General features: G+C 48.0%; 92 protein-coding genes, 3 tRNA genes and 1 pseudogene (2 of these 96 cut by a window edge). 45 read left to right on the top strand and 51 right to left on the bottom strand.

The features are described 5' to 3' along the window. The 3 genes from JOY44_RS03215 to JOY44_RS03205 all read right to left on the bottom strand — a co-directional run. Positions 1-672, bottom strand: the 5' portion of a protein-coding gene (locus JOY44_RS03215; RefSeq protein ID WP_171572290.1) for a cell division protein FtsX. The gene continues 231 nt to the left of window position 1, outside the view; the window shows 672 of its 903 coding nt (coding positions 1-672); its start codon is at positions 670-672; its stop codon lies off the left edge, out of view. A gap of 99 nt (positions 673-771) precedes the next feature. Then, a complete protein-coding gene (locus JOY44_RS03210) occupies positions 772-1626 on the bottom strand; it encodes a helix-turn-helix domain-containing protein (RefSeq protein ID WP_203031924.1) in 855 nt (284 codons plus the stop codon). Between the two features lie 383 nt (positions 1627-2009). Beyond that, on the bottom strand, positions 2010-3539 hold the full coding sequence (locus JOY44_RS03205) for a TM0106 family RecB-like putative nuclease (protein WP_171572288.1): 1530 nt from the start codon (positions 3537-3539) through the stop codon (positions 2010-2012). Positions 3540-3788: 249 nt separating this feature from the next. Between JOY44_RS03205 and JOY44_RS03200 the strand changes: the two genes are divergently transcribed. Beyond that, entirely contained in the window at positions 3789-4139 is a 351-nt protein-coding gene (locus tag JOY44_RS03200) for a hypothetical protein (protein WP_203031923.1), read from the top strand. 636 nt (positions 4140-4775) lie between these two features. Here the strand turns inward: JOY44_RS03200 and JOY44_RS03195 are convergent. Continuing rightward, a tRNA-Val gene (locus JOY44_RS03195) sits at positions 4776-4849 on the bottom strand. Positions 4850-5070: 221 nt separating this feature from the next. Between JOY44_RS03195 and JOY44_RS03190 the strand changes: the two genes are divergently transcribed. Next, entirely contained in the window at positions 5071-5271 is a 201-nt protein-coding gene (locus JOY44_RS03190) for a hypothetical protein (RefSeq protein ID WP_171572286.1), read from the top strand. Between the two features lie 197 nt (positions 5272-5468). Here JOY44_RS03190 and JOY44_RS03185 read toward each other — a convergent pair whose 3' ends face one another. Further along, on the bottom strand, positions 5469-6428 hold the full coding sequence (locus JOY44_RS03185) for an NAD-dependent epimerase/dehydratase family protein (protein ID WP_171572285.1): 960 nt from the start codon (positions 6426-6428) through the stop codon (positions 5469-5471). A gap of 8 nt (positions 6429-6436) precedes the next feature. After that, positions 6437-7459, bottom strand: a complete 1023-nt coding sequence (locus tag JOY44_RS03180; protein WP_171573670.1) for a two-component system response regulator — start codon at positions 7457-7459, stop codon at positions 6437-6439. Positions 7460-8103: 644 nt separating this feature from the next. On the opposite strand from JOY44_RS03180, the gene hetR reads away from it, so the two are divergent. Then, positions 8104-9012: a heterocyst differentiation master regulator HetR gene (hetR, locus tag JOY44_RS03175; RefSeq protein WP_171572284.1), complete on the top strand. Its 909-nt coding sequence runs from the start codon at positions 8104-8106 to the stop codon at positions 9010-9012. Positions 9013-9053: 41 nt separating this feature from the next. Here the strand turns inward: hetR and JOY44_RS03170 are convergent, their stop codons facing one another. Continuing rightward, entirely contained in the window at positions 9054-9773 is a 720-nt protein-coding gene (locus tag JOY44_RS03170) for a DNA-binding response regulator (protein WP_171572283.1), read from the bottom strand. A 79-nt stretch (positions 9774-9852) separates the two neighbouring features. Here JOY44_RS03170 and JOY44_RS03165 point away from each other — a divergent pair, with 79 nt between their 5' ends. Continuing rightward, positions 9853-10749, top strand: coding sequence for an alpha/beta fold hydrolase (locus tag JOY44_RS03165; protein WP_171572282.1), 897 nt, complete (start codon positions 9853-9855; stop codon positions 10747-10749). An 18-nt stretch (positions 10750-10767) separates the two neighbouring features. Here the strand turns inward: JOY44_RS03165 and JOY44_RS03160 are convergent, their stop codons facing one another. Together JOY44_RS03160 and JOY44_RS03155 are read right to left on the bottom strand one after the other, a co-directional pair. Next, a complete protein-coding gene (locus JOY44_RS03160) occupies positions 10768-13041 on the bottom strand; it encodes a pentapeptide repeat-containing protein (protein ID WP_197984916.1) in 2274 nt (757 codons plus the stop codon). 523 nt (positions 13042-13564) lie between these two features. Continuing rightward, positions 13565-15706 carry a tetratricopeptide repeat protein gene (locus tag JOY44_RS03155; protein ID WP_171572281.1) on the bottom strand — a complete coding sequence of 714 codons (2142 nt, stop codon included), beginning with the start codon at positions 15704-15706 and terminating at the stop codon, positions 13565-13567. A gap of 770 nt (positions 15707-16476) precedes the next feature. Between JOY44_RS03155 and JOY44_RS03150 the strand changes: the two genes are divergently transcribed. Beyond that, on the top strand, positions 16477-18060 hold the full coding sequence (locus tag JOY44_RS03150) for a hypothetical protein (protein WP_171572280.1): 1584 nt from the start codon (positions 16477-16479) through the stop codon (positions 18058-18060). A 103-nt stretch (positions 18061-18163) separates the two neighbouring features. On the opposite strand, the gene JOY44_RS03145 is transcribed toward JOY44_RS03150, so the two are convergent. The 7 genes and pseudogenes from JOY44_RS03145 to JOY44_RS03115 all read right to left on the bottom strand — a co-directional run bounded on the left by JOY44_RS03145 (position 18164) and on the right by JOY44_RS03115 (position 26632). Then, positions 18164-19681 (bottom strand): site-2 protease family protein, encoded by a 1518-nt coding sequence (locus JOY44_RS03145; RefSeq protein WP_171572279.1) that lies wholly within the window; start codon positions 19679-19681, stop codon positions 18164-18166. A 179-nt stretch (positions 19682-19860) separates the two neighbouring features. Further along, positions 19861-20661: pseudogene (tsf, locus tag JOY44_RS03140) on the bottom strand (translation elongation factor Ts); the annotation flags it as partial. Between the two features lie 71 nt (positions 20662-20732). After that, on the bottom strand, positions 20733-21521 hold the full coding sequence (rpsB, locus tag JOY44_RS03135; RefSeq protein WP_171572277.1) for a 30S ribosomal protein S2: 789 nt from the start codon (positions 21519-21521) through the stop codon (positions 20733-20735). Between the two features lie 125 nt (positions 21522-21646). Continuing rightward, positions 21647-22567, bottom strand: coding sequence for a glycosyltransferase family 2 protein (locus JOY44_RS03130; RefSeq protein ID WP_322091336.1), 921 nt, complete (start codon positions 22565-22567; stop codon positions 21647-21649). Between the two features lie 68 nt (positions 22568-22635). Beyond that, complete coding sequence (locus JOY44_RS03125) at positions 22636-23493, bottom strand: alpha/beta fold hydrolase (protein ID WP_171572275.1); 858 nt, start codon at positions 23491-23493, stop codon at positions 22636-22638. 77 nt (positions 23494-23570) lie between these two features. Next, on the bottom strand, positions 23571-23990 hold the full coding sequence (locus tag JOY44_RS03120; protein WP_171572274.1) for a hypothetical protein: 420 nt from the start codon (positions 23988-23990) through the stop codon (positions 23571-23573). A gap of 98 nt (positions 23991-24088) precedes the next feature. Next, positions 24089-26632, bottom strand: a complete 2544-nt coding sequence (locus JOY44_RS03115; RefSeq protein WP_171572273.1) for an EAL domain-containing protein — start codon at positions 26630-26632, stop codon at positions 24089-24091. 651 nt (positions 26633-27283) lie between these two features. Here JOY44_RS03115 and JOY44_RS03110 point away from each other — a divergent pair. Next, positions 27284-28339, top strand: a complete 1056-nt coding sequence (locus tag JOY44_RS03110; protein ID WP_171572272.1) for a bifunctional heptose 7-phosphate kinase/heptose 1-phosphate adenyltransferase — start codon at positions 27284-27286, stop codon at positions 28337-28339. Positions 28340-28427: 88 nt separating this feature from the next. Here JOY44_RS03110 and JOY44_RS03105 read toward each other — a convergent pair whose 3' ends face one another. After that, a complete protein-coding gene (locus JOY44_RS03105; protein ID WP_171572271.1) occupies positions 28428-30125 on the bottom strand; it encodes a NupC/NupG family nucleoside CNT transporter in 1698 nt (565 codons plus the stop codon). Between the two features lie 364 nt (positions 30126-30489). Here JOY44_RS03105 and JOY44_RS03100 point away from each other — a divergent pair, with 364 nt between their 5' ends. After that, a complete protein-coding gene (locus JOY44_RS03100) occupies positions 30490-30774 on the top strand; it encodes a hypothetical protein (RefSeq protein ID WP_171572270.1) in 285 nt (94 codons plus the stop codon). Between the two features lie 83 nt (positions 30775-30857). Here the strand turns inward: JOY44_RS03100 and JOY44_RS03095 are convergent, their stop codons facing one another. Then, positions 30858-31724 carry an ABC transporter ATP-binding protein gene (locus JOY44_RS03095; protein WP_197985147.1) on the bottom strand — a complete coding sequence of 289 codons (867 nt, stop codon included), beginning with the start codon at positions 31722-31724 and terminating at the stop codon, positions 30858-30860. Beyond that, positions 31714-32892, bottom strand: a complete 1179-nt coding sequence (locus JOY44_RS03090; RefSeq protein ID WP_171572269.1) for a branched-chain amino acid ABC transporter permease — start codon at positions 32890-32892, stop codon at positions 31714-31716. Before JOY44_RS03090 ends, JOY44_RS03095 begins: the two co-directional genes overlap by 11 nt. A gap of 438 nt (positions 32893-33330) precedes the next feature. On the opposite strand from JOY44_RS03090, the gene gpmI reads away from it, so the two are divergent. Further along, on the top strand, positions 33331-34929 hold the full coding sequence (gene gpmI / locus JOY44_RS03085; protein ID WP_171572268.1) for a 2,3-bisphosphoglycerate-independent phosphoglycerate mutase: 1599 nt from the start codon (positions 33331-33333) through the stop codon (positions 34927-34929). Positions 34930-34979: 50 nt separating this feature from the next. Here gpmI and JOY44_RS03080 read toward each other — a convergent pair whose 3' ends face one another. Next, a complete protein-coding gene (locus JOY44_RS03080) occupies positions 34980-35945 on the bottom strand; it encodes a DnaJ C-terminal domain-containing protein (RefSeq protein ID WP_171572267.1) in 966 nt (321 codons plus the stop codon). 67 nt (positions 35946-36012) lie between these two features. Then, the gene (dnaK, locus tag JOY44_RS03075) at positions 36013-38484 is read right to left on the bottom strand and encodes a molecular chaperone DnaK (RefSeq protein WP_171572266.1); all 2472 of its coding nucleotides are present in this window, start codon (positions 38482-38484) and stop codon (positions 36013-36015) included. Between the two features lie 38 nt (positions 38485-38522). Here dnaK and JOY44_RS03070 point away from each other — a divergent pair, with 38 nt between their 5' ends. Then, a complete protein-coding gene (locus JOY44_RS03070) occupies positions 38523-38705 on the top strand; it encodes a DUF4351 domain-containing protein (RefSeq protein WP_171572265.1) in 183 nt (60 codons plus the stop codon). 28 nt (positions 38706-38733) lie between these two features. Here JOY44_RS03070 and JOY44_RS03065 read toward each other — a convergent pair whose 3' ends face one another. Then, a complete protein-coding gene (locus tag JOY44_RS03065) occupies positions 38734-39435 on the bottom strand; it encodes an endonuclease III domain-containing protein (protein WP_171572264.1) in 702 nt (233 codons plus the stop codon). Positions 39436-39581: 146 nt separating this feature from the next. On the opposite strand from JOY44_RS03065, the gene JOY44_RS03060 reads away from it, so the two are divergent. Further along, on the top strand, positions 39582-40004 hold the full coding sequence (locus JOY44_RS03060) for a hypothetical protein (RefSeq protein ID WP_171572263.1): 423 nt from the start codon (positions 39582-39584) through the stop codon (positions 40002-40004). An 83-nt stretch (positions 40005-40087) separates the two neighbouring features. On the opposite strand, the gene JOY44_RS03055 is transcribed toward JOY44_RS03060, so the two are convergent. From JOY44_RS03055 to petB, 3 genes are all read right to left on the bottom strand, one after another. Then, entirely contained in the window at positions 40088-40492 is a 405-nt protein-coding gene (locus tag JOY44_RS03055) for a hypothetical protein (protein ID WP_171572262.1), read from the bottom strand. Between the two features lie 208 nt (positions 40493-40700). Next, positions 40701-41183 (bottom strand): cytochrome b6-f complex subunit IV, encoded by a 483-nt coding sequence (petD, locus tag JOY44_RS03050; protein WP_171572261.1) that lies wholly within the window; start codon positions 41181-41183, stop codon positions 40701-40703. 111 nt (positions 41184-41294) lie between these two features. Beyond that, the gene (gene petB / locus JOY44_RS03045) at positions 41295-41963 is read right to left on the bottom strand and encodes a cytochrome b6 (protein ID WP_171572260.1); all 669 of its coding nucleotides are present in this window, start codon (positions 41961-41963) and stop codon (positions 41295-41297) included. 357 nt (positions 41964-42320) lie between these two features. Between petB and ctpA the strand changes: the two genes are divergently transcribed. The 7 genes from ctpA to JOY44_RS32760 all read left to right on the top strand — a co-directional run bounded on the left by ctpA (position 42321) and on the right by JOY44_RS32760 (position 50593). Beyond that, positions 42321-43577, top strand: a complete 1257-nt coding sequence (gene ctpA, locus JOY44_RS03040) for a carboxyl-terminal processing protease CtpA (RefSeq protein ID WP_171572259.1) — start codon at positions 42321-42323, stop codon at positions 43575-43577. Next, positions 43567-44814: an HD domain-containing protein gene (locus JOY44_RS03035; protein ID WP_171572258.1), complete on the top strand. Its 1248-nt coding sequence runs from the start codon at positions 43567-43569 to the stop codon at positions 44812-44814. Before ctpA ends, JOY44_RS03035 begins: the two co-directional genes overlap by 11 nt. 147 nt (positions 44815-44961) lie before the next feature. Further along, positions 44962-45630 (top strand): hypothetical protein, encoded by a 669-nt coding sequence (locus tag JOY44_RS03030; RefSeq protein WP_171573667.1) that lies wholly within the window; start codon positions 44962-44964, stop codon positions 45628-45630. A 68-nt stretch (positions 45631-45698) separates the two neighbouring features. Then, positions 45699-47606: an AAA family ATPase gene (locus JOY44_RS03025; RefSeq protein ID WP_171572257.1), complete on the top strand. Its 1908-nt coding sequence runs from the start codon at positions 45699-45701 to the stop codon at positions 47604-47606. Then, positions 47599-49107: a DUF1802 family protein gene (locus JOY44_RS03020; protein ID WP_171572256.1), complete on the top strand. Its 1509-nt coding sequence runs from the start codon at positions 47599-47601 to the stop codon at positions 49105-49107. The genes JOY44_RS03025 and JOY44_RS03020 overlap by 8 nt, the downstream gene beginning before the upstream one ends. A gap of 383 nt (positions 49108-49490) precedes the next feature. Further along, positions 49491-50372 (top strand): hypothetical protein, encoded by an 882-nt coding sequence (locus JOY44_RS03015; RefSeq protein WP_171572255.1) that lies wholly within the window; start codon positions 49491-49493, stop codon positions 50370-50372. Between the two features lie 146 nt (positions 50373-50518). Further along, complete coding sequence (locus tag JOY44_RS32760) at positions 50519-50593, top strand: pentapeptide repeat-containing protein (RefSeq protein ID WP_171573666.1); 75 nt, start codon at positions 50519-50521, stop codon at positions 50591-50593. A gap of 166 nt (positions 50594-50759) precedes the next feature. On the opposite strand, the gene JOY44_RS03005 is transcribed toward JOY44_RS32760, so the two are convergent. Then, entirely contained in the window at positions 50760-53237 is a 2478-nt protein-coding gene (locus JOY44_RS03005) for an HAD-IC family P-type ATPase (RefSeq protein WP_171572254.1), read from the bottom strand. A gap of 133 nt (positions 53238-53370) precedes the next feature. Here JOY44_RS03005 and JOY44_RS03000 point away from each other — a divergent pair, with 133 nt between their 5' ends. Further along, entirely contained in the window at positions 53371-53568 is a 198-nt protein-coding gene (locus JOY44_RS03000) for a hypothetical protein (RefSeq protein ID WP_171572253.1), read from the top strand. 123 nt (positions 53569-53691) lie between these two features. Here JOY44_RS03000 and JOY44_RS02995 read toward each other — a convergent pair whose 3' ends face one another. The 3 genes from JOY44_RS02995 to mnmA form a co-directional block, all read right to left on the bottom strand. Beyond that, positions 53692-53895: a hypothetical protein gene (locus tag JOY44_RS02995; RefSeq protein WP_203031922.1), complete on the bottom strand. Its 204-nt coding sequence runs from the start codon at positions 53893-53895 to the stop codon at positions 53692-53694. A 334-nt stretch (positions 53896-54229) separates the two neighbouring features. Next, the gene (locus JOY44_RS32755) at positions 54230-54430 is read right to left on the bottom strand and encodes an addiction module protein (protein ID WP_242541751.1); all 201 of its coding nucleotides are present in this window, start codon (positions 54428-54430) and stop codon (positions 54230-54232) included. 119 nt (positions 54431-54549) lie between these two features. Next, positions 54550-55617, bottom strand: a complete 1068-nt coding sequence (gene mnmA, locus JOY44_RS02985) for a tRNA 2-thiouridine(34) synthase MnmA (RefSeq protein ID WP_171572250.1) — start codon at positions 55615-55617, stop codon at positions 54550-54552. Positions 55618-55789: 172 nt separating this feature from the next. Here mnmA and JOY44_RS02980 point away from each other — a divergent pair, with 172 nt between their 5' ends. The 4 genes from JOY44_RS02980 to JOY44_RS02965 all read left to right on the top strand — a co-directional run bounded on the left by JOY44_RS02980 (position 55790) and on the right by JOY44_RS02965 (position 60758). Next, the gene (locus JOY44_RS02980; RefSeq protein WP_197984914.1) at positions 55790-58234 is read left to right on the top strand and encodes a CHASE2 domain-containing protein; all 2445 of its coding nucleotides are present in this window, start codon (positions 55790-55792) and stop codon (positions 58232-58234) included. Positions 58235-58268: 34 nt separating this feature from the next. Then, positions 58269-59117: a DUF928 domain-containing protein gene (locus tag JOY44_RS02975; RefSeq protein WP_171572249.1), complete on the top strand. Its 849-nt coding sequence runs from the start codon at positions 58269-58271 to the stop codon at positions 59115-59117. Positions 59118-59417: 300 nt separating this feature from the next. Continuing rightward, positions 59418-59627, top strand: a complete 210-nt coding sequence (locus JOY44_RS02970) for a hypothetical protein (protein WP_171572248.1) — start codon at positions 59418-59420, stop codon at positions 59625-59627. Between the two features lie 81 nt (positions 59628-59708). Beyond that, complete coding sequence (locus tag JOY44_RS02965) at positions 59709-60758, top strand: YgfZ/GcvT domain-containing protein (protein ID WP_171572247.1); 1050 nt, start codon at positions 59709-59711, stop codon at positions 60756-60758. 117 nt (positions 60759-60875) lie between these two features. Here JOY44_RS02965 and JOY44_RS02960 read toward each other — a convergent pair whose 3' ends face one another. Next, positions 60876-61475, bottom strand: coding sequence for an alpha/beta hydrolase (locus JOY44_RS02960; RefSeq protein ID WP_171572246.1), 600 nt, complete (start codon positions 61473-61475; stop codon positions 60876-60878). Between the two features lie 269 nt (positions 61476-61744). Between JOY44_RS02960 and JOY44_RS02955 the strand changes: the two genes are divergently transcribed. The 4 genes from JOY44_RS02955 to JOY44_RS02940 all read left to right on the top strand — a co-directional run bounded on the left by JOY44_RS02955 (position 61745) and on the right by JOY44_RS02940 (position 65070). Then, positions 61745-62572: a pentapeptide repeat-containing protein gene (locus JOY44_RS02955; protein WP_171572245.1), complete on the top strand. Its 828-nt coding sequence runs from the start codon at positions 61745-61747 to the stop codon at positions 62570-62572. Next, the gene (locus JOY44_RS02950) at positions 62569-63342 is read left to right on the top strand and encodes a hypothetical protein (RefSeq protein ID WP_171572244.1); all 774 of its coding nucleotides are present in this window, start codon (positions 62569-62571) and stop codon (positions 63340-63342) included. Before JOY44_RS02955 ends, JOY44_RS02950 begins: the two co-directional genes overlap by 4 nt. A 178-nt stretch (positions 63343-63520) precedes the next feature. Continuing rightward, a complete protein-coding gene (locus tag JOY44_RS02945) occupies positions 63521-64087 on the top strand; it encodes a MerR family transcriptional regulator (RefSeq protein WP_171572243.1) in 567 nt (188 codons plus the stop codon). Next, positions 64084-65070, top strand: a complete 987-nt coding sequence (locus JOY44_RS02940) for an aldo/keto reductase (RefSeq protein ID WP_171572242.1) — start codon at positions 64084-64086, stop codon at positions 65068-65070. The genes JOY44_RS02945 and JOY44_RS02940 overlap by 4 nt, the downstream gene beginning before the upstream one ends. A gap of 98 nt (positions 65071-65168) precedes the next feature. Here JOY44_RS02940 and JOY44_RS02935 read toward each other — a convergent pair whose 3' ends face one another. Beyond that, positions 65169-66479, bottom strand: a complete 1311-nt coding sequence (locus JOY44_RS02935; protein ID WP_197984913.1) for a PQQ-dependent sugar dehydrogenase — start codon at positions 66477-66479, stop codon at positions 65169-65171. Positions 66480-66759: 280 nt separating this feature from the next. Here JOY44_RS02935 and JOY44_RS02930 point away from each other — a divergent pair, with 280 nt between their 5' ends. The 6 genes from JOY44_RS02930 to arsH all read left to right on the top strand — a co-directional run bounded on the left by JOY44_RS02930 (position 66760) and on the right by arsH (position 70930). Next, positions 66760-67077, top strand: coding sequence for an ArsR/SmtB family transcription factor (locus JOY44_RS02930; protein WP_171572240.1), 318 nt, complete (start codon positions 66760-66762; stop codon positions 67075-67077). A gap of 173 nt (positions 67078-67250) precedes the next feature. Further along, positions 67251-68315: a PstS family phosphate ABC transporter substrate-binding protein gene (locus JOY44_RS02925; RefSeq protein ID WP_171572239.1), complete on the top strand. Its 1065-nt coding sequence runs from the start codon at positions 67251-67253 to the stop codon at positions 68313-68315. Between the two features lie 21 nt (positions 68316-68336). Further along, positions 68337-69401, top strand: coding sequence for an ACR3 family arsenite efflux transporter (gene arsB / locus JOY44_RS02920; protein ID WP_171572238.1), 1065 nt, complete (start codon positions 68337-68339; stop codon positions 69399-69401). 26 nt (positions 69402-69427) lie between these two features. Beyond that, complete coding sequence (gene arsC, locus JOY44_RS02915) at positions 69428-69823, top strand: arsenate reductase, glutathione/glutaredoxin type (protein ID WP_171572237.1); 396 nt, start codon at positions 69428-69430, stop codon at positions 69821-69823. 2 nt (positions 69824-69825) lie between these two features. Next, positions 69826-70302 carry a dual specificity protein phosphatase family protein gene (locus JOY44_RS02910; RefSeq protein ID WP_171572236.1) on the top strand — a complete coding sequence of 159 codons (477 nt, stop codon included), beginning with the start codon at positions 69826-69828 and terminating at the stop codon, positions 70300-70302. Further along, a complete protein-coding gene (arsH, locus tag JOY44_RS02905) occupies positions 70295-70930 on the top strand; it encodes an arsenical resistance protein ArsH (protein ID WP_242541706.1) in 636 nt (211 codons plus the stop codon). The genes JOY44_RS02910 and arsH overlap by 8 nt, the downstream gene beginning before the upstream one ends. Positions 70931-70945: 15 nt before the next feature. Here arsH and JOY44_RS02900 read toward each other — a convergent pair whose 3' ends face one another. From JOY44_RS02900 to pgeF, 4 genes are all read right to left on the bottom strand, one after another. Beyond that, entirely contained in the window at positions 70946-73609 is a 2664-nt protein-coding gene (locus tag JOY44_RS02900; RefSeq protein WP_171571753.1) for a hypothetical protein, read from the bottom strand. A 760-nt stretch (positions 73610-74369) separates the two neighbouring features. Beyond that, positions 74370-75554: an aminotransferase class V-fold PLP-dependent enzyme gene (locus JOY44_RS02895; RefSeq protein WP_171572234.1), complete on the bottom strand. Its 1185-nt coding sequence runs from the start codon at positions 75552-75554 to the stop codon at positions 74370-74372. A gap of 85 nt (positions 75555-75639) precedes the next feature. Then, positions 75640-75711 (bottom strand) — tRNA-Asn (locus JOY44_RS02890). A 180-nt stretch (positions 75712-75891) separates the two neighbouring features. Beyond that, the gene (gene pgeF / locus JOY44_RS02885) at positions 75892-76686 is read right to left on the bottom strand and encodes a peptidoglycan editing factor PgeF (RefSeq protein ID WP_171572233.1); all 795 of its coding nucleotides are present in this window, start codon (positions 76684-76686) and stop codon (positions 75892-75894) included. Between the two features lie 295 nt (positions 76687-76981). On the opposite strand from pgeF, the gene JOY44_RS02880 reads away from it, so the two are divergent. After that, positions 76982-78136 carry a M23 family metallopeptidase gene (locus JOY44_RS02880; protein WP_171572232.1) on the top strand — a complete coding sequence of 385 codons (1155 nt, stop codon included), beginning with the start codon at positions 76982-76984 and terminating at the stop codon, positions 78134-78136. A gap of 89 nt (positions 78137-78225) precedes the next feature. On the opposite strand, the gene ribE is transcribed toward JOY44_RS02880, so the two are convergent. After that, positions 78226-78915, bottom strand: a complete 690-nt coding sequence (gene ribE / locus JOY44_RS02875; RefSeq protein WP_171572231.1) for a riboflavin synthase — start codon at positions 78913-78915, stop codon at positions 78226-78228. A 381-nt stretch (positions 78916-79296) separates the two neighbouring features. Between ribE and JOY44_RS02870 the strand changes: the two genes are divergently transcribed. Both JOY44_RS02870 and JOY44_RS02865 read left to right on the top strand, forming a co-directional pair. Further along, a complete protein-coding gene (locus tag JOY44_RS02870; protein WP_171572230.1) occupies positions 79297-79803 on the top strand; it encodes a bifunctional nuclease family protein in 507 nt (168 codons plus the stop codon). A 100-nt stretch (positions 79804-79903) separates the two neighbouring features. Continuing rightward, positions 79904-81874, top strand: coding sequence for a glycoside hydrolase family 10 protein (locus JOY44_RS02865; protein ID WP_171572229.1), 1971 nt, complete (start codon positions 79904-79906; stop codon positions 81872-81874). Positions 81875-81975: 101 nt separating this feature from the next. Here JOY44_RS02865 and rpe read toward each other — a convergent pair whose 3' ends face one another. Next, positions 81976-82677 (bottom strand): ribulose-phosphate 3-epimerase, encoded by a 702-nt coding sequence (rpe, locus tag JOY44_RS02860; protein WP_171572228.1) that lies wholly within the window; start codon positions 82675-82677, stop codon positions 81976-81978. A 301-nt stretch (positions 82678-82978) separates the two neighbouring features. Between rpe and JOY44_RS02855 the strand changes: the two genes are divergently transcribed. Then, entirely contained in the window at positions 82979-84643 is a 1665-nt protein-coding gene (locus JOY44_RS02855; RefSeq protein ID WP_197984912.1) for a S8 family serine peptidase, read from the top strand. A gap of 13 nt (positions 84644-84656) precedes the next feature. Here JOY44_RS02855 and JOY44_RS02850 read toward each other — a convergent pair whose 3' ends face one another. Next, positions 84657-84974, bottom strand: a complete 318-nt coding sequence (locus tag JOY44_RS02850) for a hypothetical protein (protein ID WP_171572227.1) — start codon at positions 84972-84974, stop codon at positions 84657-84659. Between the two features lie 59 nt (positions 84975-85033). Next, complete coding sequence (gene thrC / locus JOY44_RS02845; RefSeq protein ID WP_197985146.1) at positions 85034-86065, bottom strand: threonine synthase; 1032 nt, start codon at positions 86063-86065, stop codon at positions 85034-85036. A 739-nt stretch (positions 86066-86804) separates the two neighbouring features. Between thrC and JOY44_RS02835 the strand changes: the two genes are divergently transcribed. The 3 genes from JOY44_RS02835 (at position 86805) to JOY44_RS02825 (ending at position 92031) form a co-directional block, all read left to right on the top strand. Next, a complete protein-coding gene (locus JOY44_RS02835) occupies positions 86805-87962 on the top strand; it encodes a low-complexity tail membrane protein (protein WP_171572226.1) in 1158 nt (385 codons plus the stop codon). Positions 87963-88028: 66 nt separating this feature from the next. Further along, positions 88029-90119 (top strand): serine/threonine-protein kinase, encoded by a 2091-nt coding sequence (locus JOY44_RS02830; RefSeq protein WP_197984911.1) that lies wholly within the window; start codon positions 88029-88031, stop codon positions 90117-90119. A gap of 166 nt (positions 90120-90285) precedes the next feature. Beyond that, complete coding sequence (locus JOY44_RS02825) at positions 90286-92031, top strand: serine/threonine protein kinase (RefSeq protein ID WP_171572225.1); 1746 nt, start codon at positions 90286-90288, stop codon at positions 92029-92031. 89 nt (positions 92032-92120) lie between these two features. On the opposite strand, the gene JOY44_RS02820 is transcribed toward JOY44_RS02825, so the two are convergent. Beyond that, positions 92121-92663 (bottom strand): DUF2721 domain-containing protein, encoded by a 543-nt coding sequence (locus JOY44_RS02820; protein WP_171572224.1) that lies wholly within the window; start codon positions 92661-92663, stop codon positions 92121-92123. Between the two features lie 215 nt (positions 92664-92878). Between JOY44_RS02820 and murJ the strand changes: the two genes are divergently transcribed. Next, a complete protein-coding gene (gene murJ, locus JOY44_RS02815) occupies positions 92879-94555 on the top strand; it encodes a murein biosynthesis integral membrane protein MurJ (protein ID WP_171572223.1) in 1677 nt (558 codons plus the stop codon). A 130-nt stretch (positions 94556-94685) separates the two neighbouring features. Here murJ and JOY44_RS02810 read toward each other — a convergent pair whose 3' ends face one another. Then, positions 94686-94991 (bottom strand): DUF3181 family protein, encoded by a 306-nt coding sequence (locus tag JOY44_RS02810; RefSeq protein WP_171572222.1) that lies wholly within the window; start codon positions 94989-94991, stop codon positions 94686-94688. A 34-nt stretch (positions 94992-95025) separates the two neighbouring features. Beyond that, entirely contained in the window at positions 95026-95334 is a 309-nt protein-coding gene (locus JOY44_RS02805) for a 2TM domain-containing protein (protein WP_171572221.1), read from the bottom strand. Positions 95335-95608: 274 nt separating this feature from the next. On the opposite strand from JOY44_RS02805, the gene JOY44_RS02800 reads away from it, so the two are divergent. Further along, the gene (locus tag JOY44_RS02800; RefSeq protein WP_171572220.1) at positions 95609-96124 is read left to right on the top strand and encodes a hypothetical protein; all 516 of its coding nucleotides are present in this window, start codon (positions 95609-95611) and stop codon (positions 96122-96124) included. A gap of 13 nt (positions 96125-96137) precedes the next feature. Here the strand turns inward: JOY44_RS02800 and JOY44_RS02795 are convergent, their stop codons facing one another. From JOY44_RS02795 to fba, 4 genes are all read right to left on the bottom strand, one after another. Continuing rightward, on the bottom strand, positions 96138-96497 hold the full coding sequence (locus tag JOY44_RS02795) for a Spx/MgsR family RNA polymerase-binding regulatory protein (RefSeq protein ID WP_171572219.1): 360 nt from the start codon (positions 96495-96497) through the stop codon (positions 96138-96140). A 9-nt stretch (positions 96498-96506) separates the two neighbouring features. Then, positions 96507-97283: a 2-phosphosulfolactate phosphatase gene (locus JOY44_RS02790; RefSeq protein WP_197984910.1), complete on the bottom strand. Its 777-nt coding sequence runs from the start codon at positions 97281-97283 to the stop codon at positions 96507-96509. Continuing rightward, complete coding sequence (locus JOY44_RS02785; RefSeq protein WP_171573660.1) at positions 97268-99715, bottom strand: ligase-associated DNA damage response DEXH box helicase; 2448 nt, start codon at positions 99713-99715, stop codon at positions 97268-97270. The genes JOY44_RS02790 and JOY44_RS02785 overlap by 16 nt, the downstream gene beginning before the upstream one ends. 100 nt (positions 99716-99815) lie before the next feature. Next, a complete protein-coding gene (gene fba, locus JOY44_RS02780; RefSeq protein WP_171572218.1) occupies positions 99816-100895 on the bottom strand; it encodes a class II fructose-bisphosphate aldolase in 1080 nt (359 codons plus the stop codon). A gap of 276 nt (positions 100896-101171) precedes the next feature. Here fba and JOY44_RS32130 point away from each other — a divergent pair, with 276 nt between their 5' ends. The 3 genes from JOY44_RS32130 (at position 101172) to JOY44_RS02765 (ending at position 107527) form a co-directional block, all read left to right on the top strand. Next, the gene (locus JOY44_RS32130; RefSeq protein ID WP_171572217.1) at positions 101172-102635 is read left to right on the top strand and encodes a filamentous hemagglutinin N-terminal domain-containing protein; all 1464 of its coding nucleotides are present in this window, start codon (positions 101172-101174) and stop codon (positions 102633-102635) included. Continuing rightward, positions 102574-105357, top strand: a complete 2784-nt coding sequence (locus tag JOY44_RS02770; protein WP_171572216.1) for a beta strand repeat-containing protein — start codon at positions 102574-102576, stop codon at positions 105355-105357. The genes JOY44_RS32130 and JOY44_RS02770 overlap by 62 nt, the downstream gene beginning before the upstream one ends. A 103-nt stretch (positions 105358-105460) precedes the next feature. Further along, complete coding sequence (locus JOY44_RS02765; RefSeq protein WP_171572215.1) at positions 105461-107527, top strand: S9 family peptidase; 2067 nt, start codon at positions 105461-105463, stop codon at positions 107525-107527. Between the two features lies 1 nt (position 107528). Here JOY44_RS02765 and JOY44_RS02760 read toward each other — a convergent pair. Further along, positions 107529-107600, bottom strand: a tRNA-Lys gene (locus tag JOY44_RS02760). Positions 107601-107648: 48 nt separating this feature from the next. Here JOY44_RS02760 and JOY44_RS02755 point away from each other — a divergent pair. After that, on the top strand, positions 107649-109073 hold the full coding sequence (locus JOY44_RS02755) for a pentapeptide repeat-containing protein (RefSeq protein WP_197984908.1): 1425 nt from the start codon (positions 107649-107651) through the stop codon (positions 109071-109073). Between the two features lie 195 nt (positions 109074-109268). Here JOY44_RS02755 and JOY44_RS02750 read toward each other — a convergent pair whose 3' ends face one another. From JOY44_RS02750 to JOY44_RS02735, 4 genes are all read right to left on the bottom strand, one after another. Further along, positions 109269-110867, bottom strand: coding sequence for an Hsp70 family protein (locus tag JOY44_RS02750; RefSeq protein WP_171572214.1), 1599 nt, complete (start codon positions 110865-110867; stop codon positions 109269-109271). An 8-nt stretch (positions 110868-110875) separates the two neighbouring features. After that, entirely contained in the window at positions 110876-111463 is a 588-nt protein-coding gene (locus JOY44_RS02745; protein WP_171572213.1) for a glyoxalase-like domain protein, read from the bottom strand. A gap of 310 nt (positions 111464-111773) precedes the next feature. Then, on the bottom strand, positions 111774-113570 hold the full coding sequence (locus tag JOY44_RS02740) for an iron uptake porin (protein WP_171572212.1): 1797 nt from the start codon (positions 113568-113570) through the stop codon (positions 111774-111776). Between the two features lie 227 nt (positions 113571-113797). Then, a protein-coding gene (locus JOY44_RS02735) for an HD domain-containing phosphohydrolase (protein ID WP_171572211.1) crosses the window boundary here: on the bottom strand, positions 113798-115343 show its 3' portion. It continues 89 nt past the right edge of the window; the window shows 1546 of its 1635 coding nt (coding positions 90-1635); its start codon lies beyond the right edge, outside the window; it ends in the stop codon at positions 113798-113800.

Below are 115343 nucleotides of genomic sequence, written 5' to 3'. Positions count from 1 at the left end.
ACCCTGCAAAATAAATGGCAAATAGATCCAGCTTGTGGTGGCACCCACCAGTTGCATCACTTCAATTTCGCGTCGTCGTGCCATGACGATCAGGCGAATGGTGGTGGTGATCACAGCGATCGCGGTCAGGGTTAGCAGCGTAATCACAACCGAACTAATCCAATTTAGCCCTTGGTTAAGCTGAGCGACTCGTTTGACGGCTTCATCCACAAATATCACTTCGTCAACTCCGGCGACTTGAGAGAGCTTTGCTGCCAGAATAGGCACACCAGCAGGAGATTTCGCTTTTACCTTAAGTTCATCAACCAGCGGGTTTCCTTCTAGTTGTTTCGTTGCGCCATTGATTTCTGAGATGCCTAATTCCTTAATTAAGGCTGTCCAGGCTACTTCTTTGGAAACCGCTTCCACCGCCGCTACTTCTGGCATTGCCGCAATGCTTGGCTTTAAATCAGCCGCCTGAATGCCTGTATCTAAATAGGCAGACACTTCTAGCTGGTTGCCAAATTGATTAAGCAAGCTTTCAAACTGCCAGGACGCTTGCAAACTAATGCCAAACAAAAACAGCAGTACCGCAATGGTGCTGATTGCTGCCCAGTTCATCCAGCCGCCGCGTCGCAGACCCAAAAAGGTTTCGCGCAGAAGGTAGTTAGTTTTTGTGAAAATTTGAAGCATCGTCACACTTTATCCCGAGGTCAGCGATCAACTCAAAAGAGTCGTGGTCTACGCTAGACGAAGATTGAGCGATCGTCAATAGATTAAAACGACGTGCAACTAATTTGAGGGCAATTTTTCTGGAGTGGGAAACGCTACTGTTACTACATCTCCAGCTTTGCCAAGCGCTTTTGCTTCACCCTGGTTAAAAGAAGCAACTACTGCGCCCGCGTTACCCGCCACGATTGAAATGCTTTTCTTTGCTTTCCAGGTGCGCTGTTCACCCTTATCTAAAGAGCCTTCATAGGCGACCTTGCCATCTACTGAAACTTCTAGCCAAGAACGTTCGGTCAAATTTAGATCGACTTGTACGGGCGACCCTGCCGAGGGCGCAACGATGGAACTAGGGGCAGATGATGAGCCGGATGACTTTGTGGTAGGCGCGTCGGTTGTCGTTGGATTAACAACAGCGGTTTTTGGAGGCTGGTTTAATAGGCTGAAGGCGATCGCACCTAAGGTAAGGGCTGCAATGCCTGCCCCTAGCCAAGGCAAAAAGGACAAACCGGGTTTGGACGATCTCTCTGGGCGTGATGGGCGATCGCTTTGCCGTTCGATTTGGGGTTCGGTTTGCGGCTCTATTCGTGACGGTGCAGGACGTGAAGCTGATACGGCAGGCTCAGGTTGCATCTCAGGCGCAGTGTGAGCCAACGAAGCAGGTTCAACATCAAAGGCATCGGAGATCATTACGCCATCTAAACCCAAGGCATCTGCATACCGACGAATAAACCCCTTGATATAAACGGGTTCGGGCAAGATGTCTAGCTGCGCTGATTCTAACGCCTGCAAAATACGTTGAGGAATGTAGGTCTGTTTGGCAATCTTTTCAAGGGAAATCTCTTGATGTTGACGTTGCTGATACAAGTACTCAGCGATTTCCTTCAACTGATCAACCTGAGTGGAATCCAAACCCTTCATAAATCTTTTGCGCTCCTGAGAAATCTGCGACAGCCCTGCTTGTGGCATTAAAACCTAAATGCTAATAAACCGTAAGATAGCGCAATCTATAAAAGGACATTCACAAAGCTTCTCTTATCCCTATTAAAGTAAAGAAATATAAAGCAGAGACGGAATGACGTCATTGTTACGGTTGCAGCAATGGATACATTAGCTTGACATTGCCCCTTTTAGTAGCATTTATAAATATCATCCATAAATATATAGTTCATAAATATATAGTTAGTGCAGGTAATCAGAGGGCGATCGCCTCCTTCAGTGTCCCACCCAACTGCTCGGAACTCAAGCATCCCTACTCTCTACCTTTCCTGCCTCCCGTCCCTGCTTCCTATTTCCTTACGGGTTCACGCTAATTCTGCTGACTGCTCTGCAATAGCTTTCATTAAAAAACCCACCAGCCATTCTTTGATGTGGTGGGTTGCGAGGCAATCGTCTTCGTTATAAGTGAGGATGGCATTGAGGTGAGCGCGATCGCCCGTACTGAGCCATTGAGCATACCAACAGATTGACTGAGCGCCATTGGCGGACGGATCACGCCACTCAAACCCTAGCCATCGGGCAATTTGCTTCAGGGCATAGCTTTCTACCGGCAGCGTCACCAATCGAGTGATCCGTTCATGCACATCTACGAAGCGCGCCAGCAGTGGTTTTATGTGCGAGTGGGGAGTGCCATACAGCTTGGCAAGACGTTCTACAGTTTGCACTTCAAACGGACAAAAATGAAAAATGGGTGCTGTAGGATAGAGCCTGAACAACTCTAATAACTGTTGCCAGACTAAAGCTTCATCTTCAGGACGCTCTGCCAGCAAAGCATGAAAGGTTTGCGTATTGGCATGGCGATCCACCACCACTACTCCATGTAAATAAATCAGATTTAAGGTTGGCTCGGCTTCTATATCGAAATAGAGTTCAATCGGAGCCGTCGGCAGCAATTCTGCTAAGAAATCGTGAGATTCATGAATAGGCAGTTCTAAATAATGATTGGCGTCATTATTACCGTTGGGGTAAAGGCTTTCTTCAATGAGCAGAGCGCGATCGTGCATCACAGAAAATGCTTGACGCACTAGTTTATGAGCCGCTTCTTTACCAAATCCTGGCAATGGCTCTAAATTGCTCGGTTTTGTTTCTGCTAAAGCTTTGACAGTCAGCAGGTTTAAGGCTTGCAACTGCACATAACGAGTCGGCGTCACACCGGGCAGCAAGGAAAGGTGGTAATCATTTTTGGCGATCGCGTGGCAAGAACTCAACCAATGGCACAAGCTACAGCGACTTCGCGCAATGAACACCTCTGGCTCCTGCTGCTGCACCAGCATTTGAGTGCATTCAGCTAAAATTTCTTGCATTCGAGGCAGCACTTCCCACAGATCTACTGAATAAGCTCCGCGATCGCGTAACATCAACCATGCCGTTTCCATCCACGATCCCTGCACCTCCGCCAGCACCATGGCATGAAACGCAACCGCCACTTGATATTCCAACTTGGGACGTTTTCCTAGTTTGATTTCCGTTGGCACATACAGCCAATCTCCAAAATCAGAAATACCTGGATGCTTCACGAGTAGATCAGGATTGCTCTTTAAAGTCATCCCGTTCTCTGTCTCAGTTATTAGCACTCCTTGATGAATGCGCTCAACCCCTTGACGCATCAAATCCAGTGTTGCTGCCGCTGCCGCTTGCCAATCTTTAGCAGGGTGAGCCGGTTGCACAGCCGGTTGATTAGATAATAAAGTTCGCTGATTTGCTTGGCTGTCTTGGACCAGTTTTAAGACATATTCGTTTGTAGAATCTCGTTGGTCAAGATCCCCATATACGTCCAAGTAAGCCCTTCGACGACAGCGTTGATAATTGATTAACTGCTCTGCGTCTATCAGCATGCCTTCACGGTAACAGGAAACAGTCCTAATTGTTTGTGGTGCCGGAGAAACATGATGCAGCGCAAATCAAAAAAGCATTTCACCAAGGAAGCACTTTTCTAGACTAGAAAAACTGGCAAACTAATCCTCTATTGTAAAAGCACCTGAAAAAAGATTGCTGGTTAAGACTTGCTAAAATTTTGAAGAAGTTGAATTCCCTTTTACCATTTGAAATTGAAGCAGAAACGTTCAAAGTTCTTGCTCTTAACCTTGCTCAATTCTCTGGCCGATTTTGATGGAGAGCTGTCTGAGAAAGCTATAGAGCTATTAAATGAGTTGAACACGCGATCGCACAGGCTTCCGCCGCTGTATGCCGATGTTTTTGTACTCCCTTATTCGGCGACTTGTGCTGATTTGGTTGACCGCGTTAAGTCTCTGTCTCAAGAACAGGTGGCAACCGCCAGCTATGCATTTCAAATCTTTCGCTATTACGAGCAAATTTTGAGGGCAAACCCAGGTGACTCATCGCCACAACAGAAGGCTGCCTATGAATCACAGTTGGAGCGAATTCGGCTTTCGGTAGCTCGAACGAAGGTGACTTTGGCTGAGTCTCTTGGGTAACGAGTTTCTACACTGCTAAACCCGCCGTACGGTAACTTCTATTACGGTGTTGCTCTCATCTAGTGCGGCTTTGAGTCTGGCTTTTAGGGCATCGCAAAGAAAAGCGGGTTGAAAGAGAGCACCACGTTGAAATCCCAACGACATTAATTTGTCATTAGTAGTTTGACGACATCAATCTGTCATGACGACTAGAATTTGGCACCGACGACACTAATTTGTCTCGACGACATTTAATCTGGCACTGTACAGAGGCAGGTTGAAAGTTAGTTTAGTTGGTGCGATGGAGGCGAGTGCTTCCATGTCGCAATCACCTGTCCTTTCTGAGGCAGGTTGAAAGATTGAACCTCATTCCAGACGTTAACCCAATCTATCGTCGCAATCACCTGTCCCAATTAGGGCAGGTTGAAAGGCGGTTGCAACGATTAGAAATCCTGCAACTCAAACTAGGTCGGAAAACTTTAAAGCGGGTTGAAAGAGAGCACCACGTTGACATTTTGGCGACATTAATTTGTCACTACTAGTTTGACGACATCAATCTGTCATGACGACACTAATTTGTCACCGACGACACTAATTTGTCACCGACGACACTAATTTGTCACCGACGACATTTAATTAGTCACTGTACAACAAAAATGGACACATCCCGACTCGAACGGGAGACCCCCACGATGTCAACGTGGTGCTCTAACCAACTGAGCTATGCGTCCGTGATGATTTATCAGAATAACATAAGCTGAGCGGAAAGGGTGATCGCGAATGAATAGGTGTTATCGGTTCAGCGATACGAGCGTCGAAAAATTTCACGCGCTTTTAATAAATCGAGGAGCAAGCATTAAACTTCGTTGCGAATGTGCCAGGTGAATTAGTCTCCGTGTTAGGTTTATTTGCATAGAACCGTCTTGCAGAGTTTGGGAAAAGGAGAACACTCTTGGATTCGCGCTCACATCAAGCTTTACATTCTTCTGATCGAGAAGATATTAGTGAATATGTTGCTCATCTTCAGCTTCATATGAGTCTACAGGCTCGCAACCTGGTTCCACAGTTAACCCAAGTGACCGATAGCCGAGAGCAATTGCTACAGCAAACCCAAGCTAATTTTGAAAAGCTAATCTCTCGACAAATAAATTAATCTATATCGACTCATCAGATAAAAGCAGTGCTGATATCAGCACTGCTTTTATCTGATACATATTTACTTTATTGATAGAAGGTGCATCCATTCGCTCGTCTATCTTGTCAGATGGTGGAGTTAAGTCTTGCAGTGGACAAGCACAACAATCCATTCAGAAGATCGATTGGTAAAGTTGCCAAATCTATACGCCAAAGCTAAGAGTTAGCTTTCACTATGTCTTTCAATGTTTGCTCTACAGAACGCGGCTGCCAACCGAGTTCTTGTCGTGCTTTCGTTGCATCCACTTGCACACAGCGATCGTAGATATAATGAACTCGCTCCCGGCTTAAGGGAGGCTGCCAAGAAAATAATCGTCCAATAGGATCAAGCAGATTGCCGAGCAAGCGCACCAGCCAAACTGGTGCATCGACAGGGGCAGCAATTCCTGCTTCTTGCCCTAAAATTTCAAACATCTCGCGGGTAGTTAGGTCGCCAGCCGAAATGATGTAATGCGTCCCTGGCTTGCCTTTTTCAGCGGCTAGCAGCATGGCGGTTGCCAAATCGTCCACATGCACAATTCCTGTCACCCTTTGCCCTCCTGCCCACAGCTTTAAGCGCCCTCTTAAAAAGGCCTGGAGAACAGGACCGAAATGAGGGTCATCATCACCAAAAATGCCAGATGGTAAGACGCTAATGGCGTTTAATCCTTGGGCAGCAGCGAGATCAACCAGCTGTTGCGCATTGTACTTGGTGCGATCGTAAGCAGAAGAAAATCCTTGCTGTTGGCGTACAAAAGTTTCATCAACCGTTTCACCTTTGGTGTCACCAAAAATGCCGATGGTGCTGCAATAGACCAGTTTGGCTCCTACCGTTTGTGCTGCTTCCACGATCGCACGGGTACCTTCCACATTGACCCGCACCATTTCCGCTTCGTTGACAATGCCTAACTCCACATAAGCCGCCACATGAAACACCACATCTATTCCAGACATGGCAGCTTTTAGAGCAGCGCGATCGCTGATCTCTCCATAAACCAGATCTATCTGACAGTTCGCTAGACGTTGTAAGTTGCTAGACTTGCGGACTAATCCAACAACAGTATCCCCACGTTGACTAAGTGCCTTAACCAGGTGTGACCCTGTAAATCCGCTGGCTCCGGTGACCAAGGCTTTCATATTAAAACTTATGCTGCAGAAGACACTGGTTGACTCATTGCGTTAGCAGTGACAGCAGATTCTTGCAGCGTTGACAAAATAAACGTCTTAAACTTCGCCATTAACTCTGGATTACGCCAGCCCTTTGCAGCTTCTTCATCCAAAATAGCCAGTGCTTCGGCATGGGTAAAGGCACGCTTATAGGGACGTTCGCTAGTTAGGGCATCGTAAATATCAATTAATTGAAAGATCTGCGCTAAATGTGGAATTTGCTCTCCAATCAGCCCATCAGGATAACCAGAACCATCCCAGCGCTCATGGTGAGAGCGAATGATCGGAACAACTCCACGCATTGTCCTCAAAGGCTGGCAAATTTTCTCCCCAATAGAAACATGCTGACGCATAATTTCCCATTCCTCTGGGGTGAGTTTTCCTGGCTTTAACAAAACGTCATCTGGAATGCCCACTTTGCCAATGTCATGTAAATAGCCGCCCCACATTAAATCGCGAACTTCTCCACGAGCTAGCCCTAAAAATTCGCCAAAGGCCTTTCCACGAGTGACTAGGCGCTCACAATGATCACCGGTATTAGGATCACGGCTTTCAATGGTGCGTGCGATCGAGAACAAGACTTTCTCTGCATGATCTAAGTCTTCGTTCATGCGCTTTTGCCGAATCAGTGATTTCACTCGAGCTGATAGCTCTAGCTGATCAAACGGCTTGGTCAAAAAATCATCGCCTCCGGCTTCAATGCCACGCAATCGGGAGCGACGATCGTCCAAAGCCGTGATGAATACAATTGGGGTCAGTCGGGTCTGTTCATCTTGTTTGAGACGACGGCAAACTTCAAAACCGTCCATCCCTGGCATCATGACATCTAGTAAAATCAGATCTGGGTTACCAGAGTTGACTATTTCTAGTGCATTAGGACCGCTATCAGCTTCAATCACGTCGTAGCCTTCAACGGATAACAGCGCGGCGGCCGTCATCCGGCTAGAGGGATGGTCATCCACCACAAGAACTTTTGGATGTTCCGAATCGAGATAATTCACGGGATACAAACCTTGCAATAGGAGATGGGGAACCTGCAAAAGCGTTCAGCTTAGATTGCCCCACTAGACCCTGAAAAACACTGTCACCTCAGTATGATAAATCGAGGCATGAGAGAAATCAGGCTTTTTACGGAGATTAATAACTAACCGTAGCCCAACTAAAGAATAATTGGCTGATGAAGGTGAGTGAAAGTTGTTTACAAAGAATTAGAGAGTTTTATAAGAACCTACTTCTGTCTAGAATATGCAATATTGTAATGCTTAAATAATAGTGAAGTGCCGACTGATCCAGGTCACATGAATAGGGCAAGGTCAGCTAACTAACAACACCTCTACAGCAGCAGTGGTCTAGGAAAAAACTGGATTTAATTAAAACTAAAAAAATCTGATATTTTTGAAGCGAGATCCGCCGCATACAAGTAGATTCAGGGAATACTATGTTAGTGGCTAGTAGGCTAAAAGCAAAAGCTTCAAAGCATGTTTATTTAAGATGACTAAGCTGTAGCGCCTTGCAGATAAGTTACGACCTTATTATCTGTCTGCAAGAAATTGCTTGTCGTTAATAAAGTGGAACTATGATGGGGCAGAAGCAGTGTGTCAAGCTACTTATAGCGTTACGGTTTTAGAGAAATAGCGGTTTAAACATGACTAACGATATCGATTTGATCAAGCGCCTTAGTCCAAGTGCGATGGATCAAATCATGCTTTATTTAGCGTTTAGCGCTATGCGAACGGGTGGGCATCGGCACGGAGCGTTTTTAGACGCGGCAGCAACGGCGGCAAAATGTGCCATTTATATGACTTATTTAGAGCAAGAACACAATCTCCGAATGACGGGGCACTTGCATCACATTGAGCCGAAGCGAGTGAAGGCGATTGTAGAAGAAGTTCGAGAAGCTCTGACGGAAGGTAAGCTGCTAAAAATGCTAGGTTCCCAGGAGCCTCGCTACCTAATTCAGTTTCCATATGTGTGGATGGAGCAGTTTCCGTGGCAGCCGGGGCGATCGCGGATTGCAGGTTCTAGCCTAACCTCTGAAGAAAAGCGGCAACTCGAACAAAAGCTCGGTGATAGCAGTTTGCCAGATGCTCAGATCATTAACTCTTTTCAATTTTTGGATCTGATTGAGTTTTTACATGGACGATCGCAAGAAGATTTGCCGAGCGATCGCCGGATGCCCCTCAGCGAAGCCTTAGCAGAGCATATTAAACGCCGTCTGCTGTATTCTGGCACGGTCACTCGGATAGATTCCCCTTGGGGGATGCCCTTTTATGCTTTAACTCGCGTCTCCTATTCTCCTGCGGCGGAAGAAGAGCGCACATTCATCATGGTCGAAGACACCGCCCAATATTTTCGCTTAATGAACGATTGGGCAAATCGCCACCCTCAAGTGATGCGGATTTTAGAAGAACTAGATATCCCCCTTGATCGCATTGATCAGGCAATTGAAGAACTCGATGAAGTCATCCGAGCCTGGGCAGATCGCTACCATCAAGTGGGAGGCGTGTCGTTTGTAGTTCAAATGGCAATGGGATCACGACAACCAGAACCATAATCCAAGGTGTTGATTTGGAACCCATAGATTGGGTGTTTTTTTTAGTCTTCGTCAGCCAAGATAAAATCAAAATTCCCTTCGCCTACGGTTTCGCGAAGGATTCTAAGCGTTTTGATTGGGTCGTCGTAGGGACCATTGACATAACAGGGTTTTCCATTTCGTCCAAAGGTTAAAGCAGACGTTCCATCCCAGTTTCCTAGTTGCGATCGCACGAGTTCAAATTCTGAATGGGGTTGAAAGCCTAGAGTTTTCGCATATTCAATGCCGCCAAATACAATTGCTTGAGCCAGTTCTAAAGGAATTGCTTCTACTCCCGCAGGAAAGGGCTTATAGGCAAATTCTACAAACTCTTTGTAGGTGCTAGGAGGCATCAAGCGAGGACCCGATACATCTTTTACGCCTAAGCACCATAAATCGACCAGGTAAGTGCAAACTTCGAGCCGATTAAACCCTGCCTTACGCGATAGGATAATCACTGCCAATCCAGCATCCGTATCTTCTTCAGATTCAGGTGATGGGTCTGTCGCACTCTCCATCTGACGCTCCGGGAAAAGACCGGCCAAGCAATTTTGATTGACTAAACATTGAAAAAGTAGGTTCAACTCTCCAGTTGCCAGCCGAGCCGTAGCAGCTTGTTCGGCTTGTGCTTTAATCAGAGCGCTCACTTCCGCCGGACGTAATCCAAGCTGACGGGCAATTTGCTTTGGGGCGACGTTACGAGTGCGGAGGTCTAAAACGGCTTGCTCTTGTTCAGGAGTCATCAGAAAATCAGCAAAGGAATGAATTCTAGACTGCCATGCTCAAGGCTAACTGTAAACGGTTGCCCTGTAGACTAAGAAAATGTACCCAAATTTTCTACCTGCCACAATTGCCCAACTAACTGAACCCACCTCGATTGAGTTGGCAAGGCAGATTCAGCGGCGAGAGATTTTAACACCGCTTAGATCTGATGCGATCGCCACAGCATTTGTACAACAAGGCGTAGGCAATCCTCCAATCTTGCTGCTACACGGTTTTGATAGTTCCGTATTCGAATTTCGCCGATTGCAGCCCTTGCTTGCCACCAATCATGCAACCTGGAACATAGACTTACTGGGTTTTGGCTTTACCGATCGCCCAACCAATGTGTCCTTTACGCCCGCTGCTATCAAGACCCATCTTTACTGCACCTGGAAAACTTTGATTGGGCAACCCATGGTGCTGGTGGGTGCTTCCATGGGCGGAGCCGCCGCGATCGACTTTGCCCTTAGCCATCCTGAAGCCGTAAAACAACTGATATTGATAGACAGCGCTGGTTTTGCCGCAGGTCCAGAAATCGGCAAATTTTTGATTCCGCCCTTGGGTTATCTCGCAACTGAATTTCTGCGTCGCCCTGGGGTTCGTCGTCGGGTTAGCCTGCAAGCCTATGCCGATCCCAGTTTTGTCACCGCCGATGCCGACCTTTGTGCCGCGCTTCATCTACAACTGGCTGGTTGGCAACAGGCGCTGATTGCCTTTACCAAAAGCAACGGTTACAACTTCCTTGCCAACAAAATCGCCCAAGTCACTCAGCCAACACAGATTATTTGGGGCGATCGCGATCGCATTTTGGGTATCGCTGATGCCGAAAAGTTCACTGCTGCTTTGCCCCACAGTCAGCTTGTTTGGATACCCAACTGCGGACATGTGCCCCATTTAGAAAAACCCGAAATTACTGCTGAAGCAATCTTGGCGTTCATCAGTTCCTCTACAGTTTGAGCGGGCGCTGAGTGCCTATCACTTGAAATAAATGAGCAGGTTGAGTCCAGGGATGGTGCGAGAGAGCGTCCAGAGCAGGAGGGCAATGTAGAGGATTCCTAACGCCCACTGATACCAAACCAGAGTAGTCAACAGTCCTGGCAGGTGTTCATCGCGCAAACGAATGTCGTTAAAGCCAAATTTCAGCAAGTTGTTAAAGCTGAAATCGAAGTAGTTGAGCCAACTCCAGCGGCGATTCCACAGAATAGGGACATAGCGCTCACGAAACATCTCAAAGCGAGGCAGGATGGGAAGTCGCCCAATTAAAATACGTAACTGGCGCAGAGAGCCTTCTTCGCTGAAGTAGCTGACATTCATTAAGGGATGGTAGCGTCCTTTTTTATAAAGGCTGATCAGTAGCAAAGCCGGGAAGGGAACCGCGATCGCACCCAAGCTCAACAGCGTCCAAAACGGATATTCAGCATTGCGGAAAATGGCGCTAAACCCTGCCAAAGTTAGAAGGCTATAGGCACTCATCACCCAAACCGCTTCACTGGGTGAGGGCAAAATCGGGTTGGGTGCGATTCGTCGCCAGCGATCGACCAGCCAAAACAACACGCCGAAATAGGCGATCGCCACCAGACCTACCCCAAAAATGAGCCAAGTATTGGTGCCATAACGACTGAGTAATAAAAGTAATCCCAAACTGATGCATGCCAGCCCCGTGCCGATGCGACTCAGCACTTCTTGGCTAGGAGACATCACATCTCTGGCAATGACGCGATCGCGCACATTGATATAGGTTGCCAGATCAATTGCTCCTAGTGACAGCAATTCAGTGGGGTTGCGGAAGGGTAACTGCGTCCGACGTTGGGCGATCGCGGTCGCCTGTTCCCCTGAAAACCCCAGCCGCGTCAACTGCGCGACAGGTGCCATATTGATATTAATTCCATACACTTGCTGCCGCAGTTCTCCCCAACGCAACCGCTCTCGCGTATATTCCAACTGATTTGCATCTGGAATTTGCTCTAATCGACGAAAGTTACGCACCAGTTCCCGCAGCAAATTCTCATTGCCTTGCAGCGTGGGTACAGAAATATATTTGCCAATCTGCCCTGGATTTCCGACAAGTTTTGCCTGATCAGAGTCAAACCTCAATCCAGGCACATTTAAATGCGCACCTTTAGCAAATCCCGCATAGCCAAAGTCCATGCGCCCTAGCAGAGTCGCGCCCCGCAGGTTCACAGGCTGGTTAAATCGCACTTCTCGAAACAACACCATTTTGTCAAACACGGCATCGGCAAGAAATAAAGCTTGGCTGAAGGTGCTGCGGCTAAATAGAACCTGATCGCGCCAAAGGGTTTGAGCAAAATCGGCGTTTCCTTGCCACTGAATCCGGGAAAAATTCGCAGTTTGTTGAAAAACCGCCCGGTTGAAATTGGCGGTTGCCTGAAACTCACTGTTCTGGAAATTGACAGTGCCTTGAAACTGAACCTGATCAAAATCCACCTTGGTGAAAAAGATGCTACTGCGAAAGCGGGCATCACGGCTAAAGGAAGCTCCAGCAAAATTAGTGGACTGGCTAAATCGCGCTTGTGACCAGTCAGCGGTTTGCAAAAACTGCGCGCCTTGAGCTTCAACCCGGTTGAGAAAAAATGTGTTGGTAAAATCTGCATTGCCTATAAATCGAGATTGCATCAGCTTGAGGGCACCGCGAAAGACAGTAATTTGCAGAGAAGTGGCTTGCGGATCAAGATTGGGTGTCGTCAACAAGGATTTGGAAAGCTTGCCCAATTGGGATAAGCGGCGGCGATCGCGCTGAAGTTGCGCTTGCTCTGTGGGAGAAAAAATAGGAGCGAGTGCCTGCCCATACAGTGGGGCTCGTAGCCCAAGCTGACTAACTTGAAAATCACCTTGGATTACAGAATTGCTTAAATCCAGACCCACCGGCGTTCCCGGACGCTGAACTTGGGCTTGCACCAGTCGATAAAACTGGTCGCGAAAGTCGGTATTTTCTGGACTGAGATTGATGATTAATCCATGCAGATCGACCGTGGGTAAACCATCGCTTTGCACCAAATTTTTGAGACGATCTTGCAAAATTTCCAAAGTCAGTGGCACGCGATCGGGCTGAGCGATCGCCGCCTGTGCCACAGGACAAAGGACATCGAGAATAGGGAATGGGAGTGGGACTATCAAACCCATCAACAGCAGTAGGGCAATTAGCCGACTGACAATGGGTAGATAAACTGAACGGGGCAATCGCGTATCCAAGCGAGACGTACAAGCATAGTGGGCGCTGCGATCGTACACTGAACCGCTAACAAAACACCGCTGCTATTTAATACCTTTGACAACCAACATTAAATCAACACCTTCACGAGTTTCACTTCATACTCGACAACCCGCGCCCTGCTCCAGTTGTTTCAGGCGATTTTGAATACGCTTGCAGTCTAGCGATCGCAGGTTGAAAGTCGGGCTTTAAGGCGATTGCAGTTTCAAACGATCGTATTGCTTCTGAATATTACTTCAGTTCCACCAGCGATCGCCCTCATATGACGTTTAGGATATAGCCTAACTGCCTGCTCGAACGCTGCCACAGCTTCTTTGTAGCGCTGCAAATGAACCGAGCTAGATATCCTAAACAACGCCAAAGTTCCCCAAGCTCAAGCACCTTATTATAAGAAGCCACTGTTTCATCGGGGCGATTTATAAAGGTCAACACCTTGGCCTGACACTGCCATAGTTCTGGGTCACTCGAACATTGTTGCAGAGCTTGATCAAAAGCGATCAGAGCGTCTCCATATCGCTGTAACTTTTCTAAGTGCGTCCTTTGTTAAATAAGGTTTGAGCTAAATAAGGGTTGATAGGTCTCTAGTGCTAGTTCACTTAGAGGTTTGGAACTCAGAGGCTCAGGTGAGACATCTCCGCTTATGAGACTGGCAACCAAAAGATTAATGCTGTTTTCCTCCTCTTCAATCAGATGGATTGAATCGGTTTTTGTTGAATCCGTAACACGATGCATGATGGAAGTTTCTTCAGAAAAAGCACTAAGTTCATCAGGATTCAAAGCCGCAGCAATATGCTGCGGTTGCTGAGCCTTGTTGAGAGCCCCTTGTTGTAATGCAAAGTTCGGGGAATTTATCAAATGGCTTTTTTCAGTTGTCCCTGAAAAAATGGTTACATCGTCTTCTACTAGCGGCATCATCACACTTTTGTGAAGCTGTTTAAGAATACGAGTGCGGGCATCTACTGACGCTTTAAAGTCAGGTTTGAGCTGCAAAACCCGGTCATAGCTAGCGATCGCAGCTTCAGATTGTCCCAATTTTTCTAGCAGTTTACCGCGATCGTGCCATGCCCAATAATTAGTTGGCTGCAATTGTACGACCTGTTGAAACGCAATCAGCGCTTCATTCGATTTGTTCACCGTGGCTAGCAGCGTTGCCTGCTTAAACCAAGCAAGGTGATCATCCGGCTGGATTTCAAGCACACGCTGATAAGCCGCGATCGCGTGATCCCATTCCTGCAAATTTTCCAGTGCCATGCCGCGCATAAACCAGGCAAGGCCATCATTGGGGTTGTTTTGAATGGAGCGATCGCAGGAGGCAATAGCTTCATCATAATGCTGCAAATGGTAGAGCGTATCCACTTGCTTTAATCGGCTCAAAAGCTGCTTGCGGCTAGTAATTGCAACCTGAAAATCTGGCTTAAGGTTAACTGCGCGATCGTAGGATGCAATCGCCTCTTCAAACCGATTCAGGGTTTCCAACATTTTGCCGCGATCGTGCCATGCCCAGTAGTTATTAGGCTTTAGCTGCACCACTTGTTCGTAAGCCTGAAGCGCTTCCGGCGATCGTTGAAGCCGTTCAAAAGCATTGCCGCGCTTGTACCATGCCAGATAATCCTCAGGTTGAAGCTGGAGCACGCGCTCATAAGACTCAGCCGCTTCTTCGTAACACTCCAAATTTTCTAAAGCAATTCCCCGCTTAAACCATGCCACATAGTCACTAGAGCTTGCCTGAATGACCCGGTCATAGGCAAAAACGGCTTCACGGTAGCGCTGCTGATGGAAGAGTTCGTCTCCTCGTTCTAGCCACACTAAATGTCCCTCTAAAGTGACGATTGTTTGCTCCGTTAATAATTCAGCAACCGAAGTAACTCCCATCAAACTATTCAAGTCTGCTAGTGCTTCTGCCGCAGAAGGGTAGCGATCGCGAAAATCGTAGCGCACCATCGTATCTAGAATGGCAGCAAGCTCTGAGCTAACCTGAGCGCGATCGCGCCATAGAATTTCGCTCGTTTTCAGATCTGTAGGCAATTTCTGTAAATAGGTGCCTGTCAGACACTGAATTGCTAGAATGCCAACCGCGTAAATATCACTACTGAAGCAGGGCAGTCCCGCCAATTGCTCATTCGGCATGTAACCAGAAGAACCGATCGCCATACTATCTGCTGAGTGCTGATCCTCACCATCAGCCCAGCCGATTTGTTTAACTGCACCGAAATCGATCAGGACCAAACAGTGATCGTGCGATCGACGAATTAAATTGGATGGTTTGATATCACGGTGAACCACCTGTTGCTGGTGAACAAACTCTAATACTGTCAGTATGTCCTGCAAAAGATGCAAAACTTCTGCCTCGGCAATTTGAGTACGTCGCCGCAATTCTTGATTAAACACGACTCCTTCAATAAATTCTTGCACCAAGAAGAATTTTTGTTCTTCTTCAAAGTGAGCAAATAATCTGGGAATCTGATTATGGTTGCCTAGGGCGTACAGCACCTGAGCTTCTGTGTCGAACAGGCGCTTTGCAGCTTGAAACGTTTCTGGATCGACCTTTTTAGGTTTCAGCTGTTTTACAACACAGGTAGGCTGTCCAGGCAAATGTAAATCATCAGCCAAATAGGTTTGCCCAAAACCACCTCCCCCCAAGTGTTGTCTGATTTGGTAACGGCTTCCAAGAATTTTGCCCAGCATAACTTACCAATCTTCCAGAGTTTACGAGCCTATGAGCGGCAGCCAGGAAATTTCTGAAACTGCTCTAGCCTATCTACAAGGATCGCAACAAAGCGGTTTCAAAGGTTCCGAGGAATTACTCAGAAAAGCTCAAAATCTACGAAGATTTGCATAAAGAAACCGTGAAGATTCCGGTTTGAGAAGAAGTTTGTCTGAATAAGATAGCGAAGGTACTATCCAGTAGAGATTAGGAGCGATCGCCACATCATACTTAATCGCATTCTGTTTGAAGTACGTCTTTATGGGCAAAATTTTTGGACAAAATTTTTATGTTAATGAAGAATTGATTAAGTTGGAATTTTTGCTAGTAATGCTCACTATGCTAGGTAAGGGTAAATACACAAGGCTTCCAGTGCAATGCTAGAAAATATACTGAGTTTTTCTAGTTTTCAATGGGATGTATTGCTAGCGTTGAAATTTGATCTTTTGATTAATGCTGGGTGTATCGGTTTTAGCATTCTTGCTCGAATAAACGAAATATAGAGACGTTTCATAAAGTGTCCATATCATCACGAGCAATATCTGCAAATCATCCTAAAAATTAGCAATACATAGTATTTCTCAACTGACTGAATATTAAATATTACTAACTTTAGTTTATGTGTATAAATTGTACATATTCCACCCTCGAGTCTCCATTGAGATTTGACTCATCTTTCTCGTTGGAAGATTTAGTTACTGAATCTACATCATCATTCAATATTGGTTCTCACCTAGTATCAACAGATTCTTTGTCGGTTAAACTCTTCAGAGCTGCTAGCTCTCTAGTTGATCTGGATATAACCGAGCTAAACCCTACAGAGAACTCTGTTTTAGATCTGTTTGATCAGGCCTTGACCAGTTTGACAAGGTTGGGGAAGAGAGCGATCGCACTTGCGCCTCAAATAGATCTGACCGTCGGACTTGCGCCTCAAATAGATCTCGCCGCTGAATTGACTACTCAGCGAAGTAGTGATCCTCGACGTTCGAGCCGACCGACCTTAAGCACAGAATTGGTCGATAGCCCAGCAATTGCTGCGTTAGTTGCTCCGCCTAGTGTGCCCAGCATGGTTACTATTAGCAATCTACTCTTTAGTGGAAAAGAAGGTGATACAGGCACCTTTCAACTGAAGCTTAATTTGGAGAAAGCCCCAACCTCAGACATTACGCTGGCATTTACACCGGGTAGCTTTTTGGTCGTGGATGCAGATGGCAATCTGCAAAACGGTACTCAGAATTTTGTTACTTTCACGCCCCAAACGTGGAATCAAATTCAGACGGTTTGGTTTATTGCTGAAGTGGATGGAATTGGGACAGACCGCACGATTGGCAATACTATCGACTACCAGCTAAGCGGCGGGGCCCTAGCAAGCGGCATCTATAATTTAGGCTCAGTTGCAAACACCTACGCTCCTGACACCTCGCGGTTTGATATTGACCTTGACTTTCGCAACGATACTTCTGGGTTTTGGACGCTTGAACGACGAGCGATCGCACAAAAAGCATCAACTGATTGGTCAAGCCGAATTGCCAATGAATGGACTGGCTTGCAATTAAATGGGGCAATCAACACGCTGAAGACTGGATCTTCTGTCAATACAGCGTTTCAAACTCGGCGCTATGTAGATGATTTGGTTGTGTTTGTTAACACGATAAACTCTAATGGAACCGCAGGAGGCTATGGCGGAATTGAATATGATTATGGTGGATGGATCACATCCGCCGATCTGATGCCCCGCGTTGGGCAAATTGCGATCGATGAAGCAGTCAGCAATACCTACTTATACAATGCGGTATCGCACGAATTGGGGCATACTTTAGGACTGCTAGGATTGAACTGGGAAGGCTACCTCAAGCAAGACTTCACAACACCTCAAACTGCTGTTTTTAAAGGGGAATATTCCAAAGCACTTAACGGTGGACAAGACATTCCTTTACAGTCTCAAGATGGGGCTAATCCAGTAACGGGAGGGTATGACTACTGGCATCCAGCTGCCAAAATTTCGTCCATCTTATCTTACGAGTGGATTTACTATTTAGCAGGTCCAACTGAAATGGATTTTGCCCTCCTGGCAGATAGCGGTTATCAGATTTACGGCGTTAATGTGCCTTTCCCGCCTGTAGCGCCTGTAGTGCCTGTAGCCAACGTGCCCCCAGTGACAGATCAGCCGACCAACACGACTAGCACAAATCTCCAACCAGATCTACAAGTTGTTGTCGCAAAGACTGATCCTCTTCCCGTGCAGGAGGAGCAACTGATCATCCCAATCAGCGAAGTTCTTCAGGTCGCGATAGAATCCATTCAGGAATCAGATTCAGTACTGCAACCAATTTAGGTGTTTTAGGTCAATAACATATTGACCACGTTAGTTGGCCAATATGTGTGATTTATTTCCAAGTCCTTTATGTAATCAGACAAGAGGAAGCGTTCCTATCTGATTACATCCCGATGCCTAAACGTCCTGCCAAACTGGGGGTCAGTGGCAGCAACGTAACGATCATCAAAAATAGTGCCAGTAGGCATAATGCCGCGCGAGCATCGTCTGGCTCGGTTATTTCATTCAAACAGGGGCGCTCCAAATCACGCTGGACAAATAGCAGAACCAGTGCCCAGTAAAACGCTAGTGGATTCACAAAAGAAGCCAATCCCAACACAATCAAGACACCAACGGTAGTTCGGGCGGCAATTTTGCGACCATAGACTGCTTGCACAATCCGTCCCCCATCCAATTGTCCGGCAGGCAGCAGATTGAGTGCAGTAATCACTAACCCTAACCACCCCAAAACAACGAATGGGTGAACATCGACAATGGGTTGTTTTAAGAGTTCTTGCAAAACTACTCGTGCCAAAGTGCCAACTAAAACCGAACCCTGAAAAAATTCCGAAGGCAGTTGAAATAGGCTGCCTTTGTGGGAGAGCAGTAAGCCAAGGAGCAGCGTCAGTAATGAGAGGCCACCCCCAACGGCAGGTCCCGCAAATGCCACGTCAAATAAAACATTGCGATTGGGCAAGATGGAGAGAAACTTGGTTAAAGCGCCAAATGAGCCAATTTGAAGAGTAGGAATAAAGAAGGGTAAGCTAAGGCGGACATTGTGGCGATCGGCAACGACCCAATGTGCAATTTCGTGAGCCGCGAGGATACCAATAATGCCAGCTGCAAAAGGGATAGTTTCAACGACTCTGTTTGGGTTTTCAAATAAGTCAAAACCCAACATCAACCCTGAGCTTTCTAAACAAGCTATAACGCTAACGATGAGTAAAAAGCCTGCTAGCAGATTTTGTGACAGGTTAAGCGGTTGTGGATCGCGGCTACTTGGCAAGACGATAATGACGGGCTTATCGTCCTGATTCTCGACCAAAAAAAGACGATAGGTGTCTCCCAACCGCGTTTTTAAGCTTTCAGAGAGTTTGGTGTACGCTGCCTCTGGGTCACCACGAAGATTGCCGCGAAAAATCGCACCTTCTTGATAAGGAATTGTTTCGGTTGCAAAAAAGGTATCAATTCCAAAAATGCCTTGGATCGCCTTGAGATCTTCTGGAGGAAGCGGGACGACATCAGTATCCACTTCTGGCATTGAATCTGCTTGAGGTGATGGGCTAGGTTCGATTTGGGTCGAGTCGTTTAATACTGATTGAGCAAGATTACCAGCTTCCGCGATCGCGTTTACTCGTTGAGCCGCTGCTGCTTGCTTGAGCGATCGCACTTGACCGCCCAAACCAATGTAGGCTCCGGCGGATACAACTAACAACAACAGCATAATTGCCAGATTTAGCATTACCCCAGCGGCAGCCAACCCGAAAAATATCAGCCAGGGAGCCATCAGCACCACAGACTGCAACCATGCAAAAATGCCAAGCTTGCCAAGGGGTCTAGCGCGAAAAAATCCCCACGCTAACAACCCAACTCCAAAAGCAACCGTCAGTATTGTTAAATCTTCAGTAATTGCCGTGAACATCCCAAACCCTTTTTCTAAATAAAACGACTCTGTTCAAAGAGACTTTATTTGTCTTAATAAAACGCCTAAACATCTACTCTACCTGAATTAGATGCCTCCATTTCTCAACAAAAAATAGAGGGAACCCGTGGGACTCCCTCTAAAGTTTGGTTTAAGCCAATTAGCCTTGTAAAAGCCAACTATTTTTTACCCTTTTTACCGTCTTTCTTGCCATCTTTCTTTTTGTCATCCTTCGGCTGATCATTCGCGTCTGCCGTTTCGGAGGCTTCGATGTCTACATCCTTTTCTGATGCTTTGCTCTCTACATCGGTAGAAACGCCCATTTGAGCAGCAACCTCTGCCGCAAAATCAGTTTCTTCCTTCTCAATTCCTTCGCCTAGTTCAAACCGGACAAAGCGGCGAACTTGAATATTTTCACCGAGCTGAGCCACATGCTGCGCAAGCAACTCTGCGATCGTAATATTTTGATCTTTGACGTATGCCTGATCAAGCAAGCACATTTCCTTCAATCGCTTTTCAATGCGCCCCTGCACAATTTTTTCTTTCATTGCATCAGGTTTACCCGACAGGTCATCCCGACCCATCTCAATTTCTTTTTCCTTGTCAGAAATCGCGGCAGGAATGTCACTAATTTTGACGTACTCCACTTTGGATGCAGCAATTTGCATGGCGATGTTTTGAACGAGTGCTTTAAATGCCTCATTTCGAGCCACAAAGTCGGTTTGGCAATTCACTTCTACCAAAACGCCAATTCGACCACCAATGTGGATGTATTGACCCACTAATCCTTCGGCAGCAACTTTTCCAGCTTTTTTCTCAGCCGATGAGATTCCTTTTTTTCGCAGCCATTCGCTTGCCTTCTCAACATTGCCCTCCATTTCCTGAAGCGCTTTTTTACAATCCATCATGCCTGCGCCAGTTTTTTCGCGCAGTTCTTTAACTAACTTTGCCGAGATGTCTGCCATTGCCCTTACTCCTAACTGTCTAAAGCATGAGCGATGAGTGACAAGTTAGGGTCTGTAACTTATCACTCATCACTCATCATTATTATTTACTGTGCGGTTTCCTCGGTTTCCTCAGGGAAAGCATCGCTATCTTCATAGTCGTACTCCCCATCAGTACCGTCATAATCATCGTATTCCTCATCGGCTTCAAGTTGACCATGCCGACCTTCATAAATCGCATCTGCCAGTTTGCCTACAATCAGTTTGATGGACCGGATGGCATCATCGTTCGCTGGAATAGGAATATCTACCACATCGGGGTCACAGTTAGTATCTAACATGGACACGATAGGCAGGTTGAGCTTTTGGCACTCTTGAACTGCGTTGTACTCTCGTTTTTGATCCACAATCACCACGATGTCTGGTACCTTACGCATGGCTTTGATGCCACCTAGATATTTCTGTAGTTTCTCTAGTTCGCGGCGCAAGACGGACGCTTCTTTTTTGGGCAATAAATCTAGCCCACCGGTTGCTTCGCGGCGTTCGAGATCTTTCAAGCGATCAACGCGAGTTTTGATGGTCGTCCAGTTGGTGAGCATTCCGCCCAACCAGCGCTGGTTGACATAGTAAGCACCGCATCGGCTGGCTTCTTGTGCCACAATTCCCGCAGCTTGGCGTTTGGTGCCAATAAACAAGAACTTTTTACCCTGCTCGGAGGCAGTTCGCACATAGTTGTAGGCTTCATCCATTAGTCGGGCGGTTTGCACCAGATCAATAATGTGAACGCCATTGCGGGAGGTGTAGATGTAAGTATCCATCTTGGGATTCCAGCGGCGGGTTTGATGCCCAAAGTGAACCCCAGACTCTAATAATTGAGCCAATGAAACGACTGGCATATTGACTTTTCTCCTGTTCGGGTTATTCCTCCATCCGGTTGCATCTCTGAATTGAGACACCCGAAATTCCGGATGTGCGAATTTAAACAACCTCTCTAGTGTAGCGTAGCTAGGCTGGCATTTATTTAACTGTGCTTCATTTCCCGATAGGCTTGGTAAACTCCCTGGACGTTGTACCAGTTGAGGAAAATCCGGGCAAGTTCTAAGGCGAGTTGGGGTTTTCCTTGGTCAATTAGCCATTGCAATAACGGAGCCAGGGTGCGTTCGTTGAGTAAGCCGCCTAGGGAAAGAATGCCCCAGAGGACGCGATGCAGCCAAGTCATTTGGATCATTAGTCGCACATTCCAGGTGGGGTGTTTTTGGTAGAACAATACGCCCATTTTGCCGCGCTGAATTTCTTGATCGATCAGTTTGGGGATTTGGGTGAGGGAGAAAGGGGGATGCCAGTGATAGCCAACCGCATCAGGGCATTTGAGCAATTGTAAGCCCAAATTTTTAAGCCGTACGCCGAGTTCAAGGTCTTCCCAGCCGTAGAGTTGAAATTGTGTGTCGAAGAGTCCAGCTTGGATTAGCCAGGTGCGAGCGATCGCAACGTTTCCGGTGGCAAAAAATGCCTGAGAGTAATCGGTGACTTTGAAGGGTTCCGAGGTGGGATCGGCAAAATTGCAGGTGTTAATCACGCGCCCGTAGGTGAAGAGGCGATCGTGACCGAGCGATCGCGCGCCTTCCAGCAGCTTTTCTGCGTGGGACTGCAAAAAAATCTCTGTGACTACCAAATCACTATCAATAAAAATGATCGTGTCGCCCGCTGCTTTTTCAACTCCCAAATTTCGAGCCGCTGCTGCACCTTGATGATCCTGCTGAAACACGCGCACATGAGGAAATTCAGCCGCACTATGCAACCATTCCACAGTTTTATCGGTAGAGCCATCATCCACCACCACCACTTCATATCCGGCAATTTGACTCGGATCAAATACCTGATGCTCTAACACCTTCAGGCATTTCTCCAGAATCGGCTTCCGGTTATACGTAGGAATGACCACACTAAAAAACACACTGACTCCTCTAAGTTGATTGGTCTACATAAATGGCAACGTCTACCCGCCTAAGTTTAGCGTGTTAGGAATTTGTGCATATATTGATTGACGAGTTGGGGCTGCTCTTGTTGCACCCAATGGCTGCAATTGAAAAGGTATTTAATCTGGAAGTCGCGCACATATTGTTCGGTGCCATAGCTGAGTTCTTTGCCCAAGGGCATGTCATCTTCGCCCCAAATCATCAAGACAGGCACTTCTAAAACGTTCCAAGAGCTTTGCAGGAAAGAACCTAATTGAAGGACGTTACGGTAGTAGTTAACAGCAGCCGTGAGAACACCGGGTTTAGCAATGGCGTTTTTGTAAGCTTCAATGTCGGCAAGAGTAAAAGCATTTTTATTTTTTGCCATGCCTTGAAATGCTTGTTCTAGTGCCTGGTAGTCATTCAACTGAATCAGGAGTTCTGGCAGGAAGGGAAGTTGAAAAAAGAAGATATACCAACTGCGGAGAAGTTGTTGGGGCGTGCGTAAGCCTTCGGCAAATTTGGCAGGGTGAGGCATGTTAAGGACGATGAGGCGTTCTACCATTTCAGGATGGGTGTAGGCAAAAGACCAGGCGATCGCGCCGCCCCAGTCATGACCTACCAACACACATTTTTCATAACCCAACCCTGCAATCACACCCTGCACATCTTTGACAAATTCGGGCATGGAGTAGGCAGTGGAATCCGTTGGTTTATCGCTATCGTTGTAGCCACGCAGGTCAATTGCCACAACTTTATAATCTTTTGCAAACTCTGGAATTTGGTGCCGCCAAGAATACCAGAATTCTGGAAACCCGTGAAGGAACAACATTAAAGGTCCACTACCTTGAGTCACATAGTGAAGTCGAATGCCATTAGTAGTGATGAAATCGTGAGTCCAGGGTTCGTGCATAGGAAATGACCAATAGCGAGGGCGAATGACGAATAGGGAAGGGTGAATTAAGGAAATTTAGACGCTAATTTGTAGGATTAGAATGCATCGGTTGAAATGCGTTGGGTTGCCCAGATGGGTTCGCCGTTTTCGTTAGTTTTGATGAAAGCTAAACGCCAGGTTTTCCCTTCTTTTTGACGTTGCAAATACACTTCAAAGGGAGTCTGACGCTGAGTAATGTCCCGTTTGAGCAGTTTGATGGTGTAGTCGCAGGTGCCCTTCACTTGATAGGCCTGAAGCGCTTGAATTTGCAAAGGGATTTTCTCAGCGATTTTGATGCGCCGAATCTGGATTTCAGGCTGAAGATCTAATCTGAGCTGTTGGTTAAGCTGCTGTTGAGTTTGGCTTAGCTGGAGCGCGATCGCCTGCTCAACTAAATCGTTTGGCAACTTCACACCCATAGTCCCGCAAGCGGTGAGTAACAGTGCCAGCGCGATCGCCCAGATAACTCGTCCCATTTAGATTTTCACTCTAGTTTCCATCCATTAATTATGAATGATAAAGAGATGAGAAAAATGGCAGAACAGTGAAGGTAGGAGCTAAGAGCGCCAGCATATTACCACTGTGGATCGCTTTTCAGTAAAGCTTCTACTGCCTCGGGAGGGAGGGGTTTAGCAAAGAAATAGCCCTGACCATATTCACACTTAAGCGATCGCAGTTGCGCTAGCTGTTCTGCGGTTTCTACGCCTTCTGCCACAATATACATGCCCAGATTGTGCCCTAGCATGATGATAGTTTTAACAATGTGAACATCCTCACTTTCTAGCCCCATGCGGCTGACAAACGAACGATCAACCTTGATTGTGTCGGTAGGAAAGCGATGGAGGTAGCTGAGAGAGGAATAGCCCGTACCAAAATCATCGATACTGAGTTGCAGGTTGAGCGCTTTCAAGCGTAGGAGTAACGCGATCGTGGGTTCCACATTGGTCATGGCGATACTTTCTGTAATCTCAAGCTTGAGACAATGCCCATCTACATTAGTGTCTTTTAGAGTTTGCTCGATTTGGCTAACGAGATCGGCGGGTTGAGCAAATTGTTTGCTGGATAGGTTGACGCTGACCACCAAAGGATCGCTGCTAGGAAACTGGTTCTGCCAAATTTTTAATTGACGACAGGCTTCCTCAATCACCCAGGCACCAATGGGAATGATCAGATCAGTTTCCTCTGCTAATGGAATAAACTCAACCGGATGAACAAACCCTCGCTGAGGATGTTGCCAGCGCAATAATGCTTCAAATCCAGCAATTTTGCCCGTTTCTAAGTCGATAAAAGGCTGATAGTGCAATTGAAATTCTTGGCGGTTAATTGCCCCACGCAAATCAATTTCAAGCTGCATCCGGGTCATTACTTGCACTCGCATCCCAGACATAAACATCTGATAGCGGTCTTTTCCAGATCCTTTTACCTGGTTCATTGCCGTGTGGGCATCTCTGAGAATGTCTTCGGGTTGGTAGGGTTGGTTTGCCTGACACCACACAATACCCACACTGGCAGTTGTAAAAATATCCTGCCCATGAAGATTAAACGGCTGTTTCAGTTGTTTTTGTAGGTGATCAGCTAAGTGCCCCACTTCATCTTTATCTCGGACCTGGTGCAGTAGAATTGCAAACTCATCTCCACCCACCCGCGCCAGTTCGTCATGAGACCGTAGGCAGGTTTTCAACCGTCGAGCGATCGCAACTAGCAATTCATCCGCCCGTTGATGCCCCAAGCTATCGTTAAGGCCTTTAAAGCTATCAAGTCCTAACAGTAAAACGGCTGTTCCAGGATGTTCTTCAGTAGAATGGCTCAGCTTTTTTTTGGAACGATTCAGTGACCACTGAAGTCTCTGAACCAATAAAGCCCGATTTGGCAACCCGGTCAGTTCATCGTGGCGTGCGTCGTGGAGAAGACGATAAGAAATTGCTGCGACGCTAGAGCTAATAAAAGCGATCGCCGGGGGCACAAAAGGTATCCAACCGTGGTGCAAAAATAAGATAAAACAGCCACCAAACAATCCGCCAATCGCAATCAGTCCCACCACTCCTAGAGTTAAAGGATGACGGAATCTCCACCCCAATAGCCCTCCAGCACATGACCAAGCAACAATCCACAGAACTTCACCTTCCTGCCACCAAAACCAGGTCAATGGATAGCCATCTATGATGGTGCTAAGAATTTGGCTAACCTTTTGAGCATGAACAATCACCCCCGGCATGGCGGGGCCTTTCTCATTAGAAAGGTTGTAAGGTGTTAAAAACAAATCCTTAATGCTGGGAGCTGTAGTCCCAATCAGGACGAGCTTATCTTTCACCCACGCCGGATCGACCTGTCCATTAAGCACCTCCGTTAGGCTAACTTTGCGCGCTACGTTGTAAGCGGAGCGATAATTTAGCATCACCTGATAGCCGCGATCGTCTAAGGTTTGGTAACCCCCTGCATCGGGATTTAGTGCCGGAAAAATCGTATCGCCAACGGTGATTGCCTCGCGGGGTGTCACCTCAAACTTTAAACGCTCCTTTGCCAAGTAATGCAATGCCAATTGCAGGGAGAATGAATACAAGGCTTTGCCATCGACGGTGGCGTACAGTAAATTACGCCGGACAACCGCATCTAGGTCAACCACAATATCGCTGATGCCTACCCGACCAGGCGGAACTCCCTCGGGAGAAGGTACTGCATCTTTATCTACACTGCCGAGCAGCGTAATTGCAATTAAATTAGGGGCTTGAAGTTGCTTTGCTAAGGCACTTTCTCCTGGAGGATGAGGTACATCCCGGTAGATATCTAACCCAATCGTGCGGGGTTGATAGGTTTGTAGTTTTGCAATGACTTGAGCAATGACGGCATCTGAAACGGGCCAACGCCTTTGCGATCGAATATCTGCTTCGGTGATGGTGACGACTAAAAGTCTTGAATCTTCTTCACGATCAGGGCGTAGCCGAATCATCTGGTCGTAGGCTAGAAGCTCTGATGACTGCAATCCGCCTAAGCTTCGGATGCCAACCATACACCCTGCAACCAGCAAACTCGTTAGCAGTGCAGGATGCTTCACAATCGATCCTGCAACCCAACGGCTGGTTCGGATAAAGCTAGTAACTCTTCTTTGAAGATGTGCCATGCAAGCGGGATAGACGGGGATAAGCGATCTCAAGAAACACTACTTCACATTCTCAGCAAACGTATGTCAAAAAATACTCTACATAGAGTCCATAAGCCTAGCCGGACAAATCCACGATTGCATACTGCAAAAAAAGAAACTTTTGAAGAAGTAAATGTTCTAAGCCACTAGTTTTTCAGCGGCTTTTTTTCCAAGCTAAAGCTCGAATTCCCACGAAAGTTCAATTGCTAAAACTTGCAAACTAAGTAAATCGGTTTAAATCTAAAGATGGCTTTATCCCCTGTATCGCTCATTCTACTCAACTGAAACTCGTCTCAGCCAATAGAGCAGCAAAATGTCAAATTTAAGTAGCTGGGTTAGCAAGTCTCTTTCAAGGGAGCGTTCTAGCCACCTCAATATTTAAACGTTGCTAAGAAGTTTTATAGAAATAAGTTAAGTAAACAAGGGGCTTAAGCCCCTTGTTTGCAAAATTTGCGGAGTTCTGACGGGTCAACTACCCTTACAAGCTGTCTGATCCAAGGATGGTTTCAAACCATGAGGAAGTATGCGATCGCCAATGCCAAGCATTCAATTTTCACAAGTTTATTCAAAAGGATGTCTAAACTTAAGAATTTGCGAGACAATGGGGCACTGGAATAGCACCAGTTATTTATGACCCTTGATCCAACCTTTGCTGCGCAACTTGCCGAGTCCGCCGATCGCCTGTTTAATCTACTTGAATGCTTCCATCAGCCCCAAGTATTGGTTGTGGGTGATCTCTGTCTAGATGAATTTTTGACTGGGCAAGTAGAGCGGCTTTCCCGAGAAGCGCCCGTTCTGATTCTTCGGCATGAACACACTCAACAGGTTGCAGGAGGCGGTGCGAACGCAATCTATAACTTTGCAAAATTGGGTGCTCAAGTAAAAGCAGTGGGGCTAGTCGGCAACGATGGACAAGGCAAAGCATTGCGCCATATTTTTGAAGCAGCTGGAGTGAACACTGAAGGAATTTTATTGGATCGCGATCGCCCCACAGTCACCAAAACCCGTATCTCAGGCCACGCTCGCCAATCTGTGACTCAGCAAATTGTTCGCGTCGATCGCAAATCCGATGAATTGCCCTCTGCTGAATTGCAAACCCAACTAGTACACTATATTCGCCAACAAATTAGCAGCGTTGATGCAGTCGTATGCTCTGACTACGGCGATGGGACTCTCTCTGAAGCAGTGATTGCCGCCGCCCTATCCCATTCCTTTAGCGTCGTGGATGCCCAAAAAGATCTCAACCGCTATCAAGGAGCCAGCATTTTTACACCCAACCTTCCTGAAGCCGAGCAAGCGGTTGGCTACTCTCTCGTAAAGGTAGATGGCAGCAAAAGCGAAGCTCTGTTGCGTCAGGGCGGCAAGGACCTACTGCAGCTAACTCAGGCTCAAAAAATGTTGATTACTCGCGGCGAAGATGGCATGAGCCTTTTTCAAAATGACGGCACCGAATATCACATTCCCGCCTTTAACCGCACCGACGTCTTTGATGTCACTGGAGCAGGAGATACCGTAGTTGCTGCTTTAACTTTAGGATTAGTGCTCGGAGCCTCTTCCTGGGAAGCAGCCGTATTAGGCAATTTAGCTGCCAGCATCGTAGTACGGCAGTTTGGCACGACTCCAACGACTCCAGGCGAGATGAAGATAGCCTTAGAACTGTTGCTAGAAGAATCAACAAACAAGTAGGTTTCAGCTATTAGGTGTCGGGTGTTAGACGTTAGCGGGGCACATGTTTGATGATGGCTGTCTTAACTAATGAGGGATCGAGTAGGCTTCATCTGGGAGATGGTTTTGGAGTGATTTGAGGAACTTGCTGCGGGTTGGAGGTTGCAGCAGGAGCAGCAGGTGGTTGAGCTGCGGCGGGAGCCTGAGTTGCTGGGATTGTGGGTGCTGCCAGAGGCGTGGCAGATGGTGCGGCAGTGGTTGGATTGACGACAGGCGCAGGGGCTTGCTTATCACCCAAAATGCTGGCATTTCCAGGAACGTAGTAAACCCCAGAAACAGCAGCAATCATTAAAGTTGCCAGGGTGCCGACAAATAGGGCTTTCCAACCCAGTTCGGAAATATCTTTACGACGGGAAGGAATCAGGGCGATCGTGCCGCCGACAAAAATCCCGACCGATGCCAGGTGGGCAAAGCCAGACAGAGCATAGCTGACAATCAACACAGCGCGATCGCTCAACGTCCCTTGGGCTGCCGCTACTGACAACGCTTGATAGGGTGGAATCGCCGTTTCTAATAAGCGCCGTCCGATAATTACTGAAGACAGCCAAAGTTCATTCCAGTCGAGGGAAACCCCAGTTAAAAACGTGAATGGTAAGAATAAAAAACCGAGGATATTTGCCAGAGTCACAACCTGAAACACATCCCCAATCGGACTGGGCAAGGTCGCCAGCCAAATGAAGATCTGGTTGATCAAATAGACCAAGCCCAAGATCAAGATCAGCACAGCGGCGATCGATACTGCCATTTTTACCCCATCCAGTGCCCCAATAATTGCTGCATCCAGGGGACTCACGCGCTCAATTGGTTCTCCTCCAACAGTCTCCTGTGGAACATTTTCTTCAAAATTACCGGAGTCATCGCCTCCGGTTCGTCTTAAAGACTGTTCTCCCCGAAGGAGCCGAGCAATTTCTTCATCTTCAGCGGTGACTGGCATCTCTGCAATGGGCGTGCGATTGGCATCCTCCACTAGTTGACGCTTGCTTGTGGGCGATCGCAGCTTGGATGCTTTCGGTTCTTTGGGTAACCCGCCCAGCGTCAGCGGCACCTCCGTTTCTGGCACTAAAATTTTGGACAGGACAAAACAGGCAGGAATCGCCATAATCGACGCAGAAACCAAATGCCCCAAAATGTTAGGAAAAACGGGTTTGAGAAAACTAACGTAAATTGCCAGGGTTGAAGAAGCGGCAGTGCCAAAACAGCAAGACAAAATCGCACAGAGTTCGCTGCGAGTCATCTTGGCAAGAAACGGCTTGACGACGATCGCCGCCTCAATTCCCACAAAAATATTTGCGGCACCGCTCAACGCTTCTGCCCCGCTCAACCGCATGGTGGCATAAAAAATTCGGGCAAACACATTGGTAATTACCTGAATCACGCCAATGTTGTAAAGCAGCGCCATCAAGCCAGAAAAGAAAATCACCGTCGGCAGTGCCCGAAACGCAAATATATAACCCAAGTTCACATCAGGTGGTTTATCTGCTAAGGGCACAATGTTCCGCCCAAATACAAACCGTGCTCCCGCATCCGCTGCATCAAACACCACGTTGAGTAAGTCGCTAAACGCCTTCAGCGCATCTCGTGTTGGCGGAAACAAAAAAACCGCTGCTCCTAGCGCGAGCTGCAACAGAATTCCCGTCACCATTACCCGCCAAGGAAAATAACGCAGACGGCGATTCTCGGAAAACAACCAGGCGATGAAACACAACCCAAAAATGCCAAGAAACGAGATCAGATTCAGAATAGACATAGGCTCGGCACTCGATGAAGAAAACGGTGAACGATCAACAGCAGTTTTGCACTATTCAAAGACGCGATCGCAGATAAAACGAATCTCTGTAGGCGCGCCCTACGAAACGATCAATTGAGATAAAAATCATCCTGGCGACAGAAGACAAATATCTTTCAAGACAATACTCAAAAACTTCTACCTCCGCACAGACGAAATCACTACACTCAGTTAAATGTTACAAAACGAGTCAAAGCTATAGGTTTAATCATCTGATGAAATGAGGTCGCAATTGGAACATTGACCCACCGTTTTCCTGACATCTCTTTCTTCTAAAAGGTTGATAATGGGCACATGAACCTTGTAGACCTCTAGCTAACTTTTCATGGAAGCGTTTGAGCCAATCTCGCCTAAGTGGACCCAATCAGCGGTTCATGCAGCAACATTTCAGTGTCCTAAATGTTATGCCAGCAGCAAAGCCGCAAAACAGGTTTGGATCAACCGTCGATCGCCCGTTTTTACCGCAGATCACCGCCGCAAGTGGCAAGAATTTTATCAATGCAACTGCGAGACGGTGTGGTGGGGTTGGAGCAGCGATCGCCCCCCATCTGATCTCGCCAATCAAGAACGAGAACTGCCTCCTCCCCGATTCAATCCGTTTGAAGAGTAAGGCATAAACCAATCGTTTGAAAGATCACTCCCAGCCCTAAAGTCAGATAGCGGGATTAGCCAATCTCTAGGTTCAAATGGAGACTACTGACCCAAATAAGCTTCTAACACTTCTGGGTTGGATTGAATTTCTGCCGGAGTGCCATCTGCTAAATTGCGTCCTTCTGCCAGGACCCACACGCGATCGCATAGAGACATAATCACATCCATGTTGTGTTCGATGATCAAAAAGGTCATGCCGTCACGGTTCCAGCCTTGGATGCGATCGCAAATTTGATTGATCAACGTTGGGTTCACACCAGCGGCCGGTTCATCCAGCAAAATCAGCTTCGGCTCAGCCATCAACGCCCGTCCGATTTCCAGCAGTTTTCGCTGTCCGCCTGACAGTGCCCCAGCATATTCATTTGCCATGTGCGCCAGTCCAATCGACTCTAAAATTTCAAATGCTTTTTGGCGTTGGGCTTTCTCTTCTTGAGCAATCTGTTTCTGTTGAAACCAGGTATTCCAAAAATTTTCCCCGGTTTGCTTTTGGGCAGCCAGCAGCAAGTTATCTAAAACCGACAGTCGAGACAGGACACGAGCGACTTGAAAGGTGCGAACCATCCCCATTCGAGCGATGATGTGAGGCTGGAGGTGATGAATCGGTTCGCCATCAAATAGCACTCGCCCTTGATCCGAACGAATGACGTTGGCTAACAGATTAAATAGGGTCGTTTTTCCAGCGCCATTTGGTCCCACTAACCCGGTAATGCTACCTTGAGGCACTTCAATCCGAGCACAATCAACGGCACAACAGGTGCCACCAAAATTTTTAACGAGTCCACTGGCTGCTAATAAAGGCAGTTCCACCTGCGGGGCAACCGTACCTTGCACTGCTAAGCCCTGTGGCAGGTTTTGTTCAGCGAGATAGTCTGTGGAAGATTGGGAAAGGTTGGTTGGTTCATCGACCAAGGGTGAGTTCCTCCTTTTTACCTAAAATGCCTTGAGGTCGCGCCATCATCAAAATAATCAGCAACAGGCCAATTACCATGATTCTAAAAGCACCTAGACGGGCATCATCAATACTAGCGGGGAGGAGGGGAATTGCTGAGTGTAAGGCTTGTAAGAATTCTGGCAAAAAGCGGGTTGCTGAAAAATATGCCCAGTAAATGATGGCTCCCAAAATCGTTCCAGCGTTGTTGCCAGCTCCGCCTAACACGACAATAATCCAGGCTTGAAAAGTGATTAGAGGAATAAAGCCGTCCGGATTAATGAAGGTTAAGTTCCAGGCGTAGAAAGCTCCAGCAATGCCCGCGATCGCCCCGCCCAACATCAATGATTGCAGCTTATACCAAAACACATTTTTTCCCAGAGCTCTCGCCACTTCTTCATCTTCTCGAATCGATTTAAGCACCCGTCCCCACGGCGCTTTGACGGAAACTTCTAACCGCCAATAGGTCAGCGCGACTACCGTCACCACTACCAGCATCAACCCTGCTTTATAGGAATAGTCATACAAGGCACTGATACCAATTCCATAGATGAGCAGTCCTAAACCGGTAGCGGCTAGACTCACAAGGAACCTCGGAGCTTGTGCAGGTGGCTCAGGAGAAATGGGCGTTGGCATAGACTCTCTTGTGGAGGATTGCGCCAACTCTGACTTGCTAGTGCGTCGCGCCCATTTCCACAGGTTCCACCCACTAATACCAAAAATGCCTGTCCATAGGGCAATCATGGCAATCTTACTGCCAATCGTGGGTTGAGTAATCGTGCCCAATGGCAGCGGAAAATTGGCAACGCCGAGGGAACCGCGAGTCAACCATTCTTCATTTAGGGCAATCAGCCGAATGACTTCCGATGCGCCAATGGTGACAATGGATAAATAGTCTTCCCGCAAACGTAATGTAGTAGTTCCTAAGATCAGCCCCAATAGTGCTGCAACTGCGCCACCCATCAATGTTGCGATCGCTAACGGCACTTCATTCAAGCTGAGCAATACGGTTGTGTAGGCTCCAACTGTCATGAAAGCAACATGCCCAAAATTGAGCAAGCCTGTGTAGCCCCATTGCAGATTTAAGCCCAAACTAAACAGCGCATAGATGGCTGTAGAAATAATCAGTGAGACGAGGTAACCAACCATACAGGGTTTGGGAAATGATTAGTTGAATCGTATCCTATCAGGTCAGGAGAAACGCAAAGTAGAAAAATGGCAGCAGCATGACAAGCTTAATCTACTGATTTGGGCAAAGACGACGCAATTTGATTCTGGTGTCATCTAATGTCTCTAGGCGATCGCGCTCTGTTCACTCAGATTGACGATGTACTTAGTGAAGTTCATTCAGAAGTCCTCCTCCGCTCTATTTATCCAGAATTTAAGCTTGCCACGCTAATGGGCATAGAGACAAATAAAGTTGCAGAGAAAACAGTTAAGCACTGTGACATTGATATGATCCCCAGGTGATTTTTTGTCATGATTTTCTGACAATTCAATCTCGAAGTGAGCTTGTCAATTTGTGACTGCCGACAGCAATGCTATGATTTCGAGAAATTCACTTAATTGAAAAGGGCTTGGTATTCTATGGCTCAAGCGTCCGTTTCTCCAGTAGTGCTGGTCATTCTAGATGGCTGGGGATATCGTGAAGATGCGGATGGTAATGCTGTAGCCGCCGCTAAAACTCCTGTTATCGATAGCCTTTGGGCAGCCTATCCCCACACAACCATTCGTACTGCTGGCAAAGATGTTGGCTTACCCGATGGTCAAATGGGCAATTCTGAAGTGGGGCATCTTAACATTGGTGCCGGTCGAGTGGTGCCTCAAGAACTCGTGCGAATTTCTGATGCCGTCGAGGATGGTACCCTACTCAGCAATTCAGCGCTGGTCAAGCTGTATCAAGCTGTGAAGCAAAATCAGGGCAAGCTGCACTTAATTGGTCTTTGCTCCGATGGTGGGGTGCATTCTCATCTGTCTCACCTATTCGGTCTGATAGATATGGCAAAGGATCAACTGATCACCGATGTTTGCATCCATGTAGTCACTGATGGGCGCGATACGTTGCCTGATTCGGGTAAGCACTATGTGCAGCAAATCGTAAATTATATTGACACAGCCGGGGTTGGGCAAATTGTTACACTAAGCGGTCGATACTATGCAATGGATCGAGATCATCGCTGGGATCGTGTGGAAAAAGCCTACAGCGTGATGACTCAAGATGGCGACGGAGACGGGCGATCGGTGGTAGAGGTGATGCAGGCTTCCTACGATGCTGACATCAAGGATGAGTTTATTTTGCCGACTCGGATTGCACCGGGAGCGATTCAGCCAGGGGATGGAGTGGTGTTTTATAACTTCCGCCCCGATCGCGCTCGTCAATTAACCCAAGCTCTGGTCGATCCGAAGTTTCAGGGCTTTGAACGAGAACTGATTCAGCCGCTTTCCTTTGCGACCTTTACCCAGTATGATTCTCACTTTCCGGTGCTGGTTGCGTTTGAGCCGCAAAATCTGAACAATATTTTGGGTCAGGTTATTTCTCAGCATGGGCTACGCCAGTTCCGCGCCGCTGAAACTGAAAAGTATGCTCACGTGACCTATTTTTTTAATGGGGGCATTGAAGACCCATTTGCTGGAGAAGATCGAGAAATGGTGCCAAGTCCTCCAGTGGCAACCTACGATCGCGCCCCTGCCATGTCTGCGGCAGCATTGACGGATGTCACGAGCGCGGCAGTAGAAAAGCAAGTTTACTCGATGATCGTGGTGAATTACGCCAACCCAGATATGGTGGGGCATACCGGCAAAATGGATGCGACTGTTGACGCGTTGGAAGTAGTCGATCACTGTCTGGGTCGCCTACTAGAAAGCATTATTCGCGCAGGTGGAACCACCATCATCATTGCCGATCACGGAAACGCAGAAGTGATGTGGGATGAAAACGGTAATCCCTGGACTGCCCACACGACCAATCCGGTGCCATTCATCTTAGTGGAGGGAGAAGGGCGCAAGATTCCTGGACACGGCACCGATGTTAGATTACGTGATGATGGTCGCCTCTCAGATATGGCTCCGACCATTCTTGAGATTTTGAAGCTGCCTCAGCCACCAGAAATGACTGGGCGCTCCATGTTTCTGCCGCTTGAGTTTGGGCTAACCCCCAGTCGATCGCCCGTTAAATTGGTGCGTTAATTAAGGTGATTGCATGTTGGTGCGTCCCATGGAAAGCACGTAGCGCTCGATTAGGTCAGCAAATTCTCGCGAGGATTCGCGGTTTCAAGCTGGCGTAGCTTTTCATAGAGTTCTCGTTCGGGTTCGCTGATCTCTTTGGGGATGACAATTTGAATTTCTACAATTTGGTCGCCCCTCGTGCCGCTGGCTTTGGGATAGCCCTTGTTTGCCAGACGCAATCGCTGCCCAGAGCGCACACCTGGCGGAATTGACATTTTGACTAATCCATCTAGGGTTGGTACTTCCACTGGGTTGCCTAGCACCGCTTCACTGGGAGTTAAGGGCAATTCACAGACAATATCAGAGCCATCTAGCTGAAAGAAGGTGTGAGGTGACACATCGATTTTGAGGTATAGATCGCCGCCGCCTACGCCCTGTCCTTTCAGACGAACGCGTTGCCCAGTTACCATTCCAGCTGGCATGTTCACTTCTAGCGATCGCCCATCTTCGAGCCGAATGCGCTCTCGACCGCCAGAGTAAGCTTTTTCAAGGGGAACCGTGAGCCGTGCTTCGGCATCGCGCCGGGTGGTGCGAGGGACGGTGTAGCTGGTTTTGGAGGTGCCAGGGCGATAAGATTCTCTGGGCGTGCCCGGGGGGGCAGGCGCATCGCGTCGATTGAGGAGTTGATCAACAAAGCTGTTGAAGTCACTGAACTCGTCAAAGTTTATGCCTTCGGGTGCAGCGCGATCGCTACCACGACCATTCCAACCACGACTACCAGGCGATCGAGCTGCTTCCTGAAAACCGCGCTGCTTCCAATAGCGCCCATATTGGTCGTATTTGCTGCGGTTCGTTGGGTCAGACAGAACCTCGTAAGCTTCATTAATGTCTTTAAACCGTTCTTCCGCAGTTTTGTCATTGGGGTTCAGGTCAGGATGAAACTGCCGAGCCAGCCGCCGAAAGGCTTTTTTAAGATCCTCGGCAGGCGTTTCTTTAGGAACCCCTAATATGTCGTAATAGTTGCGGAAGTTTTGCATAGAAAAACAGGTTAGTTGTTAGCTGTTGGCTGTTATCTAATAGCCAACAGCGAATAGCTGTAAATTGTTAGAGCCAGTCATCGTCGTCATCCCAATTATCCTGATTCAGGTTTGGACGGGGATTACGGGGGGGCAGCTTGTTGCGATCCTTGGGCGTTTCATAGGGATCGCGATTATCTCGGTTTGGCGATCGCGGCGGAGAACTAGGGCGAACGGCTCCGTCGCGCGGTGCGCTATCACGGTCATAAGGGGAACGGCTGGATGGCTTGCGGGTTTCCTTCCAATCTTCATTGTCCCAGCTATTGGAACGGTTACCGTCCCGATTTTTATCGCGATTATCGATGCGATTAGAAGGATTGCCGTAGTCCCGATTAGTATCGCGATTGGCACCGCGACTGACATCGCGAGGAGGTGCAGTATCCCAACGATCATCCCCCCGATTAGTATCTCGATTTGAGTCACGCGAGGGGATATTGCGGGGAGCATCATCCCAGCGATCGCTGTCCCGACGATCATAACTACCACCAGAGCGAGAGGGCTCACTGCCGCGCGACAAGCTGCCATAGCCGTAGTTTGAGCCATAGCTGGTACCGTAGCGGTCATTTCCATAGCTGCCATTTCCATAGCTGCTACGGCGATCGTCGTAATCGTAGTAATCATCATCGTCATCGGTAAAGAAGCTTTTGATGGCACCCAACAAGCTATCTTCTTCTTCCTCTTGCTTATTGCGCTGATATATTTCGCGGGTTAGCTCAGACAAGGCATCTTGCAAATCGGCTTGAAAGCGATCAATGCCGCGTTCGTCGTTTTGAGCCAACGCTTCCCGCAATTGGCGAGAAGTCGCTTCAATCCGGCTGCGATAGCTGGTGACAAATTGCATCCCAAAATCCAGCGTTGCTTCTCGCAGTTGTCGTTCCGATTTGAAGATGAGGGATTCGGCATCGTTGCGCTTTTGGATTTTTTCTTTCTTCATGCGATCGGTTGCCGCAGATTCTTGAGCATCCCGTATCATCCGGTTTACTTCTGCTTCACTCAGCGTGGAAGCGCCCTGAATAGTGATGCTTTGTTCGCGCCCAGTGGTGCGATCCATTGCTGTCACCTGTAAAATGCCATTTGCATCAATATCAAAAGACACTTGTATCTGTGGAATACCTCTGGGGGCGGGGGGAATGCCCGTCAGCTTAAACCGTCCCAAGGATTTATTCCCTGTGTTCATCTCGCGTTCACCTTGAAGCGCATGAATCTCCACCAGGGTTTGGTTATCTTCTCCAGTGGAGAAAATGTCAGACCGACGTACCGGAATGGTGGTGTTGCGGGGAATCAGCTTTTTCATCAAGCCGCCAATGGTTTCCAGCCCAAAGGAGAGCGGTGTCACATCCAGCAGTAAAATATCTTTGACTTCTCCTGCCAGAATACCGGCTTGAATCGCAGCGCCTACCGCCACCACTTCATCAGGATTCACATTTTGGTTTGGCTCTTTGTCAATAAAACTGCGAACCAATTGCTGCACGATGGGAATGCGGCTAGAACCACCCACCAGAACGACTTCATCAATCTGAACCGGACTCATGCCTGCATCTTTGAGGGCTTGCCGCACCGGTCCTCGAACACGGGTCAGCAAATCTCCGCAAAAGCCTTCAAATTCGGCACGGGTAAGGCGGGTTTCGAGATGCTTGGGTCCTTCTTCTGTGGCAGTAATGAAAGGCAAATTGATTTCAGTGATGGTGACACCCGAAAGCTCAATTTTGGCTTTTTCGGCGGCTTCGGTCAAACGTTGCAGAGCTTGGCGATCGCGCCGCAGATCAATGCCCTCTTGCTCAATAAACTTTTCTGCTAGCCAATCCACAATTTTTTTATCAAAATCGTTACCGCCTAGCTGGGTGTCGCCGGAGGTGGATTTTACTTCAAATACGCCATCGCCCACATCCAAAATAGAAACATCAAAGGTGCCGCCACCCAAATCGAAGACCAGAATTGTTTGGCTAACTTGGCGATCGAGTCCATAGGCAAGGGAGGCAGCCGTTGGCTCATTCAAAATTCGCTTCACTTCTAGCCCTGCAATGCGCCCAGCATCACGAGTAGCTTGCCGCTGGGAATCATTAAAGTAAGCGGGTACGGTAATGACCGCTCCAGTGACTGGCTCACCCAAATAGCGACTGGCTTCGTCCGCCAGCTTTTTCAAGATCATTGATTGCACTTCTTCCGGGGCAAAATCTCGCTGCAATCGGGGGCACTTGATTTTGACATTGCCCAAATCATCTTTGCGAATGGTGTAAGGAACCCGCTTAGATTCTGGTGTCAGTTCAGAATATTTTCGCCCAATGTATCGCTTTACGCCAAAGAAAGTATTTTGCGGGTCGAGTACGGCTTGTCGTCGCGCCATTTGTCCCACCAGGCGCTCTCCATCTTTGCTAAAACCAACGACAGAAGGGGTTGTCCGCATTCCTTCCGCATTAGCAATTACCACCGGCTTACCGCCTTCCATCACCGAAACCACGGAGTTGGTAGTTCCTAAATCTATGCCGACAACTCTTCCCATGCGTGATTGATCTCCCCTAAGCTGTATAGACAATACAGATGCTTCAGCCTATTGTATCGTGCGAATGGATTGTGCTTTGGCGATCGCTACTTCTCCGCCAACTCACTCGTCGGTTCGGAACGTTACTGAGTGAAATGCGATCGCAAACTAACGGATCACCCTTGCCTCAATTAGAAGCATCAGTGAAGCACTCCCCAATTTTATTACGCTGTCCGATTTGAAAGTATGGCTAGAACTACCCAATTAGTGCTACACCCGTCTGGAGGGACATAGATCAAGCAAGGGGCAGCGATTGCAAGCAGGATTGCGGTAATAGCAGCACTTTTGCCCATGCAACATCAACACTTCATGATGGTCGTAAACTTGTTGAGCTGTCCAATCAGCGGGCAGTAAAGCTTCTAGAATGGCATGGGATTTACCAACATCCACTTTTGCAGGCAAAATTCCTAAGCGCACGGCAACGCGATGATGGTGACTATCCACAGGCAAAGCACGACCGCGTAATTTGCTGAACGCCAGCACTGCCGCACTTGTTTTGGGTCCGACTCCTGGCAAAGATTCCAACCAGGCACGGGCTTCTACAACTGACAGTTCACCCAAGAAATCGAGCGACCATTCCCCGTCTAACCGTTCTTTAATGAGACGCAGCACCTGCTGAAGTCGAGGCGCTTTTGACTCCGCCCAAGTGCAAGAGGCGATCGCAGTTTCCACATCTTCAGTCGGCGCATCCATAACTAAGTCCCAGGTTGGAAACCGCTCAACCAACTGCTGAAATGCTTTGTGAGAGTCCTTATTTTTTGTGCGGTGGGATAGCAGCGATGCAACTAACTCACTCAGCGGATCAAGATTATGAAAGTAGGCGATTGGACAGCCATACTCAACGCAAAGGCGATCGTGAATTGAAAAAAGCGTCTGCTGTTTATCTGACGAAAAGGATAAATTCGTTTGCATAACAGCTTAAAAAAAGAATTTGTGCTGTCTTGAGGACTTCTACTAAACAAAGTGCCACTTTGGGAACAGGCTCTTTCTATAGAGCATTCTCCTAGAGACTTGTAATACTTTAAAGGATTAATGTGTTTCCGGTGAGAGGAATGAAAATGAAAGGATTGAAACGATACTTGATGATGCCTATGGGTATCGCGCTCGCGTTGCTAGGAAGCGCTGAAACTGCTTTTAGCGAATCGATCACTGTTACACCCAATTCCCCATCGATCCAAATGAATGGAACCTCTGGTGGCAATCAGAAAGATGGAGGCTGTGCCGGATTTATTGCAGCCGTTCCTAATCATGTAGTTCAAGTAACAGAAGACACAGATCTACGATTTATTTTGCAGGGTAATGGAGAACCCGCATTATTGATCCGCAGTTCGAGTGGACAAAATTTTTGCGTTCCAGCAGATAGTTACTCAAACGGTAAGGTGGAAATCCCAGGACGCTGGCGGAGAGGAACCTACTCAGTTTATGTGGGCGATCGTGCAAATGGACAGCACTCTTACACTTTGCAGGTTGCTCGAAACTAAGTCCACACCCATTCAAATTGCTCAAGCATTGGAGCGTTGGTATATATCACGCATGATAGAGCATCTGCAAAGCGACATACTGCTCATTGCTCCTCAATGCGTCTCATTGGAATATCCGTAGCATTGGTTTCAATTTCTACAGCACTCACGTCAATCGTGCCTGAAGGAACCAGCCGTACAAAGCGCGTGCCCTCCACTTTCAGTGGATCATTGCAATTGGGGCAGCGAAACTCTGCACTCTTTAAGTTCACGGATTCAAAGCCACATACTGGGCATTCCGCTTGAATCACATTGCGCTTTAGCCACCATCGAAAGCCCACAAAAGCCACGATTGGAGCAATTAATAGTAGCCCAAACAGAAATAACAGTGATTTGACTAGCCAACCCAGCCCAATTGCACCCAACAGCCAAATAACCAAAAAGGGAAGCAGTAAGCGGCTAACATCTGACAATCCGAGTTGAAGATCTTTCAAGCTGTTCTGATTCACAGCCGTCTCCTAATCTGCTTTTGATTTAACTTTTCTATCGTAATCGCGATCGCAAAGGGAAGGTGGTGCGGTTTCCCCTATTGTTTGTTGGGAACATCTTTATAAGCACATTTACTGAAAAGCTCTAAAAATAGATAACACCCATTAAATTCACCGGAGCCAAGGCACCACAAGAATTCAACAGGTGTTAACTAAATAACAACAAGTCCTAAAACAGACCCAAAGTTAGAGCCTTGTCAATAGGCATTGTTGCGCCAATGCCCAAGTACAACGTTAATAAGGTTCCAAATAGAAACACAGTGGTTGCAACCGGGCGACGGAAGGGGTTTTGAAACTTGTTCACATTTTCGATAAAAGGAACAATAATCAAACCCAATGGAACAGATGCCATGAGTACTACACCCAACAGCTTGCTTGGCACAACGCGCAAAATGTTGAACACAGGGTACAAATACCACTCAGGCAGAATTTCCAGAGGAGTGGCAAAGGGATTTGCAGGTTCACCCACCACAGCGGGGTCCAGTACTGCCAACCCTACACATAGAGTAATTGTCCCCAAGATTACAATGGGGAACACATACAGCAAATCATTTGGCCAGGCAGGTTCACCATAATAATTGTGACCCATACCTTGGGCTAGTTTGGCGCGCAAATCTGGATCAGAGAGATCCGGCTTCTTAAGTGTTGCCATCTTTAAAGGCACTCCCTAGTTTAAAAGGTCGGCGAAAAATAAGTAGAAGTTCAAGCGATAGCCAATGTCATACAACAGAAATGAGTAAATCAAATCTGTTGTAGATAAACCTTAGAGGGGTCCAGAAATACCTTGCTTGCGAATCATGAGGAAGTGCAGCAACATGAAGACTGCAATTAGCCAAGGTAGAACAAAGGTATGGGCACTGTAATAGCGGGTCAAAGTAGCTTGACCAACGCTAGAACCACCCCGCAGCAAATCAGCGATCAACACGCCAACTACGGGAATTGCCTCTGGAACTCCAGACACAATTTTGACTGCCCAATAACCCACCTGATCCCAAGGGAGAGAGTAGCCAGTTACACCGAAAGAAACGGTAATTACTGCCAACACAACTCCGGTTACCCAAGTCAATTCGCGTGGCTTTTTAAAGCCACCTGTTAGATAAACTCGGAAAACATGAAGAATCATCATCAGCACCATCATGCTGGCTGACCAGCGATGAATAGAGCGAATTAGCCAACCAAAGTTGACATCGTTCATGATGTATTCAACGGATTGGAAGGCCTCTGCGACCGTAGGCCTATAGTAAAATGTCATTGCAAAGCCAGTGGCGAACTGAATCACAAAGCAAACGAGTGTGATTCCGCCTAGACAATAAAAGATATTGACGTGAGGGGGAACGTATTTGCTGCTGATATCTTCTGAGAGTGCCTCAATTTCGAGACGCTCATTGAACCACTGGTAAGCCTTTGAATTGGTTACCTGCTTAGTGAACATGAAGCAAGAATTCCTAACAATGTATTGCTGTCCATACAAGAATGTAACACAGACACCAAGCGGTTTCTATCTAAAGCGGGATTTGGCTTAGTGGAAAAAGATTGACGAATCAATTTCAACCTGAACAGCGGTTTTATGGTCAGAGCTAAAAAACAAAGCAACTATTGTTTCCGTATATTTACTGACTTGGCGATCGCAACACTCGATTTTGGTTGCTGCCCCGCAAGAAAATTCTTAAGCTAAGGTCAAATTTCATTTATGAATCGTTAGACTAGTCAATCTTGACTAGAACTTTAAGCGTTAAAAAAGGAAGAGCAAAAAAGGTTTTTGATTAAATCAAACTTGAATTTAGCTTTTATGAAACAAAGGACATTTTTGGTCAGGCAGTTATTTTTGCTGCTGTTAATCGTAGTCGTTACGGTTGGGTTTGCCTCTCCCGCGATCGCGCTGACCGAGGAGCAGCGGTTAGTGGCAGAAGCATGGCGACTTGTGGATCGGGCTTACGTAGACGACACCTTTAACCATCAGAATTGGTGGCTCGTGCGGCAAAAAGCACTGAAGCAGGCACTGCCCGATCATGACTCTGCTTATTCAGCAATTCAGAAAATGCTGGCAGGGCTAGATGATCCATTTACCAGATTGCTGAAACCCGATCAATATCGCAGTTTGCAAACGAATACATCCGGTGAACTGACTGGTGTAGGCCTGCAAATCTCGCTGGATTCAGAAACAAAAGTATTAAAAGTAATTGCACCCATCGCGGGTTCTCCGGCAGATCGGGCGGGCGTGCAACCTGCCGATGCCATTTTAAATATTGATGGTGTTCCCACCGCAGGTTTAAGCCTGGATGAAGCGGCAGAACGGATGCGAGGACCGACGAGCAGCCGCGTAGTGCTGACTGTTCAACGAATGGGCAGTGACCTGTTGAATATAGAAATTGTGCGCGATCGCATTGCGTTAAATCCAGTTTCCTTTGAGTTGCGAACTGCTGATAACCAGTCGGCGGAAAGCCCTAAAATAAAAATCGGCTATGTCCGGCTTGCTCAATTTAACGCCAACGCAACAACGGAAGTGAGTCGAGCGATCACTCTTCTAGAAAAACAGGGAGCCGAAGCTTACGTACTAGATCTCCGCAGCAATCCCGGTGGATTGTTGCTGTCAGGAATTGAGATTGCTCGATTGTGGATGGATGAAGGCACGATCGTTTACACCGTCAACCGTCAAGGAATTGAAGGCAGTTTTGAAGCAACCGGACAAGCGTTAACCAAAGATCCACTGGTGGTGTTGGTGAATCAGGGAACGGCAAGCGCCAGCGAAATCTTAGCGGGTGCCCTGAAAGATAATGAGCGTGCCACAATTATAGGAGAGCGCACGTTTGGCAAGGGGTTGATTCAATCACTGTTTGATTTGTCAGACGGGGCGGGTTTGGCAGTGACGGTTGCCAAATACCAAACGCCTGACCATATTGATATCAACAAACAGGGAATTAAACCGGATTTGATAGTGCCACTCGATCCACTTGCCATCACCCAAACGGGAACGCAGAGTGATCGCCAATATGAGGCGGCTGTGGAATTTTTGACTACCCCATCAATGGTTGCTGGTGCTGCCTAATTCTGGACGAACTTATCAAGACCCGCTGCATGGGGCGATCGCGTTAGATGGCAACGATCCAATTGAGGCGCTGATCGTGCAGCTGATTGATACTCCTGCTTTTCAGCGGTTGCGCCGAATTCGCCAGTTAGGTCCAGCTAGCCTGACCTTCCATGGGGCAGAATCGTCTCGTTTCACTCATTCGATTGGCGTGATGGCGATCGCCCGTCGTGCCTTCGACCGAATTGCAAAATCCTATCCCCAATTGCAACCCTATCGTCCAGTGGTGCTGTGTGGGGCGCTACTACATGATATTGGGCATGGTCCGTTTAGCCATACCGCAGAAGAAATTTTTGGCTGTCATCACGAACAGTGGACAGAGCGTATTTTGCAGGAATCCTCCATTCGGCAAGCGTTGACAGCCTTCAGTCCCAAGCTTTTAGAACAATTGCTTCAAGTATATCGCCATACTCATCCAGTACCGTTGGTGTGGCAGTTGGTATCTAGCCAGTTGGATTGCGATCGCTTGGATTATCTGATGCGGGATAGCTATTTTACAGGTGCATCCTACGGCAAAATTGACCTTGATCGCATCCTCATGGCATTGGGCTATGATCCCGTTTCACAGCAGTTAGTGGTTGCTCGTAAAGGCATGGCAGCGGTTGAGCATTACTTAATCGTTCGTTATTTTATGTATGCCCAAGTTTATAACCATCCCAAAAACATCGCTGCCACCTGGATTTTGGAGCAAGCTTTTAACCGGGCGCGATCGCTCCTATCGACAGGTGATCTAACTGCCGACGATACTGTAACTGCATGGTTAACTGGCGACTGCGATCGCATCTCGCTCACTGCCTATCTTGCCGCAGATGATGGAGTATTCACCTACCATCTTCAGCGTTGGCAACAGCACACTGATGCAGTGTTGTCCGATCTGTGCCGTCGATTTTGCGATCGCGACTTGTTCAAAGGATTGGACATTACCCACCTAGATCAGGTGCAGCGAGAAACGCTATTCAGCAAAACGCAGTATTGGTTAACTCAAGCGGGGTTCGATGCGCCCTATTATAGCGGCATTCGGATTTCCTTCAGCCGAGGCTATACGCTGTATCAGAAGGGCATCAAGATTCAAACGCCAACCGAGCTACAGGAAATTAGCAACCTCTCACCCCTCGTGCAAACCCTGACCCAGCCTTACGAGCGTGCTTGGCTAATTTATCCCAAGGAAATTGAGTCAATGCTGAGTTTTGAGTTTTGAGCGCGAAGTGCTTCTCGGCAAATTTTGATGTCAACTAGTGTAATAAGTTCATGAAGCTTATGGCGTGCGATCGGGATCTTACTGATTGAGCAGGGAACTATGGGAAGGCGTAAGCCATTTAACCTAGCAGATGCAGGATCAACCTTTATGCCATCTCAACCTTCTATTGAAGAAAAGAAGTCTCCACCGAAGGCTCAGGAAACAACTCGTCTGCTGCTAGCGCTGTGGGAGTTGGGAGCAGACACAAAAGCGCTCAAAAAGGGAGAATTACCCGATCGCGCTAAGAGATCTGCAAAAGTCTTCAACCAGTTAGTGGACGACGGTGCGATTAAGGTCGAAAAGCAAAAGTCATACTCGCTAGTATCTCTGGAAGCAAAAGGTGTAGAGAGACTGGCTGAGGAACTTAAAACGGTTGATTTTGCCCTCAGTGGTGCGACAACCGGAGCTTGGCTTGCGAGAGGTTTGTTGAAATGGCTTCAGCAAATGGAGACTGTAACAGCGATCGCGCCCACCAATGGTAAAGCTTCAAAAGCTGCGATCGCATCCTACGAAGAGTTTAAGTCAATTGCACTTGAAGTTTACGATCGCCTCAACCATGACTACAACCTAGATAATCTAGTCCCGATTTATCGTATCCGCCGCGAAATTGGCGATCGGGTTTCTCGCCCCCACTTTGATGAATGGGTACTTGAGATGCAAACTAAAGACCTTTGGCAACTCATTGGTGGAGAAATGCCAGAACTCACACCTGATAAGGCTGAAGATTCTATCAAAACTACGTTAGGTGGCATACGCTACTACGCCAAAAAGCTTTAGCACAATATCAACCAACATCATTGGCCCGGTTTACTCAGAAATTTTGCTTCGTCCCTCACCCAAGAAATATGATTAATACAATCACTTCGCCAATTGAAGAAGTTAACGCTGCCTTACTCAGCCACAACCCTTTTTCTCAGCCTCCTTTCGTCAACGCAAACAACATTTGGGGTAAAAGTTTTCCTGATGTTGAAAGCCTGAATACTCATGCATCTGATGCAGTCTTCCAAGCCCTAAGTGAAATTCGTGAAGGTCGCTATCAAACAGCCTCAATCTTGATTACAGCCCAGAATGGTACTGGCAAGACTCACATTGTTAGTCGCATTCGCCACCGTCTTCAAGCTCAAGGTGGTGCGCTCTTTATTCTTGCCAACAAGTTTGATAATCTCAATCAACCAAAACAAGGGTTTCAACAACTCATAGCAGAGAGTTTCAGCAACATTGGTAGCCAAGGAGTAAAACAGTGGCAAGAACTTGCTACTGCAATGGCTAACGATGTCTTGAAAGCAACAAATCCTAACACGCAGGCTTGGGAACCTAAGAACCTAGTCAAGAAAATTGAGGGTAGCAATGAGCAGCAGGTTACAAATTGGGTTAGCAAACTGACCAAAGTATTTTGCAAAAACAAATCTGCTCAAGATCCTGATGTTATTCGAGCTATCTTCTGGACACTCTCAGAAAATGAAGCTTCTTTTGCATCCAATTGGTTGGCGGGGAAAGAACTTGCTCAGTACAAAGCAAACGAACTGAGATTACCGAGTCAAAGTCAATCTTTTGATACAGTACTCAAAATTCTTGCTCAAATCAGTGAGTATTATGAGCTAGTTATTTGTTTTGATGACCTTGATCTTTCGGATGTAAACGATGCAGGTCTGTACAAGTCACAGGTTGTAGCTAATTTAGTCAAAGAACTTTTTGAGAATCTTCAGCGCGGTGTCATTTTAAGTGTAATGATGCCAGGAATTTGGACTGAAAAGATTAAGGGAGAACTCCCTGCAAGCATTGCTCAAAAAATGACTACCTACTGTTCTCCTTTAGATCTAAAGTATCTAGATAGCGACACGACTATTGAAGTTGTTGCTTTCTTTCTTAAAGAATATTACGCAATCAGAGAGCTAATTCCTCCTCATCCTATTTATCCATTTGAAGCAGGACAACTTAGAGAAATTGGACGAGAAAAGCCAACTGTTCGAGAGGTTCTCCAATGGTGCCGAGAACATTGTAAGCCCGATATTCCGCTAGTTGGTCTATCTCAGGATGAAACTAGTCCAGTTGAGCTAGCATTCACTAGCGAACTAAGTGAAGACATCAAAAGCCGCTTAGATGATAACTATTTCTTGGCTGATGCTTTGTTCTACAGTTTTCAACAATTGATTAATCACACAGTGGAGCAGGTAACAATTAAAGATGTAACTGTCGGTGTAGGGAAAAAAGGGAACAGAGACGACTATCTCAATTTTAAGATTATTGGTAAAGAGAACGGAAAAGCAGTGAAGATTGGTGTTGCTGTTTTGCAATATGACGGTGGAAAAGGGCTTGGAGCAGGATTCAAGAGGCTTCTAGATAGAGAACGCTTTGGGCTGTCTCGTGGTTGCCTCGTTCGATCCGGCGAGAAACTAATCAACAATTATTTTCAAAAAACATACATTGCACCTCTAATTAATGGAGGAGGTGAATTCATTAAGCTAAAAGGGACAGAGATTAAGCCTTTAATAGCTATTCGATCTGTCTATCAAAAACGTGAGTCAGAGTATAAAGTTACGGAAGAGGAAATCTTGAATTTTATTACTGACAAAGGAGAGAAGTACTGGTTAGGCAATCATAATCCTTTGATCAAAGAGATTTTGAGTGATCCGTCATATCAGATTCCTAATGATATTAAGGGCGAACCAGAAACCTTACTAGATGATGATAATGATAGTGACTCAGATATTGCTGAATCAGAAGATTTAGAAGAGTTACAGATCCATGACTGATGCAGTTTATCTAGATAGGGCTTTGTGTCTTCCGGCTCCTGACATTGCAGCTTTGTTGCACGGGCAGCTTATCGCAGTAATTCCTAACGTCCCTGTACAAAAAGGATGGACATTCTTGCTCTATCCTTGTGCTCAAAATGGCGATGCTTTGCCAATCGAGCAGCAGTATCGTTCGCACATTTTGCCATTGGCTAGAACCGCGACTTTCCAACAGCAATCTGAAACTGTAGAAATTGAGGCTTGGGCAAAATGTGAAGGCTTCAAGGTTTTGCACGAAGCGGAGCAGTTAGAAGCTCTATCGAGTTTATCTATCTGGACAAAAGATGCACTGAAGCAAGCTCTAAAGCAAAGACAGCGAGTTTTTCTAGCTTTTTTAAGAGTTCATCGAGTACCGGATTGCATTAAATTAACTGACAACGTTATCACTCCAGATAAGTTTGGTAAGTTTGTGGGTTTGACTGCTTTAGATAAACAGTTTGATAGCCCGCTCAAAATCATTCAAATTTTGCCTGTTCTCAATGGCTCTGTTTTTAATCAGCGGATGAAGCAGCTAGAGGAACTACGTCCATCGCTCAATCCAGAATTAGAAGAGTTGCAAGGTATAGTTTCTCAATTTGCCAGCATTAACCCAGCAGCCAAATGTTTAGAAAAAGAAGTTCGAGTATTCTTAGGTTGGGCTAATGACTCGAAGAAGATTCAGCCTGATTCTGATATGACATGGATTACATCGATCGCAAAGGTAGGCAACTCAAGCGATGGAGATCTGTTTGAGAAGCTAGTACGTAAAAGCCTCGTAAAATTAGGCTTCAAGAACTCTAATGCTAATCCTCAAGCAAGCCTTGATCCTAGCGGTTGTGGAGGAGCAGGAGGATTAGATTTCTACTGTGAAGAGCCTTACCCGATAGTAGGTGAATGTAAGGCAACAAAAACAGAATCCGTACCTGATAGCACACCAGCACAATTAGTTAAATTGGGCTTGAAGCATCTTGAGAACTATGACAAATGTATCAAAATAATCATGGCTGCTGGGGCGCTGAACACTCATGCGAAACAAACTTCTGTGGGAAATAAAATGAATGTCCTTCGTCCTGAAACCTTGCAAAGGTTAGTTGAACTAAAGGCAAAACATCAAGGCTCTATCAACTTAATGGAGCTAAAGCCTTGTTTAGAATCAGCGCCATTTGGTGAAGATGCTGATGTGAAAGTGAATGGCTATATTGATCAAGCTTGGAACGGAATTAAAGTACGCGCTCATATTGTTAAGGCTGTTAAGCAACTTATTGAGATTGAACCACATAGAACGCAGTTTGAGGTCGTAGAGATCCGCGCTCAATATAATGCTGCTTTTTCAAGGCTTGATGGAAGTAGTTTAGATAATCAAACTGTTCATGAGTTTTTGATAGAACTTTCTTCACCTTTAGCAGGGTATTTGGGCAGGGTTCAAGGAACCAGTTTACAGACCGATCGCTTCTACTTTTTGCGTGATTTGGTAGTGGATTGAAGGAGGAAGGGGCGATCTCCTGAATGAGTTGAGTGAGAGGACTTTGGAGTTATCCCCACTTCAGGAAAGACTATTTAGCTGATGACAATGCGATCGCGCCTGAGTGTGTTGCTCAACCCAAGCAATTCTTTCAGTTGCTTTTGATGCTCCACTACCAACCCAAAGTTTTTTACTGCAACCTCGAACCATAATCTGTCTTAATGCATAGATCCAACTAGTTGATGTTTGAGTTATCATCCATCTAGCTTTAGCGTCCAGAAACGAAAATTTTGCAATTCATGGAGGTCGTTATGGCGGGTTGCCCACTAGGGCAAGGGGATAAAAGGCATAGATGTAGCGCTCTGTATCTTCCCTTCCATCCTGGATGGAACCGCTAATCACGTATGAATAACTCAACTGACTCGCGCCGCTTAAATCATCGTCAATATCCTTTATCTCAACTGCCTTTATCGGAACTGAGGAGACAGCGAGGGCTATCTGTTCACTCACCCCAGTCTCTTCGGCAGCAGCAACGAGGTCGCCCTCTCAGCCAAAAATCCCGCGATCTTTGTCCACGCTCCTATCAAGTTGTCAGCCACAGTTGGATTGAAAAGGCATTAACAGGATTTTCCCTGGCTTCGTTGATGATTTCTAGTGGCTTTGCCATTGCCCCGTCTCAGGTGAGTTTTCGACCCGACGCAACCCGTCAATCTTCTGTCTCATCCGCACCTGCCCCGTCAATGACGGTAGCTGAGCAAACGACGGTGGCTGAGCAGTTGTTTGCTACGCCTGACAGTATAGGAGCGATCGCGATTGGAGTGGCTGAGGGCACTCGGACACGCGATGGGGGGAAAACATCACTTTGGCAGCAGCACATCGATCCAGGTAACCATGCCAAAAATCAAGGCACATTTAGCTGGCAACTTGGAGCTACTTCCGTCGCTGATGCCGAACAACAGGGGCTTAATCGTATGCGCCAAGATGCAATTCCCCATTTACTTCAAGATGCTGAGAATATGGGTGTTCCGCTAAACATGGATGTTTTGGTGCAAGGTGCAGACCTATGGAATCAATCTCCTCAAGCTGGTGCAGACTTTGTTGAAAATTTGAAGCAATGCCAGCAAGTGGAAGATCAAGAATTTGCGGCAGTATTGTGTGCCCGTATCAGCAGCTATGTCAATCCCAACACAGGCGAAGTGGAAGCTGCCGGATTTGCCAATGACCCAATAGCATTACGAGACGACCAGCAGCGACGGATGCAAGCGATTCAATCGACTCTCCACTAGATCTGCTTATGGTTCAAGTTCGTCACGCTTTAAATGGATTAGCCACTATTAATAGAAATTGACAGTGGCTAATCCAAGTGATTTAAGCAACGTCAAACTATATGCAGAACTGAATGATGCCGAAAGAAGCGATACCAAACTGAACCATTGTCAACCTGAGTGGTGTCAACCTACGCGAGGCTAACCTAATCAATGCCTATGTTAATGGTGAAACGGAATAGCCTGTCGTACCCCAAATAAGGATTGTTGATTAATTTGCTTGATCGCCGTAATTAACGAAGCAACCCACCCTTCAAAAGGGCGACATTGCCTTGATCAGATTGTTCCAGGGCTGATGGCATTGGTATCACTCTGATGCAGCATATTTTTAAGGTTGTCGATCGCCGATTAACCCAAGTCAATGCCAAGGAAGCGATCGAGGAAGCGACTCCGCCATATTGCCCGTAAAATTAGGCACCACTCAAACGCCACAAATGCCAGAAACAGGTAGCTCCAAAGGCTGAGTGGCTGTAGCTCAAAGAAATTGCGAAAGGGCGGCACTGCCAAAATCAGGAAGTAGATACCGAGAAGCGCGATCGCAACGATCGTATACCGCCAATCGCCGCTCAAGGGTTCACCGCCTACCCAAAACTGCGTCGGCGGTTTGAGGAATGGCAATAACAGCAGTTCACCCATGATCAAAATGGTGACTAAGGCACTGCGTGGCGTAGCGTAATCGACCTGCAATAAGTCAAGATTGGGTTGCAAATCGAGAATGGCAACGACGAGATAGAACAGGTAGACGAAGAGCGCGACTAGCGTGAGAGTCAGCGTCGCGGGGATGACGAAATGTAGAATTCCTCGCACCATGCTGCGACGGGGAATGGCACCTGCCTTTGCCCATACGGGAATAAACATGGTTGGGAAGCCAACTCCAACCAGCGCAACGATCGCGCTTTGTTTGTTTTGCAATGGAAAGCTATCGGTCACGATCGCCGTGGCAAACACCAACAGTGTGACGCAAAAGGTTCTGACCAAAAACAGCTTCATCACATCTTGAATGCCGTTGCGAATCCGCTGCCCTTCCAAAAAGGTGTGGGGCAACGCGGCAAAAGAATCCTTCAGCAAGACGATATCCGCGACGCTGCGGGTGGCTTTGCTGCCGCTTTCCATGGCGATCGCCAAATTTGCCTGCTTCAGCGCCAACACATCATTTACCCCATCGCCAATCATGGCAACGTATTTTCCACGGCGGCGCAACCCCCGCACTAAATCTGCTTTTTGATCTGGCGTAATCCGCCCAAACACGGTACTCGTCAATGCCGTTTGGATGAACTGCACTTGATCCATCAGTGCTAACTCTTGCCCTGAAACCACCTCAATATCCTCTCCCAGCCCTGCTTGTTTCGCTAAAGCCGCGACCGTTTTAGGGTTATCTCCAGAAATAATTTTGACCTCAATCCCAGCCTCCGCAAATCCATCCAACGTCTGCTTGGCTTCGGGTCGCAGTTGATCGCTAAATCGCAAAAGCCCCAACGGCTTGAGATCCAAAGGTAATTCCGGGGTGGAGTTTTCTTTTGGTGCTATTTTTTCGGGACTGTGGGCAAACATCACTACCCGTAAGCCTTGTTGAATGCCATCTTCGATGTAGTCAGCAACATCAGGGCTAACGCCAGCCAGTGACATCAAGAACTCTGGAGCACCTAAAACGTAGGTTCCGGGTGCAAGATATGAGACATCTGTCGCAGTAGCATCGAAGGCTAAAGCGCTCCATTTGCGAACCGACGAGAAGGGCACTTCCGCGATCGCGTCCATCACAACGCCGGGATAGGTGTTGGCGATCGCATCATTGGTTTTGTTGCCTGCAATAGTGCTGGCGGCGTAAATTCCCAGGAGCGATCGCAATTCCTCCTCATCAACGCCAATCGGATAAATTTCTTGCAGTTCAATTTGATTAGTGGTCAGAGTGCCCGTTTTATCCAGGCACAAAATATCTACATTGCTCAGCGATTCCACGGCATTAGCCTGCTGGATCAACACATCTTCCCCAATCATTCGCACTGCGCCCAGACCATACGCCAGAGTAATTGCCAGCAACAGCCCCGCCGGAACCAGCCCTGCAATCACTGCCGCTCGCTGAATCACATCGTTGAGCGAATAGGAGCGACTTAAAAAACTAATGCCTACCAAAATCCACAAAAAGCAGGCAATCAGCAAAAACACCCGAATGACGACATTAATCTCGTGTTGCACCGGGGTAAGCACCTGACGAAACGCTCGTGCGCCTGTCATTAGCTTGTGCGCCACCGTATCCGTGCCGACTTTTTCGGCTTGATAGCAAGCGGTGCCGCTGACGCAAAAACTGCCAGAATAAACCGGAACGCCAACCATTTTAGGAATAGAATCCGACTCCCCAGTGAGCAACGATTCATCAACCTCAATTCGCCCATTGCCGATGATGGCACCATCCACTAAAATTTGGTCGCCCGGAAGCAACACCAGCACATCACCCAGCACAATTTCACTGGGATCAACACTTCGTTCTTTGCCCTCGCGGATCACGATCGCTTTTGGACGGTGCAATAGCGCAATTTCATCTAGTTTGCGTTTCGCCCAAATTTCTTGACCGATGTTGACCAGCACGCCACCAAAAATCACCACCGCGACCAAGATGCCATCGCCAACTCGTCCCAGCAAAAACATCACCAAACTAATGGTGAAAAACGCCGCATTGATAAAGGTGAACAAGTTCTCATTAAAAATTTGGCGGTAAGGGCGGCTGCTACTGCGGGGAATATTGTTGCCCTTGCCATCCGCACGACGAGCAATGACTTCGCGATCGCTCAACCCTTGCAATTCACCCGTCTGCTCTTCCGTATCACTCATGAGTCAATTTACTAAGCCACATTCCGACAGTAGTGCGATCTTAACCGGGATAATCCCCTTCCGCTTTCCATTCGCACAACTTCAAAAAAGTGAAGTAGGATCAGGCAAAAAGAGCGGTCGCTAAGGTTTCGCCATGGATGACTCGGCATTTACTTTATTTATTGGGTTTGGCGCTTTGTGGACGGTCATGGGCATCGTCGCCGTCATCGCCTTGCTCAAAGCCGACGGACAAAAAATTCGCTTTGGCAAATGGGGCTTGGTGGTCGCCGTTCCCATCATTTTGCCGCTGCTAGCCGCCTTCATTTTTGCGATCGCTCAACGAACTCCTTAGCTAATCTCAACCCAGATATTCAACTGTAAGCAGGTCTAACCCCATCAGAATTAGGTCTAATTGTTGAATCTATAGATATTCAAAGCAACATCTCTCTGGAGGATTTGCTGATGGATAGGATTGCTAAACATCATGAATGGGGACTGAATGAAACTGATTCGCCAGTTCTCGAATGAAGTTCGGTTCTTCTGAAGTCGGCGGTTCCAAGGTATAGCGATAACGCCAAACCCGCTCATAGACATTGAGCATTTCCTCTGGAGTTAGAGCCGCGATCGCGCCGCTAATTTGCCACAGTAGCGATCTCAGGAATGGCAGAGATGTTAACACTGGAACCCTCATACTTTTTTGTGTTGAAGACTTTAATGGTTTAACAGCTACCGACGACTTTTCCAGTATCCAGGCTCACGGCTGCAATGCATAACTGCCAGAATGAGAATGTAGTCTTGCTCAATAGTGTAGAGAATTGCGTAAGGAAACTTCCGTGCCATGCATCGTCAAACTTCATTATCCATAGCAACAGAACGACTAGGAGATTCTCTAATCCGATACACAGTATCCTCAATTGCATTGATAAATGCTTGTGCAACCTCAACCTGCTGCTCCACGTAGTATTGAACAGCCTCAGCGTATTCAGTCAGAGCCTCGGGGTGAAATGCAATCCTCATGGCTCAATTAGTCGTCTAACTTGAGTCAAAGCGTCTTCCCCTAAAATTGGTTGCACAGAACCATCCCGAACCTCGTCTCTGCGCCTCTTTGCTTCAGTTACCCAAACTTCCTGGATGGTGGAATCGGCATCGAATTCTAGGCTTTCCACCAGTTTGTCTGCAAGGAGCGCCCTTGATGCGCTAGGTAAAGATAACATTTCTTCTGTCAATTGCTCGATTGATCGCATAGTCCCTCGCAGAACACTGACTCTGAGCGTATTGTAACAAAAGTCGATGTGAGCAAAATTTCATACACAAATTTAAGCTGAGCACTCAATTAGATGGGATTGATAGAGTCGCGCTCAATGATGCCGCCGCCCAGCAAGATTTCGTTGTCGTACCAAACGGCGGCTTGTCCGGGAGTGATGCTGGCTTGAGGTTCGTCAAACACAACGCGCACCCGATCGTCCTCTAAAGGAATTACCGTTGCGGGAACGGCAGGCGATCGATAGCGGATTTGCACCTCTGCCCGAATGGGGGAAACGGGTTTAGCGATCGAAACCCAGTTGAGCCGCTGCACTGTGCATTCAGAGGCTAAAACCGTGGTGCGATCGCCCACAATCACCCGATTTTGCACGGCATCCAGCGCCACCACATACAACGGTTCACTGTGGGCAATTCCCAACCCTTTCCGTTGTCCAATCGTGTAGTGATGCACGCCTTCGTGATGCCCCAGCACCTTGCCCCCTTGGTCAACAATTTCCCCTTGATGAGGCGTGATGTATTTATCCAAAAACGCCTGCATCGACCCATTCGCTTCCACTAGGCACAAATCCTGACTTTCCGGCTTTTCAGCAGTGTGCAGACCAAATTCGGCAGCAATTCGGCGGGTTTCGGTTTTAGGATATTCACCCAAAGGAAAAATAACGTGCCCTAAAACGTCTTGCTCTAAGTCATACAAAAAATAGGATTGGTCTTTAGATCGATCAATCGCCCGAAGCAATTGATAGCGATCAGTTTCGTGATCGTGGCGAATGCGAGCATAGTGACCTGTGGCAATGCGATCGCAGCCCAACTCAGCGCGCGAGTACTTTAGCATTGGGTCAAACTTCACCGCTTTATTGCACTGGGAACAAGGCAGGGGCGTAATACCATCGCTATACCCTGCCACCAAGTAGTTCACAATATATTTTTCAAACGCTTCTCGGCTGTCCACAATGTGATGAGGAATTTCCAACTGCTCACACAATTGGGCAGCGTCCACCATTCCTTCGGAGCAACATTGCCCTTTGCCTTTCATCAGCCATAGAGTCAACCCAATCACTTCATACCCTTGCTGATGAAGGATCGCTGCCGCTGTTGAGCTATCAACCCCACCCGAAAGCCCGACTACAACCTTGTTCATGAACTACTAAAAAAACTGAAGAATCGCTGTGTTCCTAGGCTAACATCCCTACGGAAGATAGGTGTGAAAGAGGTTAAGGGACGAGGGAAAATAGAACTGGCATACTTGAAATAACTGGATGCGCCTGCATAAACAGAACCGTTTCGTCGTAGAGAACCAGCAGTAGGGAGCATTGAAACAGAGTTTAGTGGTATTGATTGCAGGAGCGTTTGCGGTGGGAAAGCTGGTCGTTTTGAAGCTAGGAAAGGGACACTTTGAGCAGGGATTTCCTGTGACGCTTCAGATTGGAGACGAAGGTGCCCCGCCAGCGATCGAAACAACAGGTGAACTTCCCCCAGCACCAGAGATTCCAGTTTGTTATACCCAATGGCAACAAATTTATCGTCGTTTAGATTTATCGGGTCGTCCGATTGGCTTGCCCAAGGTCGTAACCCCCAAAGCAACGATCGCCGACTGTGAAGCGGCGGCCCATCAGTTGCGCGATCGCTTGAATGACTGGCTAGATGCGCGATCGTTCCGCCCTGTTCGAGAAAAGTGGCTGGAGCAGCTTGATCCCAACGAAATCATTCGGCTGGTGGTGCAAACCGATGATGCTCAACTCCGCCGTTTGCCTTGGCATCTGTGGGATTTGATGGAGCGCTATCCCTACACCGAAATTGCCCTTAGCCTATTGGAGTTTCATAAACGCCCAACTCGCCCAATTTCACTCACTCCGCAAGTTCGCATTCTAGCGATTTTGGGAAATAGCCAAAACATTGATATTCAAAAAGATCGCGCCATTTTAGAGCAGCTAACCGATGCCAAAGTGACGTTTTTAGTAGAGCCAGCCCGACAAGATTTGAGCGATCGCCTGTGGGAGCAATCGTGGGAGATTTTGTTTTTTGCCGGACACAGCACCAGTCAAAGTGAAGATAACTCAGGGCTGATCCACCTGAATCAAACGGAAACCTTGACCATTAGCCAACTAAAACATGGGTTGGAAAAAGCGATGGAGCGGGGCTTAAAGCTAGCAATTTTTAACTCTTGTGATGGGCTGGGTCTGGCACGAGAACTTGCCTACCTGCAAATTCCACAACTGATTGTGATGCGCGAACCGGTGCCCGATCGCGTTGCCCAGGAGTTTTTGAAATACTTTCTGGCTGCCTACGCCGAAGGAGAACCGCTGTATCTGGCAGTCCGATCCGCGCGATCGCGGCTGCAAGGGCTAGAGGGAGAATTTCCCTGTGCCACCTGGCTTCCAGTCATCTGCCAGCATCCCGCCGAAATTCCGCCAACCTGGCAGCAGTTGAAAGGCGCAGTCGAGCAGAGTGGAGCAGCAAAAAAGCCTTCAGCGACCCAGCGATCTATCGACTCACCGCCCCTTTCCTTCCGGCGATCGCTCCCCTGGCTCTTTGCGATCAGCCTGTTGACAACTGGCTTAGTCACGGGAGTTCGGTATGCGGGTTTGTTGCAGTCAGCAGAGCTGAAGGCGTTGGATCTGGGGTTGCAGATGCGCCCTAAGGAGCCACGAGATCCGCGACTTTTGGTGGTGGAGGTAACGGAAAAAGACATCCAAGCGCAAGCAAAGCAAGATCCTAGTAAGCCTGCGGATGTGTCGCTGTCTTCGCGATCGCTGGCGCAATTGTTAGATAAACTAGAGCCACTTCAGCCCAGCGTGATTGGGCTAGACCTATATCGCGATCCCGTTGGCAAGGAGTTTCCGCAACTGGCGGAACGCATGAAAAACAGCGATCGCTTGATTGCCGTGTGCTTTAGAGCCGATCCCAACTCCAATAGACCCGATGTTGCTCCACCGCCCGAAATCCCGACAGAGCAAGCGATCGCTCGATTAGGCTTTAGCAATGTGCTGACCGACCCAGATGGAATTGTCCGTCGTCACCTGCTATCCATGGATGGCACTCAGGCGTGCCCTGCCCAGTATGCTTTCAGCACACAACTGGCACTACATTACCTGGCACAACAGAATATCAACCTGGAGTTTAAGTCGGATGGCACCTGGAAATTGGGGAAAGCCTTGATTCGCCCGATTGAATTTCCAACGGGTGGCTATTTTAATCTCGATGGGCGAGGTCACCAGATTTTGCTGAATTATCGCTCTCGCAAAAATCGCAGTTCGTTTAGTTCGCTGGCAGAGGTAGTAGACCGCATTAGTTTAGGAACCGTGCTATCCGGAAACCTGACACCAGAGAGCGTCAAAGATCGGATTGTGCTGATTGGCACGACTGCCCATACAGCCAGCTTCCAGGACTATTTCACCACGCCCTACACCCGTGAACCAGGTGGACAAGACATTCCAGGAGTCATGCTGCATGCTCAGATGGTGAGCCAACTGCTGAGTGCCGCGCTAGAGAGCCGTCCGTTGCTGTGGACGGGCGCACTCTGGACAGAAACCCTGTGGATTGGAGCCTGGTCGCTTTTAGGTGCATTGCTGGCATTATATCTGCGGCACTTTGCAGTTCTGAGCGTGGCAAGTGGGACGGCGATCGCTACCCTGTTTGGTATCTGCCTGGTTTTGTTGGTTCAGTTTGGTTGGTGGGTGCCGCTATTGCCCACAGCGATCGCCACCCTTAGCAGCACAGGTGTTGTATTCATCAGCCGGAGTTGGATTGCCCGATAATTCCCAATCATTAGCGACTTTAGGAGTAGCCCCCGTGAAATTTCTTCCCTGTTTATTAATATCTGTCTCAGGCGCGATCGCCCTTGGCGTTTCCCTCAGCGATGCCAGCCAGCCTCCTGCTTGGAATCAGCCCCTTCTAATGGCACGCTATAGCCCACCCCGTCCCCCTAGTAATGGCGCACCCGGCACCAACAGAGGCGCTGCTTCTCGTGGCTGTCTGATGCTGGCAAAAATTACTAAAGATGCAGTGTTAGATAACTTAGGTGCGCTTGCTCCGGCTTATCAGGAAAAAGCCACTACCCACGTTTGGGCCCGCACCACTGCCGAACGCCCAAAAATCTGGTTTTATAATCCTTACAAACCAGATTCCATCGAGTCTATTGAGTTTGTTCTTCAAGATGACCAAGACAATGATATCTATCGGGTGCCCGTCTCCTTACCCCCAACAGCTGGGATGATTGGGGTGCAGGTGTCAAAAACTGCTTCTCTGCAACCAGGCAAACTCTATCACTGGTCTTTAAGTGTTAAGGGGAAAGACTCTGCCTGCACCTCAACCAGTGCTTCTCCAGCCAAACCATCACCCCGATCAAACGCTCAGTTCGCCGACTCTATGACTGCCATGGTTTATGTTGATGGTTGGATAGAACGCGCCCCATTATCCTCAACCCTGAGCGATCGCCTGAAGCAGTCAACTCCCCAACAGCAAGCCATTCTTTATGGAGAAAACGGGTTTTGGTATGACGCCATAACCGCCTTAGCAGAAGCCCAACTCGCAGCGCCCAACGATACTGCCATCAAAACTGATTGGAATGCTTTACTACAAGATGGCAGTTTGGAAAAACTCTCAGCTCAGCCCCTCATCAACTGCTGCAACATTCAATAGCCAGTGAACTTCGGCATGAGGATACTTCCTTACTCAAGAAATCTTGCTCAGGAAATGTGGAGTGCAAAGAACTGATAACTAGCGCAATATGCAACTGATTCGTGATGCTTCATTATGAATCCTGCCGATTTTTGCAGTGCTTCAATCATTTGAACTGGCTAAGATGTGGAAGACTACATCGCAGAATTCTTTTGCTTACATTCTATGTTCTTGAAATGCAGGATTTTAGCAGCTTTCTTTCTTGGTTGATGGCTATGCTGCAACGTCACAGAGTCTCTCAAAGCTTTCTATAGAGGATTTATGGCTATTAATGTTCGTAAAGTCTATGCCAACCTTAAGCATATCGATGAGGTTGATCCTGTGACGGGTGCCCAATACCGTCAGTTGGCTCAAGAAGTGCTGGCGGAGTCGGGAATTAGCCTAGCTCGGCGAATGGTGATCGCCGAGCGATTGATGCAAGCAAATCATTTTTTGGGTATGAAAACGACCACAGATGGCGATAGCTACTGACCTTCCCTCTTTAGGCTATGCAATGCGGGCAGTGGGCAAATCGCGATAAGCTGACTCTATTAAGCGGATTGCGTAATTGTCATGATTCAGAGTTTGCGAGAGGTTCAACAACGGCAGGGTGCCCAATTTGAGGAAAGTTCCATTGCCCCGATTAGTTTTGGCAATGACGTAGACGCGATCGCAGCCGCCCACAGTAGCGTAGTACTGTGCGATCGCACCCATTGGGGCAGGCTGCAACTCAGCGGCGCAGATCGACAAACATTTCTGCATAACCAAAGCACCAATGACATAAAAATTTTGCAGCCAGGGCAAGGCTGCGACACGGTATTTGTTACCCCTACCGCTCGAACTATCGATTTGGCAACTGCTTATATGTTAGAAGATGCTGTGCTGGTCGTCGTCTCACCCAATCGCCGAGATCATTTGATGAAATGGCTTGATCGCTATATTTTCTTTGGCGATAAGGTGCAGCTAAAAGACATTACCGATGAAATGGCGATGTTTAGCCTGATCGGTGCTCAAAGTTCTACGCTGTTAGAAAAACTTGGCGTGGATGCAAGGACAACCCAGCCCTACGGCAGTCATTGCGTAGCAGAAATTTCCAGTCATCCCGTGCGGATAGCAATGGGCAGCGGGTTGGGATCAGCAGGCTACACCATCATCGTTGCAGCGGATTATGCAGCGGCAGTGTGGGACGCGATCGCCCAAGCAGGAGCGGTACTGATGGGCGATCGCGCTTGGAATCAACTCCGAATTCAACAAGGTCGCCCAGTGCCCGATGCGGAGCTAACCGAGGACTACAACGCTGTGGAAGCCTGTCTATGGCAGGCAATTTCTATCAACAAAGGCTGCTACATTGGGCAAGAAACCATTGCCCGGTTGGATACCTACAAGGGTGTAAAGCAGCAGATTTGGGGAATCCGATTGGATGTTGCGGCTGAACCCGGAACCGTAATCACCATAAACGAAGAGAAAGTCGGCATCCTCACCAGCCTGACGGAGACAGCTCAAGGCGTGTTTGGGTTAGGCTACATTCGCACCAAAGCAGGCGACGCAGGCTTAAAAGTCCAGATTGGCACCAGCCAGGGTGAACTGCTGGAAGTGCCATTTCTAAAGCGAACGCGCGAGTAGAAGCGATATCATCACTCGATTATCGAGCAGCCATCTGTACAGTTGACTGTTTGCAGAGCGAAATGAGTAAGCAAAAAGAGTTTGATTGTAACCACTCAATTTGAAGCTATTCAAGTATCACTTGAGAAAATTAGGTAAATTAATGCCTTGCTTTTTCAGAAGTTCGCGAATTGGCTCGACATTGTTCAACACGCCTTCAATTGGCTTTTGATACTTTGCTAGCGTGTTGTAAGTTTTGATGATGCGTTTTGCATCTAAATGGATTTCATCGCTGGGATAGTTTTGAATGATTTCTAGAATCGAAACTTTGTTGTCTTTGGCAGCGGATTGACTCACGGCAGTTCGCAACGCATCCCGATTGCCCTCATTATCTGGGGTTTGAATCATTCGACCCAGTTCATCTAACATGCGATTGCCCAAGGGATTATTCAGCGCCGTGTTCACAGTGCCATAGTTGATATCAATCGGCTTCGTCAACACTTGCCGAATCTCCGCCGGGTCACTCTTAGCCATATCTAAGTAGCGCTCTACCTTTCTAGACATTTCGCCCTTTTCAGCAAAAGTCGTGAGTTCTTCGACCGAAAGCGACTGGCGAAAAATTCCGTAGCGCACCACAACTTTGTCAGCCGCTTCAGCAGCGGGAGTGTGCATCAAAAGAATGGCGCCAGCGATCGCGACTCCCATAGTGCGATAAAGCGAAGATGTTAAAAATGGCATACTTAAATCCTAAAAACCTGCTAAATAGTTTGGACGACAACCCAATCCACTAAGTTGCCTATCCACCCTAACAAATCTCATCTTGGCTTTGGAGTAAAAAATTCTGAGGATAAATCACAGAGCCACAGAAGGCATTGCCATACGACCTTGCGGAGCATATCACGACTTCAAAAGAAGACGGCTGGAACCCATTAAGGATCATTGATCGCGCTCTGTGCGATGACTTTGTGGCGTGATTAACTAAATATTTATGATTAACCAAACTATTTATGACTAACCAAAACTATGCGAACCAAAGCTTACAAAATTCCTCTTTCAAAGGGCAAAATCTGGATGGTGCAGATTTCAGTAGATCAAATTTGCGAGGATGCGACTTTACCAGAGCCAGCTTAGTTGGGGCAACCTTTGAAGGCTGCGAAATGGGACAAAGCCTCCGTCAGCGTAATAGTCTGGTGATTGCCGCTGTCATGGGTCCCATTGTGTTAGTTGGCTTTAGTGCGATCGCCGTTCACGTGTCAGATGTCTTGTTTCGCGATCACTCCAACCCAATCGTCAACTTTTTTTTGGGTGCGCTCCCAATCTTGGCTTTCATTGCTCATTTCTTTCTACAAGATAAGATTGTCTTTCACTTTCCAACAGTCGTAAATTTCTTAAGCATCATCGCTACTGCCGGGTTCTTTGCAGTAATGGTTACATTTACCATAGGGCTTTTGATTGTGAGCCTTTTTAGCCTCAGCGATGGCAGCAGCGCCCAAGGATTACTCCTGTTACTGATCATGGTTATTTTTGCAATCATCACCTTCCACATCTTCCAATGGCTGCTGCAATCAATTCAAAGCAGTCCTGGCACATCGTTTAGGAAAGCCAACTTAACGAATGCCAACTTTAGTCATGCCAAGGTGCAAAATACCGATTTCTCCCTCGCGCTGCTGACGGGAGTTTGTATTTTTGATTGGTCAATGAATGAGCATACTCAATTGACAACAACTCAGTGTGAGTATCTGTATTTAGAGCCAGAACAGCACAATCGACGACCCAGCGATCGCGGGTTTCGAGCCGGTGAATTGAATTGTTTACTCACTCAATTTATCAAATGAACATTATCCAGCACACATCCACTCAACTAACAGTTGAAAACTCAAATCGACAGTGGCTTTGGGGCGTGTTGTTTAGCATCCCTTTTGTTGCCCTTGGGTTGGGTCTGACTGCGTTTACAAGCAACGTTACGACATTGAGATGCCAGCGAACTAAATCTGCCCAACTAAGTTGTCAGCGCATAGTTACAGGTTTATTGGGCACAGAGATAACCTTAATTCCTGGACAGGTAATGAAAGCGGGTGTGGTCACTGCTAATGGAGTTGGGGTCGTGCTGAGCACCTCTAAGGGGCAGATGGAGCTAGCCAAACATAGACTGATGGTGCGAGAAGAACAAAGGGATATTGCAAACAGAATCAATGCTTTTATTCGTAATTCTCAACAGCAAAACTTCAAGATTCAACAGGACGATCGCTGGGCGGGTTTGATCACTGGGGCAAATTTTTTCATACCGGGAATGGCGATTATTGGTGTGGCTTTGGCAATTCCAATGTATGTCTTGTGTAATTTCGATCAATCCTCAGGGCAGTTAACAGTAGAGAAACGATATCGATTGTTCAACACAAAGGTAATGAATCAATACAAGCTAATTGATGCCCAACATGCTGAAGTGAAGCGGCTACCTATATCCAATCGATCTCCAATTTATTTAGTGCGCCTCATGTTGATATCAACGAAGTCGATTGCTTTATCGCCACCGACCCGCGATCGCCAAGAGTGTGAGACCCTGGCAAATACGATCAATACCTTTCTCAAGCTTAAAGAAGTCTAGTGTGCGGCAATTAGTTTATTTGTTCATTCAGCAAGCGATCGCGCGAATCGCTCAGGTGATGCAATAGCGGGTAGCCTTCCAGCGATCGCTGAACCTCATCATTCAGTCAGCAGTTAAACAGACTGTTCAAAAAATAGTGCTTGACTTAGAGTGTGCTCTAACCTTTAGAGTTAGTGACATGGAAAGCACATTCACGATTCAAGAAGCCGCACAGCAAACCGGAGTAAGCACATATACATTGCGCTACTACGAACGCATGAATCTGCTTGATTCGATTCATCGAGATGAGAGCGGATATCGTCGATTTACAGCCGATGATATTGCCTGTGTCCAGTTTCTGATGAAGCTTCGTGCGACCCAAATGCCCATTCGTCAAATGCGCCAGTTTGCGGAGCTACGCCGACAGGGACTCTCTACAGCTCATCAAAGACGATTGCTGTTGGAAGAGCATTACGATGCAGTGATTGTCAGCCAGCGAGCGCTGAATCAAAGCCTTGAAATTATTAGAAAGAAAATTGCTTACTACAAAGAACTGGAGGCAAAAGAGAGTGCCAATAGAGCCGAATTGCATCCGATCCCTTCCGAAACATCTAGAGTTCAAGCAGGAATAAATCATCATTCAATTCACTTTCCTTTAGAGGTCGAAACTGCTGCCCAAGCGTTAATCCACCATCTCGATCCAGAAAGCATATCCAGGCTGATCGAACAATTGCAAAGCAAAACCACAACAGGAGTCACTCAATGAAACTAAGAAAACTCGGGATTCAAGGACTAGAGGTTGCAGAACTAGGACTTGGCTGTATGGGCATGTCTGAGTTCTATGGCAGTAGGGATGAACAAGAGGCGATCGCCACGATTCATCACGCCCTCGACTTGGGCGTTAACTTTCTTGATACCGCTGATATGTATGGTCCTTTCACTAACGAACAGCTAGTTGGGAGGGCGATTCACGATCGCCGCGATCGCGTCGTATTAGCCACCAAGTTTGGCAACGTCCGTAGCGCTGAGGGTGGCTGGTTGGGCATCAACGGCAAGCCTGAATATGTCCGCCAGTCGTGTGATGCGTCATTGCAACGCTTGGGAGTTGATGTGATCGATCTCTATTATCAACATCGGGTCGATGCAACCGTGCCAATTGAAGAGACAGTTGGAGCAATGGCAGAATTAGTCAAACAAGGGAAAGTCAGGTATCTTGGCTTATCTGAAGCGGCACCTGCTACCATCCGTCGTGCCCAAGCGATTCACCCAATTTCTGCCTTGCAAACCGAATATTCCCTTTGGAGTCGTGATCCAGAAGATGAGATATTGCCGACTTTGCGAGAATTAAACATTGGCTTTGTTCCCTACAGCCCTTTAGGCAGAGGCTTTTTGACTGGAGCGATCGCTAGCCCAGATGACCTTGCCCCAGATGATTTTCGGCATCAATCTCCACGCTTTCAAGGCAACAACTTTGCTAAGAATATGGAATTGGTAGACCAGGTAAAGGCGATCGCGGCTGAAAAAGGCATCACACCTGGACAGTTGGCACTCGCATGGCTGCTGGTACAAGGGGATGACATTGTGCCTATCCCTGGAACAAAACGCCGTACCTATCTAGAAGAAAATGTCGCAGCGACTACCGTGACCCTGACCGCCGAGGAGCTTGCTCGCATCAATGCTGTAGCTCCTCAAGGGATTGCGGCTGGCGATCGCTATCCTGCCCAAAGTATGAGTAGTGTCAATCTTTGAAGGCTGTCATCCTAGCGCTTGAATGCCCTTGCTGCCCACAGGTGGGCAGCAAGGGCTATAGAGACATGGCATCGCCATTCGTTATGCTCCATTTCCTATCACTTGCCATACTGAATTCGATAAATCCGCCCATTTGCCTCTTCGGTTAGCAATAAACTGCCATCTGGGAGGGTCAACAAGCCAACGGGTCTACCCCACACATCAGGACCGGAAGGGTTGGTCAGAAAACCCGTGAGAAAGTCTTCGTAGTAGCCTTGGGGTCTGCCAGCACTATTAAAGGGAATAAACACGATCTTGTAGCCGGTGCCCTGATCTCGGTTCCAGGAACCCCGGAAAGCCACAAAAGCACCGTTGCGATATTTTGTGGGAAAGGTGGGACCGCTATAAAACTGAAGCCCCAACGCAGCCGAGTGTGCCTGAAATAGTACGTCTGGCGTTTGCGTTTTGGCGACCAGATCCGGACGAATGCTCTTCCCATTTTGAACATGGTTGGGATCGAGGCGATCGGGGGTCAAATAAGCATAGGGCCAGCCATAAAACTGTCCGGCTTGAATTTGGGTAAAGTAGTCGGGCACCAAATCATCGCCCAAGGTATCTCGCTCGTTGACCGTGGTATACAGCGCACCCGTAGTGGGATGAAACGCCAGCCCTATGGGGTTCCGTAAACCGGATGCAAAAGTCTGGCGATCGGAGCCATCCAGCCGCATGACTTGCACTGAGGCACGAGGCAACGGTTCTTCGCTCAAGTTCGACTGTGACCCGATCGAAACATACAGCTTCGTTTGGTCGGGCGAAACGACCACATTGCGCGTCCAATGCTGGTTATAGCCGCCCCCCGGCAAGTCGGTAATCTTTGTGCCGCGTCCGGTCAACTGCCCTTGACCTTGGGCGTAGGGAAATCTCAAAACAGCCGCACTATTTCCCAAAAAGAAATCATTCTTGCTAAATGCCATACCAAAGGGAAGATCCACCCCATTTTGGGAGGTGGCAAAGGTTTTTTTAACCTCTGCAATCCCGTCCTTATTCACATCCCGCAGTAATCGGATTCGATTTTGACGGGTTTCAGTCACCAGCACATCACCTGATGGCGTTAGCGCTAACCAACGAGGGCGATCTAAGCCTTCTGCAAACACGTTGACCACAAAACCTGCGGGCACCTGCAACGTCGGATTCGCTGGAATCGGTAGCACGTTGGGAGATTTGGAGGCACTGTTGCTGGCGTTGGGCTGAGGCAAACTCTCAGGAGTAATCTTGATTGGCTGCGGCGAGAGCGTTTGGGTTCTAATCAGACTTGCAGCAGGGGTTTGAGCCACCTTTGTGGGATTGGCTGATTCGGTCTGAGCCAATACAGACGCTTCTGGAGAAGGCAGCGTGGCGTTGGAGGTATCAGCAGTACGACATGCAGCCAACGTGCATCCTAGAAGCAGTAAAAATGACAAGCGGTACATAGGCAGTGGGATAGCAACTTTCTTTCACGCTAACGGATGTTCTTTGAACTTGACATGCCACAGAGAAAAGATTGTCAAGACTATGCCTTTTGATAGACTTCAACCACCGGATAGACACGATCGCCTCCCTACTCAAGGTGATTTTGAATAACAAGTTGATGCTGCTTCAACCATTCTCCATTCAACTGCTTGACGAACAGACAGATATCCGTAAGACTAAAGTACATTTCAAAAAAAGTTGATGGTACAACCAGCCATTTCTCCCGCGATCGCGCACGGCTTTCATGCACTTTCCGACCCGCTGAGGATCAAGGTTTTAGATTTGCTGCGGCAACAAGAACTCTGCGTTTGTGATTTGTGCGATCGCTTAGAAGTGAGCCAATCGAAGCTGTCGTTCCATCTCAAAACATTGAAAGAAGCAGAGTTAGTACGTGCCCGCCAGGAAGGTCGCTGGATTTATTACAGCTTGAATCTGTCTCAGTTTGTTGTGCTTGAGCAGTACCTTGCAGACTATCGCCGCTTTAGCCTGATTGCGCCCGCCCGTGCTTGTCAGGACTAAGTTCAACACATCATTTTTAAAGGTGAATTTTTTTAACGATGTGTTGTGCCAGACGCTATCAATCAACTTTATTTGAAATGATAAGAATATGGACTTTAAGTAAATTGCTTTCAGATGCTCAGTCGCATCGCTTGAATACTTTATAAAAAATTGCAAAGGATGAGGTCACTCTAATGACTAACAGTCTCTCCACAAAGCATGGATTTTCTCTTGTTGTATTGGCTGCGATCGCGCTCCTGCCTGCCTGCACCCAACCTCAAGCAGACACCAACACAACCGCAGCAAAAACAATCAAAATTGATGGTTCCAGTACGGTCTATCCCATTTCAGACGCGATCGCCAAAGAGTATAGCCGAAGCAACAGTAAAGTCGATGTTGATGTAAAGTTCTCTGGTACAAGCGGCGGATTCAACAAATTTTGTACAGGCGAAACGGATATCAGCAATGCTTCCCGCCCTATCTTGCTGCAAGAAGCGAAAGTCTGTGCCAACTCAGGAGTGGGTTTTATTGAAATTCCTATCGCCTTCGATGCCTTAACCATTGCAGTCAATCCGAAAAATGATTGGGCAAAAGATATAACAATTGCAGAATTGACAAAAATCTGGGAACCCTTGGCGGAAGACAAAATCAAAAACTGGAATCAAATTCGAGCGTCCTATCCTAATAAGCCCCTCACCTTATTCGGTGCTGGAAAAGATTCCGGCACGTTCGACTACTTTAACGAAGTCACCACAGGCAACCCAGAAGCAAGCCGCAATGACTACACGGATAGCGAAAATGACAATGTGCTAGTGCAAGGAATTGAAAAAGACTCCAATGCGCTGGGCTACATTCCCTTTGCTTACTTTGAAGCTAGCCAAAATCGCTTAAAAGCTTTGGCGGTAGACAGCGGCAAGGGAGCGGTTTTGCCATCTCGTGAAGCGGTTGCCAGTGCCACATATCAGCCGTTTTCTCGCCCACTGTTTATCTACGTCAACTCTAAAACGGCTCAAGATAACCCGGAGCTAAAAGCATTTGTTGAGTATTACCTAACTCACGCTGGACGGGTCTCACAAACCGTGGGCTATGTTGCTCTACCTGCAGAAGCTTACCGCCTGGCGACGATCCAGTTCACACGGGGCGAAATTGGAACTGTATTTGAGGGAGTGCCTCAGCCCAATGTGACCATTTCGGAACTGCTTCGCCGGCAGGCAGTGTTTCAGCTTTCAGAAAACGAAAAAGCAGATGCGAAAAAATAAATACTACTGGGTTACATCAGCATGACTCAATCTACTGCAAAGCAATTATCTTTTCTTGATCGCTACCTGACGCTATGGATCTTCCTGGCAATGGCGATCGGGGTGGGGGTTGGCTACTTTATCCCTGGAATTGAGCAATTTGTGAATCAGTTTCAGGTGGGCACGACCAATATTCCCATTGCCATCGGCTTGATCTTAATGATGTATCCACCGCTTGCCAAAGTGCGATACGAGGAACTAGGCGATGTCTTTCGCAATGGCAAAATTCTGGGATTGTCGCTGCTGCTGAATTGGATAATTGGTCCAATCTTGATGTTTGGATTGGCGATCGCTTTTCTCAGAGGATACCCAGACTATATGGTCGGGCTAATCCTGATTGGGTTAGCCCGCTGCATTGCCATGGTGGTGGTCTGGAGCGACTTAGCGCGAGGCAATACCGAGTACACGGCTGGGCTAGTTGCCTTCAACAGCATTTTTCAGGTGATTTTCTACAGCCCATTTGCCTGGTTTTTTCTGAGTGTGCTACCGCCGATATTTGGTTTAGAGGGCAGTGTAGTAAATGTCAGCATTGCCGAGATTGCCAAGAGTGTGTTCATCTATCTCGGCATTCCGTTCCTAGCCGGATTCTTCACCCGCTTCTTCCTCGTAAAAGCTAAGGGTAGACGTTGGTATCACGAGGAGTTTATTCCTAAAATCAGCCCAATAACCTTAATTGCGTTGCTGTTCACCATCGTGGTGATGTTCAGTTTGCAAGGGGAGAAAATTGTTCAAATTCCGCTGGATGTGGTGCGAATCGCGATCCCGCTGATCATTTATTTTGCACTGATGTTCGTGATTAGCTTCTTTATGGCATGGCGACTGAAAGCAGACTATTCCAGAGCCACCAGCGTAGCGTTCACTGCCACCGGCAACAATTTTGAGTTGGCGATCGCGGTGGCGGTGGCGGTGTTTGGCATCAACTCTGGAGCGGCGTTTGCGGCGGTCGTTGGACCGTTGGTTGAGGTGCCTGCGTTGATTGCGCTCGTCAATCTCGCGTTTTGGTTTGAACGGCGCTACTTCAAAACTGCGGAATCGCCAAGGCTGTAATTTTAGAACTGAGGAGACGTTCAACGATGAAACGGGTGATGTTTGTTTGCAAAAAGAACTCAGCGCGATCTCAAATGGCAGAAGGCTTTGCCAAAACCCTTGGTAACGGCAAAATTGCAGTCACCAGTTCTGGATTGGAGGCGAGTCAAGTTCGACCAGAAGCGATCGCCACCATGGAAGCGATTGGTATTGATATCACTGATCAATACTCCAAGCCATTGAGCGACTTTAAGCCAGAAGATTTTGATGCGGTGATTTCTCTTTGTGGCTGTGGCGCAAGCTTACCCAGTGAATGGGTGATACGAGAGATATTTGAAGATTGGCAATTGGATGATCCAGCGGAACAACCCGAAATTTTTCCAAGGGTGCGCGATCAAGTGAAAGAACGTGTTGTGCAGCTAATTCAGAGTTTGGAGCAATAGATATGGAAGCGCAATCTATTCAACTGATCGCAGAAAATCTGTGGTGGGTGATTCCAGGCAAACTGGCGGGTGTGCGAAAGCCAACTGCCGCAGAACTCACTGAGTTGAAAGCAGCAGGTGTGGGCGCGATCGTTTCCGTCATGGATGATCCATCGAACTTAGATTTATACGAGCAGGCGGGCATTTCGCACCTATGGCTCCCCACGAAAGGCGGCACGGCACCCACTTCAGAACAGATTTACGAGTTGCAGAGTTTCGTTGATCAACACAACCAAAGTGGTAACGCGATCGCTGTTCACTGCACCAGCGGCAATCGCCGAACAGGAACCATGCTGGCGGCTTACTTGATTCAGTCTGGCTCATCTTTTGATGAAGCGATGCAGATGATTCAAACTGCCAATCCCAATGCCGAATTGCGAGACGCTCAGACTACGTTTTTACAGAAGTTGGCAGGAGCATCGCCAAGTAACCATGTTTGAGCATTCCCCTAGAATTTTGTTTTTATATGGCTCTCTGCGCGATCTCTCCTACAGTCGGTTAGCAGCCGAGGAAGCGGCCCGAATCATTCAAGAATTTGGGGCTGAAGTCAAGTTTTTTGACCCGCGAGAACTACCGATTTATGGCAGCGTGCCCGATACTCATCCGAAGGTACAGGAGCTACGAGCGTTGAGCCTGTGGTCCGAAGGACAAGTCTGGTCGAGTCCAGAACTGCATGGTCAAGTTTCGGGTGTGATGAAAAACCAAATTGACTGGATTCCCCTCAATATAGGTGCCGTTCGCCCAACCCAAGGCAGAACATTAGCGGTGATGCAGGTGTCTGGTGGGTCTCAATCTTTCAATGCCGTGAACACAATGCGATTGTTAGGACGCTGGATGCGGATGTTCACGATTCCCAATCAGTCTTCTGTGGCAAAGGCATATCAAGAATTCAACGACGATGGCACGATGAAAGACTCGCCCTACCGCGATCGCCTGGTCGATGTTATGGAAGAACTCTACAAGTTCACAGTGCTGCTACGTGAGCAAGTGGATTATCTGACCGATCGCTACAGCGAACGCAAGGAGAAAGCCGCTAAACAATCCCTCGATGCCAATCGAACTTCATAGCCATTTGATAGGCATTTACTTGGACAGTTGCTTGTCTGATATAGAAGCAGGTTTTGCCCCCGTATTGCGGACATTCATCAGCTTACTCAATAAATCAAACCAAAATGGCGCACCCATTGCGATCGCAATTCCAGTGACTAGCCAGCCAAGCAAGATCCTAGCGAGACTCAAAAATCGATTCAGCACAACCTCGCCAAATAGCGGGAGATTGAATTCATTGCTTACGGCTCGACCAGGCGGCAAACAGGCACTATAGAAACTGCTCCATTTATTCAAGTCGGTCAGGTCTGGGTTAAGCGCCGCAGGAGTTTCGCCATTCTGGGGTTGGTTAGAAGCCAGACAATCAAACTGCTGAGTCAAATTGGTAGGAGTCCATTGAATTGGAAAGGCGATTTCTTGCAAAACTGCATTGGTTTCACGCTTAAGCGCCCGCAAATTTTCTTGGGTCACCTCGCTCTGTCCGGAGGTGTTGATATCTGAGCGCTGGGTCACACTGGCAGCCCGTTGGGTAATCACATGACGTAAATCGTCATCTCCTGATAGCCGTCCAATAATATGAAACGTGTCGGCATTTGAGAGAATGGCGATGATAAACCCAATCATAATGGCAACGCCTTTGGCATTTCGTTTGTAAACGCCTGATGCCCGATTCATTGAGCGATCAAACCAAACCGATACTTCATTTCTAAACTCATTAATTTGCTTTTCAGTTCCTTGCACTTTTGTTTGGGCACGTCTCGCCAAAATTGCCAAACTTTGTTTAACGGGTATGGGAACTCGACTCAGCAAATCCTGAATTTGGTCGTAAGACTGATAATTGCGATAGATTTTACGCTGCTCAAGAGTCAGCTTGTTAAGAGCAGTGTTAATTCGTAATTGCCGCTCTTCATTCGAGAGCTTACCCAGAGAATATTTGACATAATCCGACAAGACGATTAAGTCGATTGTTTGCCAGGGTTGAATCACATACTCATCTTTGCGATACCGATTCTCTGATTGAAGCTGCTGAGCAATGACGGATTGATTTTGACGATTAAGTAAGCGCTCTTCAGCCTGAAGCTGTTCAGCAAGATCGGTCGTGACTTTCAACACAATTTGCTGATGAATTTTCCAGCCTCTATATGCTTGTTGATAGGCTTTTTGTTCTGCTGGAGATAGGCTACTCAATACTGTTTCTACATAGGTTTGGTACTCAGTTTTAAGTAAGTCTGCTTCGGTGAATTGACTCATCCCTGGGCTAATTGCTTCGGGAATGGGTGACGGAATAGATTCACCTTGGGCAACGGTTGGAGGTGGTGGAATGATAGGGGGTTCTGAAATGGTGGGGGGAATCCGGGTTATGGGCGGAGTCGCGCTGGGAGAGAATGGCGGAATCTCTGTGATGTGGATCGGAGTGTTACTAGACTCTAAGTCTGATGGCGCTGGGTCTGATAACTCTGGGTCAGCCGTGGATGGGAGAGGTTCAGCAATCGTTAAGGTGGGAATCGTTATTTCTGCGGCAGCAACACCAACATTAGAGGGTTCGCTTGGTGTTATGGGCGGATCGTTGTTTTGAGTGCCTATCAGTTCACTAATTTTACTAGTAAGGGTTTTGAGAAAAGGCTCAACTTCGCTTGGTTTTGTACCTGCTTGATAAGCGGCAGCAATATCTTGATAGGCACCTTCAATTTCTTGGTAGGTGGTGCTGGTACGGTCAAATATTTCGGCAATTTCTAATAAGCTAGGCTTGAGTTTTCCAGCCGCGATCGCGCGCTCACTCTTAGCGCCAAAGGTGCCTAGCCGAAGGGCCTCCAAACGTTTTTTAAAGTAGGCAAGCTGTTGGCGCTCAATTGGGGATAAATCAGCTAAACCGACCTCTTCGTTTGAAGCATTTGGCACTGTAGACTGAACCAGTTCTTCAATTTGATTCACATATAGTTCAAGCGCTTCTCGCAGTCGCTCCACGCAAGTTTCTAGGTTGGCTTCTCCGGTCTTAAAATCCCTCAAGATATCATCATATTCTTCTACAAGCGCCAAAAAATCGTGATTAGAGCTATTCAGAGTTAACAGCGCGATCGTCGTTGCACCACTTTGATTCGGAGGTTGGGCTAAATTCTTCGCCTTCCCTGCCAAAACGCGAATGCTTCCTTTTTCCCAATTATCTTTTAATTCAAACTCTTGCTCAGTCGGAAGCGTAATTGTGTGTTTACTAACTCCGGTTTCTTGAATTATTTCCTCAAGATTATAAAGACCAACAATACGAGAAATGAATTTTTCAAGACGAATTTCTGTTAGCTTATCAACGAGTGTTGACATGCCCAACTGTTCAAAGAGTGCTGTTGAAAATGTTTCTGGTGAAATGTAAGAAGGTCCCGTTAATTCTTTTCCGAAAACGCCTTTCCCAGGATAAAAAGTTCGATAAATAGTATGACCTAAATTTCCTAATAGTCCTCTTGAACTTTGGTTGATATTTCTAATTAGCGGATCACTATAAATAGATTCAATAAAATCACCAATTTGCTCAGTATCTTTAGTTCCATACCCACCCGATAGCAGGTTTTGAATAGATTCTCTTAAATGTTTTGCTCGCCATTGCAACAGAGTAGAAACAAGTTCTTGAATTTCGGATGCCAGCAAACTAGAAATCAGGTAGATAAATATCAACCCGATCGCAATATCCAACACAACGGGCAAATTCATACCAGCACGCCTCGACGATAAACAGCACCCATCCGAGAAAAAGGCATTTGGACTATAGGCGAGGAATGTTGCCTCACTATGATGTCTTAAATAAACTTAAACTGAAAAAGCGATCGCCCCATGGAATTAAGGGGCGATCGCTTTAATCAAAAAATCAATTTAAATCCTTATAATGCGGCAAGCTACAGCTTTAACGACGAGTAGCCGTCAAGATTTTAACAGAGGGCATTACTGAACCGTGCTTAGAATTTACCCCCATCTCTAGTTCCAAGTCAGGCACTTCTTGCCAGCAATGGGGACAAAACCAATAAATTGATCCATGACGAGCATGACGAAGAACTTTGGCAGAGCAGCACGGGCAAGTATTCATGGCTACCTTTTAAATTTTTATTAAAGTAACTGCTGTGAGATCCAGCAAAAATTAAATCAGTTTCAAAAATGTTATTTCCAAGATAAAAAAAGAAACTAGAGATGGCAATCTGTCCGAAGGATGCTCTCTAGTACTTTCACTGAAATTGACGCGTTGATACATGTATCTTTTAAGACCAAAAATTATTACGAATGGCTCATATTCAACCATTTGTAAACCTTTGAGAGGTTGGCAAGTTTATTCTCAAAGAAATACGACCTTATCTAAAGATTTATTTTGTTTGCTGTCTTGTAATAATCTGAAGTATTCCTTCAAGTTACTCAATTATTTTCAACCTGGGAGCTTTAACGAGGTAGAACAAGGCTTACTGGATGAGTCAAAGTTTAGATTTCACCTTAATAGTTCAACGAGGGCTTTTGCTAAATACTCATATTGAGCAGGGTGATTGTAAATTTGAGCAGAAATGCGAATTTGCCTACCCAGCGGGTGCCCCCAAGGAATAATCGGCACTTCAATTTGGTACTTTTTGAGCAATGCATCATGTAGCGTTTGCCAGTTTCCATCGGGAAGTGGCACTACCGCTAGTGAGCCGAGCAATTCGTTAGGACAGGGCGGAGAAATATCGAGAGCATCGCACAGTGTTTCTCTGGCTGCGATCGCCAAAGCTCGATTAGTTGCCATCATCTCTGCCCAACCACCGGGTAATAACGAATCCATAAATTGAATTGCTGTGGGGACACACAGATAAGCCGTCGGGTCATCGGTTCCCATCCAGTCAAATTCCAGGTGAAAGCGGCTGCGGTTGGGGCGATCGGCATTGGCACCATGGCTGATGGTCAGGGGACGAATGTTGGGCTGGCGATCGCGCCGCACATACAAAAACGCGGCTCCTTTAGGCGAACAGAGCCATTTGTGGCAATTACCAGTGTAATAAGTGGCATTCAACTTGCGCAAATTCAGTGGTAGCATTCCCGGCACATGAGCACCATCAATTAAGGTTTCAATGCCGCGCTGATTGAATTCTTGAATCAGTTCAGCCAAAGGAAACACCAACCCTGTTTGACTGGTAACATGATCGAGCAACGCTAACCGAGTTCGGCTAGAAATCTTACTCACAACGGCTGCCAAAATTTGGCTAGAAGAGGTTAGCGGAAAGGGAATTTCTGCAACGACAATTTTCAACCCTTCCCGCTCAGCAATATAGTCCAGTGCGTTGCGACAGGCGTTGTACTCATGATTGGTCGTTAGTAGTTCTCCCCCCGGCTGAAACTTGAGCGATCGCAGCACCGCATTTACACCTGTTGTTGCGTTGGGCACAAAAACAAGATCAGCTGCATCTGCACCAACAAAAGGCGCTAGAGCTGACCTCGCCTCATCCAATAACGGCTCAATATCCACCCCCAAAAACTGGAGCGGCTGCCGTTCCATCTGCTGGCGATAATGCTGCTGTTTGTCCAGAACCGCAATGGGGCAGGCTCCAAAGGAACCATGATTGAGAAATGCGATCGCCGGATCAAGTGACCAAAAGCGGGCAAAGGACTGCTGGGCGTTAATGACTTGCCGATTCACTGCCATTTCAGCAAAGCTCCTCAATCCAATACAGCGGTTGGGCTAAGCAAGTCATCAACCGACTGCTGACAGCCTATAAACTTATCTAAAACTCCCCAGGCTGGATTCGAACCAGCGACCAATCGATTAACAGTCGATCGCTCTACCACTGAGCTACTGAGGATTACAGCGCGCTTCTTATCCTACCGACAAGTGACTCATTTTGACAAGGCTTTTTAGAAAATAGGGTTTAGGGGAATAGCAAATCGACGAAGGTTGCCAATTTTAGAAAGACAGTTCAGCAATCAAACTCAAACTATCTCTTACAGAGACACTGCCCGTTAGCAAAGCCAGTCCGAAGGACTCACAAAACCTCCCTACTCACAATCCCTGACCATTGGGCTTTCTTTTCGCGGCTGCGGCGATAGGAAAAAAAATGGCTGGGTTCCTGATAGGTGCAGTGGGGCGCGATCGCAATTTGGTCGGGGCTAATGCCTAATTGGGCTAGCTGAAGAGCATTGACTTGGCGCACATCTAGCCTTGCGCGTCCGGGTTCTGGGTCGTCGAAGATTGGAGAGTGGGGCATTTGGCGTAAATCGGCGATCGCGTCTGGTAAATTGCTTAAGTCAAGCGGGGCGATCGTGGCTCCCACCTGTGCCGCCACGTGTTCAGATACTTGATAGACTTCTCCTGAGATTGCGGGACCCATGGCAATCCGTAAGTTTTCCAGGTGACTGCCCTGAGACTGCAACCGAGCGATCGCCTCAGGCACAATTTTTTGTGCTGTTCCACGCCATCCCGCATGGACAGCGGCAACCTGTCCCGTGACTGCATCCGCAATCAACACAGGTGTACAGTCAGCGCTGCACACCCATACCGCCTGATTAGCCTGCTCTGTGACCAATCCATCGGCGGCAGGCGGTTCCAGTGCATTTACGTTGTTCTGGTTGCCTGTCTCAATCTGAGAAGGGATGAGAACAACGTTGCCATGGACCTGCTTCACTCGATACGACGCAGCAGAGGGTTGCAGACCCTGCGTTAGTTCCTCTGGCAAGCGAGGATGACACTGCTGGGTAAAAAAGCCGTGTTTCCAGGACTCTAAAACACTGCAAGTAAGGTAAGGGGAATCATTCCAGGTGCGCCACTGCCAGGTATGCATAATAAATTAATGATGTGCCATCAAGGTTGCGAGTCTATGCTACAGCAGCCTGACATCATCGTTGGCATTGCGACTATTATCGGAGCGAATTTCGAATTCAGTTAAATCCCATTCACATCCCTATAGGGCAAGGGATGCAGGATAGTTGCTCCACAGAGATGGACTAAAGCCAGGTACAATCAATTTGGGCTGTTCGCCGTAAGATTTACTGGAGTGTTTTGATGGCAGCATCGGAACTTTGTACCCTGGAAGATCGACAGTCTGGTGTGAGCGTGTTGTCTCGGAAGCTGAAATAATGACAGATAAAAAAACGGGCAAATCTATCCATCAGCTAGCTGCCAGCCGCTTTTGGCTGATGCAAGGAATAGCATGGATTGGTGGCGTGAGTGCGCTCAGTGGCGGAATGGCGATCGCGCAAACCCCCACAAGCGATCCCTTTTCAGCAGCACCCGCTCCTCAACCCGTCACCGCTCCCGTTGAAACGACTCCCATTGCTCCGGTGACTCCACCAGTGGCTCCTGAATCGTTCCCCAGTGAATTTTCGGCTCCATCTCCAGCGGTTCCTCAATATCAAACCCCGGTTGTTGTCGTGCCCGCTGCCGTTGCACCGTCCAGCCGCTCAACTCAAACCACTGAAACCTATACTGCTCCTAGCGCTATCATTTTTTCGGAGCGATCGTCGGGCTGTCAGGCAACTGTAAGGTCTGGTCAGGTGCCTGATGGGCTTTGTGGGGGAGCCTCTGGGGGCGATCGCGGTTATGCAACTACACAACCCTTCCGTTCAGGACAACTTGCTGTGAATGGGGAAACGACAGCCAGTCAGCTATCTAGTCTTCCTGCCGTTCAAGTCAGCACTCTTGTTGCTACCGTCACCGGGATAAATCCTGGCACTCCTTCGCTTCAAGACTACTATCGCCGCACAATGCGCCCACCTGCCAAATTGGGGAACGGCAACATTCAGCTTTTATTCCCACTGTCTATTCCAGCCGCCATTTCGTCGGTCTTTGGCTGGCGGATGCATCCTATTAGTGGCGATGCTCGGTTTCACAGCGGCACAGATCTGGCTGCACCCATGGGTACGCCCGTTTTGGCAGCCTATGCTGGACAAGTTGTTCTCGCGGATCTGTTGGGTGGTTATGGGCTAGCTGTGGCGCTCGATCATAACAAGGGAACCGCACAAACCCTCTACGCCCATTTGTCAGAAATTTTTGTGAAGTCTGGAGAAGTTGTTAAGCAAGGCGATGTGATTGGTCGCGTCGGTTCCACCGGAAATTCTACCGGACCTCACCTCCACTTTGAGTTTCGCCAATTGACGACAGAAGGCTGGGTAGTACTCGATGCAGGCTCTCAGTTGGAATATGCCCTTGCGCAGTTGGTGCGGTCTTTAGACTTTGCTCAGGCTCCTACCCAATCTGCCAAAGCTAATGCTGGCATTGAAGGCGTTTTGTAAGGAACTTGACCTTGTAATTGATCGATTGCATGGCGATTCGTGAAACGTTAGCAAAGCTTTTCGCGGGTATTTTTATGGGAATCGCACAGCTACAAATACCCATGCTCTGCTAAAAAGGTTGAAGTCATATTTTCTAGCGATCGTGGCACTTGACTATCCCAACCCAGATCCTCAGGAGACGCAGCTCCCAAACGCAGAAATTTTTCGACATACTTCCCCAAAATGTCGCCTTCCAAATTCACCAGGCTACCCGGTACAAGATATTGCAGATTGGTTTCGGCATAGGTGAGGGGAATTACGGCTGCCATAAAGCAACTGCCTTCAGGGTTACAGTCGGCAACGGTCAAGCTAATGCCGTTAACAGCAATACTGCCTTTGGAAAGAATATAGCGAGCAACTTGAGCCGAGGCAGTATTGAATATCATTTCCCAGGAAGTGGCGGTTTGAACCGCAGATTTTAGAGTGCCCGTGCCGTCTACATGCCCCGTGACAAAGTGACCGCCCAGCTTGCTGCCCACTTTTAATGAGGTTTCTAGATTGACGTACTGTGCGCCAGAACCTAACGTGGAGCGATCGCGAGTTTCTGGCGATGCCACGGCAATAAACCCCTGCGACAAAATATCTACGACGGTTAGGCATACGCCATCGACGGCAACACTGTCTCCCAGCGCCAGATCCAACATGATTAATTCGGACGATGGGGGCAAACAGGTGATTCGTAATTTATCTGAGTCGATGGACTGCAAAGTTCCCAATCCTTGAACTAATCCTGTAAACATGGGTGTAGTAGGGTGAGATCGGACTACTAGATGGTTGGTCAATCACGCAAAGTTCGCAGTTCGCAGATTATTACAGAATTTTGCAACTGTAAAATTTAGCGCATGGAGCAATGAGATTTAGCCATCAATCAGGGCATACTAAATGTCATGGAGATATCGCTATTGTATAGCGGGTTCACCTAGCTTGCCGGGTCGCTGATTGCATAGCTGCTGAGAAATCGACGCCTCTAACCAAGCTTGAAATACCATCCTTGGCTAGCAATCTCATAGGGTTCTAGGCAGTTGTCTACTCTTATGATCAAGAATGTACTAGATTAGAGTTCCTTTGATTGCTTCTCCGCTGGTTTAGATTTCGTTTCAGGTGTTCTAGAGGCTAAAACGATGATTGAGATGAAAGTCGCTGGAATTGCGTTGGATGCGGTAACACGCAGTCCAATTGTGCTTTTGAGAGATTTCACCGAACGCCGAGCGCTACCTATCTACATCGGAAACGACCAGGCAAAAGCGATCATCAACGCGATTGAGAATCAGGCACCTCCTCGCCCGCTAACTCATGACCTGTTGGTTAACTTATTAGAAGCATGGGATATGACTCTAGAACGAATTGTGATTCATTCCCTGCAAGACAACACCTTCTATGCATCACTGACGGTGGTTCAGGGAGATGTGAAAAAAGAAATTGATGCCCGTCCGAGTGACGCGATCGCCTTGGCGCTGCGGACTAACTGCACCATTTGGGTGTTAGAAGAAGTCATCGCCGATGCCTCCATTCCCGTTGACCGCGATGCCGACGAAGCCGAGCGGCAGGAGTTTCGCGATTTCATTTCCAGTCTTCGTCCAGAAGATTTCACTCAGCGCGGCAAGTTTAGCAGCGAAGAAGCTCAATAAAATTTGTTCAAAATAAATCACACTAACGTACAAAATTTTCCTGAGCGGTGGGCTTTACCTGAGTTTGGGTAAAGTATGGCGTTCTGAGAATATGGCATCCATGTCTAAGCATTATCGTTGGCAATCTACCGTTGCATGGTTGGTTTTACCCCTAACATCCTTGGGGTCAATATTGACACTTCAAGCATCTGCGATCGCTCAGGTTCAGGGTATCGATTTGCAAGGGCATTGGGCGCAGCAATGCATGACTGCGCTTGCAGGCAAAAAAATTGTTTCTCCCTCTCAAGATGGTTTGTTTCGCCCCAATGCAGTCGTGTCGCGGGCAGAGTATGCAGCACTGGTGCAGCGGGCGTTTCCAGCGATCAATCAAAGCCAAAAGCCGATTGCTTTTCGGGATGTGCGACCCGATAATCCGAATGCTAAAGCGATTCAATATATTCAGCGAAGCGGCTTTTGGCTAGGAGAAGGACGTGATGAGTTTAGACCAGGTGATTGGATATCGCGATCGCAAGCCTTTGGTGGATTAGCAGCAGGATTGCGCTACACCGCAAAGCAACCCGAATCTAAAAATCTGAGAGCCGCCTTTAAAGACGGTAGAACAGTGCCAGACTACACCAGAGCCGCTGTTGCCGCCGCATTAGAAAATCGCTTAATTATCAATCAGCCCGACCCTAAACGGTTCAACCCAAATCAGCCAATTACCCGCGCTGAGCTTGCAGCAGCAGTGTGTCAAGCGATGCCAAGCACCACAGCCCTGGTACCTATGCGGTTTATTGCCACGCGATTCTCCCCAGGAGAGGCTGCGCCAACACCGAAACCACTGCCACCCGTGGCAGTTAAACCGGGAACCGGAGGGGGTATTGTCACGCCTGTTGGATTGCCCGTTGTGGTAGTGCCCGTCATCGGCAATCCTGGCACGAGTCGCCCACCGCTGCCTTCACTGCCACGGCCCAGTTTTCCTACCCAAGAAATTCGTGGAGTCTGGCTGACCAATATTGATAGCCAGGTGTTGTTCAATCCTCAACTGCTTCGCAGCGCTGTTGAAGAACTAGGAACGCTCAAATTCAATACAGTTTATCCAGTTGTGTGGAACTGGGGCTACACGCTCTATCCCAGTCAGGTTATGCGCCAGGTTACAGGAGCGGCGATCGACCCCCGCGAACCCGGACTGCGAGGACGCGATCCATTGGCAGAACTGGTGCAACTAGGGCGACAAAATAAGATCGCCATTATGCCCTGGTTCGAGTTTGGCTTTATGGCTCCTGCCGATTCTGAGCTGGTGAGACGAAACCCTAAATGGTTGACCCAGCGCAAAGATGGCTCCAAGGTGTGGAGAGAAGGCGAATACGATCGCGTTTGGCTTAATCCCTTTAAGCCCGAAGTGCAGCAGTTTATTTTGAATTTAGTAGACGAAATCGTTTCTAAATATGATGTAGATGGCATCCAGTTTGATGATCACATGGGATTGCCCTCTGAGTTTGGCTATGACGACTACACCATAGAGCTTTACAAAAAAGAAAACCCTGGTAAAGAGCCGCCTGTGAATGCCAAAGATCCGCAGTGGCTGCGGTGGCGGGCAAACAAAATTACAGAATTTATGGGGCGGGTGTTTGCCCTTGTTAAAGCCCGCAAACCCTACGCCACTGTTTCTTTATCACCCAATTCGCAAATCTTTTCCTACGAAAATTATCTGCAAGATTGGTCAACCTGGCGGCGATTGGGCTATGTAGAAGAAATCTTGCTGCAAGCCTATCGCACCGATCCGACTGGGTTCATCTCGGAGCTTGCGCAAGCCGAAGTGCAAGAGGCGAAGAAGCACGTTCCTGTTGCAATCGGAGTACTCACGGGACTGAAGAATAAGCCCATGCCAATGAGTATTATTGAGCAGAAAATTCAAATTGCCCGCGATCGCGGCTTTTCCGGCATGTCCTTTTTCTTCTATGAGACGATGTGGAACCTGAGCAACGAACCTTCCCAGGAGCGTAAGTCCTCCTTTCAAATGCTGTTTGCTCCGACGGTTACTCGCCCTAATCTTGTGCGCGGTTGGGTTCCTCCAGCCACATTGCCTTAGTTTTTTGTGTGATGTGAAAGCAGATTCAGTGGAACTGAAAAATGAAAAAGCAGACAGTCTGTAAAAGGCTGTCTGCTTTTTTCACACCGTCACTCTTACAACTACACAGCCGCGAGTTCAGGGCGCTTGCTGTGACGGATGCTCTCGATCGCCGCTGCATAATCTGGCGCATTGAATACCGCAGACCCAGCCACGATCGCATTTGCCCCCGCTTCAATTACCTGCCAAGCATTGTTACCCTTCAAACCGCCATCCACTTGAATCCAAGGATCAAGACCCCGCTCATCGCACATTTGGCGTAGCTTGCGGATTTTGGGCAGCGATGAGGGAATGAAGCTCTGACCGCCAAATCCAGGGTTCACACTCATGATTAAGATGATGTCGCACAGGTCCAATACTGGCTCCAGCAGTTCCAAGGGGCTACCCGGATTGAGTACAGCACCCGCCTTTTTGCCTAATTCTTTAACTAGTCCCAATGCCCGATGGATATGAATTGTAGAACTTGATTCTGCATGTACCGAGATATGATCGGCTCCGGCTTTCGCAAAATCTGCCACATAGCGCTCTGGTTCTACAATCATCAAATGCACATCCAACGGCTTTTGGGTGGTTGGGCGAATGGCATCCACAATTAATGGACCAATGGTGATATTCGGCACAAATCGACCATCCATCACATCCACATGAATCCAATCTGCACCCGCCGCATCTACGGCACGAATTTCATCTCCTAACCGACTAAAATCTGCCGACAGAATGGAAGGGGCGATCGCGATCGCTTTCTGGGATGTGGTCGGGGTCATGGTGGTCTCTATCTCCTGCGTCCTGGAATGTAGTTATTTTAACAATTTGAAAACTTCTGACAAGCTGCTTATCAAGCCTTTACAAAGGATTGTGCCACGATCCTGCTCTTACAAACTGATGGGTTGAGAGTAAAGCGGATTGATTTTGACACTTTCTACCTTTTCGAGTATCAGCAATTCTTGACACAGTTCCAATAGCGCGACTGAAATAAGCTGAGAAGCCTAGAAGCAATTTCAGGGTGACTAAAAAAAGCGGATACTAAATGAAGCCATCTTTGGCGTGAATGGCGGAGGTGAAATCGTGGCAGTCGATCAAGTTCATCGGTGTTTGAATCAAATTGGAGCGATACTCCTGGGTGCGGGCATTGGTTGGGCAAGTGTTTTGGTGGTGCCTGGACAGGCAAAAAATCCAACTAAGCCAATTCGCTCTACTTCGATTGGAGAAACTGGCATCGATGCCTTGCGTTTACAATTGCCGCCCTACAATCTCACCGGTAAAAAAATTGCGATCGGGCAAGTAGAAATCGGTCGCCCAGGGCAGTTTGGCATCGATAAAGCAGTTGCCCAAAACCGCTCTATGGCGTTAACGCAAGTGTTTTACCGCAACACGCGCGCCCGCACCAATACGAATGTGGATAGCCATGCTCAAAATGTTGCCAGCATTATGATCAGTGCTGCCAAAATGGCGCGAGGCGTAGCACCCGGTGCGAGGCTTTATTCCTCTGCCTCTGGCACTCCTCGCCGCTATGGGCAGCCAGAAGAATGTTTGTCAGCTCAATATGTGGCACTGCAAAATGGTGGCGACATTCGGGCAATTAACTTTAGCTTTGGCGAATCTTTACGCTTCGATCCGCGTGCCAAACCTCAGCTAGATGGAAATGCGTTGTTAACTCAGTGCATTGACTGGTCAGCGCGGGTTCACAATGCGCTGTACGTCATCGCCGGTAATCAGGGCAAGGGCGGAATTTCGGTGCCAACAGATAATTTTAACGGGATCAATGTTGCTTTTACCGCGCGGGTGCAGGAGTTATTTGCCAGGGTGGATTTTGCCAATTTGGGGGACCCAACCAGTCGCGCAACCCAAGGATTGGAAAGCAATGTGGGACCCCGACGGGCGATCGCGTTGGCAGCTCCGGGGCACGACGTTTCCTTGGTCAACCCAAATGGCAGCGTTACCACCTCTAGCGGCACTAGTTTTGCGGCACCCCATGTCACTGGCACGATCGCGCTGCTGCAAGAATATGGTGACTCTGCTATTCGACGAAGCCTGCGTGATCGCTCACTCTCCTGGACGTTGGATGCCCGTCGCTCTGAAGTAATGAAAGCCGTGTTGTTGAATGCTGCTGACAAACTCAAAGATGCAGGAGATGGACTGTTGCTCGGCATGAGCCGGACGATCGCAGATAAAAATAACCGTACCTGGCTACAGTCCGATGCCTACCGCGACCCTCAAATTCCGCTTCATGCTCACATGGGCACCGGACAGCTCAATGCCTTTCGCGCTTATCAACAGTTCAGCGCTGGACAATGGACTCCGGGAACGACCATTCCCGCAATTGGCTGGGACTATCGCACCGTTAGCAGCGCTGCAACACCCACTCTTTCCCCCTCTTACCAAGACTATATCCTTGAAAAAAGACTGCAAAAGGGTAGCTTTGTTGCAGTGACACTGACCTGGAACCGATTAGTGGAGCTGGTTGATAGAGACCAGAATGAAGAATACACCTTGGGAGAAGAATTTCGCGATCGCGGTTTAAACAACCTCGATCTTTATTTAATGAAAGCGGAAGATACCGATACCAAAAAAGCGATTAGCTCGTCGATCAGCGCCGTCGATAGCATTGAACATATTTTTGACAAAATTCCAGCAACAGGACGCTATAAAATTCGAGTGCAGTTTAGGCAGCAAACCAATGAACCTGCACAGCCCTATGCTCTGGCATGGTGGACGGTGCCCACTCGCTAAACGAGATCGCTCATTACTTCAATGGAATAAAGGGCAAGTATTTTTTAATGAACCTACGTAATTTTAAGAGCCTAACAGTATTCACCAATTTGTCGGAAAGCTCGGCAGGCGGCTCTATAGAAGCATTGAGTTGATTTTGCAGTTCGGCATAAGCAGCAGGTGTCATCGGTTGACCATCAATCGGCGATCGCGCATCCAAAATAATCTCCGTCCGCAGCACTTCCTCTGGTGTATCCCCCGCAGGCGGCAGTGCTAAAGCGATACCAGCCCATGACTCCACGAATAACAACACACTAAACGCGATCACGCCTTTAACTCTCTTTCTTCCCATTGGTTCACCTCCCACAAGAGATATTGCCTTATCTCTCATTTGCTTGACGATCGCCACTGCTAAAAGCCCATTGCGCTCGCAACCGCTTCAACATCTGGCTCAATGCATTGTCTCAACGGGTTGTTACTGTGAGTAATCGCAGCATCTGGATCTTTCAATCCGTTGCCCGTCAGCACACAAACTACAGTGGCTCCCGTCGGCACCTGATCTTTCACCTTCAGTAACCCTGCAACGGAGGCAGCGCTGGCAGGCTCACAGAAAACACCTTCCTGAGATGCCAACAAGCGGTAGGCTGCAAGAATTTCCTCGTCGGTGACAGCATTGAAAGCACCCTGGCTAGCATCTCGAACGGCGATCGCCTTTTCCCAGTTTGCCGGGTTCCCAATCCGAATCGCTGTCGCTAGCGTGTCTGGATGTTCCACAAGCTGTCCAGAGATCAGCGGTGCGGCTCCGGCAGCTTGAAAGCCCATCATTCGAGGGAGTTGAGTGCAGCGATCGTTTTGGTGATATTGGCAAAAGCCCATCCAGTAAGCCGAAATATTGCCAGCGTTGCCGACCGGAATGCAGAGCCAGTCGGGTGCATCGCCCAGAACGTCCACAATTTCAAAGGCAGCGGTCTTTTGTCCTTCTAATCGATAGGGATTGACCGAGTTAACCAGCGTCACGGGATAGTGTTCAGATATCTCTCGCACAATTTTCAACGCCTGGTCAAAATTCCCCTTAATTGACAGTACTTCAGCCCCGTAAATTAGCGCTTGACCGAGCTTACCCAGTGCCACATAACCATCAGGGATCACGACAAAAGCCCGCATTCCACCCCGTCGAGCATAGGCAGCGGCAGCGGCAGAGGTGTTGCCTGTACTGGCGCAAATCACCGCTTTTGCTCCGGCTTCTTTCGCTTTAGAGATCGCCATGGTCATGCCCCGATCTTTGAAGCTACCCGTGGGATTTAAACCGTCATATTTCACCCACACCTGCACCTGCCTACCAATTTCGGCAGCGATCGCCGGAACAGGAATCAAGGGCGTGTTTCCTTCTCGCAAGGTCACCACTGGGGTTTGCTCAGTTACCGGCAAGTAGGGGCGATACATTTCAATCAGTCCGCGCCATCCCCCAGCTTGAGCAGCAGTGTGAGGTTGGGCAGAAAGATGGGAACCAACAGAAAAACTCAAAGTCACTGAAGTAATGCGGCGATCGCGGTAAAGGAATAACAAACTAATACAGTTTGCAAAACTAATACAGTTTGTTCAGATCTTAGCTTACCTCGATTACATCGCTATTTCAGCCAATTCAAACAATCTGCAATCTGCATTCCTGCTAAAACCTGATTCTGGGTCTGCTATCTATTTGTAAAGTTTGGGTTAAGATGATTGGTGTGGTGTTGGTGAGTACAAATAACTAGAGTAGTTATGATGATGACTGATAAGTCCGTCAATAAAAGTAATTCAGCGCTCGCGGTTCTTGATCGGCCTGTCAGCGATGAACTCGCTAGCGTGGAGCATCAAGTTCGGCTTCTAAAAGTGATGAAAAACTTGTATCAAGTTGATCAGCAAGCAAAGTTTCTCCATCTGCAAGCGGAAACTAATTCTCTTTTAGAGCAACTGCAAGCCTTAAAAGGGCAACGCGACTCATCTATTTAAGTTTCTAGTTTCTAGAAGAAACGCCTGTAGGAGCTGCTCTTGCGTCTGTCCGTGAGGATTAAGGACACCCACAAGAGGTGCCCCGGTAGCCATTAGCGTTAGATTTTGTAAGTGCCGACTGAATAAATCTCTGGGAAGGGGCAGTCAAGTTCTATACTTGGCCATGAACTGATCTGTTCCACTGATAGTTATGCGATCTTTTTGGTCCGATCCTTACCTTTGGATTCATTTGGCTGGCATAGCAGTCTTGCCGCTCTGGCTAGAACTATGCTTTTTAGGGCTGGCAGTGGGAGATCCCATTTTTCCAGTTTGGCTAGAGTTGGCATTGGTCGCGATCGCAGGCATTGCGCCAGTGCTGTGGATGCAGTGGCAACGTCCATTTTATATTTTTAGCCTCCTGGCGATCGCGCTTAAGCCTGAAAACCTAACTCTGCCGCAGCGGCAACTGCTAACCCGGTTTAGATCACCACAAAATCGGTTGTTAGCGGTTGCTGTTGCCATTCTGTTAGCGATTACGTTGCGTCAGCTTTACGTTTTAGCGCCGATTGGCGCAGCAGTAGCACCCTTTTCAATAGAATCGCGTGGTTTGGGGCTGTTATTAGCCGCGATCGCGTTTTTAGGAAGCAATTTGTTTCTTCAGGTGCCTGTTAGCGTTGCCAGCGTCATGCTGACCAGTGACTCTGCTTTTGCCAGTACTGAACCGTATCCGTTAGACCAAATTTCTCAGTACTTCACCCGCTTGGGGCTACCTGTCAGCCAGCTTTTGCCTGAAGTTGTCTCTTTAAAGGATTCAGCGATCGCTTCGCCTGTAATATCCAGTCCTGTTACCCAGGATCAGGCACCCCGTTTAGACAAGCTATCTTCAGACGATGATTCCTTAGATATTTGGGGTGATCTCTCTGAAACGGAACTTCCTAAAAAGACTACTCTCGAATTTGGTAACTCTGAATCGGAACAAACTTCCTTGGCAGATCTAACTGATCTTACTGAAGTCGATCTTCCCAAAACCAGTCCTCTCGAATCTATTAGCTCTGAAACTGAGGCGATCAACCCTCCTGAAATTGACACAGTTGAGGTGAATGGTATTTCACTTCAACAACCCATTGATGAAATTGAAGCGATCGCGGCGATCTCCGATCTGCTCGGCGAAGTCGATCTGCCAGAAGTCAACCTACCCATAGAATCAGGCGATGAAGTGGAACAAGACTCCTTAGAAGACTCAGCAGCGATCGCTAGAATAGATGAGCAGTCCACAGTCGAACTATCTTCAATAGAGGAATTTGAGACTTCCGAGTCTGAATCGGGTGCTTCTGAGTCAAGTGCTTCTGAGTCTGAGCCTTTGGTCTGAGATTACCTCCAGATGCATTGATATGCTGTGGTCTAGCTGTTGCTTCCATTGAGCCATTGCCGATCTATGACGCTTTACTGTAACCAAAAACACCTCAACGCGGCGGATAGTCGATTTTGTCGAATCTGCGGTGAGCCACTGTCTATACAAGCATCCAACCCAATGGCGGGAGAGCTTTTGGGCTGGCGCTACCAAGTATTGCGCGAACTGGGACAGGGTGGATTTGGGCGCACCTATTTAGCTCAAGATTCCAATCGATTTAATGAGCCGTGTGTGTTAAAAGAGTTCGCGCCTCAAGTGGAAGGTGAAGCAGCCTTACAAAAGGCAGAAGAACTGTTTGCGCGGGAAGCAGGAACGCTGTATCAACTTCAGCATCCCCAAATTCCTCGGTTTCGGGAATTGTTTCGCGCTGAGTGGCAAGGGCGCGATCGCATATTTCTAGTGCAGGATTATGTGGAAGGGCAAACCTATCAGGAGCTTTTACAGACTCGCCAGCGACAGGGACAGAGCTTTTCAGAAGCAGAAATCACTGATCTTTTACTTCAGCTTTTGCCCGTGCTGGACTATATTCACACTGCTGGAGTGATTCACCGTGATATCTCTCCCGACAATTTGATTTGTCGCCCAACGGATGGCTTACCCGTTTTGATTGATTACGGCGGTGTTAAACAGGTTGCCGCTAGAGTGGCATCTATCAGTCAGCGCGTGGTGGCTCCAGTGCAATTGCAGCCTGGACCGATTACCCGCTTAGGAAAGGTCGGCTACGCTCCGGCAGAACAGTTAGACCACGGCGAGGTGCATCCTCACAGCGACTTTTATGCCCTGGCTGTCACGAGTCTGGTTTTGCTCACCGGGCAAGAACCCCAGGCATTATTCACATCTAAGGGCGATCGCACCCGATGGCAGCAATCGCTCAAGCTCAGTCCTAATTTGACTAACGTGCTGACAAAAATGCTCGACCCTTATCCCAGTCGGCGCTATCAGTCAGCCCAAGCGGTAATGCAAGCATTGGGCGCGATCGCAGCTCAGCCATTGGGCGGTCACCAAAATCAATCTATTCCTGCCTTCACACCCGATCTAGCAACGAAGGTCGTGTCGCCGGCTCGTGCCCAAACCATCCCCGTCTTGCAGCCTAAGCCCAATACTCCAAAAACCGCCGTCAGAAAATTTGGCTCTGTGTGGCGACCGACAGCGGGGTTGGTGCTGCTCCTCGCCATGGTTGGGGTCGGCTGGTGGGCTGGGGTCAAGTGGTTGGCACCGGCACTGAAATCGAAGCTGCCAGATATTATCCGCTCCACCGGAAATCAAGTAAAACCACCCGTTAAGTCGATCTCCCCCAATCGACAAGAGTCAGATTTTTCTAAATCGGAACAGTCACGAAAACAGCAAATTCAAGACCTCCGAGATCAATTGGGCATCAATAGCCCCTTTTTGGTCAACCTGGTGAATCAGGCCTTTTATGCAAAACATCCTGAATTAAATGGTCAAAAGCTCGGCACGGGAAAAGCAGATGCCGGATTGCGAGCTGAATGGGATGAGTTGGCGCTTCAGTTTTTGAATCAGTTGCAAGGAGTGGGTTCAGAGGCCCGATCGCGCTTAGGGCAATACACCGAGGACACTGTGCGCGATCGCCAAGCAGCCGCAGCACAGTTAAATCTCAGCAGCCGCGCCTTGAATGATTTAACCGATGCCCAGTTTTTTCACTGGTTTCCTACCGTGTCGCGCCAGGAGAATCTGCTCAGTCAACCCATAGGGCAGTTGTGGCAAGCGATCGCAGTGGATAAATTGAATGCGCTGCGATCGGGCGTTGCCTTGGAACGGATCGAGTTTCCAGCAGATAACTTCAGCCATCAAGTCAGCGGCACCCTTAAACCTGGACAAAGCAAGGCATATGTCGCCAGTTTTACCCAAAACCAGGCGCTTCGCTTAAAGCTTCAGGCGGCAGGTTCCACCCGACTTTCGGTTTATCCACCCAGCAGCAAAGCCAGTGCGCTGTTAGAAGACTCTTCTAGTACAGATTGGTCAGGAAAATTACCAGATACCGGGCTATATGAAATTACAGTCGCTTCAGACAGCCAAAATTCAGTGAGCTACACGCTTGACCTATCCGCCGCCGATGAGGTGGATGTCAATCCGGGCGCGGTTTCAGGGAATTGAAACGATTCCTGTAGGGATTCCTGTAGAAAGCTGCGCTAACGTTTTACGCATCCAGGCTTCTCGACACACTTCGTCAACGATTTTTCAGAGGTGCGTGACATTTTAGTACATGCGTCCTACAATCTTTCTATTCATGGCTGAGTGACCATGACCTATTGGCTGATTTATGCACGATCCATTGCCCCCTGGAAGCCTTTTGTTCAACCGCTACTGCATTGCCGGCTTAGCGGGGCAAGGGCAGTTTGGTCTTACCTATCTCGCGCAAGATCAAAAGCGCTTTGAGGAACGATGCATCGTTAAAGAGTTTGCACCGCCTCACCGCAATGTCGATTTACTGGAAATGCAGCGGCAGTCTTTTCACCAATCAGCCGCGGTGCTATACGAGTTGCAGCATTCTCAAATTCCTCGGTTTAACATCCTGTTTGCTCAAGAAAATCGACTTTACTTAGTGCGAGATTATATCGTTGGCAAAAGCTACGGGGCGATGTTGACCGAGCGTCAAGCAGAAGGGCAGGGCTTTTCTCAAGCTGAGGTGATGCATTTGATGCTGCGATCGCTTCCGGTGTTGACCCATCTCCATCGCTATGGGTTGATCCATCAAAATATATCACCCCATAGCCTGATTTCTCGGCATCAAGATCAATTACCTGTTCTGATTGATTTTGGGCTGGTCAAGCAATTGGTTATCCAGTTACAACTCCATCCCCTGCCACCCGATGTCACTATTGGTAATGGGTATGAAGCGCCTGAGCTGCATAACGATGGCAAGCCTTCGTTTAGTGCTGATCTCTATTCATTAGCCGCAACCGCGATCGCTCTCCTCACAGGCAAAGAACCACAAGAGTTATACAACCGCAGAACACGGACTTTAGATTGGGATGCTGAAGTTGATTTGCAGCCCGATTTCGCGCGAATATTGAAGCAGATGCTCCATCCTAAGCCTCAAAAGCGGTTTGGGTCAGCCATCCAGGTTTCTAGAGCATTAGAACCGATCGCCACCGCGATTATCCACTCCAGCCAATCCTTGCAGTCTTCGAGTGTAGGAATTCCCACAGCTAAGCCTCAGATTCAGGTGCCCCTACAATGGGAGTCGGTCTCACCCCCTCAGCCTCCCACACCAGTAAGCAATTTACCCTTTGATAAGGCTGTGTTAGCACCGCCATCGCTCCGCTCTGTTGCCGAGTCGCCTCACTCCCCGCGATTCTACAAAGCAGATCCCTCACGAGAATCGCCAAGGGTCTATCGCAAAAAGCCCAAGGGACAAAAGCGCTGGGGAAAAGACTTACGGGCTTCTGCCCTACTTATAGGGGGTGTAGCGGTGCTGGCGATCGTAGTTTCCTTCCGCGCCCTCAATTGGGTGCAAACACAGCCTTTGCCCACAGCAACTCCCGCCACCAATGCCAGCACTGCTATTTCAAAGAATGCTCCCAATTTAAAAGCCAGTCCAACACAGCCCACTCGTGAAGCCGTTTCTCCTGAGAAAGCTACTGTTGACTCGCTCCAAGAGCGCCAAAAGCAGTTGGGCATAGACTTTCAGTTCGTCAGCGATCTGACAGACGAGGTTTTCTACGCTAAGCGTCCCGATTTAAAGGGGAAACCAACCAGTGGCGGCGCGAGCCAACCTGAACTGCAACATGAATGGGCAAGCATGGGAACTGATCTGCTAGGAAAGCTAGAAACCCTTAGCCCAGAAACACGCGGAAAGCTTGGAACCTATCAGAGATCCAATTACGACAAGTGGCTGGCTCCAGGGAACGGTGCCAGCCTAAATGCGCGGGAGTTGAATGTACTGGTAAATAAACGGTTTGGAGACCTGTTTCCTGAGCAGAAAGGCAAAACCCTGAGTCCTAAAACCTTTGGGCAAGTATGGTATGCGATCGCCCAGGAAGAATTGAAAAAGCTCAAGCCTTAGCCGTTACAAAACCTACACGGTCAAGTATTTGGTTTGCTCAGAACCGCCTAAGTGAGACTCTCACCAACGATTAAAGTGGGCAGATCTTATCATCCCACCTTAACTCGTTGCCCCAGTGCACTTAAGGTTTTTTTGACTGGGCGGCGAGAGTTAGAACGCACCTGCGGCGGCTTGCCCCAGTGCCATAGATTGCTAGGTTCAGCAAGCAAAGGACTATCGCTGAGGTGAATCTCCATCAGCGTTAGACCCACAGCAACCAGCAGTGCAGCAATGCCCAACACAAAAATTCCGAGGGCAACTGAGATGAGCCAGTTCCAATCCAAAATTCCACGCAAAGCCAAAGCAAAACAGCTTAAGGCAGAAAAGAATAAGGCGTAGTAAGCCGTTAAAACACTATAGCGACTGATGCTATAGCGCTGTTGCAAGCGTCGTAACTGCCTTCTTGTTAGGGAATGATATCTGGCAGGATCGAGGTTAGTTTTTAGCCGATCATCTTGATAACTGTCTTCTAGGCGATCGCCAATCCCGGCATGACGCACCGTTAAACCACTCAACACCAGGGCGCAGGTAACACTCATCAATACCGAATTGAGAATTAACTGGATCAGTTGAGTGGTTTGCTCGACGCTCATAGCGTTTCCTATGGATCAGGTGACAAAACAAGTTAGATGGTCGTTATCCTACGCGATCGTGACCAGGAAACAAAGACCTCAGATTAAATAAGACGATTAAAGATACAATACCCTGATTTAGTACTGACGTTCTATTTTACCCTGATTTTCCGCTGAGCTGTAACTACACCTCAATTCACGCTTAAATAGGGGATGCTCTTTTCTAGTGTATTTGTGTGACCGATTCTAAAAAATCCACTCGCTCCTTAGCAGGTATTGCAGGAATTGTTGCAATTGCCACACTAATCAGTAAAGTGGTGGGTTTGTTTCGTCAGCAGGCGATCGCTGCTGCCTTTGGCGCTGGAGTCGTGGCAGGTGCCTATAACTTTGCCTACATTATTCCTGGCTTTCTGCTAATTTTGCTGGGTGGAATTAATGGTCCATTCCACAGCGCAATCGTCAGTGCAGTCTCCAAACGCAAACGAGAAGAAATCGCGCCGATCATCGAGTCTATTACCACCCTTGTCGTCGGGTTGCTGCTCATCGTCACGGTGGGATTGATTATTTTCGCCGATCCACTAATGCACCTCGTGGCACCAGGATTGTTTGCCACTGCCGAACAGGCTGCTGCTAGAGGTGTCACACCCGCAGGCTATCAAAATTTAGTTCAAACCCGCGAACTGGCCATTCAACAGTTCAAAATTATGGCTCCGATGGCAATGCTGGCAGGTTTGATTGGCATTGGCTTTGGCACGCTCAACGCCGCTGATCACTACTGGCTCCCCTCCATTAGCCCCTTGCTGTCCAGCATAACGGTGCTGATTGGGCTGGGTGCACTCACTGGGATGTTGGGCGCACAGATTACCTCACCTCAGTATGCCGTGTTAGGCGCAGCCGTTCTTGCATGGTCAACCGTTGCAGGGGCAATGTTGCAGTGGTTGGTACAGCTTCCAGTGCAGTGGAAAGAGGGACTGGGTGGATTTCGTCCCCGGTTTGATTTTCGCCGACCCGAAGTGCAAGATGTCCTCAAAATTATGGGTCCTGCAACCTTCTCATCTGGGATGCTGCAAATTAATGTTTGGACAGATATGTTCTTTGCATCCTTTTTACCCAATGCAGAAGCAGCAGTTTCCGCGATGGGCTATGCGGGTTTGCTAGCAATGACTCCCCTGGGGATTTTATCCAACATGATTTTGGTGCCACTGCTGCCTGTGTTTTCCCGCTTGGCAGATCCCGACAATTGGGCTGAGCTAAAACAACGGATTCGGCAGGGGTTGATGATGACCGCGATCGCCATGTTGCCCCTCAGCGCATTGATGATAGCGCTGGCATTGCCAATTGTGCGAGTGGTTTATGAACGCTATGCCTTTGACTTGGAAGCCTCTTACCTGACGGCATCGATTTTGATCGCCTATTCTGTCGGCATGTTTGTCTATCTAGGGCGAGATGTTTTAGTGCGGGTTTTCTATGGGTTGGGTGATGGCGATACGCCGTTTCGCATCAGCATGGTGAATATTTTTCTGAATGCAGTTCTAGACTTTTTTCTGATTAAACCGTTTGGCGCACCGGGCTTGATCTTGGCAACAGTTGGAGTCAACGTTGTTTCGCTGGTCGTGATGCTGTGGATTTTGAATCGGCGGCTGCATGGGCTTCCCTTGAGACAATGGATGACCCCGATCGCTGGATTGGCGGCAGCTAGCGTGATCGCGGGCTTTACCACCTGGGGCACTCTTCAAGGTCTAGAATCCATCTGGGGTAACTCTGGTTTATTAATTATCCTTTCCCAGCTCAGTATCGCTGGCGCAGCAGGATTGCTCGTATACGTTGGACTTGCGCTGCAATTGCATCTGCCAGAAGTGGATGAGTTTGGCGATCGCATTCGGCAAAAGCTAGGTCGAAGCAGAGGTCAATAAAAAGCAAAGTCCTTTGCCCATATGTATAGACAGGTTTTGTAATTGATTTACTGCCAAAAACGTTAAATTTTAGCTGTGCCTGCCCATACAACAGGGATAGCATCCCAAACATCTTATCCATTCAATTGATCTACATATTTTGCTTAAACTCTTCTAGCAAATCCATCAAGCTCACTTGGCACTGCATAGGCAGCAAGTCAGCGAGCGGAACTTCTCGCTTACCGCCTCCCAACTTTACTAGAATGCCTTGCAGCAGCTTCAATACCTTATCTTCTGAAAGCTCGTTATTTGCTAGCAATGGATAAAACTGCTCAGCCAGCAAGGTGTGGAGATGAGCGTTGGAAAGATAGAGGTGCCACTTTGCCACATCGATATAAACTTTTTCGCCGATCTCTGCGGCAAGGGCATCGATCGCCTGACTAGAACTAGCTGCCATGAGCGGACTCCTTAAAATGAGGGTTTAACATCAATCACGAGCTGGGACCAAAACCAGTCCCCGATTTTTTGGGTGGAGTTGGGTCGGGATACCGGGCGATCGCAAAGATGAACACGCCATGTGCTAGTAACGCCAGCGCCCATCCAGCCGTAATCCATGGCGTACCCGGCACCCCACCCGGCAAAGACAGCTCAGAGGTTTTTTCGCCAAAAATCCGGAAAAACCAGAGTCCTGAATTGATTGCGCTAAAAGTCGCTACATGGGTAGCAAAATTCATTCGATCGTCTAAACGGCGAAATTCGGGATCTTTGCGATCGGGTTTACGAGACCAACGAGGAGGCATACAGCTTAGTGATAAAAATTAATTCAGTGCCTATTCTAAAGTACCGAATAACGAGCGGAAGTAATGACAGTCATTGGGCGGAATTGTTGAGAATTGGCTTGAAATAAGTTGATTTATGCAAACGAATCAACTTTATGCACGTTTGGCATCGGGATCGGCATTGGATGCTAAGAGATCTTGAAAATGACACGAATAGATACCCCGGTAGGCCAATAAGTGAGGTTAGAATGCAAGCAGGTCGCTTTAATTCACCCTCATACCACCCTACTTTTTTGTGTCCATTTCACGATTTTTTCGGAAATCCGCGCTGGGACACCGTTCTTCTCATTTGGTCATTGTGGTTTTTCACGATGAAGGAATGGTGTTTCAAGCCTATCGATTGCTACATTGTCACGGCATTTCACCAGAAAATTTGGCGATCGTCGGTCAAGGCTACAGTAGCCCTGATCGAGTTGGATTGATTAATCCTTGGCAAATTGTGATCCGTAAGGCTGTAATAACCGCGATCGCAGCCGGAGGAGTTGGAGTGTTGTTGGGCTTAGCGATCGCCCTATTCAAAGGACTACAGCAGGAATTGCCCTTGATTTTGCCAGCGTTTGGGTTGCTCAGTGGCATTTGTGGCGGTGTGATTGGGGCGATCTTCGGCATGGTAGGGGAAGGGTCAACCGCCAGTGTCTACCGCCATCATCTCCGTCAAGGACGCTACCTCCTGATGATGGAAGGTTCGGAAAAACTCGTTCGCTGGGGGCAGGAAGTGTTGAGCTACTATTCAGCCCTCAGCCCTCATTGATTGCTTAACGCAACTAGCCAATCCCTAACTTTTGGCGAATCACGACCTCTTTATCTCGGAGTCCCACCACTACTGCGGCTCCATTCTTCACAAACAGTGGACGTTTTAGCAGCATGACATCCTTGGCAAATGCGTCAACCCATTGATCCTCTGTCCAACTGTCTTTTTCAGCACCTAGCGATCGGTAGGATTGCCCCGATGTATTCCGCATCGGTTTAGATCCCAACACCTCTACCCACGCTTGAATCATCATTTGATTGGGCGGCTGTTCCTTCGTATCAATAAATTCGTATTCCACACCGTTATTCTTCAGCCACGCAAACGCTTTTTTGCAAGTGCCACAGTTAGGAATTCCATAAACTTGAATAGACATAATCAGTTTCTAATTTCCTTTATTGATATAGGCTCCATCCATCAACTGGGGGATGCAATCACTCACGTTCAAATCGCTGGCAAGAGCAACATCATTGACAAACCCTCTAGCGATTAGCTCTTTGCCTGAACTGCACTGTTTTATCCTCGTTTTGATGTAGTCTTTGGCTTGGTGAAATAGCGCGATCGCTGCTTCTGCCTCGGGTGAACAGGAACCCTTTAATTGACTGAGAATAGCACCTGCACCCACCCAATCTTCCCACGCAGGGCGCAGACTGCCATCTTGCCATCGTTCACCCGCGGGAATCACGGCAATTTTGCAGCCAAACCGTTGGGCAGCTTGGGCGATCGCCCCATAGTTTCGCAAGCAGCCTGCCAAAGTTGGCGTTTTTTGGGTGCTTAATGACAGCGTAGCGCCATTGGAAGAGGGCAACACAAGCCGAGTTCCCGCAGAAATCTGCCTCAGTGAGGCAGGAGATAGGGAGTACGGGGAAGTGCGATCCCCACAGGGCGTCTTGCAGAACGCTTCGCTAACGTTGGACGAATCGCGTCCCCCCGCCAACACAGCTTTCATTGCCTTAGCATAGGCCGCTGCCGATTGGTCGCGCCAGCGATAGGGAAACACCGTCGCGCCATTGTGAGTGGCAATTTCTACACAAGTAGAAAACGAAAGCACATCCACAATCACGACAACATCGCTGCTTGCAAACAGTTGTGCAACGCCCTGTTCACCCCACTCGCAGCGCAGATCAAACTCAGATTGGTTGTAAATTATTTGCTGTTCCATTGCTGTTTCATTCGCTCAATGCGATCGAGCAAGCTTTCATTGGACATGCGGGAAGTGAGCCGTTCAACGAGTAGTGGAAAGGCAAACGGAGACGGGCGGTTTGTATTTTGCCACGAGATCGCCAGTTGACTCAGGCGATTGAGGGTTTTGGCTAATCGATGGGCTTCCAACTGATCAGATAACACTTCATTCTCCGCTTGTTTCAATAGCAAATTATCCGGCTCATATTTGGTAAAAACTTCATAGAGCAGCGATGAACTGACTTGCAGTTGGCTAGAGGTTTTTTTGGAAGAGGGATATCCTTTAAACACTAGACCTGCGACTTGAGCAATGCCGCGAAACTTGCGCCCAGTTAATTCTGAGAGATTTAGCCCCGCTTTAATGTCTTCATACAAGGAATTTAGACTGAAGAATTCTTGAGAAAACAAAGTCTGGAACGGGTAATCTTTGGGAGCCAAAATCTCAAAGCCATAATCATTCACCGAAATGGTAAAGGTTGCCGGGTGTTGATGGGCAAAGCGATACCCCCACAAAAAGCCCAATCCTTCATGGACAAACCGCCCTTCAAACGGAAACACGTAGAGATGCTGTCCTTCGCGAGTTTTGCAACATTCAATCAATAGCTCATTGGAGGAAGGGAGATAGGAAATGCGCTCTTGAGCGGAGAGAATAGGTTGTAAGCAATTTAGCTCGACATTGGCTGTGGAGTTTGTACGACTTTGCTCGATTTCTCGCCGCAAGTGATGGCTCAGGGAATCAGAAATCGCCAGATTTCCACCACCCCACGTCGGCGTAATGGTAGATTTCTTCTTCGCCGATTTGACATATACCACCATGTCTTTGATCTGAAAGAATTCCAGTTGCTTTCCCGCAAAGAAAAAGGCATCGCCGGGTTGCAGTTTTGAGACAAAACTTTCTTCCACGTTGCCAATTTTACTTTGATTTAAATATCGAACTTCGATCGCCTGATTAGATGTAATCGTGCCAATTCCCATCCGATGCATTCGTGCAATTTGAGCATCAGCAATTTTGTAAATTCCGTCTGTTGAAACGACCTTTTTGTAGCGTGGATAGGCGCTTAACGATTTGCCGCCCTGCTCTACAAATTCTAGAATCCAGTCGAATTCTGCTTGCGTCAGTGTGGCATAAGACACTGTTTTTTTAACTGCGTTAAAAACCTCCTCTGGCTTAAACCCTTCTCCACAGGCTAAAGTCACCAGATGCTGAATCAGCACGTCGTAGGGTTTAGCCAGCGGACAGCGAGACTCAATTGCGCCAGCCGCTAAGCCACTGCGAAAAGCAGAAATCTCTAGCAGTTCCAGGGCATTGGTGGGCAAAAAGAAAATTTCGGAGGTGCCTTGAGGAACATGCTGCGATCGCCCTGCTCGCTGCAACAACCGCGCTAGTTTTTTGGCACTGCCAATCTGCACCACCCGCTCCACAGGCTGAAAATCTACCCCCAAATCCAGAGAAGACGTGCAGATAACCCATTTAATCGTTCCGGCTTTGACCCCAGCCTCGATCACTTCCCGCTCTTTCACATTAATGGAACTGTGATGTAAGGCAATTTGATCCGCGTGATCCGGCATGGCAAATAAAATCGCCTGATACCACCGCTCTGCCTGCGATCGTGTGTTGGTGAAAATCAGCGTCGATCGCTGAATATCTAGGGCATTCACTAACGCCTCAAACAGATGTAAGCCCAAATGCCCCGCCCAAGGAAAGGTATCGACTGACTCTGGCAAGATACTTTTGATCACCGTGGGACGCTGCAAATCTGTTCGGATAATCACAGGCTCGGCATTCACTCCCACCGCCACCTGTGCCGCTTCTTCCACATTGCCCAAAGTTGCCGAAATTGCCCAAGTTTGCAAGGTTGGGCGCACACTCCGCAGGTAGGAAAGACATAGCTCAGTCTGCGTGCCCCGCTTGGAACTGAGCAATTCATGCCACTCATCCAAAATAATGCCGCCTAGGGATTTGAAAAACTCTTTTGCCCCCGCGTAGGACAGCATCAACGCTAAGGATTCGGGCGTAGTAATCAAAATTTCGGGCAAGTTTTTGAGCTGACGAGTCTTTTTTGCAGAACTGGTGTCGCCAGTGCGAGATTCTACCCGCAAGTTCCAGCCCATCTCGGCGATCGGTCGCTGGATTGATTGCTCAATATCTCGCGATAAGGCTCGTAGCGGGGTCAGGTAGAGCAATCGCAGCCCTGGTTCTGGTTTTGCCAGCATGTCGGCGATCGCTCCCATGATTGCCGCATAGGTTTTGCCAGAGCCAGTGGGCACTTGGATCAATCCGCTACGCCCCGCCAAATAGGACTGCCAGGTTTCTTGCTGAAATGCCAAAGGCTCCCAACGCTGTTTGGCAAACCAGGTGAAAATAGGCTCTAGTCGTTTATCAGCAGCAGTTTTTGCTTTTCTTGAAGCCATGCGGTGTTTTAGAAATCCTTGAATGCAAAAACCGGGTAGCTCAACACTACCCGGCACTTCGGCAAGTATTCAGTTTGAATCCCACGCTTAAGTTACAAAACTACACGCCAACGGCTTTCTTTGCCTTTGCAATCAGTTCACCTTTCGCGTATTTAGCGGCATAGATTTCAACGCCAACCTGTTTGATCTTGCTGGCGTTGCCTGCTGCCCAAAATTCACGATAGCGATCAGCGCACACTTTTTGCATGTACTTGATGGATGGCTTCAGGAAATGACGGGGGTCAAATTCCTTAGGATCTGCAAATAGTGCTTCACGCACCGCAGCCGTGATTGCCAAGCGATTATCGGTGTCAATGTTCACCTTACGCACACCGCTCTTGATGCCCTTTTGAATTTCTTCCACAGGCACACCATAGGTTTCAGGAATTGCACCACCGTGTTGGTTAATCAGCGCCAACAAATCTTCGGGAACGGAAGAAGAGCCATGCATCACCAAGTGAGTATTGGGCAGGCGGTTATGAATTTCTTCAATCCGGCTGATTGCCAAAATTTCGCCAGTTGGTTTGCGGGTGAACTTGTAAGCGCCGTGGCTGGTGCCGATCGCCACTGCTAGAGCATCGACTTGGCTACGCTCAACGAAATCTACTGCTTCATCCGGATCAGTCAATAGTTGGGAGTGATCCAATTCACCTTCAAATCCATGACCATCTTCTGCTTCGCCTTTGCCAGTTTCCAAGGACCCCAGGCAGCCCAATTCACCTTCCACTGAAGCACCGATCGCGTGAGCCACTTTCACCACTTCGCTAGTAACTGCAACGTTATATTCGTAGCTAGCAGGAGTTTTCGCATCGGCTTCCAAAGAGCCATCCATCATGACGCTGGTAAAGCCGTTTTTAATGGCGGAGTAGCACGTTGCAGGCTCGTTGCCGTGATCTTGGTGCATCACGATGGGAATATGAGGGTAGGTTTCCACCGCAGCCAAAATCAGGTGACGAAGGAAGTTTTCGCCAGCGTACTTCCGAGCACCGCGAGAGGCTTGCAAAATCACAGGGCTGTCGGTTTCGTCAGCAGCCTGCATAATTGCCTGGATCTGCTCCATGTTGTTAACGTTAAAGGCAGGAATGCCATAGCCATTCTCAGCCGCGTGATCCAGCAATAGCCGCATTGGTACGAGCGCCATAGAAAGTCCTCCTGGTTAGTTGTGGTCAGCTTCTTAGAAAAGCTCAAACATTACGATAATCTTAAGACACTTTCTGCCTCATCGAAAGACTCATCTATTGCATCTCACACAATGATTAAGCAAAAGCAGCGATTCATTCAGACTTGTACACCTGAGTGAATTTCTGACATCCAACTGCGTCAGTCTTTTTTTGGTAAATATGCCCATAGCACTGAAGCCACCCTTGCTTCCATAAAGCTAGAGTATCAATAATCTTTCTAAGACTCTGGAATACTTATGAAGGCTATTGTTGCGGGTTGTTGGCTGGTTGGGATGACTGCGATCGCTCCTCTCCTACAATTTCCCGTTCAGGCACAAATTATTCCCGATGCCACGCTGCCCGTCAACTCTAGCGTCATTCCCGGTTGCACCACTTGCATCATCAACGGCGGCACAGAACGGGGAGTCAACCTGTTTCACAGCTTTCGAGAATTTTCTATTCCCACTGGTGGCGGTGCCTGGTTCAACAACGCACCGCAGATTCAAAACATTCTGACGCGGGTAACGGGCACCTCCACCTCCAATATTGACGGACTGATTCGGGCAAATGGTACAGCCAACCTGTTTCTGCTCAACCCCAACGGCATTGTGTCTGGGCAAAATGCGCGCTTGCAGATTGGCGGGTCGTTTTTTGCCAGCACTGCCAACAGTTTCCAGTTTGCCGACGGCAGCGAGTTCAGCGCTACTAATCCTCAAGCACCGCCGTTGCTCACGGTTAACCTAGCACTAGGGCTGCAATCCGGCAGCATTACATCCGGCACGATTATCAATCGGGGTAACCTTACCGCTGGACAAGACCTGATTCTGGAAGCGAACCAACTGGATTTGCAAGGGCAACTGGTAGCTGGCAGAGATTTAACCCTGAAGGCGCAGGATACTGTACAAATTCGAGATACGATCACCACTCCGTTTGTTGCAGTAGCAGGTAGAGGTTTGCTCGTGCAAGGCAATCAAAGCGTTGATATTTTCGCCTTGAATCATCCTGCTAGCGAATTGGTATCCGGTGGCAATATGACGCTACGCAGTGAAAAGCCCGTAGGAGGAGATGCGCACTACTGGAGCGGCGGTAATTTTCAAATCCAACAACTAAATGGTGAACTGGGCACTTTAGTCAGTCCTGATGATCCCATCATTCGCTCTCAGGGAGATGTGACGTTTCAAGACTATCAAGGCTCATCCTTACATATTCTGGCTGGGGGACGGGTCACAGCAGGTGCGGTTGTCATCATCGGCAATGATGCGATCGCAGATACGATTAACCCAACGGCAACCCCAACCCTGGCAACAGTGCCATTATCCAGCGGGGAGCAGATTACGATTAACGGGAATGCCCGCCCGACGCTGGATATTCGAGCCGGGATGAATCCAGCCGAAATTGGAACCCCCTTAGGAACAAGTGGCTATACTCTCTCCGCATCTGAAGTCTTTGGCACCTATTCTTTACCCTTTATTTTTCCTTCTACGCCTCCAGACAATGACCTAACGGTCACGGGTTCAGATATTACGATTGACTTCATTTCGATCGCTCAACCCAACGGGCAGGTGTTATTGACGAATCAATTCCGCCCCAATTTGGCTCTTCCCGATGGAAATATAGCGTTTCCGGCTCCTGTGAGGTACAAACTAAAGGCTCAAACCCTTGCTCTCTATTATTCTGCCCGTACCTCATCCGACAGAAAACCGCTATATTACAGTCAATAGCACTAGTGCTTTGGGAGTTTCAGGGATTTTATCGGCTAGTCCTGTTGGTAGAGGTGGAGATATTGCACTGGATGCACGGGGTAGCATTCGCCTTAACGGTAGTGTAGATGCCTCTTCGTTAAGCGGGAATGGGGGCAATGTCACGCTGTTAGCCGGAGGAGATATTACGCCTGCCGCTAATATCTCTATTACTTCTAATGGCTTGTTCGGTGGCAATATAAAGTTGAGCGGTGGTGGCGCGATCGCGTTATCCGGTAACACGATCGCCTCGGTCAGCAATAGCCCAATCCCAGGGATTGGAGGAGCTATCAACGTCGCCGCGCAATCTCTCTCACTCACCAAAAACGCTCGAATCACTGCTCAGACCAATCAACAGGCACAAGGCGGCGATATCACTGTGGTCGCGCCCCAAATCAATGTGCAGAGCAGTGGTCAACTGTTTACGCTCACAACCGGACAGGAGCAAGCCGGCAATCTGACGATTACTAGTGAGGTGATTGAACTCAGCGGGACGAACCCAGCAGGCACTGTTGCTAGTGGCTTCGGAGCCAGTTCTTCGGGGGCAGGTAATGGGGGACTGCTAACGGTCAATACGCGGCAACTGATTGTCGGCAATGGCGCTCAAATTGGCGCTGGAGCCTTTGGGGGTGGCAATGGTGGCACCGTTGATATCACTGCAACAGAATTGCTTCAAGTAACAGGGCGGGGCGTAGCACAACCCAGTGCGGTGTTTACAGCAAATAATAAAAATTCCACTGGGAGTGCTGGTAATTTACGCATCAATACCGGGCAACTACTGGTGCAAAATGGGGCAGAGATTTCGGCCAGCACCAATAACGCGGGTGCTGGCGGACAACTGAGCATTGTCGCTAATCAAGTTGTGGTTGACAATGGCGGGAAGATTGAGGCTTCAACCTTCGGCTCTGGTAAGGGGGGCAATATTAACATTAATGCCACAGAATCCATTCAAGTGTCGGGGAGATCGCCTTTAAGAAGCAGCCGGATTACGACCCAAACAATCGGTTCCACGGGAGATGCCGGAAGTACCACCTTACGCACGAAGCGGCTGACGGTTCAAGGCGGTGCCCAAGTTGATGCCGCCACATTTGGAGCAGGACAGGGCGGCAATTTATCGGTAACGGCGGATCAGGTTGAAGCAATTGGCACTACTCCCGATGGACAGATTGGCAGTGGTTTATTTGTTGAAACATCTGGATCGGGCCGAGGTGGATTATTGACCCTCAATGCTAACCAGCTAACGGTGCGAGACGGTGCCCAACTCGGCGGAGGCACCTTTAGCAGTGGCAAAGGGGGAGATGTTGTGATCAATGCCGATGCTATTCAACTAATAGGTGAGGGTATGCAGGCACCGAGTGGAGTTTTCTCTGGAGCGAGTTCTGATTCAACCGGGAACGCTGGTAATATTCAGATTAAAACTCGTCAATTAACCATTCAAAATCGTGCCAATCTTAATAGCGAAACGAATGGCAAAGGAAACGCCGGGAATATTACAGTCTCAGCTCGTGGTGGTTCGATCCTTGTGGCTGATCAAGGAATCATATCAGCCAAAACCTCGTCTGATACGGGGCGGGGTGGCAATATCACCCTCGACGCTTCTTCTCTTCAGGTTACAAATGGAGCCGCGATCAGTGCAACGACCAGTGCCGCTGGTGCGGGTGGCACTATCATTGTCAACGCCGATACGCTGGAAGCAACAAACAGTGGACGATTAACCACAACGACATCGGGGATCGGTCAGGCGGGTGATATCACGTTAAATGTGAAAGACCGACTTTTGCTAACGGGCAAGGGAACTGGGCTATTTGCTAGCACCACGCCCGATTCTATCGGCAACGGCGGCAACATTACCATTGATCCTGGGCTTGTGCAGATTGAAGACGGAGCGGCGATCGCCGTGGATAGCCGAGGGGCTGGGACTGGTGGGAACATTTCAGTTCAAGCGGGTCGGTTATTCTTGAATCAGCAAGGTTCCATCACCGCCGAAACTGCCAGCGCTCAGGGCGGCAACATCACTCTGGATGTGAATGATCTGATTCTCCTACGCCGCAATAGCTTGATTTCAGCCACGGCAGGCAATGCTCAAGCGGGAGGTGATGGCGGCAACATTACCATTCGGACACCCTTCATCATCGGCGTGTTGGGTGAAAACAGTGATATTACGGCGAATGCGTTCACCGGACGCGGTGGCAATATCACCATTACGACGAATGCGATCTTCGGTTTACAATTTCAACCCAAGCTCACGCCCTTCAGCGATATTACGGCAAGTTCCCAGTTTGGTGTCAGCGGCACGGTTGCCATCAACACGCTCAATATTGATCCAAACCGAGGATTAGCAACGCTGCCAATCAAACTATCAGATCCATCTAAACAAATTGGGCAGCAATGTTCACGTCTCACCAGAGCTAACAAATTTGTGGTTTTAGGCAATGGTGGCGTGCCTCTTGGACCCGAGGATTCTCTTGGAGCCAGTGAAGCGTTGGTAGAGTTAGTGGAGTTGGGGCAAAGGGCGGAGTTTAGGAGTGTGGAAGTACAGGAAAACTCGCCGATGCCAAGTACTCAGCCACCGATTGTGGAGGCTCAAGGGTGGGCGATCGCTTCTACTGGCGAAGTATCCTTACTTACTCAAGGAATTGTCAGTATTCCTCATGATGGTTGGCAGGTGCCGCTGCACTGTTGGGAGACGGGGAATAGGGAATAGGAGCAGAACTATATTTCATCCGAATGAAAGAGATGGCACTAATTTAGCAAGTAATCAGCAGAGAATAGAGTTTACAGTCTCAATTAGTGGTGACCCAATAAAAATGAATCATTCTAGTAACCCACCGTTGGATGCGCCCATTGCAGAAAAGCGTCCTCACAGTCTGTCGATTCATAATGATGAACGGGTGGATGACTACTACTGGCTGCGCGATCGCGACGATTCAAAGGTGCTTGCTTACTTAGAAGCCGAAAATGCCTATACAGCAGCGATGATGATGCATACCGAAGCACTGCAATCGGCTTTGTATGATGAAATGCTGGCTCGGATTCAGGAAACCGATTTATCAGTCCCTTATCGCAAGGGCGACTTTTACTATTACTCCCGTACCGAAGCGGGAAAAGCGTATCCCATTTATTGCCGTAAGCAGGGCAGCCTGGATGCAACCGAAGAGGTGTTGCTGGATCAAAACGAATTAGCCGCAGAACACGAATTTTTCACCTTAGGGGCACTGGCAGTTAGCCCGAATCATCAAATCCTGGCATATTCCACGGATACGACAGGATCGGAACGCCATACCCTTTACTTTTTGAATTTAACCACTCGTCAGCTTTACTCAGAAGCCATTCCTGAAACGTATTACGGGGTTGTTTGGGGAAACGATAACCAGACTGTGTTTTATACGCAACTGGATGCTGCGAATCGCCCATTTAAGTTATTTCGCCATCAGTTAGGTAGCGCGATCGCAACTGACGAGTTGATCTATCACGAGCCAGATGATTCGTACTTTTTGAGTGTGGGCAAAACCCGCAGCGAAGCCTATATTTTGCTGGAACTGGGCAGCAAGGTGACCTCAGAGGTGCATTTCCTGGATGCCAATCAGCCGACGGGTAACTTTCAGGTGATTCAGCCGCGATCGCCCGGTATCGAATATACCGTAGAGCATCACAGCAGCGTTTTTTACATCACGACCAATGAAGACGCGCTGAACTTCAAACTGATGAAGACTCCCGTGGTATCTCCCGCTAAACAGCATTGGGAGCCAGTGATTCCCCATCGTGAAGAGGTTTTGCTAGAAGGAGTCAGCGCTTTTACCAACCATTTGGTGATCTATGAGCGCGAAGCGGGATTACCCACCGTTCGAATTCGCCAATTGGCGACGGGTGAAGAACATGCCATTGCGTTTCCTGATGCCACTTACAGCGTGGGCGAAGATGCCAATCCAGAGTTCAACACCACAATTTTACGGTACAGCTATACCTCCATGGTGACTCCACGATCGGTGTTTGATTATCACCTGGATACCCGCGAACAGGAGCTAAAAAAGGAAACGCCTGTGTTGGGTGGATACGATAGACAAAACTATGCTAGTGATCGCCTGCTAGCCACAGCAACCGATGGCACGAAGGTGCCGATTTCGATTGTTTATAAAAAAGGAATTGAGCGCAATGGCAAAAATCCCCTGCTGCTGACGGGCTATGGTTCCTATGGCTATAGCTATGATCCAGGGTTTTCATCCAGTCGGTTATCCTTGCTCGATCGTGGGGCAGTGGTGGCGATCGCGCATATTCGCGGTGGTTCAGAAATCGGACGACGCTGGTATGAGGATGGCAAGTTTCTTAAAAAAACCAATACGTTCACCGACTTTATCGCCTGTGCCGAACATCTGATTGAGCAAGGTTGGACCTCTGCCAATCATTTAGCTATTTCTGGTGGCAGTGCGGGTGGGCTATTAATGGGAGCCGTGATCAATCTTCGTCCTGACCTATTTCATGCCGTGGTCGCCGATGTGCCCTTTGTGGATGTCGTCACCACCATTTTGGATGACTCCCTACCACTGTCAATTTTAGAACGAGAAGAATGGGGCGACCCCAACGACAAGCCCTATTATGATTACATCAAGGCTTACTCGCCCTATGACAACGTGGAGTCCAAAGCCTATCCCAATTTGTTAATCACTGGCGGACTCAATGATTCGCGTGTGTCGTACTGGGAGCCTGCTAAATGGACGGCTAAGCTGCGTGCCCTCAAAACGGATACCAATACCCTGCTGCTGAAAACCAATATGGGTGCAGGGCACGGCGGTGCATCGGGGCGCTACGAAAGCCTGAAGGAAGGCGCGTTTGAATATGCCTTTTTGCTAGACCAATGGAATCTAGCAGAGAGTTAAATGGGACGCCTGGGATTCGAACCCAGGACCAGTCGGTTAAAAGCCGAATGCTCTACCACTGAGCTAGCGTCCCTTATTGCTTTTGGCAACGTTTTATAAACTAACACAAAACTAAGTGTGATTGAAAGAATTCTATGGAAATCCTTTGACTTTGGCGATCGCTAGGTCAAAGACTTTAGAGAAGCGATACGGGCTTTGCCCAGATAAATCAACGCACTGCTGGCTCAAATTCCTAGAAACAGACACGATTATGCTGAGATTTATCCAAGGCTTGATTAACCGCAATCGCAAAACTCGTAATGATCAGGGCAGCCAGATGGCTAATCAGAGTCGGTTGCCTCGGCTAAAGCAGCCGCAAGCGTGGATACCTGTTGCTCTCTTTGTTCTAATCGCGCTCTTTCTAATTCTGTTTAAGGTCGAGTATCAGGCTTCCCCGTGGAAAGTAGATGCGCGAGACTGGACAGGGTTTGGAGAGAGCAAAGATGAAAACGCCTTAGAGGTGACAGAAGTTGGGAAAGAAAACACAAGCAGCAAAATAACGACTAAGACAACCACCACAACCAAAAGGCTGCAATCCGCAAAAACGCTTTGGGATTGGATGGCGTTATTGCTGGCACCTGCCACATTAGCAGGGTTGGGTTTTCTGTTTCAGTTCTCACAAGAAAAAGCAAAACGGGATAAAGAGGAAGCTGATAAAGCGCGAGATGCCGATCAACAACGAGAACAAGCGCTGCAAACTTACTTTGACCAGTTGGCAGAACTGCTAGTCGATAAACAGTTAAAAAAGTCGTTACCCGCTAAACACGCGACTGTCATTATGGATATGCCGAATGCGGCAAGGACGGACGCAAATATTACAACCGCAGCAGTAACAGCAAAACTAGAACTGTCGATTGATACAGCGGCAGCATTAGATGTGGTGAGAGCCAGAACATTAGCCCTGCTTAGAATGTTTGATCAAGACATTCCCCGTAAAGCTAGTGTTCTATCATTTCTTGCCGATACCGATCTGTTAAACCACTTGGACTTAGATCTGATTAGCATCAGGTTAAAAGGTGCCAATCTTAAGAAAGTCAACTTCTCTGCCTGTAAACTTCAGAGTGCCAATCTCCATAATGCCTGCCTTAGCGATGCTAACCTCTTGACTGCCAACCTTAGTGGTGCCGATCTCAGCAGTGCTAACCTCAGCGGTGCCGACTGTAGGAGTGCCAATCTTTGGACTGCCAACCTCAGCGGTGCTAACCTTTTCAATGCCAAGCTCGGGGGTGCTGACCTAGTTGATGCTAATCTCACGAATGCTAATCTTGTCGTTGCCAGTCTCAGCGGTGCCAGTCTCAACGGTGCCAACCTTAGCGGTGCTGACCTCAGCGGTGCCTATTTGTGGAATGCTAATCTCACAGGTGATGACCTCACTCAAGCTAAAAAAGCTGCTGTGGCTTGCATTCAATCCGCAAAGAACTGGCAACAAGCCCAATACAGTTCAGGAATACGGGAACTGCTAGGGTTGCCTCAAGACCCAGCGAAGACCCAAAACACAGCGATTTAACCTTGTCTATCATTCGTCTTCTAGCGAGGTGTCAAGAGCGTTCAACTGTTCTGGGGTGAGCGATCGTACTGACTTGTCAGTTCGCAGTTTTTCGAGAAGTTGCGATCGTTTCTGACGTTCTACCTCAAGCTGCTATTGCACTTGTTCTGTCCATTGCACTGCATCAGTTTCGGGCAAGGTCATAAGTAGACTGAATTAGCTCAATTGAACGACTGGCTGATTGTCTACTAAGGTGCGAAGCGCCAGCAAATCTTCGACGGTGATGCGGAGAAAGCGCTGGTTATCGATGCGGAACTGGACTTTGATGCGATCGCTGCCTGGATTTCCTGGCGGGTCGAGTTGAGCAATGCTACGGGCACTATCGCGATCATTCAACGGTTGCACCTGGGCTTGATTGCTATCAATGCGGCGAGTCACCAGGCGATCGCCATCAAAATACACCTCAGTTTGATCGGTGTCTGCCCCTAGTTCTCCTAAGACTAGCTCAATGCTAGGCTGGCTATTGACCGAAGCCCCTAAGACAATTTCCACCGGATTTTCCATGGGATAGGCTTGCCCCGCTTTGATTAGCGGATGCCAACTATGGCAATTATTGCGCCGATCCCAGAAGCGAATGCCGTAGCTGTGGTAAAGAAAATCTTTTATTTCTACGCCTTGACTCAGTTGCAGCGCCCCTTGAGCGATCGCCTCGAACGGCTTTTCACACCGAATCTTATTGGCATCAAAATACCGTTGCACCCAAGTTTGCACTGCCGGAATTTGTGCCGTGCCTCCTACTAGCAACACAGCATCAATATCCTTTGCCTCCAGACCTTGCCGCCGCGCTTGCTGCAATACCTGGCTCATGCAATCATTTAGGCGATCGAAAAATTGATGCTGCGCCAAAATTTCTTCAAACTGGGTCCGGGTCAGTTGCAAATCATAGGTGTCAAAAGTTTCATCGTTAAAATAAACCTCTTGCGCTTGAGGTTGCAGGGAAAGTTGAATTTTTAAGCGCTCTGTTAGTCGAGTGACTAATGGGCTAATGGCTACCCCTTGGGATTCTACAAAGTAATCGACTAACCAGTTGTCAATGTCGGAACCGCCTAAATTCTGTCCCGCTTTTGCCAACACTCTCGCAATTTTGGGTCGCTGCCCCGATTGCTCGGCAAACGATTTTTGTCCCCATTTCAAGATAAACCCGAGAGGCTTCGTACTGTTTTGAGCGCAGTCTAATTGCACGAGCGACAAATCGAGGGTTCCGCCGCCAAAATCAACCACTAATAAGGTTTCGCGATCGCCCAATCCATAGCCCAGTGCTGCTGCTGTTGGTTCATCTAGCATCCGCACCTGATCAAGCTGCAACATCTCGCAGACTTGCCCCAACCACAAGCGATAGGATTCAAAGCTGTCTACTGGCACTGTAAACACAACTGACTCCACCACTTCAGGATCGCTGGCTTTGAGTTGCTGAATCACATCTACCAAAAACCATTGCCCTAGCTGCTCAAATCGAATCGCTTGCCCATCCAATTCTGGCAAAAATCCCTGAATCGGCGACCCAATCCCGCGCTTGAAATTGCGAAAAAAGCGCTGATCGCTGGCAAGATCTAAGGCGCGATCACGGACTGCTTGCCCAACTATCACTTTACTTCGGCTTGCATCCTCTACATAGACCAAACTGGGGATCAATGATGGATTTTGCGCCGTTTTCCAAGAAACTCCAGGCAATGTAATAGTTTCAGGCTGCTGAGTGGCCCGGTTCCATCGAGCAATCACCGTATTGCTGGTACCAAAATCGATCGCAATTCCCATGCAGCGTTCTAATTAGATACTTCCGCCATCTCAACAATATTACCGTCATAATCTTTAATCAAAAAGTTCAGCGGTTTCTCATGCCGAATTTTATATTTCAAGCTGCGCATTTGGACTCGCAGTAACACTTGCTCCAAGCAATCCCGATCAAATGACACATGGCGCTGACGATTTTTATCGCCTAAGCTTGCCCCAGAAACAATATGCAGTTGGGTATTTTTTTTCAGCTGGTACCACAATCCATCTGCTAAACCTGTCGTTCCCACCGCAGAGCGTCCCAGACCCGGCGAAGCATAGATTGGATCAATCATGGCTGTTCCTAGGGATTGCTCATAGTTGTAGTAATAGTGCAACGGCACATCTGCCGCAGGCAACTCCAGCATCCCTTCGTATAATCGACGAGCGAGTTCCAGATCCGATACCATTACCGTGTGAACCTTAGGAGCACTCGTTAAAAACATCCACATTGCGCCCGCATAGGCTGCAAGCAGACCTACCATGATGCCTTGCGTAGACAACAACGCATCTACACCAGGCAAGACGCTGATCAAAAAACTATAGGGAACAAAAAATAAGCCGCTAGTAACAAAAGTCATAGGTTGATTAAAACAATCCCAACTTAATTCTATCAATTTGGGTACAAGCATGACGATCCCAGACTACAACAGCGATCGCGTTTGTGTAAGCGTTTTTGGGAAAGCGCTCTTACCATAATCCAATATAGTCTTCAGGATTGAAGAGTAGTAGATCGGGTAACCAAACCTTGTTCCGTCAAGCAAGTAGAGCACTCATTGGATGGAGCAAAAATATAGCAGTAAAAAAACCCCGCTGAATGGCGGGGTTTCTTATTAAGAGTTCTGCATTCAGAATTCTCTAAACAGCAGATGTGAAGGAAATCAAACTAGCTTAGAACGTGAAGGTTGTTCTCACCGTTCCAATCAACGTGTCTGTGTCGACCTTGTTCTGACCGGGGTTGATCACCCAAATCACGCCGGGCGTAATAGAAATATTATCGGTCAATCGAACTCGATAGAATCCTTCAACGTGAATGGGAACCTCACCAATGCCACCTGCATAGGGAGGAGTACCAGCCAACACGCCTAGCAAGTTACCTGGTTTGCCAAAGTCAGGGAAAGAAAGACCCAATGCGTAGCTCCAAACATCACGTCTGCCAATGCCATCTCCCAACGCATCAATTCTAAAGAAAGAACCCCAGCCATTGATGGCAATCTTCTCATTTAGCTTGAAGACTGCTGAAATACCGCCACCATTCACAACACTGCCAGCTTCCTTACCCAAGGCACCATTCGTATCCTGGAAGTTAGCAAAGCTAGTACCATTTGCCGCTGCTCCACCGCCGCCATCAAACACATCCCGCTTGCGGAATGCATTAACATAGGCTAAACCAACCGAGAGTTTATCGTTGGGGGTGAAGTTAATTTGAGCTAAGGCACTGTAGCTACCGTTAAACAAGCCGCCTTCACTAGCAGGATTATTAGCTCCCAATGTGAATGTGGAGGCTGCGCGGCTTGGCAAATAGCTACCGTTATCTGCTAAGTAGCCAAGGCTGAGAGACAACGCTTTACCAGCACCAAAGGTTGCACCAATACCGGAACCGCCGCCGATGTCATAGATGGGGTTGCGAGAAGCAAAATAGGAAAGACCACCGTTACCGCCATCAAAATCTTCAAAATAGCCTGCATGAGTTGGCATGTAGTCATAGTGAAGACCGGCATAAGCAGGGATATAAACCTGAATGTTTTCACCAACTGGGAAGTAGTAAGCAACCCAGTCAGCGAAGACACGGTTACCGCCCGTGCTACCAAAGTTAAACTGCTGGAATCCTTCTAGAATAGAGCCTGTAGCGTTGCCAGCACGGTCAAACGTTCTGAAAGGGTCGGCGTTGCCTGCCGCCAAACGGACAATGAGCTTGTCCTGTCCACTGAAGCTGGAGGTCAATGTCAAACGAACCCTATCTTGGAAGACGGTTTCGTTTCTGCCAGGTTGAGCAAATTCATCTGTGACTGCGAAAATAACTTCGCCGGACAGCTTGGTAGTAGTCGAAAACTGTTGTTTCTCTAAGGTTGCGGTGCGAACCTCTAAAGATTCAACGCGACCACGCAGAGCAGCAAGCTCAGTTGCAAACTCTTCTTGCAGCCTTTTAACGACTTCCAAATCTTCTTTTTTAACGAAGTCTGCTGTAGCAGCAGCAATCAACTCTTGAATCTTGTCTAGGCAAGAGTTCAAACCGGCGGCAAACTCGTAACGAGTCATGGCACGGTTGCCACGATAAGTTTTGTCGGGATAACCCACAATGCAGCCGTAACGCTCAACGAGGGACTGCAATGCTTGAAATGCCCAATCGGTAGGTCGAACATCAGTCAATTGGGAAACTGAAGTTACCTGACCCAATTGATTTGCTCGACCTTCACGCACGTAGCGGTTGATCTGATTGAGGGAAGCCGCGTCAGAAGTGGTGCCGTCAGTTGCAGCAGGCAGAGCTTGAGCAACTGTTGCGGTAGGCAAAGCTTGGGCGACAGAAGCGGGCAAAGTTTGAGCAACTGTCTGTTCAGTTGAACTAGCTAAGATCGTTTCATCAGAGGAAATATTCGTTTCAGCAGCGACACTGGGCGAGACAACTGCCATGAAGGCACCCAAGAGCGCTGGAAAAACTAACAAGGTTCTCAGCAAATTTTTTGACATTTTTTCTCCTCACATCGACATAGGGTGGCTAATGACTTGACCTATGACTACTTAGATTAGCAGACAAAACTTTAATCTGCACTTGGCAAAAGCTTAATCTGCACTTGGGTTAATCAGCCTACTTTAAGATTAGGCTTTGATTTTCCGAGTTTTTGCAACTTAGAATACATTTTATTGGAAGTATTGAGATTGAAATTTTTCTTCAGCAAACGGGCAGCGAATTTGACTTAGGCTTGTGTGCCTAGCTGATGTCCTAAGACAGAGAATACACGCCGATGCTCAAACAGTAGAACTAACTCGGTATTGAGTTTATTATGTTTGGCTTCTTGTTTCAAAATTTGAATAGACGATGAGATGGCTAGGCTGCGCTTATAAGGACGATCGCCCGCTGTCAGTGCATCATAAATGTCAGCGATCGCCATGATTTGAGATTGAATCGGAATCTCGTCTTCATTCAAACCTCTGGGATAGCCTGATCCATCCAATTTTTCATGATGTCCATACGCAATTAAGGGGACTCCTTGCAGATCTTTAGTCCACGGGATGCGCTTGAGGAATTCGTAGGTATGTGTGACATGCGATTGAATTGCCTCTCGCTCTGTTTCGGTGAGGTTACCCCGACGCACCAAGAGTTGTTCCATTTCCTCTGGCGTGACGAGTGGCTTTTCCAAACCATCCAGATCACGGTAGGTAAACCGAGCTAGCTCCTTTAATTGCAACAGCGGTTCTTCTGACAAAATGCGGGGTTCGTTCGCTTCTAAAAGGATGTCCCAGTAGTACTTTAGCTGAGCGATCGCGTCAGCCGATTGAGCATTCAACTGCTCCAGCTCTTGACAATGCAAACAACTAGAATCTGACGGATTAGAATGCCGAAGCAGATGACTAGGGTGTTCAACTAAATGGCGATATTTGGCTTGGGCACACTCCATTTCGAGGGTTCGTTGAGCCAGCGCAAACCGATGTTTGACAACTTCTAGCTGCAAGGGATAAAGCTTCTTCGCTTTGACCAAAACAGCTTCTGGCACGCCCACTTTGCCAAAATCGTGAAGTAAGGCAGCATATCGAACTTCTTGAATTTGGTGACGGTTGAAAGCAATGGGTGCCAATAGCCCAGATGATACAGCGCTCACCTCTTCGCTAAGGCGCACAGTTAAATCGGCAACCCTTTCAGAGTGCCCCGATGTGCAAGGATCGCGAGCTTCAATCACTTGAACAGAGGCTTTGACAAAACCTTCAAATAAATTTTCAATGCTTTGATGCAACTGATTGCGCTCAAGCGAGATAGCCGCTTGACTCGCCAAGGATTTCAAAACGCGCTCTTCCCATTTTGAGTAAGGTTGAGTCACAGTTAGCGCATTTTCGGGGGTGACTATCGCATCAGAAGACGTTTTGCGATTAATCAGTTGCAAGACTCCGATGGTATCGCCACGCTGGTTTTGCATCGGTAAAATCAACACCGATCGCGTCCGATAGTGAATACTTTGATCAAAACTACGATCAAGTTGATACGGCGCATCGGGTGGAGTTTCGTAAGCATCAGGCAGGTTCAGGGTGTTTCCAGTTATAGCAACATAGCCAGCCAAGCTCTTTTGAGTCATTGGCATGGTGAATTCTCGAAAGGTAGTAGGGCTGGAAAAGTTTTGAGCGACCTTAAACAGAAGGCTTGGAACATCAACCGAATGATCGATCAGGTAGACGCTGCCTGCATCACTGCAAGTAATTTCCCGGCATTTCGTCAAGATTAAGTTGAGTACTTCTCCCAAATCGTTCGTT

It is taken from the genome of Leptolyngbya sp. Cla-17 (assembly GCF_016807185.1).
Classification (GTDB): domain Bacteria; phylum Cyanobacteriota; class Cyanobacteriia; order Leptolyngbyales; family Leptolyngbyaceae; genus ULC077BIN1.
This window is presented reverse-complemented; position numbering and strand designations above follow the sequence as displayed.

Coding starts and splice junctions, on each gene's coding strand:
- JOY44_RS03210 (WP_203031924.1), bottom strand. CDS start 1,626: ATGAAGGGTTTGGATTCCACTCAGGTTGATCAGTTGAAGGAAATCGCT.
- JOY44_RS03205 (WP_171572288.1), bottom strand. CDS start 3,539: ATGCTGATAGACGCAGAGCAGTTAATCAATTATCAACGCTGTCGTCGA.
- JOY44_RS03185 (WP_171572285.1), bottom strand. CDS start 6,428: ATGAAAGCCTTGGTCACCGGAGCCAGCGGATTTACAGGGTCACACCTG.
- hetR (WP_171572284.1), top strand. CDS start 8,104: ATGACTAACGATATCGATTTGATCAAGCGCCTTAGTCCAAGTGCGATG.
- JOY44_RS03170 (WP_171572283.1), bottom strand. CDS start 9,773: ATGACTCCTGAACAAGAGCAAGCCGTTTTAGACCTCCGCACTCGTAAC.
- JOY44_RS03165 (WP_171572282.1), top strand. CDS start 9,853: ATGTACCCAAATTTTCTACCTGCCACAATTGCCCAACTAACTGAACCC.
- JOY44_RS03155 (WP_171572281.1), bottom strand. CDS start 15,706: ATGCTGGGCAAAATTCTTGGAAGCCGTTACCAAATCAGACAACACTTG.
- JOY44_RS03145 (WP_171572279.1), bottom strand. CDS start 19,681: ATGTTCACGGCAATTACTGAAGATTTAACAATACTGACGGTTGCTTTT.
- rpsB (WP_171572277.1), bottom strand. CDS start 21,521: ATGCCAGTCGTTTCATTGGCTCAATTATTAGAGTCTGGGGTTCACTTT.
- JOY44_RS03125 (WP_171572275.1), bottom strand. CDS start 23,493: ATGCACGAACCCTGGACTCACGATTTCATCACTACTAATGGCATTCGA.
- JOY44_RS03120 (WP_171572274.1), bottom strand. CDS start 23,990: ATGGGACGAGTTATCTGGGCGATCGCGCTGGCACTGTTACTCACCGCT.
- JOY44_RS03115 (WP_171572273.1), bottom strand. CDS start 26,632: ATGGCACATCTTCAAAGAAGAGTTACTAGCTTTATCCGAACCAGCCGT.
- JOY44_RS03110 (WP_171572272.1), top strand. CDS start 27,284: ATGACCCTTGATCCAACCTTTGCTGCGCAACTTGCCGAGTCCGCCGAT.
- JOY44_RS03105 (WP_171572271.1), bottom strand. CDS start 30,125: ATGTCTATTCTGAATCTGATCTCGTTTCTTGGCATTTTTGGGTTGTGT.
- JOY44_RS03100 (WP_171572270.1), top strand. CDS start 30,490: ATGGAAGCGTTTGAGCCAATCTCGCCTAAGTGGACCCAATCAGCGGTT.
- JOY44_RS03090 (WP_171572269.1), bottom strand. CDS start 32,892: ATGGTTGGTTACCTCGTCTCACTGATTATTTCTACAGCCATCTATGCG.
- gpmI (WP_171572268.1), top strand. CDS start 33,331: ATGGCTCAAGCGTCCGTTTCTCCAGTAGTGCTGGTCATTCTAGATGGC.
- JOY44_RS03080 (WP_171572267.1), bottom strand. CDS start 35,945: ATGCAAAACTTCCGCAACTATTACGACATATTAGGGGTTCCTAAAGAA.
- dnaK (WP_171572266.1), bottom strand. CDS start 38,484: ATGGGAAGAGTTGTCGGCATAGATTTAGGAACTACCAACTCCGTGGTT.
- JOY44_RS03070 (WP_171572265.1), top strand. CDS start 38,523: ATGCTTCAGCCTATTGTATCGTGCGAATGGATTGTGCTTTGGCGATCG.
- JOY44_RS03065 (WP_171572264.1), bottom strand. CDS start 39,435: ATGCAAACGAATTTATCCTTTTCGTCAGATAAACAGCAGACGCTTTTT.
- JOY44_RS03060 (WP_171572263.1), top strand. CDS start 39,582: ATGAAAGGATTGAAACGATACTTGATGATGCCTATGGGTATCGCGCTC.
- petD (WP_171572261.1), bottom strand. CDS start 41,183: ATGGCAACACTTAAGAAGCCGGATCTCTCTGATCCAGATTTGCGCGCC.
- petB (WP_171572260.1), bottom strand. CDS start 41,963: ATGTTCACTAAGCAGGTAACCAATTCAAAGGCTTACCAGTGGTTCAAT.
- ctpA (WP_171572259.1), top strand. CDS start 42,321: ATGAAACAAAGGACATTTTTGGTCAGGCAGTTATTTTTGCTGCTGTTA.
- JOY44_RS03030 (WP_171573667.1), top strand. CDS start 44,962: ATGCCATCTCAACCTTCTATTGAAGAAAAGAAGTCTCCACCGAAGGCT.
- JOY44_RS03025 (WP_171572257.1), top strand. CDS start 45,699: ATGATTAATACAATCACTTCGCCAATTGAAGAAGTTAACGCTGCCTTA.
- JOY44_RS03020 (WP_171572256.1), top strand. CDS start 47,599: ATGACTGATGCAGTTTATCTAGATAGGGCTTTGTGTCTTCCGGCTCCT.
- JOY44_RS03015 (WP_171572255.1), top strand. CDS start 49,491: ATGAATAACTCAACTGACTCGCGCCGCTTAAATCATCGTCAATATCCT.
- JOY44_RS03005 (WP_171572254.1), bottom strand. CDS start 53,237: ATGAGTGATACGGAAGAGCAGACGGGTGAATTGCAAGGGTTGAGCGAT.
- JOY44_RS03000 (WP_171572253.1), top strand. CDS start 53,371: ATGGATGACTCGGCATTTACTTTATTTATTGGGTTTGGCGCTTTGTGG.
- JOY44_RS32755 (WP_242541751.1), bottom strand. CDS start 54,430: ATGTTATCTTTACCTAGCGCATCAAGGGCGCTCCTTGCAGACAAACTG.
- mnmA (WP_171572250.1), bottom strand. CDS start 55,617: ATGAACAAGGTTGTAGTCGGGCTTTCGGGTGGGGTTGATAGCTCAACA.
- JOY44_RS02970 (WP_171572248.1), top strand. CDS start 59,418: ATGGCTATTAATGTTCGTAAAGTCTATGCCAACCTTAAGCATATCGAT.
- JOY44_RS02965 (WP_171572247.1), top strand. CDS start 59,709: ATGATTCAGAGTTTGCGAGAGGTTCAACAACGGCAGGGTGCCCAATTT.
- JOY44_RS02960 (WP_171572246.1), bottom strand. CDS start 61,475: ATGCCATTTTTAACATCTTCGCTTTATCGCACTATGGGAGTCGCGATC.
- JOY44_RS02955 (WP_171572245.1), top strand. CDS start 61,745: ATGACTAACCAAAACTATGCGAACCAAAGCTTACAAAATTCCTCTTTC.
- JOY44_RS02950 (WP_171572244.1), top strand. CDS start 62,569: ATGAACATTATCCAGCACACATCCACTCAACTAACAGTTGAAAACTCA.
- JOY44_RS02945 (WP_171572243.1), top strand. CDS start 63,521: ATGGAAAGCACATTCACGATTCAAGAAGCCGCACAGCAAACCGGAGTA.
- JOY44_RS02940 (WP_171572242.1), top strand. CDS start 64,084: ATGAAACTAAGAAAACTCGGGATTCAAGGACTAGAGGTTGCAGAACTA.
- JOY44_RS02930 (WP_171572240.1), top strand. CDS start 66,760: ATGGTACAACCAGCCATTTCTCCCGCGATCGCGCACGGCTTTCATGCA.
- JOY44_RS02925 (WP_171572239.1), top strand. CDS start 67,251: ATGACTAACAGTCTCTCCACAAAGCATGGATTTTCTCTTGTTGTATTG.
- arsB (WP_171572238.1), top strand. CDS start 68,337: ATGACTCAATCTACTGCAAAGCAATTATCTTTTCTTGATCGCTACCTG.
- arsC (WP_171572237.1), top strand. CDS start 69,428: ATGAAACGGGTGATGTTTGTTTGCAAAAAGAACTCAGCGCGATCTCAA.
- JOY44_RS02910 (WP_171572236.1), top strand. CDS start 69,826: ATGGAAGCGCAATCTATTCAACTGATCGCAGAAAATCTGTGGTGGGTG.
- arsH (WP_242541706.1), top strand. CDS start 70,295: ATGTTTGAGCATTCCCCTAGAATTTTGTTTTTATATGGCTCTCTGCGC.
- JOY44_RS02900 (WP_171571753.1), bottom strand. CDS start 73,609: ATGAATTTGCCCGTTGTGTTGGATATTGCGATCGGGTTGATATTTATC.
- JOY44_RS02895 (WP_171572234.1), bottom strand. CDS start 75,554: ATGGCAGTGAATCGGCAAGTCATTAACGCCCAGCAGTCCTTTGCCCGC.
- pgeF (WP_171572233.1), bottom strand. CDS start 76,686: ATGCATACCTGGCAGTGGCGCACCTGGAATGATTCCCCTTACCTTACT.
- JOY44_RS02880 (WP_171572232.1), top strand. CDS start 76,982: ATGACAGATAAAAAAACGGGCAAATCTATCCATCAGCTAGCTGCCAGC.
- ribE (WP_171572231.1), bottom strand. CDS start 78,915: ATGTTTACAGGATTAGTTCAAGGATTGGGAACTTTGCAGTCCATCGAC.
- JOY44_RS02870 (WP_171572230.1), top strand. CDS start 79,297: ATGATTGAGATGAAAGTCGCTGGAATTGCGTTGGATGCGGTAACACGC.
- JOY44_RS02865 (WP_171572229.1), top strand. CDS start 79,904: ATGTCTAAGCATTATCGTTGGCAATCTACCGTTGCATGGTTGGTTTTA.
- rpe (WP_171572228.1), bottom strand. CDS start 82,677: ATGACCCCGACCACATCCCAGAAAGCGATCGCGATCGCCCCTTCCATT.
- JOY44_RS02850 (WP_171572227.1), bottom strand. CDS start 84,974: ATGGGAAGAAAGAGAGTTAAAGGCGTGATCGCGTTTAGTGTGTTGTTA.
- thrC (WP_197985146.1), bottom strand. CDS start 86,065: ATGTATCGCCCCTACTTGCCGGTAACTGAGCAAACCCCAGTGGTGACC.
- JOY44_RS02835 (WP_171572226.1), top strand. CDS start 86,805: ATGCGATCTTTTTGGTCCGATCCTTACCTTTGGATTCATTTGGCTGGC.
- JOY44_RS02830 (WP_197984911.1), top strand. CDS start 88,029: ATGACGCTTTACTGTAACCAAAAACACCTCAACGCGGCGGATAGTCGA.
- JOY44_RS02825 (WP_171572225.1), top strand. CDS start 90,286: ATGCACGATCCATTGCCCCCTGGAAGCCTTTTGTTCAACCGCTACTGC.
- JOY44_RS02820 (WP_171572224.1), bottom strand. CDS start 92,663: ATGAGCGTCGAGCAAACCACTCAACTGATCCAGTTAATTCTCAATTCG.
- JOY44_RS02810 (WP_171572222.1), bottom strand. CDS start 94,991: ATGGCAGCTAGTTCTAGTCAGGCGATCGATGCCCTTGCCGCAGAGATC.
- JOY44_RS02805 (WP_171572221.1), bottom strand. CDS start 95,334: ATGCCTCCTCGTTGGTCTCGTAAACCCGATCGCAAAGATCCCGAATTT.
- JOY44_RS02795 (WP_171572219.1), bottom strand. CDS start 96,497: ATGTCTATTCAAGTTTATGGAATTCCTAACTGTGGCACTTGCAAAAAA.
- JOY44_RS02790 (WP_197984910.1), bottom strand. CDS start 97,283: ATGGAACAGCAAATAATTTACAACCAATCTGAGTTTGATCTGCGCTGC.
- JOY44_RS02785 (WP_171573660.1), bottom strand. CDS start 99,715: ATGGCTTCAAGAAAAGCAAAAACTGCTGCTGATAAACGACTAGAGCCT.
- fba (WP_171572218.1), bottom strand. CDS start 100,895: ATGGCGCTCGTACCAATGCGGCTATTGCTGGATCACGCGGCTGAGAAT.
- JOY44_RS32130 (WP_171572217.1), top strand. CDS start 101,172: ATGAAGGCTATTGTTGCGGGTTGTTGGCTGGTTGGGATGACTGCGATC.
- JOY44_RS02765 (WP_171572215.1), top strand. CDS start 105,461: ATGAATCATTCTAGTAACCCACCGTTGGATGCGCCCATTGCAGAAAAG.
- JOY44_RS02750 (WP_171572214.1), bottom strand. CDS start 110,867: ATGGGAATTGCGATCGATTTTGGTACCAGCAATACGGTGATTGCTCGA.
- JOY44_RS02745 (WP_171572213.1), bottom strand. CDS start 111,463: ATGACTTTTGTTACTAGCGGCTTATTTTTTGTTCCCTATAGTTTTTTG.
- JOY44_RS02740 (WP_171572212.1), bottom strand. CDS start 113,570: ATGTCAAAAAATTTGCTGAGAACCTTGTTAGTTTTTCCAGCGCTCTTG.